At 37.4% G+C, this 115,343-nt stretch carries 116 protein-coding genes, 3 tRNA genes, 1 rRNA gene, 2 riboswitches and 1 other annotated feature (1 of these 123 running past the window's edge); of the genes, 45 read left to right on the top strand and 75 right to left on the bottom strand.

What is annotated here, in order from left to right:
- The 4 genes in view from F5ESL0263_RS01035 to rsmG are tightly spaced (at most 16 nt apart) and all read right to left on the bottom strand, a layout consistent with a single transcriptional unit that may run on beyond the window.
- Positions 1-66: the start of a ParB/RepB/Spo0J family partition protein gene (locus F5ESL0263_RS01035; protein ID WP_122034191.1), read on the bottom strand. Its footprint begins 822 nt before the window's first position; only the first 66 of its 888 coding nucleotides appear in the window; the start codon lies at positions 64-66; its stop codon lies beyond the left edge, outside the window.
- Positions 44-823, bottom strand: coding sequence for a ParA family protein (locus tag F5ESL0263_RS01030; protein WP_122034307.1), 780 nt, complete (start codon positions 821-823; stop codon positions 44-46). Before F5ESL0263_RS01030 ends, F5ESL0263_RS01035 begins: the two co-directional genes overlap by 23 nt.
- Positions 824-839: 16 nt before the next feature.
- Complete coding sequence (noc, locus tag F5ESL0263_RS01025; RefSeq protein ID WP_122034189.1) at positions 840-1,676, bottom strand: nucleoid occlusion protein; 837 nt, start codon at positions 1,674-1,676, stop codon at positions 840-842.
- 15 nt (positions 1,677-1,691) lie between these two features.
- Positions 1,692-2,414, bottom strand: coding sequence for a 16S rRNA (guanine(527)-N(7))-methyltransferase RsmG (gene rsmG / locus F5ESL0263_RS01020; protein WP_122034187.1), 723 nt, complete (start codon positions 2,412-2,414; stop codon positions 1,692-1,694).
- A gap of 157 nt (positions 2,415-2,571) precedes the next feature.
- Here rsmG and F5ESL0263_RS01015 point away from each other — a divergent pair, with 157 nt between their 5' ends.
- Together F5ESL0263_RS01015 and F5ESL0263_RS08755 are read left to right on the top strand one after the other, a co-directional pair.
- Positions 2,572-3,108 carry a CvpA family protein gene (locus F5ESL0263_RS01015; RefSeq protein WP_122034185.1) on the top strand — a complete coding sequence of 179 codons (537 nt, stop codon included), beginning with the start codon at positions 2,572-2,574 and terminating at the stop codon, positions 3,106-3,108.
- Between the two features lie 163 nt (positions 3,109-3,271).
- Positions 3,272-4,360 carry a C39 family peptidase gene (locus F5ESL0263_RS08755; protein ID WP_370448827.1) on the top strand — a complete coding sequence of 363 codons (1,089 nt, stop codon included), beginning with the start codon at positions 3,272-3,274 and terminating at the stop codon, positions 4,358-4,360.
- A gap of 103 nt (positions 4,361-4,463) precedes the next feature.
- Here the strand turns inward: F5ESL0263_RS08755 and F5ESL0263_RS01005 are convergent, their stop codons facing one another.
- The 11 genes from F5ESL0263_RS01005 to yaaA all read right to left on the bottom strand — a co-directional run bounded on the left by F5ESL0263_RS01005 (position 4,464) and on the right by yaaA (position 12,783).
- Positions 4,464-5,393 (bottom strand): FAD:protein FMN transferase, encoded by a 930-nt coding sequence (locus F5ESL0263_RS01005; protein ID WP_122034183.1) that lies wholly within the window; start codon positions 5,391-5,393, stop codon positions 4,464-4,466.
- 8 nt (positions 5,394-5,401) lie between these two features.
- On the bottom strand, positions 5,402-6,193 hold the full coding sequence (locus tag F5ESL0263_RS01000; RefSeq protein ID WP_122034181.1) for a tyrosine-protein phosphatase: 792 nt from the start codon (positions 6,191-6,193) through the stop codon (positions 5,402-5,404).
- 84 nt (positions 6,194-6,277) lie between these two features.
- Positions 6,278-6,826 (bottom strand): NADPH-dependent FMN reductase, encoded by a 549-nt coding sequence (locus tag F5ESL0263_RS00995; protein WP_122034179.1) that lies wholly within the window; start codon positions 6,824-6,826, stop codon positions 6,278-6,280.
- An 11-nt stretch (positions 6,827-6,837) separates the two neighbouring features.
- A complete protein-coding gene (locus F5ESL0263_RS00990) occupies positions 6,838-7,377 on the bottom strand; it encodes an NADPH-dependent FMN reductase (RefSeq protein WP_122034177.1) in 540 nt (179 codons plus the stop codon).
- A 145-nt stretch (positions 7,378-7,522) separates the two neighbouring features.
- Complete coding sequence (locus F5ESL0263_RS00985) at positions 7,523-8,161, bottom strand: TetR/AcrR family transcriptional regulator (RefSeq protein WP_122034175.1); 639 nt, start codon at positions 8,159-8,161, stop codon at positions 7,523-7,525.
- Between the two features lie 102 nt (positions 8,162-8,263).
- Entirely contained in the window at positions 8,264-8,482 is a 219-nt protein-coding gene (locus tag F5ESL0263_RS00980; RefSeq protein ID WP_122034173.1) for a hypothetical protein, read from the bottom strand.
- 483 nt (positions 8,483-8,965) lie between these two features.
- On the bottom strand, positions 8,966-9,640 hold the full coding sequence (locus F5ESL0263_RS00975) for an ABC transporter ATP-binding protein (RefSeq protein WP_122034171.1): 675 nt from the start codon (positions 9,638-9,640) through the stop codon (positions 8,966-8,968).
- A 1-nt stretch (position 9,641) separates the two neighbouring features.
- Entirely contained in the window at positions 9,642-10,703 is a 1,062-nt protein-coding gene (locus F5ESL0263_RS00970; RefSeq protein WP_122034169.1) for an ABC transporter permease, read from the bottom strand.
- Positions 10,703-11,224, bottom strand: coding sequence for a TetR/AcrR family transcriptional regulator (locus F5ESL0263_RS00965; protein ID WP_122034166.1), 522 nt, complete (start codon positions 11,222-11,224; stop codon positions 10,703-10,705). The genes F5ESL0263_RS00970 and F5ESL0263_RS00965 overlap by 1 nt, the downstream gene beginning before the upstream one ends.
- Positions 11,225-11,380: 156 nt before the next feature.
- Positions 11,381-11,986, bottom strand: coding sequence for a histidine phosphatase family protein (locus F5ESL0263_RS00960; protein WP_122034164.1), 606 nt, complete (start codon positions 11,984-11,986; stop codon positions 11,381-11,383).
- 29 nt (positions 11,987-12,015) lie between these two features.
- The gene (gene yaaA / locus F5ESL0263_RS00955; protein ID WP_122034163.1) at positions 12,016-12,783 is read right to left on the bottom strand and encodes a peroxide stress protein YaaA; all 768 of its coding nucleotides are present in this window, start codon (positions 12,781-12,783) and stop codon (positions 12,016-12,018) included.
- A gap of 62 nt (positions 12,784-12,845) precedes the next feature.
- Between yaaA and F5ESL0263_RS00950 the strand changes: the two genes are divergently transcribed.
- A complete protein-coding gene (locus F5ESL0263_RS00950) occupies positions 12,846-13,502 on the top strand; it encodes a hypothetical protein (protein ID WP_122034161.1) in 657 nt (218 codons plus the stop codon).
- A 48-nt stretch (positions 13,503-13,550) separates the two neighbouring features.
- Here the strand turns inward: F5ESL0263_RS00950 and F5ESL0263_RS00945 are convergent, their stop codons facing one another.
- A complete protein-coding gene (locus tag F5ESL0263_RS00945; RefSeq protein WP_122034159.1) occupies positions 13,551-13,898 on the bottom strand; it encodes a hypothetical protein in 348 nt (115 codons plus the stop codon).
- Positions 13,899-14,076: 178 nt separating this feature from the next.
- Between F5ESL0263_RS00945 and F5ESL0263_RS00940 the strand changes: the two genes are divergently transcribed.
- A complete protein-coding gene (locus F5ESL0263_RS00940) occupies positions 14,077-14,523 on the top strand; it encodes a hypothetical protein (protein WP_122034157.1) in 447 nt (148 codons plus the stop codon).
- A 63-nt stretch (positions 14,524-14,586) separates the two neighbouring features.
- Here the strand turns inward: F5ESL0263_RS00940 and F5ESL0263_RS00935 are convergent, their stop codons facing one another.
- The 8 genes from F5ESL0263_RS00935 to helD form a co-directional block, all read right to left on the bottom strand.
- Entirely contained in the window at positions 14,587-15,351 is a 765-nt protein-coding gene (locus tag F5ESL0263_RS00935; RefSeq protein ID WP_122034155.1) for a ChbG/HpnK family deacetylase, read from the bottom strand.
- Positions 15,352-15,360: 9 nt separating this feature from the next.
- Entirely contained in the window at positions 15,361-16,773 is a 1,413-nt protein-coding gene (locus F5ESL0263_RS00930; RefSeq protein ID WP_122034154.1) for a PTS transporter subunit EIIC, read from the bottom strand.
- On the bottom strand, positions 16,766-17,617 hold the full coding sequence (locus F5ESL0263_RS00925; RefSeq protein ID WP_122034152.1) for a PRD domain-containing protein: 852 nt from the start codon (positions 17,615-17,617) through the stop codon (positions 16,766-16,768). The genes F5ESL0263_RS00930 and F5ESL0263_RS00925 overlap by 8 nt, the downstream gene beginning before the upstream one ends.
- A gap of 13 nt (positions 17,618-17,630) precedes the next feature.
- Complete coding sequence (locus F5ESL0263_RS00920; protein WP_122034150.1) at positions 17,631-18,128, bottom strand: PTS glucose transporter subunit IIA; 498 nt, start codon at positions 18,126-18,128, stop codon at positions 17,631-17,633.
- A 239-nt stretch (positions 18,129-18,367) separates the two neighbouring features.
- The gene (gene efp / locus F5ESL0263_RS00915) at positions 18,368-18,940 is read right to left on the bottom strand and encodes an elongation factor P (RefSeq protein WP_122034148.1); all 573 of its coding nucleotides are present in this window, start codon (positions 18,938-18,940) and stop codon (positions 18,368-18,370) included.
- A gap of 146 nt (positions 18,941-19,086) precedes the next feature.
- Positions 19,087-20,001, bottom strand: coding sequence for a type I pantothenate kinase (gene coaA, locus F5ESL0263_RS00910; protein ID WP_122034146.1), 915 nt, complete (start codon positions 19,999-20,001; stop codon positions 19,087-19,089).
- Positions 20,002-20,106: 105 nt separating this feature from the next.
- The gene (locus F5ESL0263_RS00905; protein WP_122034144.1) at positions 20,107-20,556 is read right to left on the bottom strand and encodes a GNAT family N-acetyltransferase; all 450 of its coding nucleotides are present in this window, start codon (positions 20,554-20,556) and stop codon (positions 20,107-20,109) included.
- 11 nt (positions 20,557-20,567) lie between these two features.
- Positions 20,568-22,862 carry an RNA polymerase recycling motor HelD gene (helD, locus tag F5ESL0263_RS00900; RefSeq protein WP_122034143.1) on the bottom strand — a complete coding sequence of 765 codons (2,295 nt, stop codon included), beginning with the start codon at positions 22,860-22,862 and terminating at the stop codon, positions 20,568-20,570.
- A 207-nt stretch (positions 22,863-23,069) separates the two neighbouring features.
- Here helD and F5ESL0263_RS00895 point away from each other — a divergent pair, with 207 nt between their 5' ends.
- The 3 genes from F5ESL0263_RS00895 (at position 23,070) to F5ESL0263_RS00885 (ending at position 25,205) form a co-directional block, all read left to right on the top strand.
- Positions 23,070-23,699, top strand: a complete 630-nt coding sequence (locus F5ESL0263_RS00895; RefSeq protein WP_122034141.1) for a matrixin family metalloprotease — start codon at positions 23,070-23,072, stop codon at positions 23,697-23,699.
- A 28-nt stretch (positions 23,700-23,727) separates the two neighbouring features.
- Complete coding sequence (locus F5ESL0263_RS00890; RefSeq protein WP_122034139.1) at positions 23,728-24,375, top strand: histidine phosphatase family protein; 648 nt, start codon at positions 23,728-23,730, stop codon at positions 24,373-24,375.
- 212 nt (positions 24,376-24,587) lie between these two features.
- Positions 24,588-25,205, top strand: a complete 618-nt coding sequence (locus F5ESL0263_RS00885) for a matrixin family metalloprotease (RefSeq protein ID WP_122034137.1) — start codon at positions 24,588-24,590, stop codon at positions 25,203-25,205.
- 70 nt (positions 25,206-25,275) lie between these two features.
- On the opposite strand, the gene F5ESL0263_RS00880 is transcribed toward F5ESL0263_RS00885, so the two are convergent.
- The 10 genes from F5ESL0263_RS00880 to F5ESL0263_RS00835 all read right to left on the bottom strand — a co-directional run bounded on the left by F5ESL0263_RS00880 (position 25,276) and on the right by F5ESL0263_RS00835 (position 36,368).
- The gene (locus F5ESL0263_RS00880) at positions 25,276-25,986 is read right to left on the bottom strand and encodes an ABC transporter ATP-binding protein (RefSeq protein ID WP_122034135.1); all 711 of its coding nucleotides are present in this window, start codon (positions 25,984-25,986) and stop codon (positions 25,276-25,278) included.
- On the bottom strand, positions 25,987-26,769 hold the full coding sequence (locus F5ESL0263_RS00875; protein ID WP_122034134.1) for an ABC transporter ATP-binding protein: 783 nt from the start codon (positions 26,767-26,769) through the stop codon (positions 25,987-25,989).
- A 3-nt stretch (positions 26,770-26,772) separates the two neighbouring features.
- Positions 26,773-27,729, bottom strand: coding sequence for a branched-chain amino acid ABC transporter permease (locus F5ESL0263_RS00870; protein WP_122034132.1), 957 nt, complete (start codon positions 27,727-27,729; stop codon positions 26,773-26,775).
- 8 nt (positions 27,730-27,737) lie between these two features.
- Positions 27,738-28,616, bottom strand: coding sequence for a branched-chain amino acid ABC transporter permease (locus F5ESL0263_RS00865; protein ID WP_046305923.1), 879 nt, complete (start codon positions 28,614-28,616; stop codon positions 27,738-27,740).
- A gap of 48 nt (positions 28,617-28,664) precedes the next feature.
- A complete protein-coding gene (locus tag F5ESL0263_RS00860; RefSeq protein ID WP_122034130.1) occupies positions 28,665-29,861 on the bottom strand; it encodes an ABC transporter substrate-binding protein in 1,197 nt (398 codons plus the stop codon).
- A 399-nt stretch (positions 29,862-30,260) separates the two neighbouring features.
- On the bottom strand, positions 30,261-32,072 hold the full coding sequence (locus tag F5ESL0263_RS00855) for an FtsX-like permease family protein (RefSeq protein WP_122034128.1): 1,812 nt from the start codon (positions 32,070-32,072) through the stop codon (positions 30,261-30,263).
- A gap of 28 nt (positions 32,073-32,100) precedes the next feature.
- A complete protein-coding gene (locus tag F5ESL0263_RS00850; protein WP_122034126.1) occupies positions 32,101-33,927 on the bottom strand; it encodes an FtsX-like permease family protein in 1,827 nt (608 codons plus the stop codon).
- Between the two features lie 11 nt (positions 33,928-33,938).
- Positions 33,939-34,688, bottom strand: coding sequence for an ABC transporter ATP-binding protein (locus F5ESL0263_RS00845; protein ID WP_074426054.1), 750 nt, complete (start codon positions 34,686-34,688; stop codon positions 33,939-33,941).
- A 149-nt stretch (positions 34,689-34,837) separates the two neighbouring features.
- Entirely contained in the window at positions 34,838-35,452 is a 615-nt protein-coding gene (locus F5ESL0263_RS00840) for an ECF transporter S component (RefSeq protein WP_122034125.1), read from the bottom strand.
- Positions 35,453-35,579: 127 nt separating this feature from the next.
- On the bottom strand, positions 35,580-36,368 hold the full coding sequence (locus F5ESL0263_RS00835) for a DUF4931 domain-containing protein (protein ID WP_122034123.1): 789 nt from the start codon (positions 36,366-36,368) through the stop codon (positions 35,580-35,582).
- 111 nt (positions 36,369-36,479) lie between these two features.
- Here F5ESL0263_RS00835 and F5ESL0263_RS00830 point away from each other — a divergent pair, with 111 nt between their 5' ends.
- Positions 36,480-37,691, top strand: coding sequence for a L,D-transpeptidase family protein (locus F5ESL0263_RS00830; RefSeq protein WP_122034122.1), 1,212 nt, complete (start codon positions 36,480-36,482; stop codon positions 37,689-37,691).
- Between the two features lie 118 nt (positions 37,692-37,809).
- Positions 37,810-38,226: a hypothetical protein gene (locus F5ESL0263_RS00825; protein ID WP_147441548.1), complete on the top strand. Its 417-nt coding sequence runs from the start codon at positions 37,810-37,812 to the stop codon at positions 38,224-38,226.
- A gap of 135 nt (positions 38,227-38,361) precedes the next feature.
- Here the strand turns inward: F5ESL0263_RS00825 and F5ESL0263_RS00820 are convergent, their stop codons facing one another.
- A complete protein-coding gene (locus tag F5ESL0263_RS00820; protein WP_122034118.1) occupies positions 38,362-40,899 on the bottom strand; it encodes a M1 family metallopeptidase in 2,538 nt (845 codons plus the stop codon).
- Between the two features lie 158 nt (positions 40,900-41,057).
- On the opposite strand from F5ESL0263_RS00820, the gene F5ESL0263_RS00815 reads away from it, so the two are divergent.
- Positions 41,058-41,423 carry an aggregation promoting factor surface protein gene (locus tag F5ESL0263_RS00815; protein ID WP_046305909.1) on the top strand — a complete coding sequence of 122 codons (366 nt, stop codon included), beginning with the start codon at positions 41,058-41,060 and terminating at the stop codon, positions 41,421-41,423.
- A 58-nt stretch (positions 41,424-41,481) separates the two neighbouring features.
- On the opposite strand, the gene F5ESL0263_RS00810 is transcribed toward F5ESL0263_RS00815, so the two are convergent.
- From F5ESL0263_RS00810 to F5ESL0263_RS00775, 8 genes are all read right to left on the bottom strand, one after another.
- Positions 41,482-42,006, bottom strand: coding sequence for a hypothetical protein (locus F5ESL0263_RS00810; RefSeq protein ID WP_122034116.1), 525 nt, complete (start codon positions 42,004-42,006; stop codon positions 41,482-41,484).
- Between the two features lie 70 nt (positions 42,007-42,076).
- Positions 42,077-42,343 carry a hypothetical protein gene (locus F5ESL0263_RS00805; protein WP_147441547.1) on the bottom strand — a complete coding sequence of 89 codons (267 nt, stop codon included), beginning with the start codon at positions 42,341-42,343 and terminating at the stop codon, positions 42,077-42,079.
- 172 nt (positions 42,344-42,515) lie between these two features.
- Complete coding sequence (locus F5ESL0263_RS00800; RefSeq protein ID WP_122034113.1) at positions 42,516-43,331, bottom strand: alpha/beta hydrolase; 816 nt, start codon at positions 43,329-43,331, stop codon at positions 42,516-42,518.
- Positions 43,328-44,098, bottom strand: coding sequence for a YibE/F family protein (locus F5ESL0263_RS00795; protein WP_122034303.1), 771 nt, complete (start codon positions 44,096-44,098; stop codon positions 43,328-43,330). Before F5ESL0263_RS00795 ends, F5ESL0263_RS00800 begins: the two co-directional genes overlap by 4 nt.
- Positions 44,095-45,177 (bottom strand): YibE/F family protein, encoded by a 1,083-nt coding sequence (locus F5ESL0263_RS00790; RefSeq protein WP_370448830.1) that lies wholly within the window; start codon positions 45,175-45,177, stop codon positions 44,095-44,097. Before F5ESL0263_RS00790 ends, F5ESL0263_RS00795 begins: the two co-directional genes overlap by 4 nt.
- 163 nt (positions 45,178-45,340) lie before the next feature.
- The gene (locus F5ESL0263_RS00785) at positions 45,341-46,120 is read right to left on the bottom strand and encodes a transcriptional regulator (protein WP_122034109.1); all 780 of its coding nucleotides are present in this window, start codon (positions 46,118-46,120) and stop codon (positions 45,341-45,343) included.
- A gap of 27 nt (positions 46,121-46,147) precedes the next feature.
- On the bottom strand, positions 46,148-47,233 hold the full coding sequence (locus F5ESL0263_RS00780) for a D-alanine--D-alanine ligase family protein (protein ID WP_122034107.1): 1,086 nt from the start codon (positions 47,231-47,233) through the stop codon (positions 46,148-46,150).
- 229 nt (positions 47,234-47,462) lie between these two features.
- A complete protein-coding gene (locus tag F5ESL0263_RS00775; protein ID WP_122034105.1) occupies positions 47,463-48,509 on the bottom strand; it encodes a helveticin J family class III bacteriocin in 1,047 nt (348 codons plus the stop codon).
- 125 nt (positions 48,510-48,634) lie between these two features.
- Between F5ESL0263_RS00775 and F5ESL0263_RS00770 the strand changes: the two genes are divergently transcribed.
- Complete coding sequence (locus F5ESL0263_RS00770; protein WP_122034103.1) at positions 48,635-49,621, top strand: CAP domain-containing protein; 987 nt, start codon at positions 48,635-48,637, stop codon at positions 49,619-49,621.
- 42 nt (positions 49,622-49,663) lie between these two features.
- Here F5ESL0263_RS00770 and F5ESL0263_RS00765 read toward each other — a convergent pair whose 3' ends face one another.
- From F5ESL0263_RS00765 to F5ESL0263_RS00740, 6 genes are all read right to left on the bottom strand, one after another.
- Positions 49,664-50,137, bottom strand: a complete 474-nt coding sequence (locus F5ESL0263_RS00765; RefSeq protein ID WP_122034101.1) for a nucleoside 2-deoxyribosyltransferase — start codon at positions 50,135-50,137, stop codon at positions 49,664-49,666.
- Positions 50,138-50,185: 48 nt separating this feature from the next.
- The gene (locus F5ESL0263_RS00760; RefSeq protein ID WP_122034099.1) at positions 50,186-51,013 is read right to left on the bottom strand and encodes a hypothetical protein; all 828 of its coding nucleotides are present in this window, start codon (positions 51,011-51,013) and stop codon (positions 50,186-50,188) included.
- Between the two features lie 11 nt (positions 51,014-51,024).
- A complete protein-coding gene (locus tag F5ESL0263_RS00755; protein WP_122034098.1) occupies positions 51,025-51,708 on the bottom strand; it encodes a TetR/AcrR family transcriptional regulator in 684 nt (227 codons plus the stop codon).
- 140 nt (positions 51,709-51,848) lie between these two features.
- A complete protein-coding gene (locus tag F5ESL0263_RS00750; RefSeq protein WP_122034096.1) occupies positions 51,849-52,829 on the bottom strand; it encodes a ribose-phosphate pyrophosphokinase in 981 nt (326 codons plus the stop codon).
- Positions 52,830-52,958: 129 nt separating this feature from the next.
- Positions 52,959-53,615, bottom strand: a complete 657-nt coding sequence (locus F5ESL0263_RS00745; RefSeq protein WP_046305893.1) for an alpha/beta fold hydrolase — start codon at positions 53,613-53,615, stop codon at positions 52,959-52,961.
- The gene (locus F5ESL0263_RS00740) at positions 53,612-54,457 is read right to left on the bottom strand and encodes a glycosyltransferase family 2 protein (RefSeq protein ID WP_122034094.1); all 846 of its coding nucleotides are present in this window, start codon (positions 54,455-54,457) and stop codon (positions 53,612-53,614) included. The genes F5ESL0263_RS00745 and F5ESL0263_RS00740 overlap by 4 nt, the downstream gene beginning before the upstream one ends.
- A gap of 141 nt (positions 54,458-54,598) precedes the next feature.
- On the opposite strand from F5ESL0263_RS00740, the gene F5ESL0263_RS00735 reads away from it, so the two are divergent.
- Positions 54,599-55,564: a DUF1002 domain-containing protein gene (locus tag F5ESL0263_RS00735; protein ID WP_122034092.1), complete on the top strand. Its 966-nt coding sequence runs from the start codon at positions 54,599-54,601 to the stop codon at positions 55,562-55,564.
- Here the strand turns inward: F5ESL0263_RS00735 and F5ESL0263_RS00730 are convergent, their stop codons facing one another.
- Positions 55,565-56,365: a ribonuclease H family protein gene (locus F5ESL0263_RS00730; protein ID WP_122034091.1), complete on the bottom strand. Its 801-nt coding sequence runs from the start codon at positions 56,363-56,365 to the stop codon at positions 55,565-55,567.
- A 72-nt stretch (positions 56,366-56,437) separates the two neighbouring features.
- Here F5ESL0263_RS00730 and F5ESL0263_RS00725 point away from each other — a divergent pair, with 72 nt between their 5' ends.
- Positions 56,438-57,370, top strand: a complete 933-nt coding sequence (locus tag F5ESL0263_RS00725) for an alpha/beta hydrolase (RefSeq protein ID WP_122034089.1) — start codon at positions 56,438-56,440, stop codon at positions 57,368-57,370.
- Between the two features lie 17 nt (positions 57,371-57,387).
- Positions 57,388-58,845, top strand: coding sequence for a cardiolipin synthase (gene cls, locus F5ESL0263_RS00720; RefSeq protein WP_122034087.1), 1,458 nt, complete (start codon positions 57,388-57,390; stop codon positions 58,843-58,845).
- A 60-nt stretch (positions 58,846-58,905) separates the two neighbouring features.
- On the opposite strand, the gene F5ESL0263_RS00715 is transcribed toward cls, so the two are convergent.
- Entirely contained in the window at positions 58,906-59,382 is a 477-nt protein-coding gene (locus tag F5ESL0263_RS00715) for a hypothetical protein (protein WP_046305882.1), read from the bottom strand.
- A gap of 131 nt (positions 59,383-59,513) precedes the next feature.
- Positions 59,514-59,755: a binding site (T-box leader), on the top strand.
- A 59-nt stretch (positions 59,756-59,814) separates the two neighbouring features.
- Here F5ESL0263_RS00715 and asnA point away from each other — a divergent pair.
- Positions 59,815-60,828: an aspartate--ammonia ligase gene (asnA, locus tag F5ESL0263_RS00710; RefSeq protein WP_122034085.1), complete on the top strand. Its 1,014-nt coding sequence runs from the start codon at positions 59,815-59,817 to the stop codon at positions 60,826-60,828.
- 128 nt (positions 60,829-60,956) lie between these two features.
- Here asnA and F5ESL0263_RS00705 read toward each other — a convergent pair whose 3' ends face one another.
- Positions 60,957-61,598 (bottom strand): hypothetical protein, encoded by a 642-nt coding sequence (locus F5ESL0263_RS00705; protein ID WP_122034084.1) that lies wholly within the window; start codon positions 61,596-61,598, stop codon positions 60,957-60,959.
- Positions 61,599-61,828: 230 nt separating this feature from the next.
- Between F5ESL0263_RS00705 and F5ESL0263_RS00700 the strand changes: the two genes are divergently transcribed.
- Together F5ESL0263_RS00700 and F5ESL0263_RS00695 are read left to right on the top strand one after the other, a co-directional pair.
- Positions 61,829-62,533: an NAD-dependent protein deacylase gene (locus F5ESL0263_RS00700; RefSeq protein WP_122034082.1), complete on the top strand. Its 705-nt coding sequence runs from the start codon at positions 61,829-61,831 to the stop codon at positions 62,531-62,533.
- Positions 62,534-62,654: 121 nt separating this feature from the next.
- Positions 62,655-63,428, top strand: coding sequence for a TerC family protein (locus F5ESL0263_RS00695; RefSeq protein WP_109715027.1), 774 nt, complete (start codon positions 62,655-62,657; stop codon positions 63,426-63,428).
- Here F5ESL0263_RS00695 and F5ESL0263_RS00690 read toward each other — a convergent pair whose 3' ends face one another.
- Positions 63,429-63,788 (bottom strand): DUF488 domain-containing protein, encoded by a 360-nt coding sequence (locus tag F5ESL0263_RS00690; RefSeq protein WP_122034080.1) that lies wholly within the window; start codon positions 63,786-63,788, stop codon positions 63,429-63,431.
- Positions 63,789-63,833: 45 nt separating this feature from the next.
- Between F5ESL0263_RS00690 and F5ESL0263_RS00685 the strand changes: the two genes are divergently transcribed.
- The 5 genes from F5ESL0263_RS00685 (at position 63,834) to F5ESL0263_RS00665 (ending at position 68,370) form a co-directional block, all read left to right on the top strand.
- Positions 63,834-64,466, top strand: coding sequence for a DNA-3-methyladenine glycosylase (locus F5ESL0263_RS00685; RefSeq protein ID WP_122034078.1), 633 nt, complete (start codon positions 63,834-63,836; stop codon positions 64,464-64,466).
- 104 nt (positions 64,467-64,570) lie between these two features.
- A riboswitch (Lysine riboswitch) is annotated at positions 64,571-64,746 on the top strand.
- A gap of 111 nt (positions 64,747-64,857) precedes the next feature.
- Positions 64,858-66,477 (top strand): ABC transporter substrate-binding protein/permease, encoded by a 1,620-nt coding sequence (locus F5ESL0263_RS00680; protein ID WP_122034076.1) that lies wholly within the window; start codon positions 64,858-64,860, stop codon positions 66,475-66,477.
- Positions 66,477-67,226, top strand: a complete 750-nt coding sequence (locus tag F5ESL0263_RS00675; protein ID WP_122034074.1) for an amino acid ABC transporter ATP-binding protein — start codon at positions 66,477-66,479, stop codon at positions 67,224-67,226. The genes F5ESL0263_RS00680 and F5ESL0263_RS00675 overlap by 1 nt, the downstream gene beginning before the upstream one ends.
- An 88-nt stretch (positions 67,227-67,314) precedes the next feature.
- A complete protein-coding gene (locus F5ESL0263_RS00670; RefSeq protein WP_122034072.1) occupies positions 67,315-67,779 on the top strand; it encodes an NUDIX hydrolase in 465 nt (154 codons plus the stop codon).
- A 189-nt stretch (positions 67,780-67,968) separates the two neighbouring features.
- Positions 67,969-68,370, top strand: a complete 402-nt coding sequence (locus tag F5ESL0263_RS00665; RefSeq protein ID WP_122034070.1) for a hypothetical protein — start codon at positions 67,969-67,971, stop codon at positions 68,368-68,370.
- 86 nt (positions 68,371-68,456) lie between these two features.
- Here the strand turns inward: F5ESL0263_RS00665 and F5ESL0263_RS00660 are convergent, their stop codons facing one another.
- A complete protein-coding gene (locus F5ESL0263_RS00660) occupies positions 68,457-69,779 on the bottom strand; it encodes a replication-associated recombination protein A (protein WP_122034068.1) in 1,323 nt (440 codons plus the stop codon).
- A gap of 165 nt (positions 69,780-69,944) precedes the next feature.
- Here F5ESL0263_RS00660 and F5ESL0263_RS00655 point away from each other — a divergent pair, with 165 nt between their 5' ends.
- Positions 69,945-71,462: an SLAP domain-containing protein gene (locus F5ESL0263_RS00655; RefSeq protein ID WP_370448829.1), complete on the top strand. Its 1,518-nt coding sequence runs from the start codon at positions 69,945-69,947 to the stop codon at positions 71,460-71,462.
- 197 nt (positions 71,463-71,659) lie between these two features.
- Entirely contained in the window at positions 71,660-73,183 is a 1,524-nt protein-coding gene (locus F5ESL0263_RS00650) for an SLAP domain-containing protein (RefSeq protein ID WP_122034064.1), read from the top strand.
- A 64-nt stretch (positions 73,184-73,247) separates the two neighbouring features.
- Here F5ESL0263_RS00650 and F5ESL0263_RS00645 read toward each other — a convergent pair whose 3' ends face one another.
- Complete coding sequence (locus F5ESL0263_RS00645) at positions 73,248-75,083, bottom strand: BspA family leucine-rich repeat surface protein (RefSeq protein ID WP_122034062.1); 1,836 nt, start codon at positions 75,081-75,083, stop codon at positions 73,248-73,250.
- Positions 75,084-75,263: 180 nt separating this feature from the next.
- Between F5ESL0263_RS00645 and F5ESL0263_RS00640 the strand changes: the two genes are divergently transcribed.
- Positions 75,264-76,787, top strand: coding sequence for an SLAP domain-containing protein (locus F5ESL0263_RS00640; protein WP_122034060.1), 1,524 nt, complete (start codon positions 75,264-75,266; stop codon positions 76,785-76,787).
- 69 nt (positions 76,788-76,856) lie between these two features.
- Here the strand turns inward: F5ESL0263_RS00640 and F5ESL0263_RS00635 are convergent, their stop codons facing one another.
- From F5ESL0263_RS00635 to F5ESL0263_RS00620, 4 genes are all read right to left on the bottom strand, one after another.
- A complete protein-coding gene (locus F5ESL0263_RS00635; protein WP_122034058.1) occupies positions 76,857-78,797 on the bottom strand; it encodes a BspA family leucine-rich repeat surface protein in 1,941 nt (646 codons plus the stop codon).
- A gap of 41 nt (positions 78,798-78,838) precedes the next feature.
- Positions 78,839-79,765, bottom strand: a complete 927-nt coding sequence (locus F5ESL0263_RS00630; RefSeq protein WP_122034056.1) for an HNH endonuclease — start codon at positions 79,763-79,765, stop codon at positions 78,839-78,841.
- Between the two features lie 110 nt (positions 79,766-79,875).
- Positions 79,876-80,016 (bottom strand): hypothetical protein, encoded by a 141-nt coding sequence (locus F5ESL0263_RS00625; RefSeq protein ID WP_090094091.1) that lies wholly within the window; start codon positions 80,014-80,016, stop codon positions 79,876-79,878.
- Between the two features lie 190 nt (positions 80,017-80,206).
- Complete coding sequence (locus tag F5ESL0263_RS00620; RefSeq protein ID WP_046305846.1) at positions 80,207-80,569, bottom strand: iron-sulfur cluster biosynthesis family protein; 363 nt, start codon at positions 80,567-80,569, stop codon at positions 80,207-80,209.
- Positions 80,570-80,760: 191 nt separating this feature from the next.
- Between F5ESL0263_RS00620 and F5ESL0263_RS00615 the strand changes: the two genes are divergently transcribed.
- The 3 genes from F5ESL0263_RS00615 (at position 80,761) to htpX (ending at position 83,448) form a co-directional block, all read left to right on the top strand.
- The gene (locus F5ESL0263_RS00615) at positions 80,761-81,861 is read left to right on the top strand and encodes an SLC13 family permease (RefSeq protein ID WP_122034054.1); all 1,101 of its coding nucleotides are present in this window, start codon (positions 80,761-80,763) and stop codon (positions 81,859-81,861) included.
- Between the two features lie 112 nt (positions 81,862-81,973).
- On the top strand, positions 81,974-82,543 hold the full coding sequence (locus F5ESL0263_RS00610) for a LemA family protein (RefSeq protein ID WP_046305843.1): 570 nt from the start codon (positions 81,974-81,976) through the stop codon (positions 82,541-82,543).
- Positions 82,544-82,554: 11 nt separating this feature from the next.
- On the top strand, positions 82,555-83,448 hold the full coding sequence (htpX, locus tag F5ESL0263_RS00605) for a zinc metalloprotease HtpX (RefSeq protein ID WP_122034052.1): 894 nt from the start codon (positions 82,555-82,557) through the stop codon (positions 83,446-83,448).
- A 52-nt stretch (positions 83,449-83,500) separates the two neighbouring features.
- Here the strand turns inward: htpX and F5ESL0263_RS00600 are convergent, their stop codons facing one another.
- Positions 83,501-84,439: an AraC family transcriptional regulator gene (locus tag F5ESL0263_RS00600; protein ID WP_233558436.1), complete on the bottom strand. Its 939-nt coding sequence runs from the start codon at positions 84,437-84,439 to the stop codon at positions 83,501-83,503.
- A gap of 165 nt (positions 84,440-84,604) precedes the next feature.
- Positions 84,605-84,696: riboswitch (TPP riboswitch) on the top strand.
- A 47-nt stretch (positions 84,697-84,743) separates the two neighbouring features.
- Here F5ESL0263_RS00600 and F5ESL0263_RS00595 point away from each other — a divergent pair.
- Together F5ESL0263_RS00595 and F5ESL0263_RS00590 are read left to right on the top strand one after the other, a co-directional pair.
- On the top strand, positions 84,744-86,099 hold the full coding sequence (locus F5ESL0263_RS00595) for an ATP-binding cassette domain-containing protein (RefSeq protein WP_122034051.1): 1,356 nt from the start codon (positions 84,744-84,746) through the stop codon (positions 86,097-86,099).
- A gap of 8 nt (positions 86,100-86,107) precedes the next feature.
- Positions 86,108-86,761 carry an energy-coupling factor transporter transmembrane protein EcfT gene (locus F5ESL0263_RS00590; RefSeq protein WP_122034049.1) on the top strand — a complete coding sequence of 218 codons (654 nt, stop codon included), beginning with the start codon at positions 86,108-86,110 and terminating at the stop codon, positions 86,759-86,761.
- A 545-nt stretch (positions 86,762-87,306) separates the two neighbouring features.
- Here F5ESL0263_RS00590 and F5ESL0263_RS00585 read toward each other — a convergent pair.
- From F5ESL0263_RS00585 to yycF, 8 genes are all read right to left on the bottom strand, one after another.
- Positions 87,307-88,722, bottom strand: a complete 1,416-nt coding sequence (locus tag F5ESL0263_RS00585; protein WP_370448824.1) for a glycoside hydrolase family 32 protein — start codon at positions 88,720-88,722, stop codon at positions 87,307-87,309.
- Between the two features lie 127 nt (positions 88,723-88,849).
- Positions 88,850-89,329 carry a 23S rRNA (pseudouridine(1915)-N(3))-methyltransferase RlmH gene (gene rlmH, locus F5ESL0263_RS00580; RefSeq protein WP_074426100.1) on the bottom strand — a complete coding sequence of 160 codons (480 nt, stop codon included), beginning with the start codon at positions 89,327-89,329 and terminating at the stop codon, positions 88,850-88,852.
- A gap of 490 nt (positions 89,330-89,819) precedes the next feature.
- Positions 89,820-91,034 carry a S1C family serine protease gene (locus F5ESL0263_RS00575; RefSeq protein ID WP_109715008.1) on the bottom strand — a complete coding sequence of 405 codons (1,215 nt, stop codon included), beginning with the start codon at positions 91,032-91,034 and terminating at the stop codon, positions 89,820-89,822.
- 57 nt (positions 91,035-91,091) lie between these two features.
- On the bottom strand, positions 91,092-91,889 hold the full coding sequence (locus tag F5ESL0263_RS00570; RefSeq protein ID WP_122034045.1) for an MBL fold metallo-hydrolase: 798 nt from the start codon (positions 91,887-91,889) through the stop codon (positions 91,092-91,094).
- Positions 91,890-91,903: 14 nt separating this feature from the next.
- Positions 91,904-92,725, bottom strand: a complete 822-nt coding sequence (locus F5ESL0263_RS00565; RefSeq protein WP_046305830.1) for a two-component system regulatory protein YycI — start codon at positions 92,723-92,725, stop codon at positions 91,904-91,906.
- Position 92,726: 1 nt separating this feature from the next.
- Positions 92,727-94,046, bottom strand: a complete 1,320-nt coding sequence (locus F5ESL0263_RS00560; RefSeq protein WP_122034043.1) for a hypothetical protein — start codon at positions 94,044-94,046, stop codon at positions 92,727-92,729.
- Positions 94,036-95,892, bottom strand: a complete 1,857-nt coding sequence (walK, locus tag F5ESL0263_RS00555) for a cell wall metabolism sensor histidine kinase WalK (protein ID WP_074426126.1) — start codon at positions 95,890-95,892, stop codon at positions 94,036-94,038. The genes F5ESL0263_RS00560 and walK overlap by 11 nt, the downstream gene beginning before the upstream one ends.
- Before the next feature lie 63 nt (positions 95,893-95,955).
- Positions 95,956-96,672, bottom strand: coding sequence for a response regulator YycF (gene yycF / locus F5ESL0263_RS00550; protein ID WP_046305826.1), 717 nt, complete (start codon positions 96,670-96,672; stop codon positions 95,956-95,958).
- Positions 96,673-96,809: 137 nt separating this feature from the next.
- Here yycF and F5ESL0263_RS00545 point away from each other — a divergent pair.
- The 7 genes from F5ESL0263_RS00545 (at position 96,810) to F5ESL0263_RS00515 (ending at position 101,128) form a co-directional block, all read left to right on the top strand.
- Positions 96,810-96,882, top strand: a tRNA-Lys gene (locus F5ESL0263_RS00545).
- A gap of 390 nt (positions 96,883-97,272) precedes the next feature.
- Positions 97,273-97,348: transfer RNA gene (locus tag F5ESL0263_RS00540), tRNA-Lys, on the top strand.
- A gap of 195 nt (positions 97,349-97,543) precedes the next feature.
- Positions 97,544-97,867: a PadR family transcriptional regulator gene (locus F5ESL0263_RS00535; RefSeq protein ID WP_109715006.1), complete on the top strand. Its 324-nt coding sequence runs from the start codon at positions 97,544-97,546 to the stop codon at positions 97,865-97,867.
- Entirely contained in the window at positions 97,851-98,474 is a 624-nt protein-coding gene (locus F5ESL0263_RS00530; RefSeq protein WP_109715005.1) for a DUF1700 domain-containing protein, read from the top strand. The genes F5ESL0263_RS00535 and F5ESL0263_RS00530 overlap by 17 nt, the downstream gene beginning before the upstream one ends.
- 2 nt (positions 98,475-98,476) lie before the next feature.
- Positions 98,477-99,334, top strand: coding sequence for a DUF4097 family beta strand repeat-containing protein (locus tag F5ESL0263_RS00525; RefSeq protein WP_122034041.1), 858 nt, complete (start codon positions 98,477-98,479; stop codon positions 99,332-99,334).
- Positions 99,335-99,356: 22 nt separating this feature from the next.
- A complete protein-coding gene (locus F5ESL0263_RS00520) occupies positions 99,357-100,265 on the top strand; it encodes a DUF4097 family beta strand repeat-containing protein (RefSeq protein WP_122034039.1) in 909 nt (302 codons plus the stop codon).
- A 140-nt stretch (positions 100,266-100,405) separates the two neighbouring features.
- Positions 100,406-101,128 carry a DUF4097 family beta strand repeat-containing protein gene (locus F5ESL0263_RS00515; protein ID WP_122034037.1) on the top strand — a complete coding sequence of 241 codons (723 nt, stop codon included), beginning with the start codon at positions 100,406-100,408 and terminating at the stop codon, positions 101,126-101,128.
- A gap of 57 nt (positions 101,129-101,185) precedes the next feature.
- Here the strand turns inward: F5ESL0263_RS00515 and F5ESL0263_RS00510 are convergent, their stop codons facing one another.
- Both F5ESL0263_RS00510 and deoC read right to left on the bottom strand, forming a co-directional pair.
- A complete protein-coding gene (locus F5ESL0263_RS00510; protein ID WP_122034299.1) occupies positions 101,186-101,905 on the bottom strand; it encodes a GntR family transcriptional regulator in 720 nt (239 codons plus the stop codon).
- A 105-nt stretch (positions 101,906-102,010) separates the two neighbouring features.
- Positions 102,011-102,718, bottom strand: coding sequence for a deoxyribose-phosphate aldolase (gene deoC, locus F5ESL0263_RS00505; RefSeq protein WP_122034035.1), 708 nt, complete (start codon positions 102,716-102,718; stop codon positions 102,011-102,013).
- A gap of 342 nt (positions 102,719-103,060) precedes the next feature.
- On the opposite strand from deoC, the gene F5ESL0263_RS00500 reads away from it, so the two are divergent.
- The 6 genes from F5ESL0263_RS00500 to F5ESL0263_RS00475 all read left to right on the top strand — a co-directional run bounded on the left by F5ESL0263_RS00500 (position 103,061) and on the right by F5ESL0263_RS00475 (position 108,280).
- Positions 103,061-103,822 carry a 1-acyl-sn-glycerol-3-phosphate acyltransferase gene (locus tag F5ESL0263_RS00500; protein ID WP_122034033.1) on the top strand — a complete coding sequence of 254 codons (762 nt, stop codon included), beginning with the start codon at positions 103,061-103,063 and terminating at the stop codon, positions 103,820-103,822.
- Positions 103,823-103,837: 15 nt separating this feature from the next.
- Positions 103,838-104,683 carry a glycosyltransferase gene (locus F5ESL0263_RS00495; RefSeq protein ID WP_122034031.1) on the top strand — a complete coding sequence of 282 codons (846 nt, stop codon included), beginning with the start codon at positions 103,838-103,840 and terminating at the stop codon, positions 104,681-104,683.
- A 24-nt stretch (positions 104,684-104,707) separates the two neighbouring features.
- Positions 104,708-105,655: a glycosyltransferase family 8 protein gene (locus tag F5ESL0263_RS00490; RefSeq protein WP_122034029.1), complete on the top strand. Its 948-nt coding sequence runs from the start codon at positions 104,708-104,710 to the stop codon at positions 105,653-105,655.
- Positions 105,652-106,539: a lysophospholipid acyltransferase family protein gene (locus F5ESL0263_RS00485; protein WP_122034028.1), complete on the top strand. Its 888-nt coding sequence runs from the start codon at positions 105,652-105,654 to the stop codon at positions 106,537-106,539. The genes F5ESL0263_RS00490 and F5ESL0263_RS00485 overlap by 4 nt, the downstream gene beginning before the upstream one ends.
- A gap of 73 nt (positions 106,540-106,612) precedes the next feature.
- Complete coding sequence (locus F5ESL0263_RS00480; RefSeq protein WP_122034026.1) at positions 106,613-106,843, top strand: cytochrome b5 domain-containing protein; 231 nt, start codon at positions 106,613-106,615, stop codon at positions 106,841-106,843.
- 249 nt (positions 106,844-107,092) lie between these two features.
- Complete coding sequence (locus F5ESL0263_RS00475; RefSeq protein ID WP_122034024.1) at positions 107,093-108,280, top strand: amidohydrolase family protein; 1,188 nt, start codon at positions 107,093-107,095, stop codon at positions 108,278-108,280.
- Positions 108,281-108,376: 96 nt separating this feature from the next.
- Here the strand turns inward: F5ESL0263_RS00475 and F5ESL0263_RS00470 are convergent, their stop codons facing one another.
- Both F5ESL0263_RS00470 and F5ESL0263_RS00465 read right to left on the bottom strand, forming a co-directional pair.
- Entirely contained in the window at positions 108,377-109,723 is a 1,347-nt protein-coding gene (locus F5ESL0263_RS00470) for a uracil-xanthine permease family protein (RefSeq protein WP_122034022.1), read from the bottom strand.
- Entirely contained in the window at positions 109,707-111,101 is a 1,395-nt protein-coding gene (locus tag F5ESL0263_RS00465) for an amidohydrolase family protein (protein WP_122034021.1), read from the bottom strand. Before F5ESL0263_RS00465 ends, F5ESL0263_RS00470 begins: the two co-directional genes overlap by 17 nt.
- Before the next feature lie 159 nt (positions 111,102-111,260).
- Here F5ESL0263_RS00465 and citG point away from each other — a divergent pair, with 159 nt between their 5' ends.
- Positions 111,261-112,085 carry a triphosphoribosyl-dephospho-CoA synthase CitG gene (gene citG / locus F5ESL0263_RS00460; RefSeq protein ID WP_122034019.1) on the top strand — a complete coding sequence of 275 codons (825 nt, stop codon included), beginning with the start codon at positions 111,261-111,263 and terminating at the stop codon, positions 112,083-112,085.
- A gap of 70 nt (positions 112,086-112,155) precedes the next feature.
- Here the strand turns inward: citG and F5ESL0263_RS00455 are convergent, their stop codons facing one another.
- Positions 112,156-114,036, bottom strand: a complete 1,881-nt coding sequence (locus F5ESL0263_RS00455) for a flavocytochrome c (protein WP_122034017.1) — start codon at positions 114,034-114,036, stop codon at positions 112,156-112,158.
- A gap of 118 nt (positions 114,037-114,154) precedes the next feature.
- Between F5ESL0263_RS00455 and F5ESL0263_RS00450 the strand changes: the two genes are divergently transcribed.
- On the top strand, positions 114,155-115,081 hold the full coding sequence (locus F5ESL0263_RS00450) for a LysR family transcriptional regulator (protein ID WP_122034015.1): 927 nt from the start codon (positions 114,155-114,157) through the stop codon (positions 115,079-115,081).
- Between the two features lie 54 nt (positions 115,082-115,135).
- Here the strand turns inward: F5ESL0263_RS00450 and F5ESL0263_RS00445 are convergent.
- Together F5ESL0263_RS00445 and rrf are read right to left on the bottom strand one after the other, a co-directional pair.
- Positions 115,136-115,208: transfer RNA gene (locus F5ESL0263_RS00445), tRNA-Asn, on the bottom strand.
- 11 nt (positions 115,209-115,219) lie between these two features.
- Positions 115,220-115,336, bottom strand: a 5S ribosomal RNA gene (rrf, locus tag F5ESL0263_RS00440).
- Positions 115,337-115,343 lie beyond the last annotated feature (7 nt).

Below are 115,343 nucleotides of genomic sequence, written 5' to 3'. Positions count from 1 at the left end.
AGCTTCAATCCCACGGCCAAGACCGCCTTTTCGCTTCAATTCTTTATTTTTTGAGTCTCTTTCCATGATTCTTCAACACCTCCTTAGCTAAATCATCGTATACCTTGGCACCTCTTGAATTAGGTGCGTATTCTGTAATTGCTTCGCCGTAACTTGGAGCTTCTGCCAGTTTAGTTATCCGAGGAATAATAGTTTTATAAACCTTATCTGTGAAGTAAGACTTTACCTCTTTAACAACTTCTGCGCCTAAATTAGTTCGCGCATCCAGCATAGTCATCAATACGCCTTCAACACCTAGGTCCTTGTTAAAGTGCTTTTGAACTAGACGAATGGTATTAAGCAATTGACTTAGCCCTTCCATTGCATAGTACTCACTTTGAACTGGAATTAAAATTGAATTTGAAGCTGTAAAGGCATTAATTGATAATTGTCCTAAAGAAGGCGGACAATCAATGAAAATGAAATCATAATCGCCACTAACTGTATCAAGCGCTGACTTCAGTCTTGTTTCGCGTGCCATCATGCTGATTAGTTCAGTTTCTGCTCCTGAAAGATTAATGGTGGCTGGCACCAAATCCAGCTTATCAGTTGAAGTATGGAAAATTGTGTCTTTGAGTGGAACATCGTTAATCAACACACTGTAAATATCTTGATCAATTTCCGATTTTTCAATTCCTAAACCAGAAGTTGCATTCCCCTGAGGATCAATATCGACAATTAAAACGCGGTACCCACGTTCTGCAATCGAAGCTGCCAAATTAATAGTGGTGGTGGTTTTACCAACACCACCCTTTTGGTTAGCAACCGAAATTACACTTACCATATTTTCCATGTGCAACCTACTTTCTCTTTAATTCAATCGTAATCATATAGTCGTCAGGCGTGTTGTTCTCTTTGACCTTAACCTTGATACCCGATTCCTTGGCCAACTTAACTGCACGCTTGATTGTGTTAATTTGAACCTGCATGTCCTTAGGTACCCGATTAACAGCACGTTTTGTCTTTTCTGCCTTATCCTGGTCTTTTTTGTTTTCAAAGTAGCCATCAACATCTTTGACAATTTTTTCTGTGTCGCTAACGTTGAGGTTATTAGCCAAAATTTCGTCTAACACACGTCCTTGGTCCTTCTGACTTAAACCTACCAGACAACGGCCATGACGTGGCGAAATTTCTCCACTAGCTAGGTAACTTTGAACTTTAGGCGATAACTTCAACAATCTCATCTTGTTGGCAACATATGATTGAGATTTACCAATATTTTGCGCAAGAGCTGTTTGCGTCAAATTATTTAGTTTCATTAAATTGTTATATGCTTGCGCCTCATCGATTGGATTTAAGTCTTCTCTTTGTAAGTTTTCAATTAACGCTAATGATGCAGCTTGAGCTTCATCCATATTGTTAACAATTGCAGGAATGGTTTCCCAGCCTAAATGTTTAGCAGCACGAAAACGGCGCTCACCTGCAATGATTTCATATTGCTCGCCCTGTTCGCGAACCACAATTGGTTGCAGCAATCCTTCCTTATCAAGTGTCGTTGCTAATTCACGAATTGACTCATCGGAAAACTCACGTCTTGGTTGATAAGAATTTGGAACGATTTTAGTTAATTCAATATCTTGAATTTGTTTATCTTTAGGAATTTCATCGTGATGTCTTAAAGAAGAAAATAGTGACATATGATTGTCCCCCTATTAATGAATTGGTTTACGATGCGGTGTCCCCGCTTGTCGTGGATATTTCTTGGGTGTCATTTTGACTTTTTGAACAAGAATCAGCGTTCTTTCCTCGCTACTATAAGGTAATTGCAGTTCTTCAACCTTGCTAACCTTGCCACCAAGAGTTGTGATTGCCTTTTGACTATCTTTTAACTCATCATCAGCTTTAGGTCCCTTAAGTGCAATGAAATTACCATCTTTTTTGACTAGAGGTAAGCAATATTCACTCAATACCGCCATATTGGCAACTGCACGAGCAGTTACAAGATCAAACTGTTCACGGTATTGCTTGTTTTGACCGACATCTTCGGCGCGACCATGAACAAGTGTTACATCCTTTAGATCTAACTTATCAACAAGTTCTTGCAAAAAAGTTAATCGCTTACCTAGAGAATCGACAATAGTGATTTTGATTTCTGGTTTTATAATTTTGAGCGGAATTGACGGGAAACCCGCACCAGCACCAACATCGCATAATTCACTGCCTGATTTAAAAAGTTCATCAAACATGAATAGTGGCGTAACACTGTCAAAAAAGTGCTTAAGATAAACATCATTTTCTTCAGTAATTCGCGTGAGGTTAACATGCTGATTAGCTTCAATCAAACTAGTAAAGTATTGGTTAAATTGGTTGATTTGCTTTTCATTTAATTTAAAATTACGCTTTGATAATTCTTGGACAAATTGTTCAGGATTCATTTTTCACCCGTGAAACCTTGTTTCACACCCTATAAATTTAACGCTAAAAGCGGCTTATTGTAAAGCCATTATATCTTATTAATTATGAAATATTTTTTGACTGCCGTCAAAGTCTAAATCAGCAAAATACGCTATAATATCGTCAAAGGAGATCAATATGATTGTTACTTTAATTGTTTTAGTCTATTTGGCCCTAAAAACATATAAGGGATACCAAACCGGTTTTACCAAATTAATTATTAATTTGATTTTCGCAGCAGTTGTTTTTATCGCTGCAATCTTATTTCAAAATCCTGTTGGCAACTGGCTTTATAGCCAAATTACTGGTCAAAACATTCAAACCAGTTTGACTCCCAGTACCAATTTAATGATTTTTCGGTTCTTAGCCTTTTTCATCATTTTATTTGTTGGCAAATGGCTAATCAAAATTGTTAAAGGCTGGTTTCCAAGCAAAAAGCCTCACTCAACCAGTTTTGGTACGCTTTTAGATGGTGTTTTAGGCGCAACCGCTCAATTTTTTGCTAGCTACTTTTTCGTCTATATAATTTTGTCGATGCTAAATGCTTTGCAAAATCCATGGTTTATTCAGCAAACACTTAATTCACCATTTTTACGTTTTATAATTTATAGTACACCAGGCCTATCTAATGGTATGTTCAACTATATTTTTAGTATTAGTCGAACAGCTGCATAAAAAAGTTAAACAAATGAAAAGGCAACTACGATTGCCTTTTTTATTACTCTTTTTTTAGATTAACTTTTTCCATTTAAAAATATGCCAAATTAATTGGTGATTGTAGTAAACTAGTTTTGGTAAGATAATTTAACAATAATATATGAAATTTTGGAGGAAAAAAGTGGATAAAAAATCAGTGCTTAAAAAAATAAAGACACTTTCTGCTGCAATCTTGCTTGCTGCTCCGATTGCAAGCTCAAGTATCGTTTCAGTTGTTAGCGCTGCTGATGAGGCTCAATCACCTCAAAGCAGTCAAACAACTCAAACACAGCAACCTAGTCAAACTGAACAATCAGGTAAAACTGACCAAACAGATCAATCTGGGAAAGCTGATCAAACAAAGACGCCGTCTTCATCCGATCAGACAAAAGCGCCTTCGACCACTAATAAGGGGCAAACAACAACAGCTTCAAATAAAAAGGTTAAGACTTTTAAAGTAGCAATTGTTAAGAAGAACTACGGCATTTATCAAGGCAATTTTGAAAACAAAAAATCTAGCTCAAAATACTTCCACAAGACTTTTAATGTCAGCAAAACTTTTACCCACAACGGTAAAAAATACTACTGGATTAACCAAAAAGGCAAACCAACAATTGGCTATATTAACAAAAACGCTGTAGCAACACCTAACCAAGCTAAAATTGTTAAGGCGCCATATGTCAGCCAATATGTTCCAGTTAAAACACCTTGGGGCTGTGCAGGTGCTTCAATGTCGATGTTACTTGGCTCACAAGGTCAAAAGATTACTGCAAGCTTCTTAAAGAAAGTACAAGACAACTTACCAATGCAACCAACTAAGGGTGGTCAAAAAGGTAATGTTTATACTGGTGTCGGTTTTGGCTATGTAATCAGCCCAGGTGCTTTAGCTAAATATGCTCGTACCTTTAAGACAGGTAAAAATGTTATTAACATTTCTAGCAAGAAATTAACCTTAGACGACATTAGAATGTACGTTCAAGGTGGAAAGCCAGTTCTTTACTACGGCTTCTCTTCATACCAAAAACCCGGTGACAATGTACGTAACCACTGCAAAGTTATTGTTGGCTATGAAAAAGGTAAGTTCCTAGTTTATGACCCTCTATACTACTCAAAGCATGATGGTGCCGGTACTGGTGGTAAGAACATGAACTACGACCATGGTGCAATTTCTTGGCTTCCAAAAGCAACGATTCAACACGAATTCTGCCATAAAGCTATCACTATTAAATAAATTCAATTATTTTAAAAAACGAAGCTGGATAAATTTTAGCTTCGTTTTTTGTTACTTAATGAAAAAACTGCTTTTACCATACTGTAAAAGCAGTTTTAAATCTCTATTGATCAAAATTATCATATTCAACGTGTTCATCATTATATACAAAAACGGCGCCAATTCGATCAGGATCGTCATGCCAGCCCTCAATTGGATGTCCCGCAAAGAAAAGACGTTTGCATTCAATTTCAGCTTCAACTGAGTCCTTGGTAAAAGTAGTTATACCCGCCAAATCAGTTTCTACCGGATAGCCAGTTCTTGGATCAATCAAATGATGATACTTATGACCATCTACAACTAGATAGCGTTCATACGTGCCACTGGTTACAGCTGAGCACTCTGGGACCGTTACTGTTGAAATGTTTTTACCACGTGGCTCTTTAGGATCTTGAATACCAACCGTCCACTGACCATTCGCACGCTTAGGCGAATCATTAACAAGCAAAATGTTACCACCAAGATTGATGATACCAGCTCTGACACCGTAAGCATGCCAAAAGTCACGAATTCGATCAGCAATCCAGCCCTTAGCAATGCCACCTAAGTCAAGTTCCATTCCCGGTTTCTTCAAGTAGACTGTTTGATTTTCATCATCTAATTCAACACTAAATGGATCAATTAATTTCATTTTTTCTTGTATTTGCTCATCAGTTGGAACATGTGCGTCCTTAAAGCCAATTGCCCACAGCTTAACTAATGGACCAATCAATGCATTAAAGCCGAAGTTTTCTCGGCTTTGTTCAACTGCTAACTTAACCAAACCATAGACAGCACTTGAAACCTGAACTGGTTCCTTACCTGCAGCGTGATTAATATCCATTACTTCTGAATTTTCACGATTTACCGTCAATAAATCTTCGTAGTGATCAATCAGATCAAACGTTTCATTAATCAAAGTATCATCAGTTGTACCAAAAATTTGTAAAGTAATTGAGGTACCTAAGGCATGATGCTGACCTGTTGCCTGCTCTAAAGTTAAATTTTTAATCATTATGTTTTCTATTTCTCCAAGTATTTTTCTCTAATTAGTTCTTGCATTTGGTTATCAATCTCAAGTTCATTAGTAATGTATGAATCAAGGCCACCAAAATTTTCATTAATAGTGATTAAGCTGGTGTCAAAATAAGAATTAGCAACCGAGCCTAAAACGCGCATATTGGCACGGAAATTGTCATTTTCTCCTGCTTGCTTAAAGTGCTGGTCACGAACTGCACGATAATCATTCAACATGTAGTTTGAATAAAGATAGTCCTGTCGAATTACCTCCATATCTACGCCTAAAATGTATAAAATAATAATCGTTACCAGACCCGTACGGTCCTTACCTTCAGAACAATGGTAAAGAATTGCCCCGTCATCATTTTCTGCTATCAATTCAATAATATGATGAAAGCTTTGCTTGGCTGACTTATTAAGGATATGTCGATGATAGCGGCGACACATCAACTTAAAACCTGCATATTGGTCTTTACGATATTCAGCAAATTCCTTACCCATATCAAATCCGTGTCCACCGGTATTATCTTCAGCTGAAAGTGGACAAGCATAGTGCTCCACATTGTCCAACTCTTTATCCGGATTTTGTTTACATTCAGCTGGTGAACGTAAATCAATAATTGTATGTAAGCCGTAATCTAGCAAAAACTGCTCATCAGCTGGCGTTATTTCACTCATATTACCAGTCCTCAGTAAACGGTGGGTTCGAATTTTACGACCATCAGATCCAATATATCCTCCGATGTCGCGAGGATTACGAACAGATTTTATTGGCAACACAATTGGTGCAGTCATAGACAATTTCCTTCCTGACAAAAATAACCGGATAGTTAATTCTATCCGGTTATTTTACTCTCTGCTAAACAATCTAGCAAAAGATTATTTGTTTGCTTGTTCAATAAACTTGAAGAAGTTATCCATCATACCGTCTAATTGCTTGATTGTTGCTTCGTCAGTTAATTCACCAGTTTCTTTGTCAAACTTACTTGGAGCTTGACCAATTAAAACTTCGTTACCTGGCAAAACATTAGCGCTCATATCTGGTGAAAGCAAAATTTCACGCATATCTTCTTGCGCACGAGCAGTACCTTGAGTACCGTATGAAGCACCGACAACTGCAACTGGCTTCATCTTCATTACGTTAGGACCAGCGTGTGAGCCTAACCATTCAAGACTGCTCTTTAATGCAGCAGTTATAGTATGTGCATATTCTGGCGTAGTAATGATAATAGCATCAGCATTCTTAACATCTTCGATCCAAGGCTTAATAGTGTCATCAGCCATTTCCGTTCTACAGAATGGAGTCAACTTATCAATTTCTTTTACTTCAATATCTGCCTTATCACCATAACGCTTAGCAATGAATTTTGCTAAAAAACGGTTATATGAGAGATCAGCGTTTGTACCAACAATAGCTAAAATTTTCATTCTTGGTCCTCCTACTTAGTAACTTGTGCGTACCAACTATCAACTTCATCAAAGAAGTGACCTAAGAATTCAACGGTAGACTTATTTTTCAAGTTACCATTTTCATCAAATTGTTGAGGTGCAACACCCATCATAAACTCATCGCCATTAAAGACATTAGCATCAAAACCAGGTGCTGTCATCAAGGTCTTCAAACGACTTTGTGAACGTGAAGCACCCTGAGGCATTGGAGAAGTTGAAACAATAGCAACAGGCTTATCCTTAAATGGATGTGTTGCACTTGATAACCATTCAAGTGCACTACTTAAAGCACTAGTTACAGAGTGCTGTTGCTCCGGTGAACCGATCAAAACCAAATCAGCGTCTTCAATTTCTTTAGTTAAAGTTTGAATTGATTCTGGAGCGTCTTCACCTTCTTTAAACATTGGCAATCCCTTAACAGTTGCTAATTTAAAGTCATATTTGTCAGCAAATTCCTTAGAGATAAACTTAAGTAATGCTTCATTAAAAGAATTATTGGCATTTGAACCAGATAATGCAAGGATTTTCATAAAAAACCACCTTTCAAGTAAAATAATTTCTTAAATAATTATAACATCATCTACATTTTTTGAACAAAAAACATAATCATAAACCTATAGAAGTTTAATCTTTTTATTCTATAACCCTTGTTATATATGGCTTTTTATTAAGAAATTATTTTTTATGATTTTTTTTCTTTTTTGCTCTAGCTTCTTTAACATCTTCAGTATCGAACAGAGAAACGGTGCTAGTCTCACTTAGCCAATCGTTAATAACCGCGTCATTAAGCTGCGCAGACAGCACGTTTACGATTTGCGTTTGCGAAAAGCTTGCAATGCCATTAACGATTAAAGACGCAATTCCGATAGTGGTAATCCAATTGGCAATTACAATATTTTTGATTTTTTCATTTGTATGACTGTCATCCGGATACTGCTCTTTAAACTTAAGAATTCCGAGCTCAATCAAAGTATCTGAAATAACTTTGCTGCCAAACTTTCCATCAACAAACATTGCACGAAAAAGATTTTCATGTTGCTCAGCAAATTCAATGTATGACAAATCCATATCTACCATAGGTTCACTGGTGTATTGCTTTTGCAAAATATTACTTCTTAGATTGTCCGCAATTTGATGCAAAACTTCGTTGCGCAACTCATCCATGCTCTCAAATTCAAGATACAATGGCTGTGTTGAAAAGTGGCCTGCTTTAGCAATGTTTCGGGCAGTTAAGCTTTCAATGCCATCTTTAACAACCATTTTATAAGCAATAGCTAAAATTTTCTTTTTCCCAATTTCTTTTTTTCTTGCCATAAGGTTTTTCCTTGATTAATTTAGTACCTATAAATTTCCCTGCTCGCTATAGGTAATTACGACAATCAGACTATTAAAATGCCTATACCTGCAGAAAGCTCTTTAATTTTCGTTATCCGAAAATTCATCGTAATATGACGAAACCATATCACTAATTTCGTCTTTACTTAGACCTTGAGATGCGCAAAATGAAAAGAATGCAGCAGATAAAATATATCCTCTCTCGCGATCATCCGTTAAATTGTCAGAAAATCTCAAGTTAATACTTTGATTCTCATAATCTGTTGTTATTTCTATTGCTTTATCTTCTGGAAGTTCCATTTTCTACCTCAATTTTTCATTACTTAACTCTTTGCTTGTCACTCAATTTTCTATAGCTATTTGCTATGGCGTAAAATCGCGACTTCACAATACAAAAACATCTTCTTTAACATAATTTTTTGCTATTTTCTCTTAAAAAAACATTTCGGCTCAAAAGACTAATAATTGTCTTAAAGAAACCTCATTTTTAATCTGTTTATTGAATTGACAACAGTACCATCTCATAAAATAACAATTAATTATCCAATGTTAAGAATAGTAAATTTAAAACTATTTTGTCAAGAACAATGTGCTATTTTATACCTAAAAATATTAGTTCCTCTAGTAGCCTCAACGAATAACGTTACCTAATAATAAACCCGAAAAGTGGAAATTTACTATTAAAAAGCAATAAAAAATAGCCAGTTTAATTATTGTTAAAAATGTTCGTACACAATAACAAATAATTAAGCTAGCTATGAAAGGTATATACTAATTAAAGAACTACTGTTTTTTTATCATTTCCCCATCCATCATTTCGTAAATATGATCAGCATATTTTTCCAATCTCGGGTCATGAGTCACTAAAATGACTGCTTTTTGATAATTTTTGGCAAGATTTTTGAACAATTGGCCTACTTCGTCTACATTTTTACTATCAAGTGATGCTGTTGGCTCATCTGCCAGTAAAATTTTGGGATTAGCATAAAGTGCCCGAGCAATTGCAGCACGTTGCTGCTGACCACCAGACAGCTCACTCGGATACTTATTTACTAGTCCAGTAATTCCCAACTGTTCTAATAACTTGTCCATTGTTGCTTGGTTAAGGTTGCCTTGCTTTTTTACATGATCAACAAGTTCAAACTGCTCTTTAACCGTTAAAAAAGGAACCAAGTTGTATGCCTGCAAAACAAAACCAATCTGATTCAGACGCAATGCATTACTTTGCTTAGCAGAAATATTAGCAATATCCTCACCGTTAATGTAAACCTGTCCAGATGTCGGCTTTTGTAAAGAACCTGCAATCGTTAAAAAAGTGCTTTTACCCGCTCCAGACGGTCCCATGATTAACACTACTTCGCCTTCATTGGCCTTGAAATCTATTTGCTTAAGCGCTTGAACTTCTGCTGCACCTGTTCCATATACTTTCTGAACATTTTTCAATTCAATAACTGCCATTTTATTCACCTATCGCCTTAGCTGGATCTACCTTTAAAATTGATCTAATCGGAATTAAGCTACCGATAATTCCTGTTAATAGCATGCCACATGTTCCACTTAAAATAATTTGCGGTGTAAAGCTCATTGGAACTGCAGCAGGCAGAACTTTTGCGGTTAACCACATTGCAGCCAAACCAATAATTACTCCAACTACAACCAAAATAACCGATTGGCTGACTGTTGCTGCTACTAAAGTTCTACTTGGAATTCCTTGAGCCCTCATTACAGCAAAATTATGCATCTTTTGCATTGTCAGAATGTACAAAAAGACCGCAATAATAATTAACGAAATAACGAACAAAAAGCCAATCATTAATTGGAAAGTCATATTTTGAGCTGTGTAACCCGGCAGCTTTTTAATGAACTGAGCAATCGGGTAAGTCTTACTGTTAGCGTGATTATAACTGTAATTTGCGTTCCGAGAAATTATTGCTGATGCCTTTATATTAGGCATCCCTTGACGTAATTTGCGCCAACTTGCTAACGAACCATAAATAATTGGTGCAATATTTATCTTGGCGTTTTTAACAAAACCAACAATACGATACTTGTTTGCGGAGCCGTTTAATTCAAGCTTGTCACCTAGCTTATAGCCTTTTGTCTGAAAGGCTTGATCGACCACAACTTCACGATCCTTTTTGGCTTTTCTACCAGCAATTAATTCCTGATCATCGTAAATAAACTGATCTTTCTTTACCCCAATAAACTGGGCCGAAACCTGTGGGCGGTTACTGTTTTTAGCAACTACCGGTGTTTGACCAAGTAAGGCTTCATTTTTGGTTATCTTGGTTTTGCTCAAATCATCTTTAGTTAAAAGTGATTGACTCATGCTCACATTAGCATTTTTATTTAATACCACTTGCTTGGCATCCCAAGACTCAATTGCCTGCGTATTTTCACTCGCTAAACCAACTGCTAGTGACGATAAGATAAAGATTAAGTAGCTGATTAGGAAAATCATTAAAATGATCAATCCATAACGCAGCTTTTCCCGTTTAATTTCTTTAATCGCTAAAAACATTAATCTGACTCCTTTTTAAGTAGCGTCAAGCCCACCTTGAGCTTAGACAAAACAAGCTCCTTTTGCGTTGGTTCAGCCAGTATTTCCCTAATAGCAGCATGACTGAGAACCATAGCGCTCCAACTTTGCGGACTTAATTTAACTAACACGTCCTGAGGAAATGGTTTACTAACTGTGCTCTCGTTATACAACATATGCATTTTAACTAATTTGGCATATTTACTACCTTGCGTTTGATTAATGAAATCAACCACATTCTGATAAAAAATTTCAGGCTGATAGTCTGCTGGCATCTTAACAAAAGAATGAATTTGTTTCATTGCGAGCTGATACAGATATCCATATGCATCAGACAAATCTTCAAAGTACTTGTAAAAAGCTCCACGGGCAATTTCAGCCTCTTTAACAATCCGGGCCACCTGTGCCTCAGCCAACGGATGATTGCTAAATTCGTTGAGTAAGGCCTGGGTAATTTTCTCTTTTTTGTCCTGTGGTAAATTTACGAAAGTTGGTTTTACCATTTCCTCATCTCCTTTTTTCAAAAAGTGACACTGTGTCACTTTGCTAAAATATTAACTCTTATAATTTTTTCCGTCAATTAAAAAGCTCTTGCACTTTTTAACCAACTTAAAAATTTAGCAATAAAAAAGAGCTCTTTTTCGAACTCTTTTCTCTATTTATTTAAGCACTAATAATCGATTGTAATAGTTTATCCGGGCCACATGATCACGGTATGAAATTTTAGCTAACGCGCAGTTATCAATTGTTTCAAATGCATTGATATCTCCTGCTGTAAAATAATGGGCAAACATCATTCTAATTAACGTGCCATGACAAACAACCAAAATCTTTTTATCGAGATATTTTTCCTGCAATTCATCGAGAAAGCTGCCGCAACGTTGATCAAGTTCCGCAAAAGTCTCGCCATGTGGCGCGTATTTAACGTAATTAGCTGCCGCTTTTCCCCATGGATCAATCGCATCCGGATACTTTTTGCCTAATTCTGTTAAATATTTTCCATCCCACTCACCGAAATTGAACTCTACTAAGCGCTCATCAGTAATTATTTCTTTTTGACCTTTGGTAAAAATTTGCGCTGTTGTCAACGCTCTTTTCATCGGACTACAAAATACAAGGTCAAATTGATTAGGATCAAAATTTGCTGCAGCTTCTTCTGCATATGTACGCCCCTCTTGGTCAAGGTCATGATCAAAGCGTGACCCTTGAATTTTCCTAGTCTTATTTAAATCTGTCTGACCGTGCCGTACAAAAACAATTTCCATGCTAATCTCCATTTACTAACTTATCGGTATTAATGTCGCTTGAAGTCAAAGTCTGTTCGAAAAACATACCTACTAGATGTGCTTTCTTCAGCAACAAACTGAAAGCCAAAATCATCAAATTGCTGCAATTCTTCTGGCTGCTTAAGTTGATTTTCTGAAATAAAACGAACCATTTCACCTCGTGCCATTTTAGCATGAACGCCAACTGTCTTCCATTGACCATTTTTTTGTTCCTGAAAATCAATCGTAATCATTTGTCGTTTGCCAGATAAGTACGGCGCAATATTCTTTGAATATTCCTTTGAAGCCAAATTAATTACGACATCATTTTTATCAAAGAGATTATTGGCCAAAGTTTCGCCCCAATATTTATAAAGGTTGGGTTCTCTAAAACCCAAAACTTTGTTCTTCATCTCTAGGCGGTATGGCCACACGCCATCAAACGGACGCAAAACACCATAAAGACCAGATAAAATACGCACATCTTCCTGCAAGTAGGCCAAGGCTTTAGCTGTAAACAAGTCTGGTGCCATATACTGATATTGAATACCTGAATAAGAAATGATTGCTGGCGTTAAGCCATCTACTTCAGTTATGTCCAGTGTAGCGAGTTGCTTTTGTCCTTCTTCAGTAGTACGATCGCTTCCACCCCAAATTGACTTTAATTGCGTGAAACTACACTTTTTCAAAAAGTCGGATAGTTCTTTTGCCTGAGTTAAAAACTGCGGTTGTGATTTCGCCGCAAAGGCATTAGTGTCTACTTTCATTTTCATTGCTGGTGAGATAATAATTTTCATCTTTCGTATTTACCGCCTTTTAGGTTAAACTTAATAGTATGAGTATTAAGGAGAGAGATTTAATGAATCCTGATTTTGCTATTATCTTAAATTTTAAACTAAAAAGCACCAAAGATATAGATGCTGATTTTTTAGTAAAAACTGCACGCAATATTGGTGCTAGAGCTGTTGCAACCGATCAATTACAAGCTGACTTCGAAAAGGCTTGTGCTAAATATACAATTGCCCTAGTTGATGCGCAAACTGGAGTTGATTTAACTCCTGACAATGTAATTGATGAAATTATTAATCATCGTAAAGATGGAAACAGCATATTTATCAATGTTGAAGTGGATTCTGCTAATTCACTTAGTGAAAGCACGACAGAAATGTTCACTACAATCAACAATTGGATGCACATTTTTGGCCACGCTTTAAACGAAAGCGAGCCATGCGCATGCACTAGCGACAACGGTTTCGTCTTGCAAAACCGTCACATGCAGTATCAAAAATATGTTTTTGTTAAAAAACCACTAGCACAAGAAGTAGTGGTAGACGGTATTGCAGTTGAACCTAACCGAATTGAAATGATCGAAAAGCGAGCTGAACCAAAATTTAGCTATGAAGATGGCAAACTAACTATTGATTTAGCAGATATTCCTGAAAGTGATTTTGACTGGCAAATTATTCGTGTACAGGAGCACAGGCCAGAAGACGATATTAAAGAAACTAAATTTTAGTTTTTAAATCCAACTATAAATAGCACTTAGTATAAACTAAGTGCTATTTTATTTTTGATTTAGATACTCTAATATTGGTTTGAGATCCTCTTCTTTTTTCTGTTTTGGAGTATCAGGTTTTTTCAGGATTTCAAATGCAGGTTGAACTACCGCATATATCTCCCTGTTCTCTAAACTATCAATCGTCAAATAACTAATTTTAAAGTAGGCCTCCAAACCAGTTGTATCATTTTCATCTAAAGCCTTTTGTATGAGGAATATAAACACCTTTTTCAAGTTACGAGTTCTTTTCTTTTTTTCACGTTTCTTATCATAGACAGGTAAAAATAGCGCTACGCAAACAGCAGCAATCTCTGCTATAGCTGTTACCCACTCAGATAATGGTCCTATTTCCATGATATCACCTCTGTTCAATTATACTATCTCATCAAAAAGTTCAACTATTTTTATCACTACCAATGGCTAAGCATTATTATTCATACTGTATTTTTTATAGTGAATTTACACTACAAAATTAACTATATGCAACATGAATAATTTACAATAAACTAAAACACATCAAGGAGAGTTATAAATGAAATCTAACAAACCGTTTTATCAAAAGTGGTGGCTTTGGTTAGTTGCCTTCTTTGCCCTTACCTTTTTCGCTAATGATTCAACTTCAAGCGAGCATCAGAGCAATCAAACTAATGAAGCTCGCTCTGTAGAAGTTACCCACAAAAAAGATGCACCACAAGCCAAAGCAAAAGTTCAGGAACTTATAGTTAAACATAATAATCAAAAACCCACAAAGCAAGTACTGACCGTCAATAAAAATGTTGCTCAGAAAACGCAGTTTAACCAAGTAAAATATTACCGTCAAGGAAAAAGTCGCGTTGTTTATATTGCACCTAGGTCTGGTAGTAGATATCATTATGATCCTAACTGCCGTGGTCTCAGGCCTGCAAGAGGAAATATCTCTAAAATATCTAAGAAAAATGCGATTAGCCGCGGCTATACTTTATGTAAATGGGAAGATTAAAAAATAAAAAAGCAGAGTTTGTAAAAACTCTGCTTTTTCTATTTCTTTGATACAATATCATCTTTAACTTAATTCAGTATATCTAGCTAAATGTAGTCCTTTATCCTCAATTTCCTGTACTACTTTTGGATCACATAAAAAGTCCACTTCTTGTGTACGTGGAATAGTTAGGCTGGATTGCTGAATAATGCTTTGATCTAAATATCCTGGGTGGCATACCATCATTGGCACATTATCTTCAGGACTAGCAAGAGCAAATTTGACGGTGTCAGCGAAAGTACGATATGGATCATAATTTGGCTTCATGCTGTCCATAAAAGTTGTAATTGTTGTATTGTTTTTAAACTTAACTGGGTTTAGGTCTAAATCGAACGGCAATAATGGTAAATTATGCCTTTCAGCAACTATTTCAAGGCCTTTTAATAGGTTTGCACTATAAACAGCATGTGCTTCGAAATAATCTGGCTTTTTACCAACAATTTTTAAGAAATGCTGATATTGCGCCTCAATTTCAATAATAACTTCGTCTAAATTAACTATATCATGCTCGGCAGTTCGATAAACCTTAGAAGGTTTGAATAAACCATCAGATGTTACCAAACTTGGTATTTTCTCTGGATCTGTCAATGGCTTACCTGCACAAATCACTGTATGCATCCCAATATCAAGATCAAATGGTTTCAACAAATCTAATCCATGAAGCGTATCTTTCATGTTAACCATTACGCCAACATTATTGATTAATCCATTTTTGACGCTTTCATAGGTTCCATAATTGACGCCCTTAGAATAGCCTAAATCGTCTGCACGAATAATTATGTTTTTCATATTTTCTCCCTATTTAGTTTTTGGCTCAACACCAATGACATAAGTAGCAATTGCTGCAACTATTAAGGCAATTGCTGCACTTATAATCCCATTAATTAAGTTAGCAGTAGACCCACCTACGTATGCTGTTAGTGACATAAAATTGGCCACTGGTACAATTACGTAGCCAGAAACGTGCATTATAGCAGCATATATACCGCCTACGAATCCACCAATCATCATTCCAATAAATGGTCTACGGTATTTAATTGCTATTCCGTATAGACCAGGCTCAGTAACACCACCAATAAAATTTGCAATAAAGTAACTAAAAGCTAAAGATTTTTCTTTTTTATCTTTTAAGCGTAATGCTGCACCCAAACTCATACCAGCTACTGCAAAGCTAGCAGCCAAAGAACCTAGGATAATAAAATTATCGTGACCAGTCTGTGCTACAATCGTAATCATTGCACTTATCATAACTAAGTGCATTCCTGTTATAACTAGAAGTTCCCAAAGAGCTCCTATTAGCCCGACACCAATAATAGCAGCAACACCGCCTAGTTGACCGAAGGAAATGATTCCCTTAGAAACGTATTCGCCTACAAATCCTCCAAGTGGTCCAAGTACACATAGAGCAAGAGGCAGCATAATAGCAATTGTTAAAGTAGGTGCAAGAATAGTTCTCAATGCAGCAGTGATGTGCTTATTGAAAAAGCGCTCGATATATGACATTATCCATACCGACAACAAGATTGGCAAAACAGAACTAGCATAATTAGTTAAGTGCATTGGTATGCCATATACTGTGAATGGTTTTCCTGCAGCAACTATTTTTAACAAACCTGGATCAAGCATAATTGCTCCAAGAAAGATTCCTAAAATTGGGGATGTGTTAAATTGCTTAGCAGAAGTATAGCCGATTGCAATTGGGAAGAAGTAAAAACCAGCGTCACCAACAAAACTAAACAGTTGATATAAGTCACTATGTACAGAAATGACGTTAAGCATAGTTGGTCCAAGCACTGCTACTAGCATTTTGAACATTGATGCCGCAATCAGCATTGGAATGAGTGGTGTTAAACTTCCAGCAATTTTGTTTAAAATCGTATTACCTACAGACTTCCATGTTAGTTTTTTGGGTTCGCTTTTTACGTTATCAATATTTTCATTTATTGGCGCAGCTTCAGTTAAGTTGCCCACTGCAGTAACTGCATCATAAACTTCATTAACCGTTTGACCAATGATAATTTGATATTGTCCACCAGATCTTGCAGTTCCCAACACACCAGCAATATTTTTTATTTCGTCGTCTTTTGGTATGCTCATGTCCTTAAGATTGAATCGTAATCTTGTCATACAATGAGTTACACTAACAACATTCTCACTGCCACCAACAGCATCAACAATTTGCTGAGCCATTTCCTGATATTTCTTATTCATTTTCACTTTCCTCACTATTTAATTGTGTAATCATTCTTTGAACGTAAATCATTAAATAAAATTCTTCATCATCCGTAGTATTTGTACGTAATTTTTCATCAATCTGATTAATAATATCTACTGTACACTGGTACACTTTAGGATAGCTTTCTTTAAAACTTGTCCTGAGTAGTTTGCTCGAGCCATCATCAATTTGCTCATTACTCTCTAACCGCTTCAAATAGTATCTTAGATGTGTAATAAACCTGTTATAGATAAAGGAATTACGATTAATTTTTAGCTTAAATTGTTGCTCAATCTCTTTTACTATTAAGTCGGCAATTGAATTAAAACTATCTTCACTTATTTGCAATTTTGTAACTACTTGAGAATTAATAAAATGCATAGCTATCGCAATTACTTCTTCTGAAGGTAATTTCACATTCAGCTTCTGTTCAATTAGTTTCAGAGCTATTTCGCCAACCTGACATTCTTTAGGATAAAACGAACGAATATCATACGAAAATGGATAATCAATTCGTATCCCTTTTTTTGAACGTTCCATCGCAAAATTAATATGGTCTGCTAAACTAAACAGAATATTTTGATTTAAATCTTGACTCAAAATAGTTTGTGCCTGCTGAATGATATCAGCACTCACTTCTAAAACATTTTCCGGAATTTCTTTAATCAGTTTAAAATTACGACTGTCAATTCGATAAAAAGTCAGTTTGATTTTACTTAAGTCAGTTAGTTCATATGGCGTTTTAGGGTAGCCAATTCCTTTACCAAAAGCCACCAATTCGTCATGATTTTGATCTAAACAAACTGCTACGTTATTATTTATTCGCTTAATGACTTGCATCCAGATACTCCCATTAAACTTGCTTTTCGACTATTGTGTCCAAATTAGTCACCTTATCGCCATAACTCTCAATCAATTTCCAGTCTTGATGTTCCGGTATCAGCTTGGTAAAAATGACCATCGTAGTCAAATCGACTTCTCTATTCTTAAGAAAGTCACGATCAAGTTTAACTATTTCTTGTCCCTGTTCTATTTCTTCATTTTGTTCAACGACAGCTGTAAAACCTTGTCCATTTAAATTAACTGTATCTATACCAATGTGAACGAGAATTTCATCTCCATCTTTGGTAACTATCCCAACTGCATGATGACTTTCAGGTAATGAAACAACTTTTCCAGCTACTGGTGCAAAAACTGAATTTGACGTTGCAGATAAACTTATTGCAAAACCGTCTCCCATCATTTTTTGTGAAAATACTGGATCTTTTACATCACTTAAATTTGCCAGTGTTCCCGAAATAGGTGCAGTAACAGTAAATTTAATACTTTTCTTTTTAAAAAAATTAAACATAATTATCCCCCCTTAGCACACAAAAAAACTCTTTGTGGCACAAGATTAGCAAGTGTTCAAAAACACTTTGACTAATGGTAATGCCTCAAAGAGTAACAATCCATTTCTTATTTATATGTATCATTATACACAATTATATTTTCTATGCAAGCGCTTTTCAGATTGAAATATAAGCTACCTAGCAGCATTTTAGCAAAAACAAAAAACGCAGTCATTTTCGACTGCGTTTTTAAGTGTATCTATTTATTACCTTCGGCTCTTGATTTATATTCGCCTTCGGATGTGTTAATAATTAGTTCTTCGCCCTCTTTAATAAAATCAGGAACTTGAACTACTAAGCCAGTTTCCATTGTTGCAGGCTTACCTGTACCGGTAACTGTAGCACCTTTAATACCAGGTTCAGTATGAGTAACTTTCATTGTAACAGTTGCTGGTAATTCAACGCCAAGGAGCTTACTGTCATTAGCAAATTCCAATTGAACTTCAATATTTGGCATCAAATAAAACTTATCATCACCAAGTTGTTCACCAGAAACTTCGTATTGTTCATAAGTTTCGGAATCCATGAAAGTATAAACGTCACCTTCGTTATAAAGGAATTGTGCTTTCTTTTTAGTAATGTCGATTAATTCAACCTTTTCAGTTGGACGCATCGTCTTATGAACAACCGCACCACTTTCAATGTTACGTAAGTCCATTTGCATAACAGTATTGCCCTTACCAGGTTTATGATGGTTTGCCTTAAGCACCCGAATCATTTTACCGTCTTGACTAAATACCATACCCTTTTTTAAGTTAATTGCCTGTACCATTGTTTTTTCTCCTTTTTATTTTAATCGTGTTTAAATTCCAGAAAAAACTTTACGCTGGAGGCAATGCAAATTTTTTAATTAATAATAAATAAATCGTATTCATACCGTTTAGTATAGCAAAATTGACCAAAACTAGGTACTAAAAGTTAAAACTGTCTTAGATAGATTTCATCAATTTTATGACCGGTTGTTTTATGCAAAATTAAACTGGCCCGTTGTTTAGTTGGCGCAATATATTCACGCAGGTTAACCAAATTCACCATTTGCCAAGTATCTTGTGCTAATTGAATTGCATCTTCTCGAGGGCCGTTAGCCATCTCATAATAAAAATTAGTTGGATCATTTTTATTCATTTCAAGCACGCGTTCAAAACGCTGCATGAACCATTCTTCAATTAGTTCCTCATCAGCATCGATATAAATTGAGAAATCAAAAAAGTCACTGGTAACAATTTGCCCATTAGTTGGTAACTGTAAGGTATTAATTCCTTCAATGATTAAGATATCTGGCTGCTTCACATGTCCATACTTACCTGGAACAATATCACTTAATTCTTGTGAATAAAGCGGATAGGCAATATTTTCTTTGCCGCTAAGAACATCCTTTAGAAAGTCACTCAATAAGTTCATATTGTAACTTTCAGGAAAACCCTTCCGATCAAAAAGGCCACGCCGTTTCAATTCCTCATTCGGATAAATAAAGCCATCCGTTGTCATTAAATGAACATTTAAGCTAGGAAATGTTCGGCTAAGTAAAACTTGTAGAAGACGAGCAGTTGTTGATTTACCAACTGCAACCGAACCGGAAATACCAATGATAAAAGGTGCAGCTAGCACATGCTGCTTTAAAAATTCACTCTGCTTTTGCTGTAAAGTACGTTTTTCTTGGTACACCAAATAAAGATAGTTAATTAGGCTGCCATAAATTTCTTGAACATCCGTTAAATTGATGACATCCCCTAATGATTTAATTTTTGCAAGTTCGTCCTTCGTTATTCTAACAGCATCATTAGAAGAAAAAGATGCCCATTCGTCTCGATTAAAACGCAAATAATTTTTCATCTTTAGTCTTTCCCTTACCTTATGTTCAAATCATTACCGATATCAAGTTAAATTATCTCATTGCAAAAGAAAAACTCACGTTAAAAACGCAAGTTTTACCTCTTTTTATAAGTTATAGTACATCATAATGTGTTCAATACCAGCTTCAGTAAAAACTTCACCCTTAGTCTGATAACCTAATTGATCATAAAAAGGTTTAGCTTGCATTTGAGCATGGCAAATTAATTGCTTAACACCAAGGTCGCGTAGATATTGGTGCACCTGCTGCATCATTTTTGTACCAAGATGTTGTCCACGTGTTTGTGCCGCAACTGCTACACGGCCAAGAACCCACTGATCATTTTCTTTAAAAATACGGCAAACAGCAAGTGCTCTATTTTGCTCTTCGTTCAGCAAAAAGACCTGAATTGCAGTAAGATCTTGATCATCAAGTTCAGGATCAGTGATTTTCTGTTCTGTAACAAAAGTATCAATACGCAATCTTGCAACACAATATACCTCTTGACCTGACATGTCAGCAACTTTTTTAAACTTAAAGGTTTCCTGTTTTTCCATCTTAGCCTCACCTATTTTTCTTCGTAAGTTTCTTGATCAACATCAAGAAGTGAACTTTTGATGCCTGTATAAATCATATCAAGCTTATACATTGCACGCGAAGTGATTGTGTAAACCAGTTGTGTTTCATCAAGGCGATAATAGTTTTTCTTTGAGGCATCCCACATAATGACTGCATCAAATTCCAATCCCTTAGCTAAATATGATGGAATAATCAACGTCCCATCAACCAGTCGCTGATTAGCGGTTGCAATCAACGTGGCTTTTATACCATTTTTCTTCAATTCTTCTGCAACAAACCTAGCACTTTCAAGATCTTTAGTAATCACCGCTGTCGTCAACTTGTTTTGCTCATTTTCCAGTAATACTTGTTGTAAAACTTTTAACGCCTCAGCATCGTCATCTCGTCCCCAAACGACAGGCTTTGGTCCCTGTCTGTTAAAGGACTCAATTTTTTCACCCTGACGTAAAATTTGCTTGGTAAAATCTGTTAATTGCTTGGTTGAACGGTAAGACTTAGTTAACTGAACAACATCCGTTTTCTTAGGATCGAACAAGCCACTAATTTGTTTAAGTAAGCTTCGACTCTCATCCTTGGTAAAAATAGCCTGGTTTAAGTCTCCCAGCATTGTAAATTTGGCGCGTGGGAAATTATACTTAAGATAGCAAAGTTGAAATGGCGTGTAATCTTGAATTTCATCAATAAAGGCATAACGCATTTCATAATCAACGTGCCGTCCAGTAATCATGTCATACAAGTAAAGATAGGCAGAAACATCATTCATATGAATGTAGTGGTTCTTAAAACTAGCTTTGACTTCTTCAACATGGTCATTCCACTGATCCTCGGTAATATTCCATTTAGAAAGATCAGTCATTTTGGGAACGCGACGCAAGAAACTAAGATATTGCGCACGCATATTAATAAAGTTATTACGCTTAATTTGTTGGAAAACTTTATCTAGCGCCTTAACCACAATCTTGCGGCTTAAGAACTTTTCTTCTTTTTCCTCAGATTCAAACTCTTGATCAGGTCTGTCATACAGCTCATTAAGCTGTTCTTGACTCAGGCTTTGAATCTCATCAGCTACCCAAGACTTTTTAGCTTCAGAATTAATCTTGCGGTTAAGCAGTTTAATTAACTCTTCACGTGTTGCATCAATTCGGTTGCTTAAATTGTAGTTCGAATTGTAGGAATAATAAATTTCATTAATTTTTGCTTTTTCAAAAAATGGACGCTTTTTGTCACGGAAATAAATGTTCTTAAAGATTACACCACGTTGATTAAGGTGTTTTGCATAGCGAGTCAGCAAATCAAAGAAACTAGTCGAATCTTTAAATTGACTGATTGCCGAATCGGCAGCATCGTCTTCAAACTGGTCAAACAAGTTTTCGACATTCATTCCAGGCAAGCGACGTGCAACAAATTGCCAGTATGTCATTTGCACCATGTTCTGTTCACCCATCTCAGGCAAAACATTTTTAATGTAGTCATTAAATAGCTGATTAGGGCTGAACATAATAACATCACTACTTGTTAAATTGCCACGATAGCGATAAAGCAAGTATGCTATTCTTTGTAAAATTGCAGAAGTCTTTCCCGAACCAGCAGCACCTTGAACAAACAACAAATCAGCACTTGTATTACGAATAATCTTATTTTGCTCGCGCTGAATTGTCGTCACAATCGACTTCATTTGCGTACTGGACTTTTCACCCAAGACCTCAAGCAACATTTGATCACCAATCGATTCATTGGTATCAAACATATTGACAATCTTACCGTCTTCAATCATGAATTGTCGCTTCTTGGTCATCTCAACGGTAATTTCTCCTTCAGGGGAAACGTAAGAGACGTCGCCAAGCTTGCCATCATAATAAATTGAAGAAATTGGGGCACGCCAGTCATAAATTAAAAAGTGATCATTTTTGTCAGCAAAGGAGCCTAAACCAATATAAATAGTCTCTGCGGGCTGACCGTTCTCTTTAAAATCAACTCGTGCAAAATATGGCTTTTGCTCTAATTTTTGAATTGTCGTTAATTGCCTAGCTGCATGTTGCCATGCATTCTCACGTTCATCAAGAAGTTGTTGCTGTTGATGAATTGACAAGGCCGTTTCCATTGAGGTGGAATAGCCGTCATAATCTAGTTTTACATCATCAAAAAAGTGGGAGTTAAGATCCTTAGCTTCTCCTTCTGCCGACTTAATTGAAGAAGATAACTCAGCCTTTTTGGCTCTTATCATTTTTAAGATATGATCAAGATGATCTTGCTCAAACTTTTTTTCATCCTTTGCGTTTAACATAACGTCACCTGCATTTTTTAAAACTTGTTTATTATTTTAACATTAAACATGATTTATATATATACAACATATCATTTAATTACTTTTGAAATTTTTCGAGTACAATCCGTGAAAATTAAAGGACTTACGTCTATAATAAAGTAAACGGGTCGTTTGAAAGTTTTGTAATTATCCTCGAATAACATAAAGTAACGGAGCTGATAAATCATGAGGAACTTTCGCCATTTTTTAAATAAACTAACTTACGCTTTAATAGCAGTTATCGCACTTAGCGGCTGCTTTGAACCACTCGGCAACAATATTTTGTCCAGTATGCCAAATCAAGTCGTTTATGCAAAAAAGGCTAAAAAACGCGCCAAGAAATCAAGAAAAGAGACTGCTTCTGCCGAATGGAAATGGGCACAACCTAAAGCCAGTGTTTACATTGACTTAGATGGTGACAAAAACCTGACCGCAGCTGCCAACCATGCAATTCAAGTGTGGAATGACACTGGAGCGTTCACTTTTACTAAAACCAAAAACCAAAAGAAAGCTGATATTACAATAGAAAGTGTCTATAGCCCAAACACTACTTATGCTGGCTATACAACTTTTCACTTCTATGTAAAATCAGGACTATTATTCTCTGCTGACACTAAATTAAACACCTACTACCTTGACAATTTCTCAAGCTACAATTACAGTTATGAACGAGTTGTCAACACAGTTGAACACGAGCTGGGTCACGCAATTGGGCTTAAGCACAATAACGGCCAATCAGTTATGTATCCAACTGGCTCTATCTATTCTATTCAAGAAACAGATATTGAAGCTGTCAAAAAACTTTACAATAATTAAGTATATTAAAAAAATCTAAGTAGGTAAAATGAAAAGAATCTATATTGTCCGTCACGGTCAAACTTATATTAATCGCTACAATAAAATGCAAGGTTGGTGTGATACACCATTAACTGATAAGGGAATTGCTGATGCTAATGAAGCTGGTGAAACCCTTAAGAACGTTTCATTTGACATTGCTCTTTCTAGCGATTTAAAACGTGCTAGTGATACTTGTGATATTATCATGTCACATAATACTAATCGTGACGTACTGCAGCATATAGCTTCCCCATTTTTCCGCGAACACTTTTATGGTTACTTTGAAGGTATGGATTCTGATGCAGCATGGCAAATGATTGCTGGACCTCATGGTTACAAAAATCATTATGATTTGTTCCAAAAGGAACCACTTGATAAGGTTAAAGACTGGATTAAAGAGGCTGATCCCTTTCATGATGCTGAAAACGCAGAAGAATATTGGAAACGACTCGATCAGGGCTTCAAGTTGATTAGTCAGCTTGATGGCGCTGAAAACATCCTACTTGTGACCCACGGTTTCACTATCCGTAGTATTGCAGCAAAATATGGTGACTTTGATATTAGTGAAGGTCCCCGTAATGCTTCAATCACAATTATGAATATGACTGACAAAGATAAAAAAGTAATTTCCTATAATAAAATGAAATTATCTTAATTACACTTTTCTATCTATGGATATCCTCAATTATTTTGATAATTGAGGATTTTTATTACCCCAAAATACTTATTTACCGCATTGTCGAGCGCCATCGTTAGTCCAGACTCGGATTATTCAATAATAAAATAAATTGATAATTTACACGCTTTAATTGGTTTACTGTTATAATTATCATTAATATTGTAGTAGTAAGTAAAAAGGTAATTAAGATGAAAAAACGCCATCATTTTATTAAAAAATCATTCTATGCACTATTTGCTTCAATAACTCTCATCGGATCATTTACTCTAAGCAGCGGTTCCAATTTACCCGATTCTTTTAATCAAATCACCTATGCCAAAAAAACTAAAAAGGCTAAGAAAGTTAAGAAGGTACCACACCGCAGATGGAACAAAGCCAAAGCTTCGATTTACCTTGATTTAGGGAAAAATAACGATTTAATTGCCGTAACTAATGATGCAATTAAAGAATGGAACGAGACAGGTGCATTTACGTTCACAAAAACTAAAAATAGAAAAAAGGCTCAAATCACTGTTGTACCTTGGTACAATTCAGAAACTCGTTATGCAGGTTACACTCATTGGCGCTATTACGTCAAAAACCACCGTCTCGTTGCATCAACTATCCAGTTAAACACATATTACTTGTGTGATTTTGCAGATGATGCTGAGCGCTACCAACAAGTACTTCAAGCTATCGAGCATGAGCTAGGACATGCAATGGGGCTTGATCATAATACAAAGGTTCCGTCCGTCATGGACACTGAGGGAAGATACCCTATTCAGCCAGTCGATGTTAAAAACGTTAAGAAGCTCTACCACAAATAGAGCTTGCTCCATAGATTAAAAGACCACTCACATTTTTAGTGAATGGTCTTTTTACTCTTAAAGTAACTGCTTAGCCACCAAAGTACACTTTCTGCACTTCTGGATTAGCTAATAGCTCCTGTCCTGTACCAGTTAATTCAATTTTACCAGTTGCCAATACATATCCTCGATCAGCAATCGAGAGAGCTTGTTTAGCATTCTGCTCAATCAACAAGATTGTTGTACCCTTTTCATTCAGCTCTTTAATAATCTTAAAAATTTCCTGAATATACAAAGGTGACAGTCCCATCGAAGGTTCATCAAGTAAAAGTAATTTAGGCTTAGCCATCAACGCACGACCGATGGCCAGCATTTGCTGCTCACCACCTGACAGCGTTGCAGCATCCTGATTTTTACGCTTTTGTAAAATTGGAAAACGTTCAAAAATTTCTTGATAACCCTTGTTTACTTCACTACCATTTTTTTGTAAAAAGGCACCCATCTGTAGGTTTTCCATTACCGTTAGTCCGGAAAAAATATGCCGTCCCTCTGGAACTTGTGAAATCCCGTCTAATACTATTTGCGGAGCTTTTTCTTTAACAATGCTCTTACCCTGATATGTGATTTGACCATCCTTAGGTTTAAGTAGTCCAGAGATTGTTTTAACAATTGTCGACTTGCCGGCACCGTTTGCACCAATCAAAGTCACAATTTCGCCTTCATTTATTTTGAAACTTACCCCTTTAACAGCTTGGATAACACCATAGTTAACGGACAAGTTTTCAACTTCGAGCATCGCCATCTAGACTTCACCTTCTCCCAAATATGCCTCAACCACTTTATTATTTGTCCTGATTTCCTCAGGGGTACCAGTTGCAAGCAGTTCTCCTTGATCGAGAACATAAATGCGTTCAGCCAAGTTCATAACAAGAGACATGTCATGCTCAATCAATAAAACAGTTATACCAAACTCTTTTTGCACCCGCTTAATTAGGTTAGTTAAATCTGCCGTTTCCTCTGGATTCATTCCAGCAGCAGGTTCATCTAAGAACAAAATTTTAGGCTGTGTTGCCAAAGCTCTAACTATTTCTAAGCGGCGCTGCGTTCCATAAGGTAGATTTTCAGCTAATAATGCTTGGCTATCTGTTAAATCGAAAATGTCTAGCAGTTTTTCTGCCGCTGCTCTCATTTCCTTTTCAGTTCGATAGTAGCTTGGCAAACGAAAAACAGTTGTCAAAAATCCTTCTTTGTACTTATTTGTCATGGCAGTTAAAACATTATCCATAACTGATAAATTTTTGAACAAACGAATATTTTGAAAAGTTCGTGACAAGCCTAAATCAGCGATTTGAACAGCATTCTTACTGGTTAAATCATAAGTTTGCTTGTCAACTCGTAAATCTATTTTACCGCTAGTTACAGGAACCATCCCTGTTAATAAGTTAAATAGCGTTGTTTTACCAGCACCATTTGGACCAATAAGGGCAACCAATTCATGTTCATCTAAATGAAGTGAAACATCGTTAACTGCGGTTACACCACCAAATTTTCGTACCGCGTGTTCTACTTGCAGTAAATGCTCCATGCGCTAGCCCCTTTCCTTTTTACCAAAATGTTTACCAAGATTCTTTAATGAAAATTCCCAGTTACCGAGCAGTCCTGATGGCTTGAAGATCATAATTAAAATCAGTGCAATTGCATAAATAACCATTCTTAGCGCACCAAAGTTTTGTAAGACCGTATCTAACACGCCTAAAACAATTGCTGCTAAAAATGTTCCTGTCATGCTACCAACACCACCTAAAACAACAATTACAAGAATCGAAATAGACTCCATAATTCCAAAGTTTGATGGTGAAATAGTTTGGATATAGGACGCATGCAAGCTACCAGCAATCGCAGCTGTTGTCGCACCAATAACAAAAGCGGCTACTTTCCACTTTGTAGTATTAATTCCCATCGCTTCAGCAGCAATTTCATCTTCACGCACAGCTTTGATTGCTCGTCCGTTTTTAGATCTAATAAAGTTCATCAAAACTAGGGTCGTTAAACAAACCAAAATATAAACAGTTGGCCAAGAACATAGTTGAGGAATATTAAACATTCCCGCTGAGCCACCAGTAATCTTCAGGTTATTGATGATGTTACGAATAATTTCAGCTGCGCCTAAAGTCGCAATTGCTAAATAATCACCCTTTAATCGAGTAAACGTTGCTGTTCCGACAACTAAGGCAATAAGTGCTGCAAGTGCCATCCCAACCAGCAATGACACAATAAAACCTAGTTCAATACTTACGTGCTGGGTAATAATCGCGGTTGCATATGCACCAATTGCCATAAAACCAGCGTGTCCAAGTGAAAATTGGCCACTAAAACCGATAATTAAATTCAATCCCGTTGCCAAAATAATATTGATTCCGATTGTGACCAACATATTTTCAATAAAGTCATCGATCACGCCTACCATAATCAACGCATTGATTAGATAGAAGCCCGCAACCATAATTACAAGCCACGACAAGATGTATTTCAAATTTGCTTTCATTTTGCCACCTAAACCTTTTCTTTAGTATTTTTGCCAAAGATACCGGCTGGTAAAAAGAGCAAAATAACAATTAAGACAAAGTAAACGACAGCATCTTTGTATGCAGATAAACCAATTGATTGGAAAAATGTTTCCAAAATACCAATCAGGAAACCTCCTAGTGATGCACCAGGTACTGAGCCAATTCCACCCAATACAGCTGCCACGAAGGCCTTGATTCCCGGTGTCATTCCCATCAGCGGATCAATTTGGTTATAGTACATCCCAATCAGAATACCGCCAGCACCGGCTAAGGCCGAGCCTAAGGCAAAAGTAAATGAAATAGTATGGTTCACATTTACACCGACTAACTCAGCCGCATCTGGATCAACCGAAACAGCTCTCATTGCTCGTCCCATTTTGGTCTTTTTGATAATTACCTGCAGCAAAACCATTAAGATCAACGCTGTAGCCAAAATTAAAATTTGAATATTAGAAATGACAATGCCACCAATGTTGTAATTAACTTGTTCCATTACTTGGGGAAAGCTGCGTGCATTAGAGCCTACTAAATATGACATACCATTTTCTAGCAAAAACGATACACCAATAGCAGTAATCAAAACCGCGATTCTAGGTGACTTACGTAGAGGTCGATATGCAAAATATTCAATCACTACACCAGCTAGCGCACTAACAATCATTGCTGTAAGTAGAGCGGTAATAAAGTTAAAGTGCCAAAGGCTAATTACGTAGTAGGCACAAAATGCCCCTAACATGTAAATATCACCATGAGCAAAGTTAATTAACTTAATAATGCCGTAAACCATGCTATAACCCAACGCCAACAAGGCATATATCGAGCCTAATGATAAGGCATTGATAATTTGCTGTAAAACTATCTGCAAATTTGATCGCTCCTTTGAAATATCTCTATTAACTAAACATGTTTTACGTTAGTCAACCTTGTAAGAATTACTGATTTTTCCGTTAGTCATTTCCTCAGTTATGATTGGTCTTTCAGGGTTGTGCTTTTTATCAATCGTGATTTCGCCAGTAACGCCCTTGAAGTTCTTAGTCTTAGCTAAACCTGCAGTAATCTTGACTGAATCATCTGATTTTTGTGTTTCAATTGCATTTTTAACTAGGTATACCGCATCATAAGCAAGTGCTGAGAAGGCAGGAGCATCAGTGTGGTAACGTGCCTTGAACGCCTTCATAAACTTCGAAGCAAACGGATCCTTAGCTGCAACACGAGTAGAAAATGGTGTGGTGTAGAAAATATTTGTGGCATTCTTAGGACCTGCGATTTGTGGTAACTTCGGATCAGCCATTCCGTCACCACCAACGATTGGAACCTTGATACCCATTTGACGGGCTTGCTTGATGATCAAGCCTACTTCAGTGTAGTAACCAGGAACATAAATCGCATCAACGTTTTTCGACTTAAATGAAGTTAAAACAGCGTTAAAGTCCTTATCACCTGCTGAGTAGGTTTGGTTAGCGACTACCTTACCCTTATATGTATTTTGGAAGGCCTTAGCAAGTCCTGTTCCGTAATCACTTGAATTATCAGCGTAAATAGCAACACGCTTGGCCTTTAATTTATCCATTACGAATTCTGCTGCTTTAGTTCCTTGGAAATTATCTTGGAAACAAGCACGGAAAACATATTCTTGAACCTTACCGTCTTTTTGTAAAGTATATTTTGAATCCGTTGCTGATGGACTGACACTTGGCACAGCTGCCTTCGTAATATTTGGAATTTCAGCAGTACCTGCACTTGTGGTTGCAGGCCCAACAATTGCCGCAACCTTGTCCTTAGTAGTTAACTGAGCTGCAACAGAGGATGAAGTAGCAATTGCCGACTTATTGTCACGTAAAATCAATTTAATTTTCTTCTTGTGGCCATTAACGTTAATTCCACCGGCTTTATTGATTTCATCAACTGCAAGTTGGACACCTTGTCTTTCCGCATTACCATAACCGGCAGCAGCTCCAGACAACTCTAAATTGGCACCAATTTTAACAACATCATGTGCTTGGGTTGTTCCCTTGCTACCACTGTTTTTAGCAACGGAACAGCCCGCCATCATAAATGCAGCCGCTCCTAATGTGACAGCACTCATTACTCTTTTAGTAAACTTACTCATTTTTTCTCCTTTGACATTTACCTACAAAAACACCTCATTCAACTTAATGAATGAGGCGCTAGGTCATTTATGAGTTAAGCCCCATTCATCAAGAAGCAAACAAGGGCTCAACTTTACAAACTGCATTCAGCAATCTACTTAGGTTAAGTCCTACTTGACAACAAGGCAATAATTATCTTTTGCGTATTGACTATTCTAATGTTCTTTTTATTTAATTTTGTAATTTTCATTAAAATAGCCTCCCCAAAATTTAATTTAACACTTAGAATTATAGGTATCTTGTTTTTAGGTGTCAAGAAATATTTTAAAAATAATTTAATTTAGTCAAAAAACCTTGAATAAATAGTTGGCTTTCTCAGCAAAAATAAAAAGCTGTAATCTCAATGATTACAGCTTTTTTCACTCTTTTGTTAAAACAAGTTTTTCATACAATTTGACTGTTAATAAATAATAAAATGAATAAAGAATAATAAAAATAGTAAACGGAATCCAGATACTACGGTAGGGGTTTTCTAACAAATCTTTGAAAAGCTGAAGTCCAAAAAGAACATCAATCACACCTAGAAGTGCTGGTAAGAGAAAAAGAACACCGATTTCTGCTTTGATAGAACGCCGTAGCAGCTGTTTCCTTGTCCCCATTTGGTAGAGCATCCGGTACTTCGCTTTATCGCCAACAGCACCACTTAAAACTTTAAACATTAAAGTTGAAGCAAGCATAGTCAAAAAGGCAAAGCCGAGAAAGAAGCCCATGAACTCAAACGAACTACTGTAAGCGAGTGAGTTGCCGTAAAAAGTCGCTTTAGACTGGGGCACGAGGACGGAAAAAGCAGGCTTTTCTTTTACTTGCTGACTTTCTATTTTAGCGATAATAGGATAAGCCTGGCGAAAATCTTTAACTCGAAGAAGACTAACAAAGTTTTTCTGACCACTAAGTTTGCTTAACTCCTTTGACGAGACAAGCTTAACTTTTTGCTGGCCATGGTTTGGAACCATCCGCATAAAAATAGTATTATCTATTGCATTGCTATCAGATATTTTATTTACTTGCAGTGCTTTAATAGTATATTGAGTGACACCTCTGCTATTGGAATAATTAACACTGACATATTTCACTGGCTGTTTCGAAAGTTCTGCTTGATCAAAGTAAAGAACTTTTTTGGTTTCCTTGTAATGGTAGGTCTGTTTACTAATTACATCCAGTTTTGACTCGGCCTTTTTGACAGCAGAAGAATTGCTAACAATTGTTGCATCGTAATAAACAGACTGTGTTGCTAAATTATTGAGCGAATCAAAGTTCAAACCAACGGTGATTGCACCAAGTGCTAGAGCAAACAGCAAAGAAATCATTGTCAAAACTCGCGTATAGCTTTGCAGTCGGAACTTCAGCTGTCCCAGCGTAAACATACGAATGCCATGATAAGAAAAACTTTTCCTTTTTAGCAAAAGCCCAACAAGCGAACTAAACACCGCAGCAAAAATCAAGTATGAACCAATTACAATTGTTACCAAAGCGGTTGGAATAATTTTAAAAACTTGCTCCTTTGGCAGTGTCATTACGTAATAACCTATTGCCAGTAAGAAAACACCGCCTGCTGCTTCGATTACTCGTAAAAATGGGCGATAGCGAAATTTTACTGGTGCCTGATCTTCATGTAACAAAGTAATAACAGGCGTGTGCGTTAACTTGTATACGTTAGCCAAGGCCACCACCAAAAATATTACTAAGAAAAACACAATCGTAATTATAATCGCATTAGGTAAAATGGCCTGAAAATGTGGTATTTCTAAGCCTAACTTGCTAATTAGTATTTTTAGACTAATCCAGGTTAAACCAAACCCAAGTATAAGTCCTAAAAAAGTGGCTAAAAGACCAGTGATTAGGGTTTCACCAAAAATCAGTCGCCCTATCCTAGTACTTTTAGCACCCAGCATCATGTACATGCCGTAATCATGCTTACGCATGCTGAGTAAAAACGTATCAGCATACAATAAATAGACTAAAGTAATAATGACTAATAAAACAATGCCAAAAATAAAAATATATTTTAAGTAATCTGTTCTAACGTGGATGTCATTTTTAATGAAGGCTGGGTTAACTGCAATTGCTAAAAACATATAGAAAACCATGCTAGCAACAGTTAAACCAGAAAACAAAACCAGATAGTCCTTTAGCCTGCTTTTTATTCCCGTTAAAGACAACTTCCAAATCATACGCATTCCTCTTTCCTAAACTAGCAGCTCATTCTCCTTTGTTGAGAACACTATCCGATTTCAAAACGATTTTTTCATATAACTTCACTGTTATTAGGTAATAGAGGACGTACAAAATGATAAAAATTGTAAATGGGATCCATAAGTTGTGGTACGGGGCTGGAAGGAAAACTCTAAACATCTGTAAACCAAATAGAACATCGATTACGCCTAATATTCCCGGTAAAAGGAATAAGATACCAATCTCATTTTTAATTGAATTACGTAAGACAGACATTCTAGTGCCCATTTCAAACAACATCTGATAGCGGATTTTATCGCTAGCAGCACCAGTTAAAATCTTAAACATCAAAGTAGAAGCAAGCATAGTTAAGAAAGCAAATCCCAAGAAGAAGCCCATGAATTCAAAGCCACTGCTAAAGTTCATAACTAGCTGATAGGCTCCTGCCTTACTCGATTGGTAAACATTGGCATAATTTTTGTTCTCTTCTAGCTGCTGCTTTTCAATTTTTAAGAGGATTGGATAGTCTTGCTGAAAATTCTTTACGGTTAGAAGCGTGACAAACTGCTTGTCACCCTTTAAACTAGCCCACTTTTGCTGTGAAACCAAACGAATAGGTTTATGGCGATTAGCAGGAAGCATTGAGTTCAAAGCGTTATTAGCAGTTGTTCCCTGCTTAGCCAGATCAGCAATTTTCAAATTTACTGTCTTATATGCTGGTGTGTCATTTTTGACATAGAATTCATTGTTTTTGACTGGATTAGCACTGAATTCAGTCCGCTTAAAGTACAAATACTTTTTGTTTTCTTTATAATGATATGTTTGTTCATGCTTGATATGCAGCTGCTTTTTAGCTTCTTGAACTGCAGAAGAGGAACTTACAATCGTCGTGTCATAATATGTGCTTGCAGTAGCTTGATCTTTAAGTGTACTAAAGTTCAATCCCACCGTGATTGCTCCTAAAGCCAAGGCAAAGAGTAGCGAAATAATTGTTAAGATCTTGGTGTAATCGTGAATCCGAAACTTTAACTGGCCTAGTGTAAACACCCGGATTCCCCGGTAAGAAAAGTCTTTTCGCTTTAATAGAAAGCCAATTAATGCACTGAAAAAAGAATTAAATGTAAAGTATGACCCCGCTACAATCGTCACTAAAGCAACTGGAATGATAATTAAAATCATTGCTGCGGGAAGACTGAGCGTATAGTAACCTATGGCTAGCAGAACTAGGCCAGCAATTGCTTCCACTGAACGCAGCCCCGTTTTATGACTCATTTCAGCTGGCTTTTGCTCGTCTTTCAAAAGGCTGATTACTGGTGTACGTACTAATTTACGTGCATTTTTGAGCGCGCCGAAGAGAAACATTAAAGTGAAAAAGATTAGTGTCCACAAAACGGCATTAGGCAAGATGGGACTAAAATGAGTAACCGTTAAACCCAGTTTATCAATTAGTAATTTAGCAACAACTGTGGTCAAACCAAAGCCCAGAATAATGCCAGCTGAAGTGGCTAAAATCCCAGTAATCAATGTTTCTAGAAAAATTAGCAACCCAATCTTGCTACTCTTGGCTCCTAGCATCATATACATGCCATAGTCGTGCTTACGCATGCTCAGCAAAAACGAATTAGCGTAAACAAGATAAATCATTGAAATAATGACTAGTAATACAATGCCAAAGCCAAATGTAAATTGAACATATGAAGTTGAGGTTTGAATATCGTTTTTGATAAAAGCCGGATTAATTGCAATGGTCAAAAACATGTAAAAGATCATGCTTGCAACAACCAAGCCAGAGAATAAGACCGTATAATCTTTAAAACGATTTTTGATTCCTGTTAAAGATAATTTCCAAATCATATTCGTTTCCTCTATTCATCGGTATCTAAATGGTCAATCAATAAGTGATAAAACTCTTGCCGCGACAGTTCGTTTTTCAACATTTGCTTACCAATCTTACCGTCTTTAATAAAGAGAATTCGGCTGGCAAAACTAGCGGCAAACGGATCATGAGTAACCATCAATGTTGTAATGCCATCATTTTGATTCAAATCTTCCATTGTATCCAATAATTCGCGTGCACTCTTTGAATCAAGCGCACCGGTTGGCTCATCTGCAAGTAAAATTGCTGGTTCATGAACTAAAGCTCTGGCTGCTGCTACCCTTTGCTTTTGACCTCCGGAAACCTCAGCAGGATACTTGGCTAATATTTGCTCAATTCCAAGTCGTCCAGCAATTCGATCGATTAACGGATCAATTCGCTTAGTTGATATTCCACGCAAACTTAGAGGCAAAGCAATGTTTTCACGATTTGTTAAGTTTTCCAGCAAATTAAAGTCTTGAAAGATAAAGCCAATTTGCTTACTTCTAAAATCGGCTAATTGATTGGCGTTTAACGTACTATTATCCTCATGATTAATAAAAACATGACCACTTGTCGGCTTATCAAGCGTTGACAAAATATTAAGCAGGGTTGTTTTACCTGAACCTGAAGCACCCATGATAGCCACATACTCGCCCGAATTAACCGTGAAGTTAATACCCTTTAGTGCTTGATATTGCTTTTCGCCGCGCTTGCCATATGTTTTAGTTACCTGCTCTACACGTAGTATTTCAGTCATGTTTCCTTTTCCTCCTATTGGTCACTGTGTATTATATATCTAATACACTAGTCCTGTTTTGGAATTTTGTCAAACAAAAAAAGCACTTACTTATGTAAGTGCTTTTAACAGCTAAGTTTTGCTGTATTTCTAGTATATAAAATTCAGGATTAGCCAATTCTCTTCATCACTTTTTTTAGTGGTATCACAATAATCGGTGTAACTATTGCTGTAAAAATTGCTTCAATCAAGCCGTTCATCCCTAAGGCAACAATCAAAGCCTCGATTAATGGCGTTCCTTTGGCAAAATTACCCATATAACCAATTAGCCTACCTGAATCATTCATAAAAACAAGGCTGGTTAATAATATGACTAAGACTGTATTGGTTAAAGAGGTAACCGCACCTGCAATTGCATAGCTGGTTTCTCTTATTCCATTTTTCTTATTCTGAAAGAGTTTGCCTATTAGACCAGGAAAAAGTCCAGCACAAACACTTGGAATTACTGCGATGAAAACATTTTGAAAGAGCATCAAGCTGACAATATCGCCTGGCTGTGTAAACGCCAAGATCAATCGTAGAATTCCCCAAAACAAACCAAAAACTGTTCCAGCCATTGGACCCATTAATAAGGCGTAAATTGCTACTGTTAATGGCGCAGTTGTAATTGCAGGTAACCCAGGCAGGATACGAATGTAGCCAATGTTAGGAACAAAGGTCTGCAGTAAAAAAAGTGCTATGAATAAAGCTGTAATTGCCATGTTTCTTGTTTGTTCTCGTCTCATGTAAGTTTTCTCCTTAATAACATTTCGCTATTATATTGCTAAACTTTTTAAGTCGCAAACAATTATATTAGTTGCTAAGACCATGATAATACAGGTTTAAACTCTAGCTGTCCTTATATGCTTTTTCCTAATCCTGTTCTTCTTCAAAAAAGGCTCTAAATTGCTCGGCCTCTTGGAGCAATTTTTCACGATTATCGACCTGCGGTAGCTTATAACCCACAAAATAAGGTGAAGCAGCAAATCGTGCAATTAGCTTAGCACAAATTTTGCCTCTTTCACGCGGATAAAAGAATAAATTATAGGAATCACAACGCCCCTTCGACACCACATTTAACATGTACTTGGTTCCCGCTTGAATCCAGTCTGCCCATAGGTCAACACTAGACAAATCACATAAATTAAGATTTAATTCAACATAGCCGTGAATTGGCGCAGTTGAAACGTTAACCTCAACTCCAGCTTCATCAAAGAGTGTTATACCCTTAAAATTAGCTTCATCAATGTACCGATAGCCGTCTTGCTTTTCAAGTCCAACAATCTGCATGTGTGGGTGCACAAGTGAGCCGCCTGAATTTGGGCCAAAGTTCTTGTACCATAAAACGGATTGGAACCGTTTTTGCGCCCTCATCTTATTAAAACAGTTCAAGGAAAACTGGATTAATTGTCGATTGAACGCTTTAGAATAGGTCGCAATATCACCATGATGATCACTCGACTCAATTAGAACAGTTTGAACCGTATCACGTAGCGTTGGATACTTATTACGCAACCAGATCATGTCACCATTTTTTTGATAGATATTTTCTAGGCTGTCAACTTCACAAAATGGACAGCCCGAATTATTCTTTACTTTACGATATGAATTAGGTTTATTTTTTGCAATATTTACATCAAAAATTAACGGGTCACTATCCATCATATCCTCCAAAAAATTCTATCTTATCTATTGCATTTTACTAGCGCCGCAATAGATGATAAACTGAAACCGCAATTATTTTATAAAAAGTTATTTATAGTGGGTAAAATTATGCAATCTAGAAAAGACTTAAAGAAACACAACAATCGCAACAACTTTTATTTAATTATGGTTGGCATCTTCATGATTTTAGCAGTTGTCTTTGGTGTTATTTTATATAACCGGCACGTTGAATCGCAAAAGGCCGCCAAAGAATTTGCTATTACTCATTTTAACCCTAATGTAACCATTTATGGTGTAAAAGTAGGAAATCTAACTGTTGATAAAGCAACGAATAAAGTTAATGCAAAAGCTAACAATATGGTTGTGTTGGAAAAAGGTAAGGTTTCAATTGAACGCGATCCCAAGCTTAAAACCATCCAGCGCGAAGAAGTTAAAAAATATTTCGATAAACAGCACACGACAATGCCTGATAAACGAAATTTTGACTACAAATACACAGATCTTGCAGCAGCTAATGATGCGCTTAAAAATGTTAGTCAAGCAAAATTGAATTATCAAATCGCTGGCAAGTCATACAAATTGCAGGCCCGCGACTTGCTTAACGAAGTTACTTTCAAACAAGGCAAGTTTAACTTCATTAACTCCGAAAACTTAACTGCCAAACTTAACCAGATTGACCAGGAAGTCACAACCTTGCACAAGAGTTATAAATTTACTGTTCCGGTCAAGAAAAAATTGAATGGCAAGGAAATTACCGTTAAAAATGAAAGTTATGGCTGGGGTGTTAACGTTAAAAAAGCACAAGCAGCAATTGAACAAGCATTCTTAACTGGTAAAACCAAATTAGATGGTAAAGACTATCTTTACGGTCTAGGTTACAGTACCTACGGTCTCGGCTATGGTCAAAATAATCATGGCATTGGTGACGACTATATTGTTGTTTCCTTGAAAAAGCAGGCGCTTTGGATCGTCAAAAAGGGAAAATTGGTTGTTTATCTAAACGATGTGGTTACAGGAACCGAAAATGGCGGTAAGGGCAACAGAACTCCTACTGGCGTTTGGTACATTCACTATAAAGAATCCCCATCTGTTCTTCGTGGACGTAACAATGATGGTTCAAAATATGCATCACCAGTTAAATATTGGATGCCATTTACCTTAAGTGGTTGTGGCCTGCACGACGCAAGCTGGCGTGGTGATTGGACTAAAACCGCCTACCTCCGTGGTGGTTCACACGGTTGCGTTAACATTAAACCAGCTGAAGCGAAAAAAGTTTGGCGTAACGTAACTAAACATGAACCAGTGATTGTTTATGATTAGAGTTATACCAAACTGTCCTCGTGGATGACATGGCTATGCCACTTTAAGCGGTAAAGTTGATAGCTTCTTAGGAGATATAATATTTCCAAGCATCGACCTTTAAACAGGAATGATAAAAATGAATGATGAACAATTTTTAAAATTAAGAGAGATACTAGATTTTTTTGAAAAACAAGCTCCGACAGCTATTATTGAAGAGAATGTAAATAGCGTTGAAAATTATAAGGCAAAATCTGTTGATGAGTATAATAGAGCCAAAAGATATCTCGGCGAAAATAATAATTCGTTTAAATCTTTTCATGTAAGTGTGGATTCAGCAAAAGATTTCTTGCTTTTATTGAATTTGCTGGGTGCAATACATGCAAATTTTAATATATGTTCAAAGCCTTTTATAATAGAAGGGGAAGAAAGCAGTAAGTCGTTAAAAGAAGAGAACGACTATTTTAACAATTGGATGGAGTGTTTTTCAAACTATGAATTTGTAATAGTTAATTTTGACGAAACTGCTTTAGACCATGATCAATATTATGGCTAATTTCATTAATTCATTAAAAAAGGCAGTAAAAAAAGTGGCCCCCAAATTTAGGACAAATTTGGGGGCCACTTTATTTAGCATTGCTTTTCTTTTATCTAAAAATCATGACGCGATCGCCAATATTTCTGAATGAAACTATTTAGTAATAGCTTCCTTAATCTTCTGGTTAACAACTGTCTGTTCTTTAGTTACTAAGTCAGCCTTAGTAGCAATAACCTTAGTATCCATTTGAATCTCTCGGCCTAAACCAGGTTGATCAATTTTTGGTTCAAAGAAAGTAGTGAATTCCTCTAAACGAGCTGGAGTATGGAATGCTTTTGCCGTAACAGTTATGAAACTGGTAAATTCCATATCACCACCGATAGTCTTTTCAAGCCAAGCCCATTCAGCACGAATCCAATCCCAAGCTAATTGCTCACCTTGCTTGTTAGAAAGAACTGAGAAGTACCATGAGCGCAAGTCTTGTGGTTTGATAATGTCATTGTTTTCAAAGTTATCAACAATTTGCTTAAGGTCTTCCTTGTCCTGAGTTGAAGTTATGGCTGCCATAAGGTCTTGCTTAAAGTATGGATCAACTGCGGTTTGATATTCTTTAACTAGGCGTTCAATAAGCTCTGAACTGTGATAGTTTTTAGCTTCATTAATCAAAACATATGGTCGAACCGAAGCTTCAATCTTAATTAAGTCTGCCTCGTTTTGGACAAAGATTTGGTGACCTGCTTTTATCACAGCTGGGTTGCCAGCATATAAAGCAGCTGATAATTCAGTTGGACGAATTTGTAGCTCATCAGCAGTATCTGTTTCTTTAGCTTCCCAGCCAAGACGTTCTACTTGTTTACTTGAAAGTTGATCAGTAAATTGCTTTAAGTTCTTTTCTTCATCAGAATCTGGTGTGACAAACTTACGTAAACTAGCTACAGCACTGAATAAAGCACCAATTACGATGTTAGAATCAGAGTCAGCGAATTTTGGTAACAATGGTACGATTTCTGCATATGAAATCTGGTTGCCTTGAGCTAAAAGACCCAAATCTTGCAATAATTGTAATTGATCAACAGGCTTTAAATCGTCAACTTCAGCAATAATATCAGCCATCAGCGTTTCATCGTAGTTAACGATGAAGTGTGAGCTATTACCAACATTAAGGCGTAGTGCATGGCCTGCTTTTGCACGTAAGTCACTATAATCACCTAGATCGAGTTCTCTATCAGACATAATCTGAGGCGCGTCAAAGTTTGCATTTAGCGGAATTGCCCACTTGCGGCCAACTTCCTTACCTTCACCAGCAAAGAACTGCTTCTGTGCTAAGATCAAATGACCATTTGCGTCAACTTTAGCACTAACTACAGGGTAACCAGGTTGATCCAACCAAGTATGCATAATTTTGCCAATGTCCAAATCAGTTGCAGTTGATAAGGCATCCCAAAGATCGTCACCAGTTGCATTGCCAAACTTGTGTTGGTCGAAATAATATTTGAGGCCTTTACGTAAGGCATCATCGCCAAGCAATGCTCTTACCATTACAAGCATTCTTGAGCCCTTAGCGTAAACAATTGCACTGTCAAAAATCGAATCAATATCAGCTGGATGTTCTACTTCAACGTGAACCGATTGAACACCATCAGTTGCATCACGGTTTAAAGCGGCTGGCACTTCAGAAACCTGGTATGTGTTATCCCAAACGTGCCATTCAGGTTCAAGTGCATCAACTGAGACGTATTCCATCATGTTGGCAAAACTTTCATTAAGCCACAGGTCATCCCACCACTTCATTGTAACCAAGTCACCAAACCATTGGTGAGCCAGTTCGTGAGCAATTACAGTTGCAACATATGCTTTTTGGTCAGCAGTTGCATTATCTGGATCAAGTAAAATTGCTGCCTCACGGTAAGTAATTAGACCCCAGTTTTCCATCGCACCAGCTGAAAAGTCTGGCAATGCAAGTTGCCAAGAATGTGGTAATGGATACTTAGTTTGATAGAATTCTTCATAAAATTCAATTGCTCGCTTAGCAATGTCTAAAGCAAAGTCTAATTCTTTTGCTTGGTGTGCCTTTGTTGCAAAGACACCAACTTTTACACCATCTTTGGTTTCAGTCATTTTAGATTGTAATTCACCAAATGCAAAAGCAATTAGATAGCTAGACATTCTAACGGTTTTTTCAAAGTAGTGTACACCGTCTTCAACCTTAATTTCAGGCATGTTAGCAATAGTTGTTTCGCCTTCATGTTCATCATATTTCAGTGCTAAAGAAAAAGTAGCCTTAGCTTCTGGTTCATCAACACATGGAAAAGCTTGACGAGCAGAGGTTGTTTCAAATTGTGTACCAATTATCTGCTTCTTAACCCCATCTACTGTGTAATATGACGGATAAATACCCATCATGGTATCAGTTAATGGAGCAGAATACTTAATTTCAACTTCTGTCTTACCGGTCTTACCCAAATCTATTTTAATTGCTTCTTTTTCATCATCGACTGTAAAAGGAACCTCTTGGCCTTCGCTAGTCACTGAAGCAATCGTCAGGTATTTTTGATTGACCATGATTGAATCCTCAATGGCCTCACCAGTAATTGTAGTAGTACCTTTAATTGTCTTCTGTTCCCGGTTTACCTCAATATAGAGATCATAATGCTCGGGATGGAAAGTTTCATAAAAATGTTTTACTGTCATTGTCTGCCTCCTAATATAGCAATATAACAAATTTTACCAAAACTATTAGGAAATAACATTAAAACTCGTTTGTAAGGTTTGCGTGTTTGTTTTGTAACAACAATGAAATATTGCTTGTGTAGTATTATCAGTATCAATAAATCAAGTTTGAATAGGGAATGAAGAAATTGAAAAAAAGTAAAAGTATCATTTTAAAGTTAGTCGCCGCGTTAGCCTTATCGTTTGGCTTTACTACAATTGCACAAGTAACTACTGATCACTCTGGTGTTCAAACGGTTCAAGCTGCCAAAAAGCTATCAGGTGCTGAACGTGCTGCAAAAAACTGGATTGCGATGCGTGAATCTGGTGGTAACTACTATGCTAGAAATGGTGTTTGTTACGGTAAATATCAATTAAATATCAACTACTTAAAAGGTAATTTATCACCAAAGAATCAAGAACGTGTTGCTGATAACTACGTATATGGTCGTTACGGTTCATGGGTTAACGCCAAGAACTTCTGGTTAGCTCATCACTGGTATTAAAATTCGTTTCCCAAAAATAAAAAAGTCTAACAATTTGTTAGGCTTTTTTATTTACTATTTATTTGTTGAGCATTTGCTCGATCTCGGCAAAATACTTTTCCCACTGGTTTTCTTTTTGTGTGCCACATTCCTGCTTTAGCAAATACGCTAGCAATTTCTGCTTATCAGGGCGATCAAGAAACAGGTAGCTTTGCGGTATAGTGATTTCAGGCATGACACTACGTAACTGCTCCAGAGTGACCTTTTTCACTGCGCAATAATTGAGAATCGGAATAATGCAGCCATCATTTTTCGGCATAAAATAATCATATATTTCTTCATACTGGTCGTGTTGAATCAACTGGCCAATTTTAGCCAAGGTAGCCGCATCATTTTGAATTAATGAAGGACATTTAATAAACAATTCAATGCCACCATTTTTACCAGTTGTGTACACAAAGGCCTGGAAGCTGTCCTTAAAGAAACGTTTACGGTACTCAATCACCTTTTGACCGATTAAAATTTCGTTTACATATTCTTCATGCATTGATAGTAATAAGGTGGGTAAAAATGGATCGTATACGCTGTTTTCAACTGTCTGCAATATTCTTCTCCCTTAAAAAATAGAAAATAAAAAGCTGTCTCTCATCAATTGAGAACAGCTTTTTTGCTTTTTAAGCTCTGTGTCGTAATAAATGAGCCTTAGCTGGTTCTGCCTTAAGCCAGTTGGCAAAGAAGGCAAAGCCAAAAACCATCAGCGCAATAATTGCAGCCAAGATAAACAAACCATTATTACTGTTCAAAGCAATTGTTTGCTCATCTTTTAAAAAGGCGTCTGACTCATTAACTTGATTGCACAATCCAAAGAATAACATGATTAGACTGCTCAAAGTTAGTACGCCATTAATTGCTGTTAAAACTTTTATTTTCGTTAACTTCAAAAAATCATGTCCTTTCTTTTGATTCAAATATGTGCCATTATATACCCTCAGCAAATAAATGCAATACTCTTCAGCTAAAATAGTCCATTATTTAGGCACTTTTTCAAGTCTATTCTTGTTTATCAATTTAACTTTCCAAGTCAATAAAAAAAGAAGCTAATCGCTTCTTTTTTTACCATTCACTCTTTAACCATTCTTGTGCTAGTTCGAACCAGTGACCAGCATGTGGATTATCTTGCCATTCTCTTCCCTTAACTACCATATCAGTTCGAGCAAGTGAAAAGCCGTGACCACCACGATTGAATATATGAGCTTCACACGGCACATTATGTTCACGTAAAGCTTCAAGGTATTCCAAAGTATTGTTGACGAGCACAATTGGATCATCCCACGCATGAAAAATAAAGGTTGCTGGTGTTTTATCGGTTACACCTAATGCACTATTTTTAACGAAATCATCAGCAGGCACCTTGTCCAATTCATCTTCTGGAATATCAAAGCCAATTTTAGCTAGGTTAATTAGTGGGTAGCCTAGAATAGTCTTATTTGGCAATACCGCTTTACTGGTAAAATTAAATTCTTTTTGGTATTCCGGTGAATTGGCCATGCTATTAGCCAAGCTAGCAACGTGTCCACCGGCCGAAAAGCCAACTGTAACAATTCTTTCCGGATCAATCTCATATTCAGCAGCGTGATCACGGAAGTATTTAACCGTGCTTAAAACATCAAGTCCTGCATCAGGGTATATATCGCCCTCATCTTGAACCAGATTATATTCCATCACTACGCTATTAAAGCCGCAATTATTAAAAGCTAATGCAACCGGCTCACCTTCACGCAAGGATAAATGATCAAAACTACCACCAGGAATAACAATTGCGAGCGGATGTTTAGCGGTTACTAAATCTCCAATCGAATCCAAAGTGTATGTGTGCACGTTAAATGCCCTGTTGTTAAAGTTAGTTAATGTTAAATCTGTTACTTTCATTCTTTTACCTCATGCTTCACCATATTCTTTGCCAAGAAAGCCGTTGATAGGGGTACCGTTAGCAGTACGGCAATCAGCGAGTACATGACAATCAAAATTTCATTAACAAACATCTTTTCGTTGAGAATTTCACCTAAAGTGTAATTTAGCCTAATATACCATAAAAATAGGGATAAAAAGCTACCAAACATTCCAAATAAAATCGTGTTCATTGATGTTCCTAATACATCATTACCTATTTTAGACCCACTCGCCATCAAGTCTTCATGTGAAATTTCCGGATTGTGTTTTTTAATCTCCAATAAGCCAGAGCTCATTGCAACTGCTGCTTCGGCAACCGCACCCAAGGTCGAAAAAATCGCAACAGCGACAGCAATTAATGGGTAGCTTAAGCCTGGCATTTGCGATAAGCCAACCAAAATTTCACCCGCTTCTGGCCCAAGGCCCGCAGCTTGAGCAAGCCATTCACAGCCTAAAATCAGCACACTGACGACTAAGCAGACAATGCAGACAATAAACGAACAGGTAAACGAATTTTTGGCCACCTGATAGTCATGTGTCCCTAGGAAAATAATTGTTACTAATTTTAGTGGAATAAAAATCAAAATCAAAATTGGAATATTAATGCCCCATGAGATTAAAATTGCCAGCAAAATTAATAGCAGTGTGTTAATCAGTACACTGAAAAAGCTTCTAATTCCAGTTTCACCGCCAACGATGGTCATCAGAATTGCTAAAACAATAATTAGTGCCATTAACGTACTCAAATTTGCTTCCACTCCTTTCTCTTTTTCTCTTCCAAAAAGAGAAGACTACAACCTGTCGCAAAGACAACGGTCAACACAATTCCAATGGCCGAAATTACGCTTTGCGTTACGCCAAGTGATAATGTAAAGCCAAAGGTTGAGCTGAGCGTATTATTGTCACGCAAATAAATGATTGTCAGTGGTAATTCTTCTGACATGAAAATCAGCACTAGGACATTGATTAAGGGGCCCATTATTTCCTGTCCCATAGTGCGACCACTTTTGACTAATTGCTTCGCCGTCAGGTCCTTTTTAGTTTGGACCAGTTCATACAGGCTAGAAACGATGTCGGTTGCCTCATCCATAACCGCACCGAGAATTCCCAGCAGTGTTTGCGCCAGGAAAATCCCCCGTGGATCTTGTGTAGCATAATCGCCAGTTTCATATTTGATTTCCGATTCTCCGGTCAAACGCATAATCAAATAGCATAATGCAAAAGAAACAACCGTGCCGAGGATTGTAGCTAACCAGGTCGCCAGCATTTTTTTATTCAAGCCTTGAACAAGAACCAAACTGAAAAAGGAAAAGACAATGTCTGCTAAGCCAAACAGTAGCACGATATACGAACCGTTTAATTTAATATCGGTCATAATCAGCAAGTAAAATAACACCCAACTTAACGCCATTGAACACAGCAAGCCCAGTGCTTTTTTGCCAGAAACGGCCACCATCAATGTCATCATAATCGTTAGTGCAAGTGCAAGTATCCAATCCCTTTTAGGCCCTTGAATAGCAGGATCGTGGTGCTTGATATTAACAAAAATCCGTTGACCCGCCCGATATTTTTGCGTAATCAACTGCGAAGGGTAGTAATAGTTTACCGTGCGGAAAGTTTGCCCCTTGTATTTACCTGATAAAATTTTTAAATGTAAAACTTGCTTTCTTGTTTCATCCTTGTTGTCATACACATCTGTACTTTTTTCGACCAGCGTATCTTTAATTTGCTTATCGCTGATAACGGCAACATCATGCTTAGTATAGATGTCTGTGGCAAAGTATGTACAAGCCGTTAAAATCAAACCAATGATTGCAACAACCATGGCAACAAGATAGCGTCGCTTAATTCTTTTCAATTTGACCATCCTTAAATCTATAATGGTTCTACTCTACCGCAAAAATGGCAATTTGGAATCTTAATTTAGCTTAATAAGTTAAAACTTAATATTAATAAAAAAACGGCTTTAAAAAGTCGTTTTTAATTATTTAGATATCCAAAAATTTTTGCCACCAGTGTGCCTTTTTGGATTCGACCTGCATATCAGTCAAAGTCCGCAAGCCACTATTATTGGCACTTTTTTCGGCATTTTCCTTGGCTTTAGCTAATATTTCTTCATGAACTTCTTCACTTGATTTTTGGCCATCATCGACAACTTGGGCACGCTTCTCCGCAGCCGTTAACGGTTTATCGATATCAGGATCGGCTTGATCAAGTAAGTCCGTTTCATCATCCGTAATAATACCTGAAATATCAGGTAGCCCAGCAAATGCACTTTCACTAGACTCTTTTTGACCTAATTCTTTTTGCTTAGCTAGTAAGTCTTTGTTTTGCTTTTCAATTCGATTCAACTGCTTCTGCAATTTATCAAGTGCCGAATTTTGTTGCACAATTGTCTGCTGTAAAGCCGTTAACAATTTTGCCATTTGCGAAGGCGACATCACTTCTTGTTTTTCCTGCTCAGCTTTTGTTTGAGCAGCCTTCTTAGTTTTATCTTTTTTATCACTAACAGCAAAAATCTGTTGGGCTGCCTCTTGCAGTGTCAGTCCATTATCTTGAGCTAATTTATGAAAGTCCTTGAGGTCTTGTAAATCCTTTTTACTATATAAACGGGCTTTTTGCTTTGTCCGTGCATAATAGTCCGGCTTACCTGTCACTTTTTCAACAATCAATGAATACTTCCGCAAAGTCGGGACACTTATTTTTAATTCCTTAGCAGTAGCAGCAGGTGCAGTTAACTCTTCAAAATCATGCTTATCTTTTGTCATTGATTAATACTCCCAGCACAATCTAATTTAATCATGTTTATGTAGTAGTGTCTTTTTGTGCTCGTAGCGTTCTTGAGCGTACTCAATTAGACGTGTGATTAATTCAGAGTATGGGATACCTGCTTCTTCAAATAACTTAGGGTACATACTAATGTTAGTGAAACCAGGTAGCGCATTGATTTCAGTTAAAATTAGTTGATGATCACTTTCACGCAATGTTGAGTCAACACGTGACAAACCACTACATTCTGTAGCTTGATATACCTTCAAGGCATTTGAACGAACTTTTTCGGTAATATCTGCTGGTAAATCTGCCGGAATCTGCAACATAGTTGTTGAGTCATCATCGTACTTATTTTCATAACTATAAAAAGTACCTTCAGCGTTGATAATTTGACCAACACCAGAAACGATTGGCTTATCATTACCTAGCACAGCAGTTTCAACTTCAGTTCCATGAATTGTTTCTTCAATTAAGACTTTGTCATCATATCTAAAGGCATCTTCCAGTGCGTCATTGAATTCTTGTTCATTAGTTACATGATGAACCCCAACAGAAGAGCCTTGATTAGATGGCTTCACAAACAAGTCGCTACCTAATTTTTCGCTAACTTTTGCATAATTACGCTTATCATTATTCACATCTTCGTATTCAAACCGCTTAATTGAAATCCAGTCAGCAACTGGTACGCCAACGCGTTGAGCCAAGATTTTCGTAAACTCTTTATCCATTGTAACTGCAGATGCCAAAACATCGTCACCAACAAATGGCTTGTCTAGAATACGGAAAAGTCCCTGCAAACAACCATCTTCACCTAAATTGCCGTGAACAATTGGAAAGAAAACATCGATTTCAGGTAAATCAGCCAGCTCAATCAGATTGGAAATGTTCGCGACTTTATGTGGATTTTCTACAGTATACTTGGGATCCTCAAGAACTTTAAATGAGTCTTCCTTACTTGCCAAATAACCGTCATTGGTAATCCAAATTGGACAAACATCAAATTTGTCCTTATCAATTGCATTATAAATATTGTGGCCCGACATAATTGATACTTCATATTCGGAGGAATTGCCACCAAAGATCAGACCAACCTGTGTTTTTCTAGTCATTTATTCTACCTCTTAACTAATGTTTCTAACTTTTTAATTATACGGCAATAAACTTGTAAAAAAGTGTAAATTAAACGATTTTTTGAAAAAATTTCCTTATTTGTTCTCTTTAATGTAAAAAAGCCCCCATTTACTGCGGCTTAAGGAACTTTTATTATGAAACAAGAAAGGTGAATTTACTTATTTTGCTAGTTACTAACTCGCTTTTTAAGTCCAGCCGTAATCTTACTTAATTATTGCTTTTCCACGTAACACGATAAAGTTTGTTGATTTTAGTGGGATTTTTCGCCAAAAATTGCTGATGGTATGCAACTGTTAAATAAACTTCATTATTGCTAATTAACTGTAATCCCTCAAGTTCGGTGTAATAGCCGGGAATTTCTAATGCAGGCTGCTCAGTTAAGTCAACCAGTTCCCAATTAAGCGGATTAGGCTCACGCCACGGAATTTTCACAATTTTTCGATCATGTCCTACCTTGTCGCTAGCTGGCTGGCTAGATATATACAAGTCATTTTGTTCTTTGCCACTTTGATCAAAATAGTGGTTGAGCGCAAAGCCCTGCAACGAGCCAACTTGACCCCTGCTCCCAGACAAATTAGGAATCATAAATGCATCCAGACAGTTAAGCTGAGTAATATCAACGGCTTTATTAGGTGCTTTTGCCTGATCAAGAGCAGCATTAAGCTCATTTAACTGATAGAGCGCAAAATAGCCATTATGATCATTGTCACCGTACGCAATTAGTGCATCTTGTTGATCAGTCGAAACAGCCAGTTCCACCCTTGCAAACTGATTACTGGCACAGCTAATTCCAAACTTATTGCCGGCATGATTTAAGTTGGTTAGGCATGGCACTCTCCTAAGATTAGTTAACGGTCTAAATCGTGGTAACTTTAGACGAGCAATTTGGGAAGACCAACTAGACCAGCCTTGCTGCTGATTCATGTCATTGGGCTTGACCCCAACAAACCATTGTTTCTTTCGCCCAGCATTTTCAAAAGTCTGCGTATGACCTGCTACTTTTTGGGCTATTCGCAAAATTGGCCAGCTTTTTTTAAAAGAAACATTGCGCTCTTTGCGACCGCGGTAAACAAAAGATGCGCCACCGACTTGCTGCAAGGCATACGCATGGTTTTGCCCTACATAAGTCTTTTGGACCACTACTTGACGCAAGTCACGATCGACTGGACCAGTTACCCCGTCCCAATCATCTAAATCACTAATTAATTCAATCTGAATATTATGGGCTTTAGGAATTCTCTGATTAAGCGGCATTATCTTTCTCCTACACTTAAAACATATTGAAATTAGCACCTTTATTTTAGTATTTTGCAAATTTTAGCACTGGTTTGCAAATTTTTGACTTATAATAAATTGAGGATTAGGAGGAATAAAGTAAAGTGTCACGTAAAATCATTTTAATATTAACTAGCTTACTTTGTGTTCTTCCTTTTAACACTAGTGTGGTTAGTGCTGCTGAGTTGACACCAGCTGAAACAGCCAAAATTCAGCAGCTTCGGCAAGACTATAATGCGCTAGACCAGACCACCTTTAATACTACTAATCTTTATGCAGTTAAACCGCAATTTAATCGCAAATTTAAAGAAGGCATACTAGCCCCTGCTTATCTTGAGCAGCAACTGGCTTATATTAACTATTATCGTCAGCTTTTCAGCTTAGAACCAGTTAGTGACAATCATCAAGACAACATTAGTGCTCAAAAAACAGCAGCAGTGTTAGCACTACTTAATGCCAACCCTTTAATTAATCAGCATAATTTACCTTACGAAAAAAAACCGAAAATCGTCAATCGCGGAACTTGGCAAATTGCACGTTCGACCTCTAACGCAGCAAACCTGAACTTTAATACATGCAACCAGTCTGCTGGAGACGTCGTAACGGATTTACTCACTGATTCATACAACCTCTCAGGAACAGATACGGGACATCGCGCCTGGCTACTGTCAACCAGGCTAACTACCATTGGACTTGGTGCAGCTTATGGCAAAAATGGTTATCGTTATTCAGTTCAAAAAGTCATCAATTCGACTGATGCTTTTCGTCTGGCCAGCCAGGCGCAAGTCGCTTATCCAGAAGCAGGTGTTTTTCCCATCGAACTTTTGAAAGGGAAAAACATTGCTTGGTCACTTTATTTTTCTGATCAAGTAATTGAAGGAACTCCGCAAATTACAATAACTGATGAAGACACTGGCATCAGTTATCAAGCTGAAAAAGTTGAAAACTTTAGTGATGCCGGCTATGGTAACTTTCAATCAGTTATTAGCTATTTACCGGGTGATACACCTTTAATTTCCGGACACGAATACCGCGTCGATGTTAGCGGTATCGTCAGCTACCGTTTTAAATTATTTCAGTTAAAACAATAAAAGCACGCTTCCCCTTAATAATGATGGAATCGTGCTTTTTTATTAGAGATATTTTTTAACTGCTTCAAGTAAATCAGCTTCGTTGTTAACAATTGTACCATTAAGTTTAATTAACCCTGTTGTATACAAGTTAACATAATGGAACTGATTCTCGGCAATTTGACCCAATGCCTGTAGCTTTTTCTGGTTACTACTACCCTGTTGACGTGTGTCCGTATAAAGACCGATAATTGGAATTTCTTTTGCATAAGCAACACCAATTTCGCTGGCTACGCCATTATCAATGCTTAACCCGTCAAGAACTGCCACCATCAAATCGCTGGCAAGCAATTTTTCTGTGTCGGCTTGGGCAATCATCTTGGAATCAGCGTAAGCCTGCTTGTCATTGATTGAGTCGTTTTCTTGAGGTAAGTATAAATCAATCGTTTGATCTAATTGTCTAATTTTAGCTGCGAGTTGTGCATTGTAATTAAGTTCTGCCTGAGAAAACAGTGCGTTTGCAAAATAGATTTTCATGTTTGACTCCTTTGGTCATTTTTCAATCACGTATAAATAGCTGAAGCCTTAATTATTAGGAGAAGTAATCTTCCAAGGAATTGCACTGAAAACGTACAAAAGCACGCCAACAATCACAAAATCAAGGAAAATACTGCTGCCAATTTCAAGTAAATAGCCTAAAACTGCAACACCTTCAACATTAATTATAACTGGAATAAGGGCAAATATTCCTGCAACCAGTATTAGCCAAAAGCCTGCCCACATAATTGATGCAGTCGTAACATGTATCAGCATCTTTTTAGTAAAAACTGCTCTTATTTCATTGAATAATGAGCGCAGACTAATTACGGCCATTATCATTAAAACAATATTTAACAATAAAAGACCAAATGCAACATTTCCACCAACAGTGACGGTGTTCAAACTGAATGCATCCATTACTTCATATGGGGCATTACTACCTTGCTTTTTCAATTTTTCTTGTACTAGTTGCGCATCGCTTGATGCGCCCTGGTCAATATTTAAATTGATATCATGCAAAATATCATTAGCCAAAGTTAGCTTGTTTACTTTAAACCAAGGCTTTAAAGTGTAATCAATAATGTGGTCGGCAATTGGTTGTGTCTGCTTAGTTGTTAATAAATTAGCGTCATCAGTTTGCCGCGCCCCAATTTCCTTTGCAAGTGTATTAAAGTGCTTATTGACTTGTCTGACAACCACAACTTGATTGCTATCAGACCTTATTTGTCCTTTCATAAAAAAAGGATTGAGAAAAGTCACTGAGACCATTACCAAGGTTACAATTAATAAAATAATAAATGATAAAGCCTTTTGATATTGGTGCTTTTCTTCCTGAGTGACTCTACGCAAATCTGTTTGCGCACTGCTTGTCATATATGTCCTTTCTAACAGACGATCTCCTTATCTTCATCAAACATTGTATCAATTGCATTGTGAATTGCCTTAATGTCAATTGACTTAATTATCTTATGACCTGCTTCAAGTGCTTTATCTACTTGCTCTTGATTACAATGTAAAAAGCTATACATCAATGAACTAGTAGCATAATCAGCCAACTGTTCTGCAGAAAGATTAAATCGACTGCTATCATGATAGAGGCGTCCAACGCCAGTTACAACAAAAGCAATACCATATTCTACTTCATTAAGATTGAAATGATCTTCGTCAAAAATCTGGTTTTCTTTTACCCAGCTATTGAGCATACTACTCCAGTTATCAAGCGTTTCATTGCTACTGAAAACTTCCGAAATTATTCGCTTTAGTCCCTTGTCATAAATACCGAGCATCGCAACTGTGTAAATAAACGCTTTGGTACGAGCACAAATGTTACCTTCCTTAGTAGGATTGAACTTTTTAACCTGCTCATCCAACGTATTAAGGATATTGCGAACCACATCATCAGTTAATTTTGCTTTATGCGGATAGTAGGACTGAAGAAGCGACTTGGAAATCCCAGATTTTTCTGCAATCATCTGGAAGGATACATTATCCATTCCATTTTCCCTAATCAAATTGAAGGTATTACTTAAAATAATTCGTCTTCTCTTGAAGTTTTTACGTCGTGCCATTTTATGGTTTCTCCGTTCTTACACATTTTGTTCTTATTATATCAGTGTTATGAAATAAATAAACAAAAAGACATCAAAATAGCACAATTATTGCTACGCAAAGGTTTATGCGTACAGTAAAAAGTGTATAAAATGTTAAATTACTTCAAGTCGCTCTCGCTTAATAAGTGCATAGAACGATCATTATAAACATAGTTAATTCCTCGCGCTAGCAGCAAGTCAACTGAAATACGAACCATCCGGTCAGGATAGTGATTATGCTTAATTGTGTCAGTGACAACAATCTGCTCAATTGGTAACTCATTAAGTGTTTCTAGTGCGTCTTGTGAAAGAAGTGCATGAGTTGCAGCAACATAGACCTTATTAGCACCAGCTGCCAAAACAGACTTAGTTGATGAAGAAATTCTTGAACCAGTATCAATCAAGTCGTCAACAATAATACACTTTTTACCCTTAACATCACCAATCATGTCATGAACATCAGCGTCATAGCGTGCACGACGTTGATCAACGATTGCAATTGGGGCATCAAAGAATTGACCAAAATTACGTGCCAATTTTGCGCCTGAGTGATCTGGTGAAACAACAACGATGTCATCCTCTTCTTTAGTTGCAATACCATTGTCAAGGAAGTATTGCGCTAAAAGTGGCATAGCGTGTAAGTGATCAACTGGCACATTGTAGAAGCCTTGAATTTGCGAAGCGTGAAGATCCAAGACAATCAAGTGATCCATACCTGTTATTTGCAGTAAATTAGCAATTAACTTAGCTGTAATTGGTTCACGTGAACGTGTTTTGGTATCTGAACGTGAATATGCTAGGTAAGGGATAACCACGTTAATTCGGTGTGCAGAAGCGCGATGAAGAGCATCTAACACAATCTCAAGTTCCATGAAGTTTTCATTTACTGGATCTTGAATTGACTGGATAACAAAAACGTCACAACCTCTGACACTTTCGCCGATATTAACTTGAATTTCGCCATCGCTAAAATGCTGAACAGCAGTTTCGATTAACGGCTTCTTTAAAATTGTGGCAATCTTTTCATTTAAAGCCGGATTTCCACTTAACCCAATTAACTTCATTGGGTGCATCAACTGAAGAATTTCTTCTTTATTCATAGCTACCTCTTTATTAAAAATACTAACTTTGCAAGACCTATTATAACTAAAAAAAACTACTAATGCCCAGAAAAGGACAAAAATCAAACAAAAAGCCGAAAAAAATCTTCGGCCCTTATATATTGATAACTATTTAAAAAAATCTTCCATTAAATTAAGCAGTTTAAAACTTCTAACTGCATAACTTTCATGCTTTTGGCGTGGCATAATCATTAATTGTCCCTGGGGGATAATTTGACTATACCAGCGAACATGCTCAACTTTAACCCAGTCTTTTTCGCCCACAACGCAATATGTTGGAATTGAAATTGCTTTTAAGCTATCTACTGACATAAAACTTTCGGTCAATTCAACTTCACTATCACGATTGCGTTTTAAAAAGCGCATCACGCCTTCTGTTAAATAATGATACGGTTTAATCCCGTTACCATTGACGAAAACACCAGCTACCATTAACTTCTTAAAAATAGTTTGATCCTGGCTTGCGAGCATCATTGCGACCAAACCACCAGCGTCAAAGCCAAAACAATAGCAGCCCCTAATGTCAACTTGCTTGATAAAAGCAGCGACATCATCAACTTCAGTTTGATAATGCTTGGCAATTTCACCCTCACTTAAACCGTGCCCGCGCATGTCGAGGACATAGACGGTATAGTAAAGGCCAAGTGGCGCAATAATTTGATCAAACATCCCGCCATCAAGGTGATGACCGTGCAAAAGAAGAAGTGGCTCGCCTTTACCAAGCTTGCTGTAATAAAGTTCATTACCATTGACTAGTTCTTTCATCGCTGATCCCTTTCACTTGCCTCAATTAGCTCATGCTTAGTGCCTTTTCCTTTTTTATGCTCTTGCCACAAGCTACGAATCATTGTTCTAATGATGAAGTAATTTGCCTTAAAGTTATCAGGAATCATTTTCAAGTTAAATTTGTGAACCATGCTATCCTTGCGTTGCCAATAATGGTATAGCGGCGTGCTATCGCAATAAAAACCGTCGGTTAGCGCAAGATATTGAACAGTAAAAATCTGGTCCTCCATAAAGGCCAAATCGCTCATAAAATGCAAATGATTATGTTTAACTACAGATAATTTATAACCCTTATTCCACGTATAGCCCTTAACTGGTGTAGCTAAACAATGATTGTCCATCAGTGAACCTAAGGGATTGCCTACTAACTGGTATGTACGCAATTTATTCTTCATACCATGAACATTTTTCTTAGTGGCCGGAATTGACCCTTCTTTATTTTCGTAATCTAACCAAAAACCACAAGATACCATTGCTGCATCAGGATGATCATGAAAAGCGCGAACGAAAAAGGCTGTGTAGCCCGAATCGACCCAATCATCGCCATCATGAAAAGTGAAATATGGTGTATCGACATTTTCAATCCCAACATTACGCGCATCCGAAAGACCGCCATTAGGTTTATTAATTATGTTGAAATAGCGGAATTGATCACGATATTGTTCCGCAATTTTTCTTGTGCTATCAGTTGAGCCATCATTAACAATTAACAATTTGAAGTTTGGATCGTCTTGCTTAGCTAAATGATCAAGCGCACGAGCCAAATATTTTTCAACATTGTAAACTGGCATGATGACAGTTAATTCAGGTTGCTGAATCATCGCACCCCTCCTTTATCGAGTTATATTATACCATCTTAAATATTAAAAATATCGTAAACTACCCGCCTTTAAACTCGATTTTAAACTTTTATAAGCAGCATTTAGTATAATTAATAGCGATAAAAGGAGTTGATTATTTTTATGAAAAAAACAATCTCACTTGTCGCTACAATTACGACACTGTTATTTAGTACTATTGGGTTAGTCAGACCGCAACAAACAGTTAAGGCTGATGACCTACCTGTTGTTTGTCTTGGTTCATCCCTTACAAATAGCCAGCGCAACGGTACTTTAAGTACTCTTAGCGATCCACTAAACGGGGCAAGCTACCAAACTATCAACATTACTGGGGCAGACTTAGTTAAATACCTCAATCCTTCGGGTTCCAACTTTACAACCAATTCTGGTGTTTGGTCCAGTGCGATGATTCAAAAAACAGCGCAAGGTAGTGGTATTAATGTAAGGATTCTTGACTATCAAGGAAGAAATAACATCACCACGATTACAGCCAATCAATACAAGAATGCAGCTGTTACCGCCGGAATTGCAGATGCTAACATCTATGTTACTAGTGCTGTGCCAATTGATGGTTCAGGGGCACTTGCTGGCGTTTACGCTGCCTACAGCAAAACAGGTGAAAATCTTAATCAAAGTCAGGTTAATGCCGCTCAAGATGAGATGGGCACATTAAGCAAAATTACTAAAGAAAACAAAGATAAAGACGGCTATTCTGATGCCCAATTGAACAATGCAGTTGCAGGAGCAAAGCAAGAAATGGGTAAAGTTGGTAACAACATTAGCGATAGCCAAATTCGTGATATCGTCAACAATCAAATCAACATTAACCATTTGGGTGACACAATTAACAACAACCAGAAACAACAAATTATTAATGTTCTAATTGAAATCCGTAATTCTGGTGCGTTAAAAGACAACAAATTCAAAGAACAAGCAGGTGCAGTATCCGCGAATATTAAGAAAAACGCCAAAAATATTTTTGACAAAATTAACACACAAGAAAATCGCAATTGGCTTGAGAGAATGTGGGATAATGTGACCAACTTCTTCAGCCATCTCTTTAGTGGAGCAATTGTTATTAACTTTTAGTTACATTTGATCCATGAACTGATTAAGAGTGTGGTCTACAAATTCATTACCGCGATTATTTGCATGGCCTTTTGTCCATTCAAATTGAGCGTCGGTAAACTGATCTAGTAGTTGATCTAGTTCTTGCCAGCATCCCAAGTTAGCAATTTCGCCTGGCGTGCTCTTCTTCCAGCCACGTTTTTTCCAGCCCTTAAGCCAGCCTTTTGTGATTGGATTTAAGACATACTGTGAATCAAGGACAAATAATAGTGGTTTCTGATTAAAGCCTAATTCAATTAGTTTTTTCAAAGCTTCAATTAGTGCAGTTAATTCCATTTTATTATTGGTTGCGCCAAACTCTCCATTTGAATCATAAGTTGAGCATTTTTTGCCCGCTTCATCCCACTCAATTAAGTAAGCCCAAGCCGCTTTGTCCGTTTTCTTAACGTGACCACCCTTAAAGTTGCCAGTATTGCGGGTCCCGCCGTCCGTGTAAATTGTCGCAAAAAATGCTTCCGTATCTTGCTGTGTATTTACCGAACTCTTAAATTGTTTAGGCTTACGTTCAGCGACCGGTTGTTTTTGCTTAACATCATGGCTAGCCTGCTGAATTTTGGCAATTGCTTGTTTAAGCGAGTCTTCATCTTTTTGAAAGACCTGATCAATAGTTGGTTGATCCCAATCCAAATACTCGGTAGCGTCAGTTACCTTGGTAAAAGATTTATATTCGGCATTAGGATAGCCATCAACTTGTTCTTTGGCCGCTTCCCAGGTGCGATAAACACCTGGTTGGCGGCCTTTTTTTACTGCATAAAATTTCATATGTACCTCAGTCACTAAAATGCGATTAGCAATGTTAGAATATAGATAGTTTAATTTTTTAAGGTGGCATGTATGTTCTTCAATACTAAAAAATATAAGGAAGAAGCAGAGAAAAACCGCAAACTCAATCTAGCAGAAGAGCCAAGTAAATTCAATATGATCTCTTTGGCTATTTTGGCAACAATTGCTCCTTTGCGGATTTTTTTGCGTCTACATAAAAGAAAGATTGAAGATAACGTCACGGTTGAGAATAAACGTGGATCATTTGAACAAGTTCCGATTATCTACTTTCATGGCTTCCGCGGTGGCGATTACACCACTCAAATGATGGTTAAACAAGCCTTAGCAGATAAAGGAGACCCTCATTTTCTCAAGGTAACAGCGGATTTATGGGGTAACTTCAAACTTGAAGGAACTTGGACGGGCGACAAAAACCCAATTGTTCAAGTTGTCTTTCGGCAGCGAATCGTTGGTGTATATGCGATTGACTATTACTTACGGTTTATTTTACCCTTTTTAGCTAAAAGATATCATTTTACGCACTACTCAGCAGTTGCGCATTCATTAGCCTGCCCCTGTATTGTCAGAACGGAAATGCGTAAATACCGGAAAAAGAATTTCCCGCACTTAGCCAAATGCGCTTTTATTGCCGGGCCTTTTGATGGTGTTACTTACATGGGTGATATACCTAACGTAAATGAGCTTAACAGCAACGGACGACCCACTGTCATGAATTTACATTACCTCTACCTCATGCTTCGGCGAAAACATTTCAATTCTAATATTTCCGTCTTGAATATTTATGGTAATGTACTTGATAATACTAACAGCGATAAGTTTATTTCTGTGATTTCCGCCAAGAGCATCCGTTATATTCTGGCTCCTAACGTTAAATCTTACCATGAAGTTGAAATTCGTGGGAAAAAGTACGCCGAACATAGCTGGATGCATGATAATCCACTTGTAATCAACATCATAGATAAATTTATTGGACTAAAAGATTAATTTTTTGGAGGATTCACGTGACCCTGCTCCGCGACATTTTTTACATTATTATTATTACTAATACAATATTAGCTTTTTACATTGTCTTTCATCGACGACGCTCAGTTTCTACCACATGGGCTTGGCTGATTATTTTACTAGTATTTCCTGTGATTGGAATTACACTTTACGGCTTCTTTGGCCGCGGAATTTCACAGGAAAATATTTTTGCTATCAACAAACAACACCATATTGGTTTGCGTAATGTGCAGAAATCTATTACCAAAGCACCGAAAAAAATCAGTGCTTCTGACACCTCTAACAAAGCCAAGATGGTTGTGCACTTTTTCGACCGCAACAGTGAATCACCATTAAGTAAAAACAATCACGTCAAGCTATACACTGACGGCGAGCAAATGTTTCATGACATGATAAATGATATTGAAAATGCTCAACAAACGATCAACGTTGAGTTCTACACTTTTTACAATGATGAGATCGGCAATAAAATGCTTGATTTATTGATTAAAAAAGCCAAAGAAGGCGTTAAAGTAAAGTTACTTTACGATGCATGGGGCTCTCTCGGTGCCACTAAGGCTTGGTTCGATCAATTAAATAAAGCCGGTGGTGAGGTTCTTCCATTTATCACTTCTAGAAACATGATTACACGGTATCGAATTAACTATCATTTGCACCGTAAAATTGTGATTGTCGACGGAAAGACTTCATGGACCGGTGGCTTTAATGTTGGTGACCAATACCTTGGCCGCAAAAAGAAATTTGGCTACTGGCGTGATAGCCAAGTTCGTATTGTTGGTTCCGCATCATTACTTTTGCAAGAGCGTTTTGTTATGGATTGGAATGCCTCAATTCAAGATGAAGCCCAATTGATCACCTTTAACACACTGCTCTTCCCTGATTTAGATGAAAATGAGATTCATCCTGGTGATGTAGCGACCCAAATTATTTCTGACGGTCCCGATCGTGATAACGCCAATATGCGTAACGGGATCATTAAACTAATGTTCCAGGCGAAAAAACGCCTGTGGCTCCAAACACCTTACTTAATTCCAGATGACGCGATGTTTGCTACTTTGCAAACAATTGCCATGTCAGGAGTTGACTTGCGCATCATGATTCCATGCAAGCCAGATCATCCCTTCATTTATCGAGCAACGCAGTGGTATGCAAACGAGCTTTCACGCTATGGCGTTAAAATTTATATTTATGACAAGGGCTTTATTCATGCCAAAACGATTGTTGTAGATGATGATTTTTCAACAGTTGGCTCAATGAATCAGGACTATCGTTCCTACGACCTGAACTTTGAAGACGTAGCTGTTTTTTATGATAAGAATTTCACTGAAGAAGTAGCAAAATCATTCGAGCAGGATATGCAAGACTCTACTTTGCTTACTCCAGAAATGATTGAACAGCAAGGACGCTGGTTGCGGACTTTGCAAAGTTTTTCAAGAATGCTATCACCTATTTTATAAACAAAGAAAAACCCAATTCCTTTACATTAGGAATTGGGTTTTAACTTGCGTTTAACACATTTATAGAATATCTTGAATTTCAATTCTAATACTGTTATGTGCGTAGCTTTTAATTGTTTCAACAATCTGTGCTACACCAGTAGAAAACTGTAAATAATATTGCCGATTTTTCTGGGTTGTAATTATGCAAATAACAGCATTCTTCTTTGGGTTGGGCACTTTGATTAAAGTTACCAAAGCTATTTCTGAATATGGCACCGTGCGACGAAAGTAACCGGAAACTACTACTCTTTTAGAAGCAAAACCAGTGAAACCATCAATGATGCTCATCAATAAAATGATGGCTAAAAAGATGGCTATTCCCGGATCGCCTTTTTCAAGCAGCTGCCAAGCAAAACCAATCCAAATGAAAATTATCGCCCAGATGATTGAAGAGGAACGGTAATGTCCTCTCAAGTTAATGTTGGCCTGCCAATACCAGCTATAACAAGTATAACCAAGCAGTATGGCATCCATAATAAGATAAAAACTTGCCATAAAAATTCCTCTCAGTAAATATACTTACCCATTATAACAGAACACGGCTTTTTGGTTTGCTAAAACAATTTTTGAAATAAAATTAATTTTTACTTGCATTTTAATTAAAATAATTGTTAAATAATATTAAATTAAATGCGATGAAAAAGACGAGTAAATAATTTATCTCTTTAAGTGAACTAGTGATAGTGCGAAACTAGCAGACCCTGAATTATCGAAAAACACTTTGAGCTGCACACTGAAATGATTACAAAGTAGGTGGCGCCGTCTCCAGTACGTTACCACGCTGGTGAAGCATGATTGTGCTTCATGAGTTGGTCCGAATTTCGGACAATCTAGGTGGTACCGCGGAAAAAAGCCTTTCGTCCTTGTTCTATTAGAATAAGGCGAAGGGCTTTTTCTTTGCTTTAATATTTTTTGGAGGTAAACACCATGTCCTTAATTTTGCCAGAAAAATACCAACCAACTCTAACTATTCGTGATACAGAAGCCGCAATTGTCTTCATCCGCGAACGATTCCAAGAAGTCTTAGGGCAAAAATTACATTTACAAAGAATGTCGGCACCGCTTTTTGTTGAGAAAGATACCGGATTGAACGATAACTTAAACGGGGTTGAACGACCCGTTGCCTTTGATGCAAAAGATCTACCTAAAGATGATACAGTTGAAATTGTCCATTCACTTGCCAAATGGAAGCGCATGGCGTTAAAGAAATACGGTTTTGGTATTCATGAAGGTCTTTTTACCAACATGAACGCTATCCGTCGCGATGAAGATTTGGACAACTTCCACTCAATTTACGTTGACCAGTGGGATTGGGAAAAGATCATCGCCAAAGAAGAACGGACCGAAGACACATTAAAAGAAACGGTTAGAAAAATCTTTTCAGCAATTAAGCAAGTAGAAACTGAATGTGCCGAACGCTATCCTGCTTCTACCTACCGACTCCCAGAAGATGTTCACTTTGTTACTACGCAAGAACTTGAAGATGCTTGGCCAGACTTAAGTCCTGAGGAACGCGAAGACAAGATTGCGAAAAAAGAAAAAGCTGTTTTCATTATGAAAATCGGTGATAAGTTAAAGCGCAGTGGTCAACCACACGATGGCCGTGCTCCTGACTACGATGACTGGGCATTAAACGGTGATTTGATTTTCTGGTATGAGCCTCTAGGTCAAAAACTTGAAGTTTCTTCAATGGGCATCAGAGTCAGTCCTGAAAGTCTCCACGAACAACTGGAAAAAGCTGACTGCCTTGACCGCGAAAAATTGCCTTTCCATCGTCAACTACTTAAAGGTGAATTACCTTACACCATTGGTGGCGGAATTGGTCAATCTCGTTTATGTATGCTCTTACTTGGTAAAGCCCATATTGGTGAGGTTCAGGCAAGTGTTTGGCCAAGCGAAATGCTCAAAGAGTGTGAAGAACATCATATTCAACTTCTATAATTAAATAGTAAAAAAGAAAAGCCCCTAGCTTGGAAAATTCCACCTAGGGGCTTTTACTATGTCTTAAATTAATAACCGAACTGAAGTTACGTGCTTTAAAAATTGCACTAATAGATTCAGCTTCTAGCCTATTTATCAATTGTTAGTGCGGGAAGATAAGTGTACGGATAATCGCCATCGTAATTAAGCCAGGCTTTTAACTCCTTAATTGATTTCAGAGCAATTTTTCTGTTATGACCATGAAGTTTCTTGGCCTCCGCTTCAGCCTGTTTCAATGAAACCTTTTTTACGTCAGATTTTTGATACATAGCCTTTGTTTCAGCCTTAATCAATTTCTTTAAAGCTTTTTTCTTAGCATCTACGTGATAGAAGTTTCCATTAACTAAGCTAATCCAGCCTTGCTGCTTCCCACTTTGGTCAACAAGGTGGCCCATAATTTCTACCTTTCCCAAACCAAATTCTGTAATCTTGAACTTAGTCTTCTTTTCTGCCATTTTTTCAACCCAATCCTTATTGTATGGTTGAACATCATACTTAGAAGAATTAGGGCATTCAGGATATACAATGGCCTTTGGTGAAAGTACAAACACATAACCATCTTTTGCCAAACGTCCTGCAGGCACATAAGTTATATCTGGTTCTTTGACCTGATTAGTTTCGGCTGACTGCTCCACACTAGCTGCTTTTACTTCAATTGAATGACCCAATATTGTAAAAGAAGAGAAAACGGCTACTGAACATAGAAGGCTTTTCAAAAATTTATGTTTCATTTTTTGTTCCCCAAATTAAAATTAAATAATAAATTACATAATTTTATTTTACATTTATTACAAAAACATTTCAATATTAACCACTTATTAATTACAAATAAATTACAAAATATTAATTAACCGATAAGTGTATAGTCAATTTCCCCTAAGTTTTTGTTCACTAAAAAGTTAATCTTCGCAGCTAAAAGCAGTATAGTAGATGGGAACACATTTTTAGAAAGGACATAACCATGATTGATTCAACCCAAATAACAGAACTTAAAGATGATCTTAATCAGGCACAACACATTACTTTTTTAACAGGTGCTGGTGTTTCTACCCACTCAGGTATTCCCGACTACCGCTCAAAAAACGGGATTTATGATGGAGTTAATGAAAGCCCTGAGACCATTTTAAGTGAGGAAACACTCTATCAGCGACCTGAATTTTTCTATCAGTTTGTCATGAATAATATGTATTTTCCTGATGCCCAACCTAATAAAATTCATCAAAAAATTGCGGAACTTTGTAATGAAAAAGGCGACCTAATCACACAAAATGTTGATCACCTTGACCATAAGGCAAATAATCACCATGTAACAGAATTTCATGGTAGTTTATATGATATTTACTGTACAAAATGTCGTCAGCCTGTTTCATATCAAGAATATGCTAACTCTTTCCGCCATAAAAATTGTGGCGGCATCATTCGTCCCGGTATTGTCTTATACGGTGAGCAAATCGACCAATCAAACCTTTCTAAGTCAATTAATGCTATGAGCATGTCAGATCTAATAATAATTTGCGGCACCAGCTTTGTAGTCTATCCTTTCGCTCAGCTTCTTTCTTACCGTCAGCCGGACGCAAAGGTTTGGGCAATCAATAAAACGGCTATTCCTGCTGCAGGCATTTCCACCATCATCGGTGATGCACTGGATGTTTTCCAGCAAATCTAAGTCTATAATTTATTTCACTTATTAGGAGCACATCTCTTGCCTTGTGGTAAAATACTAGCAATTGTTTAATGCGCGAACTGATTATTTATTCAGTTTGAGCACTTAGAAAAGAGTTTTTTAAATGTCAATTATTAAAATGTATGCTCCATTTTTTAGTGCTAGCAATTGGCTGCATGTTTTAACCAGTGGCAAGGACTGGCTAATCATTCTGACACTTATTTTAATGGAATGTCTGCTTTCAGTTGATAATGCAGTTGTTTTAGCCGCACAGACTAAGGTATTACCCACCAAGAAAGAGCAAGAAAAATCGCTATTCTATGGTATGTGGGGAGCCTATATTTTTCGCTTTATTGTAATCGGAATTGGCACTTACCTAATTAACTTTTGGGAAATTAAGTTAGCGGGTAGTTTATACCTGTTTTACCTAGCCTTTAAGTTTTTCTACGATCAGCGTCATCCGCAAAAAGCGCAAGCTGAAGAAAAAGCCGAAGGCGAAAAAATTGCACAACATTCACCCAAAAAGGGCAAACACTTTTTATCACTCTTCTGGCGAACAGTTATTTCAATTGAAGCAATGGATATCGTCTTTTCAATTGATTCTGTTTTGGCCGCACTAGCTGTCTCGAGTAATCCAGTTGTTGTTTTAATTGGTGGCATGATTGGAATTTTATGTATGCGAGGCGTCGCCGAAATAATTATCAAATTAATGGATATTATTCCTGAACTGCAGCCAATGGCCTACGTCCTGATTGCAATTATAGCATTAAAATTGCTTGTTTCATTACCACCACTTCACTATGAATTACCAAACACTGTTTTTGCGATCATTGTTTTTGGTGTCTTAATTATCACAATTGCGTTTCACTTTTTACGGCTTAAAAAGCATGGTCGTTAACTATAATTGAGAAATAATTTTTTCTTTGAGCACAACCGCCTGGTTATGCTCTTTATTTTTAGCACCGTATAAAAACAACACGTCTTGTTTCTGCAACTGCTGTTTCACTAGAGACACAAACTCGACCATGGCTGAATTTGCTTCAAGTTCTGCTAGATACCTTTGCTTAAATTGCATAAATTTATTATCATCATGATTAAACCACTTGCGAAGCTCTTTACTGGGTGCAAGTTCCTTAGCCCAAACATCAAGTCTGGCATCTGTCTTGCTTATACCTCGTGGCCATAATCGATCCACTAAAATGCGGTACCCCGCAGGTTGCTCTTTTTCATAAATTCGAACTAATTTTATCTGATTCACTTTATTCACCTCTTTGTTAAATCTAGTGTACTACTCAAGGGAAAAATGGATTATTCAACTTACTTTACTAACCACTCAACTGAAGAAATTGGTGCCGATCTACTTGGTCGACCATTAACTTACAACGATGGCAAGCGCACTCTCGGCGGTTACATTGTCGAAGCAGAAGCATACTTAGGAAAAAAGGATCGTGCGGCACATTCTTATGGTGGTCATCGTAGTCCTGCAAACGAAGGTCTTTATGGCCGCGGCGGAACAATCTATATTTATGCTCAACGACAATACTTCTTTTTCGATGTTGCAACTCAAGCAAAAGATGAACCACAAGGTGTCTTAATCAGAGCAATTGAACCTGCCTGGGGAATTGAACAAATGATTAGTAATCGCTCAGGCAAAGACGGAGTTTTATTAACAAACGGCCCCGCTAAAATGATGCAGGCTTTTGGCATTCATGATAAAAATTGGGATCTACATTTTTTAAGTGATTCACCCTTTGCAATCGACTTAAATGATCAACATCAAAAAAGACCGCAAGAAATTGCTAAGAGTGCCCGCATCGGTGTCAACCAATCTGAATTGGAATGGGCAAATAAACCATTACGTTTTTTTGTTGCCGGCAATCCATATGTTTCGCGAATGAAGAAAAATGATTATCGTTCTAATAATGGCTGGCAATAAGTGCTAATTTTAAATATAAAAACTGGTAAGAGTACACATTTGATTTATAGCTGTTGACAAGTTAACCTTTTTAGCCTATCCTGTTGATTAAGTTAAATAATTTCCAATGCAATAGAGGTTGCGGTAATTACGAAACTAATCTGAGTGAACGAACACAATGAAGATTAGTGTAAGAGTTATCGCCGAAACAAAAGTGCTATTCGTTTTAATGCTTTTGTTGGGCTGCAGGAGAAGATCTTGCAGACTGTCCTAGTTAATACTGGGGAGCGCTATATGATTTGTCTAAAATATGATCAATTATAACCTCGTTGTTTTGTAAACAGCGAGGTTTTTATTTACGCTTTTTATTGTATTGGCTTTATTTGAAACAGATTTCTCGGAGGTTTTCAAAATGAAGTCAAGAAATAAGTGGATTACCGCTCTAATCACGGTGATTCTTAGTTTCATCATTACAAGCAATTTTGGTATTACACAAGTTAATGCCAAAAAAGATGATGGTGAACTAAAGGTAGCAATGGAGGCCAACTACCAACCATATAATTGGACTCAAACTACAGACAAAAATGGTGCGGTGCCAATTGAAGGCTCACGCACATATGCCAACGGCTATGATGTTAAAATTGCAAAAATAATTGGTAAACAATTGCATCGTAAGGTTGTTGTAGTTAAGACTGAGTGGGATGGTTTACTTCCAGCTTTAACCAGTGGCAAAGCTGACCTGATTATTGCCGGAATGAGTCCAACTGCTGAGCGTGCAAAAGCGATTAATTTTACTAAACCATATCGAAACAGTACTTTTGTTGTTATTACAAAAGTCAACAGTAAATACGCCAACGCTAAAACGTTAAACGATTTTAAAGGTGCTAAGTTAACCGCTCAGCAAGGTACTTCGCACTATGCACTAATTAAGCAACTTAAAGGTGCCAAGAGACAACCCGCAATGCGTGACTTTGCTGCAATGCGTCAAAGCTTAATTTCTGGTACCATTGATGGCTATATTGCCGAAGATACCGAATCAACCTCATTTAAAATGGTTGACCCTGACATCAAGGCAATTCCAATTAGTAAAATGGCCGGCTTCCGCATTTCTAAAGAGGATTCAACTACTGCAATCGGAATCGCCAAGCCAAACAAAGATTTACTCAAGCAAGTTAACCAAGTCTTAGCCACTATTCCAAATTCTGAAAGAACCAAGCTAATGACTACCGCCATTTCACAACAACCAAAAACTGATGAAACTAGCAAGAAAGGCAAACAAGATCCTTGGCTCGTCAGTGTTTGGAAACAATTTGGGGGCATGATTTTAAGTGGTATTGGTATGACCCTTCTTCTTGCTTCAGTTGGTACGATTGCCGGTTTCTTCATCGGTCTTTTCGTTGGTATTATTAGGACTATCCCTACCCCAACTAGCAGAGGTAAAAGATGGTTTTCGAAGTTTATTAACTGGCTCCTATCCGTTTATATTGAAGTTTTCCGCGGTACCCCAATGATGGTACAAGCAGCCGTAATTTATTATGGAATTGCTCAATTCTGGCACATCAATATCGATCGTACACTTGCTGCACTAGTAATTGTTTCTATTAACACAGGCGCATACTTAGCAGAAATTATTCGTGGTGGAATTATTTCCACTCCAGAAGGACAATTTGAAGCTGCCAGCGCACTAGGAATGACCCATAACCAAAGAATGTGGCATATTATTTTGCCTCAAGCTATTAAGAACTGTTTACCTTCAATTACTAACGAGTTCATCGTTAATATCAAGGACACTTCTGTTTTGAGTATCATTTCAGTCTCTGAACTTTTCTTTGTCGGTACAACAATTGCCAGTCAGACCTTTAAGTTCTTCCCAACTTACCTGACAATTTCAGCTATCTACCTGATTTTAACCTTTACAATTACCAGAATCTTTAATCTGATTGAAAAGCACTTGCAAGGAAACAAAAACTACAACTTAATGGCTAATCAAGTTCAAGTAGGCACAACTCAGGATATGGAGGCCAAAAAATAATGACTGAATCAAATGAAACTATTTTAAGCTTACAGCATTTGCAAAAAACTTTTGGACAACACCAGGTGTTACGCGATATTTCACTTGATATTAAAAAAGGCGAAATCGCAACTATTATTGGCCCGTCAGGTGGTGGTAAATCAACCACTTTACGCTGCATTAATTTACTGGAAGAGCCCACAGCTGGTGAAATTCACTTCCACGGTGAAAACGTCCTTGAGCAAAACTATAATCGTAATATTTACCGTGCTAAAGTTGGGATGGTTTTCCAACAATTCGATCTTTTCGAAAACAAAAATGTTTTAGCTAATTGCATGGTTGGCCAAGAGCTCGTCTTAAAACGTTCCAAGGACGAAGCACGTAAAGTCGCCCTTGCCAACTTAGAAAAAGTTGGAATGGAACAATACATCAACGCCCGCCCAAGTCAACTTTCTGGTGGACAACAGCAACGTGTTGCCATTGCTCGTGCTATTTCGATGGATCCGGAAATTTTATTATTCGATGAGCCCACAAGTGCTCTTGATCCTGAAATGGTCGGTGAAGTTTTAAGCGTTATGAAAAACTTGGCAACAACCGGTTTAACGATGATTATCGTAACGCACGAAATGGCATTTGCTAAAGAAATTTCTGATCAAATGTTTTTCATCAGTGACGGGGTAATTGCCGAGCAAGGTAAACCAGACCAACTATTCAATCATCCACAAAATGAGAAAACAGCGAAGTTCTTGAGTAATTTTCAAAACAACTAACTTTAAATAAAAAGATGTTCCAAAAAAATGGAGCATTTTTTTAGTTATACTTTGGTAAACATCATCATAGCATGTTTTGGAGGTCAAAATGACTAAAGACTATATCAAAGAACTAAGACAAAAAGTAGGACATGACCCTGTCATCTTAGCTTTTGCAGGTGGCGTGTTAGTCAATTCTAACAATGAAATATTATTGCAAAAACGTAGTGATTTTAATTGCTGGGGTTTACCAGGTGGAGCTTTAGAGTTTGGCGAATCGGCTGAAGATGCCTGCAAACGTGAATTTCGCGAAGAAACCGGACTAGAAGTTACAGTCAAAACTCTTCTTGGTATTTCTACCAATCAAATTCAACACTACCCTAACGGTGACATTGCTCAAGCTGTTGTCATTAGTTTTGTCGTAGAAAAAGCACGCGAAGTTACACAAGAACTGAGCTCTGAAACCTTGGACTTAAAGTACTTTAAATCCACTGAGCTGCCACCAATTTTCAACCAACAACATCAAACAATAATTGAGCAGTTTTATGCTGGTACGTTCCCATTCTACAATTAAAACTTTCAACTTTATATAAGCTATACAAACTGCCTTATTTATAAATAATTACATTATCACGGCTCTATATCTTGCTTAATTACGTTTGACAAAAATCTATTTCTATTATTATATATAGATAATAGAACCCATCTTTTATATTAGCTGGTTAAACCAGTTTCTTTTACCTTATCAACAGGAGAAAAATTCATGAAGAAAAACGGCTACAAAATCAGCACCTGCGTTCTCGCACTTTTACTTATCGTAACATTAGGCTTTTTGCTCTATACCACTAGAAAACCGCCTACCATTTATGGTGGTTTTACTAATACTGCAACGCCAGGAAATGCTTTAAATCCTCATGTAGAAATTTCGTGTGGCACGAAACCCAAATATGCCATATACATAGACGGGCATAAATTTGAAAGAGGTACTTATAAACGTGTAAGTAACAGCACTTTCACCTTAAAAGATACAGATGGCAAAGAGTCCGGCGTCGTCTTTTTATCAAATAATGGCTCTTACTTGTATCATTCCAAGCTAAAGAAAAAGCTGATAAATATTAAGAAACTTCCGGGTAAACCTACTGAAGAACCTATAAATATCCACTAATTAAAAGTATAAATGTTATTAGTTGTAACAAAAAAGGTATTAGATTCCTGATCTAATACCTTTTTATATACCCTCTTAGCTTCGCCCTAATCATCGTTTTCTCTGTGCCATTCTTTAATCTGCTCCAGCCTCTTTTTAAAGCGGTCTTCATGACCTTGCGAAGTTGGCAAATAATATTCATGACCTTCTAAACTCGGCGGCATAGTTTTCATTGTCGTTAACTTGTCTTTAGCATAATGAGCCAGTTGGTAATCTTTGCCATAACCTAGGTCCTTCATTAACTTGGTTGGTGCATTGCGAATCTGTAATGGCACTGGTTCATCAATCGTCTTTTTGACATCATCTTCAGCAGCTAATCTAGCTTTATAAACCGCATTTGACTTTGGAGCAAGTGCCAGATAAATCACTGCTTCAGTCAAATGCACATCACATTCAGGCATCCCTAAAAACTGACAAGCCTGAAAAACATTGATAGCTACATTTAATGCATTAGTATCCGCCAAGCCAATATCTTCACTGGCAAAGCGCACCAATCTGCGAGCAATATATAGTGGATCTTCTCCACCTTCAAGCATCCGCGACAGCCAATAAATTGCCGCATCTACATCGCTGTTACGCATCGACTTGTGAAGCGCTGAAATGATGTTGTAGTGCTCCTCACCGTCTTTATCATACAAGACTGACTTTTGCGTGATTAACTGCGACAAGCTATCCATGGTTACACTGACCGTATTGCCAGTTTTATGACCGTTTAAAACCGCCATTTCCAGCGTGTTCAATGCTGTTCTCGCGTCACCGTTAGCAAACTTGGCAATTGCTTTAACTTCTTGGTCGCTAATTTTAACTGACAGCTTGCCAAAACCATTAGGATTGGCCAGCGCATTTTTCAATAGCTTAATAATGTCAGCAACTTCTAGAGGCTTTAAAACAAACACTTTACAGCGTGATAGCAAAGCCGAGTTGACTTCAAACGAAGGATTTTCAGTAGTAGCTCCAATTAAAGTGATACTGCCACGCTCAACGTAGGGTAAAAATGCATCTTGTTGTGCTTTATTAAAGCGATGAATCTCATCAACAAAGACTAGTGTCTTTTGTCCCATTTCGTGTTCTTGCTCAGCTTGCTTCATAATTTTACGAATCTTGGTAATACTGTTATCAACCGCACTAAAATTGAAAAAGCTGGCCTGACTTTGCCTAGCAATAATTTCTGCTAAAGTTGTTTTCCCAACTCCCGGTGGACCCCAAAAAATCATTGAAGAAACTTGATTATTATCAATAATTTCCCGCAATATTTTTCCTGGTCCCAAAAGTTGTTCCTGTCCTACAAATTGATCTAGATTTTGGGGACGTACACGGTTAGCTAATGGCTCATTTTCACCATTATTTGCAAACAATGATTCTTGCTTCATTATTACATCTTCTTTATTTACATCTAAACACTTACTTACCCTAATTATACAAGTATTTGTCCGCTAGCAAAAATAAAAGAACATTCGTTTGCTCTAACTTTATTAACTAGTCCACGTTATAATTATATTGGGTACAACATCACATATAATGAGGTGAAAATATGAATTTTTAAGAAAATTGGTCTTGGTATAGCCGCAGCAGTATTAACAATTAGTCCACTTCTGCCAAGTCTAAATCATGTTCAAATAGTCCAAGCTGCGCCAAAAACAAAAAAACTAGCTAAAAACAGAATTACTTTAGTTAATGACGCACCCGTATATAATCAATATGGTCAAAGACTTAAAGCAAGAAAAAACGGGAATTATTCTGTAATTGAAGTAGATGTTAATGGTTTCTGCTATGTTTCCTCTTTTGATGTCGACTCCTTAGATTATTACGGCACAATAATGATTAATGGGCAAAAATACTATAAAATTGGTCAAGGAGAATATATTAATGACGGTGATGTCAATAACGTTAACGGCAAAAGCTCTAAGACCGGTAAGCTGGTTTTGAATCACAGATCTGCAATCTATACTAAAACCGGTAAACTAAAAGGCGAAACTCTACCAGTCAAATCTGTCGTTAACTATCAGGGGCAGGTTAAGCAAACTCAATCCAAGCAAAAATATTACTTTGAAAAATTTAACGTTTCTGAGCAAAAGGCAACCTTTTATTATTTGCCGACAGAAACAGTTAATGGTAAAGACTGTTATGCAATAGGGAAAAATCGTTATATTAGCGCAAATAACGTTGATAGCATAGATGGGTATCCTCTTATGTATAATGGCGTTACTTATGCTACTGTTCTCAAAAAGACGTCAACTCAAACATTAGCCAATGATTCTACTAAGCACGTTCTAAAAAAGGGTCAAAAAATCAAAGTTGATTTAGCGGTTGCGCCTTGGGCAGAAGATTTTGAAGGCTATATCTATCGCCTGCACGATTATCCTAACGAATATATTGGTCAAAGTTACATTAAATTGAGAAACTATTTGCCAACATCAAGTTACGATGAACTTACATTCACCTATGTAAGGCCTAATACTACGACAAATACTAAATTCTATAATTTTGACGGTACTCCAACAGGTATCAGTTACAGGAACCGTGAGCAAAACCTCTTGACCGTTGATGGTCTTTATTACTTATGGGTACCTAGCGAAAACAAAGCAGAACTGTTTTATCACTTTTTAACCTACAGAATAGACAGAAGCTATTTTGTTAATAACGACGGCACTGACCTTAAAAAACCAGAGTTTGATAAAAACAATAAACTAATTGAATCGACAGAAGATAAGATGCGTTATACTAACAGCTTCGTCAAAGCTAGTGAAGTTACTTTTGCAAGCGGAATTAAACTTACTCCTCTCAATACTGCTAAAGATGCTGAGAACGATCAGAAAGTAGCAACAAATAAGGATAAGCAAGAATTGCAAAGAAAATTTGAGGAAAATAAGAATAACAAGAATGTTAAGTGTGAGCAACAAAGTGCAGTAAGCAATTATAATAATGCTTTGATGATTGCTTCTTCTATTTTACAATCTCCAAAAGCAACGATTGCACAAGTAAAACAGACAATTTGGCTACTTGACACAACCAAAATTCAATTAAGTACTTTAAACTTCGCTGAATGGAGTTAAATTAAAAAAATGGAGTTAGTCCACCAAATAAGAGTGGTTTAACTCTATTTTTATTGCTTAATTTGAAAACTAACTAAATCACGCGAAAATATTGAAAGCCACGCAAAAGTTTAGGTAATTTATATAATAAAACCATTTTAAATATCAGTTTAGGGTACAATGATATTAACTTAAGAGATTTTTTGTGAGGTCATAAAATGAAATTTTTCAAGAAAGTTGGCATTGGCTTAACAGCCCTGGCCCTATCCACCACTCTATTTTTGCCATATACCGCTAACCCCCAAACAGTAGAAGCAGCTCAGAAAATCAAAGGAAAAGTCACGCTGCTTGAGAGCGATTATGTTTACAACCCGTCAGGCCATAAAATAAAATTGAAGCAAAATCGGGGTACACATAGCTATAACATTCCTAACGGCTTTAGCGCTGATCCCAAAGGCTATTTAACTACAGAAATGATAGTTTATGATGATGACAGTAGAACCAGTTATCCCTACTACGGCACTAAAAAAATTAACGGACAAAAATTTTACTACTTAGGGCATAACTATTACATTAATAGTGCTAATGTTTTAAAAGTCAATGGGCGCAATATCACACAAGGTAAATTGACTATCAAACACGATGCACTGATTTACACCAAGACTGGCAAAACAACGGGAAAGAAACTAAGAGCTAATACAGTTGTTAAGTACCAAGGAAAAGCTAAGACTGCTACTAAAACACCCAAATATTTTTACTACCTTAAGGATGTCGCAAGGTACTTCCAGCCTAAATACGTATCTACCCACAAAATAAAAGGAAAATATTTTTACTCTTTAGGACATAATAGTTACATTAAAGCAGCTAACGTCGGCTACATTAATGGTCACATTGCTCGCTACAACGGTGTTTCGTCAGCGACTGTTCTTAAGAACACCGCCAGCATAACGGTAAATTATTCTGCCGTTAAACGTAAACTGAAAAAAGGACAGAAAATTAAACTTGATTTAACTGTTATTCCTTACCAAAATGATGGCTTTGAGGGTTATCTTTACAGACTGCACGACTATCCGGATGAATATGTTGATGAGAACGATGTTAAATTGAAAAAGAATTTGCCTATCATTGACTATCGCGACTTAGTTTATACTTACGTTACGCCAGTGACAGACAACAGCGCTGAACTTTATGACACAGCTGGCAAGACAATTGGTAAACGCATTATAAAGCCACAATACAGTAATCTGAAAGTTGATGGCTTAATGTATCTCTGGGTACCCGAGGAAAATAAGGCGGAACTGTTTTATCATTGTTTAAATTACAGTGACGCTAGTGTGATTGATGCCAACCAACCAAACCCGGTGCCAAATTCAGAGCCAACTTACCCTGCAAAAAAGCAAGCACTAATCTATGGCAATAACTTTATTAAGGTGAACGATGTGAGATACATCAGCGGGTTAAAGCTTAAAGCCCTGAATACAATTGCGCAGGCTGAAAATGGGCAAAAGATTGCGACAGGAGCTGACAAACAGGAACTGCTCACACTTTTTAATGAAGGAAAAGATCTAGCACAAAATAGCGCTTATCATGATCTTATGTCTAATTATGATTGTGCCTTAAGAAACGCTTCTGCTATGTTAAGGTCTGATAAGGCAACTGTCACACAGGTAGATGAGGCTGTCTGGTATGTTAAAACCGCTAAAAAGCAGCTGACAACTATGTCTACTCCGCCGGGTGATTAATTTTTTAACATAAACAAAAAGACTAATTCGTAATTAAAAAACGAACTAGCCTTTTTTGTCTTATCTATTTAAGCTTGAACCCTTCAGGCAGCTGGGGCTTTTTGCCATTATACATGACATAAGTTTCTTTAGGGCTCTTTTTAGCCGAATGGTTATACAGTTTAAGTAGCTGCTTTACAGTATACTTTTTGCCCTTAGGCTTAGTAATTGTACCTTTGCCAACAGCTTGAATATGTTTAAATCCTTGACCTACTCCTGAACTCTTACGTATGCGATAATGCCCGAGCTTGACAACAAAGCCTTTTGAATTACCAGCATTTTTCAAAATCTGACTATTATGGATATTAAAATGGCTTAAATCAACTCCAGCGAGCTTTTGATCATTAGCAAACATTTCCGTTGAATCATACATTTTTGGTAACCGCCAGCCACGTAGATCAACAAAAACAAGATTATCACAGTCCATAAACATTTGGCTAGCTCTGGTAACTTGGCGTGTATCCCAAGTATGCAGGTCAAGCTGCTCAAGACTTTTTGCGCCCTTAAACATTCTAAGCATATCAGTAACGTTGGTAGTATTAAAGTGTCTCAAGTCAATGTCTTTTAGACTGCTGGCGCCATTGAACATTGAATTCATCCAGCGTACATTCTTGGTGTTCCAGCCCGTTAAATTGAGTTCGGCCAAAGAGCTGTCTCCAGAAAACAGCGAGATCATATTAGTAACGCTACTGGTATCAAAACTACTTAAATCCAAACTAGCAACCGTCGGATTGTGGGCGAACATTTTTTCCATATCTTTAACTTTACTAGTATCAAAGTGGCTGAAATTTAGCTGATCTAAATGAGCGAATTTTGCAAACATTCCCGACATATCTGTAACATTACCAGTATTAAAGCCACTTAAGTCAAGTTTAGTTAAGTCAGAACACCCTTGAAACATACTTTTCATGCTAGTGACGTTTTTGGTGTTCCAATTAGCTAAATCCAGATGATTGATGGCACTACCCGAAAACATTCTCTCCATATCAGTCACTTGACTGATATCAAAACTACTCAGATCAAGACTTGACAGATTTTCGGTACTGAAAAACATTCTAGACATATTTTTAACTTTACTAGTGTTAAAGTGCTTAAGATTTAGTTCAGGAACTTTTACTTCAGCAAACATACCAGCCATGTTAGTGACATTACTAGTATCAAAATTAGCTAGATCAAGTTCTATCACCTCGCTATCCGCAAACATCTCTCCCATATCGGTCACTTGGCTGGTATCAAAACTTTTCAGATTAAGATGTTTCATCAGGCTGTTTCTAAACATACCACTCATATTTGTGACTTTACTTGTATTAAAACTGCTCAAATCTACTTCTGTTAATGCTGTGTTGTCAAACATTCGTTCCATGCTAGTCACTTGACTGGTATCAAAGTGACTAACATCAGCTTTAGTTAGGGCTTTGTCATTGACAAAAAGCAAAGACATATTTGTCACCTGACTAGTATCAACTTTATCGAGGCCCGTAATATCCTCCAAATGCTCAAGACCGGCAAACTTTTCTGCCGAATTCGGAGCCATTTTAACCGGCGTTTCAAATACAATATGCTCAATATTGCCAGACCAGTTAAACTGCTCTAAAAACGGTGTGCTTGATAATTGACTGCTCTTTTGCGGACCACTAATCCGCAGGGTTCTGCTAATAATGTCATATTTCCATGTGCAGCCACCATCAGTGCCAGTCCAAAGACCGGCATCAGATAGCAAGTCAGTCGCACTAATTGGGACAACAGTAGGGGTCTCTGCTGCAGCAGCTACAGTTAAATTGGTTTGCACCGTTACGACTAAACCTAATGCCATTGCTGCAATGCCTATCCCTGTCTTTTTGACTAAATTGGGTAATTTCATCTTGACGCCTCTTTTCTCTTACTCTAATTATAAGGGTATTTTATTTAAAACTAATTAATAATTTAAAACTTAAGTTAAACTTTGCCAGACTGTTATTCTTTTACTGTAAGACAGGTACTATTCTACCTCTATATTAAGTTATAATAAATTTAATAGAAAGGATTAGTAAGGAGATAAATCATGAAACTAACAAAAAAGATTGAATTGGCTATGACTGCTTTGATTTTAGTTACCACTCCATTTCTAACTAATTTTAGCCAAACGCAAATAGTTGCCGCTGCTAAAAGCAGTAAAGTGGCCGCAAAGGGGAAAATCACGTTAATCTACGATGCCCATCTCTATAATAAATATGGTCATAAAATTAAAAATAAGAACAAATATCTGCCTTATGCTGACGATGATGTCAATGGCTACAAGTACATTCCAGAATTTAATGCAGATGTTATGCAATACTACGGCACCAAAATAATTAATGGTCAAAAATTCTATAATATTGGTAGTGATTGCTACATTAGTATGGCTGATATCAAAGAAGTCAACGGTAAAAACAGCAAAAAAGGCAAATTGGTTTTAAATCAAAAATCAGCCGTATACACTAAAGCCGGTAATAAGAGCAGTTATACTTTACCTAAACGAGCCATTGTTAAGTATCAAGGCGCAGTTAAAGAGGCCAAATCCAAGCCAAAATACTATTATAGTAAGTATTATAAATCAGATGGTAATGAGCATTATTTCTATCTTCCACTCACTAAAATTAAGGGCAAAAATTATTATGCAATCGGACAAAACCATTATATCAAAGCCAATAATGTGACAAGTCTTGATGGTTACCCCCTAATTTATAATGGTGTCACAACAGCCACCGTCTTAGAAACGACAGCAACCCAAACTATCAAAAATCAGAAAACAAAACGTATTTTAAAAAAGGGACAGAAAATAAAAGTTGATTTAGCTGTTAAGCCTTGGGCCGAAGATTTTGAAGGCTATATTTTCCGCCTGCATGATCATCCTAACGAATACATATATGAAAATTATATCAGTTTGAGAAACTACTTACCTACTTCCGATTACCTTGCTCAAGTCTGTAGTTTCGTTAAATCAAAGGCTTCTACAAATGTTAAGCTGTATGATGTCACAGGTAATCCTATTGGGGTTAGTTTTAATACTGCAGAGCTGTCTGTTTTCAATGTTGATGGCTTATTCTATATTTGGAATAAGGCTGAAAACAAAGCTGAATTGTATTACCATCTTCTAAGCAGCAGCTTTAACAGAAAAGACCTCAACAATAATGACGGAACGCAATTAAGCAGTCCTACAGATGATGAAAAGACCAATGAGAGTACTTTATCTACGACTGAAAAAATAATTTCCGTTAACAGTTTCGTCAAAGCTAGCGATGTGAACTTTTATGACGGTATAAAACTTTCGCCTTTAAATACTCCATTAGAAGCTGAACAGAAACAAAAAATAGCAACTGACAACGATAAAGCACAGCTACAGAAAGCCTTTGATTCTGAGCAGCAAAATGATACTGGCAGTAGCCGCCATGCTGGGCTTGCACTTGGTTATGACTATGCTTTAGTCAACGCAGCTGTTGTTTTAAGGTCAACTAAAGCAACATTGGCACAGGTAGACGAAGCACTTTGGCTATTAGAAACCACTAAAACACAGATAAAAACTTTATACTTCGAAGATTTTAGTTAAAGTTTGCTAGAAAGACAAACTAAAAAGGATTAGTTCAAAGCTGAGCTAATCCTTTTATTTTGCTAAAAATTAAAAATGAAATGATTTTGGCAGTTGCGGTTTTTTGCCATTATACATGACATAGGTTTCTTTAGGACTCTTCTTGGCAGAATGACTATAAAGTTTTTGTAGCTGCTTTGCAGTATACTTTTTGCCCTTAGGGTTTCTAATTGTTCCTTTGCCAACAGCTTGAATATGCTTAAAGCCTTTACCCACTCCCGAACTCTTGCGCAACTTGTAGTGTCCTAACTTGACTGCAAAACCTTCAGGATTGCCAGCTTGTAGTAGTATTTGACTGTTATGAATATTAAAATGACTAAGATCAACGCCAGTCAGCTTTTTATCATGATAGAACATTTGCGTTGAATCATCTAGCTTGGACATTTTCCATCCACGTAAGTTAACGTATGTTAGATTAGGACAATCCATAAACATTCTAGCAGTTTCAACAACTTTACTCGTTTTCCAGCCGCGTAAGTCTACAGTTTCCAATTTGGTATCATTTCTGAATAGGTCAATCGTGCTGTAAAGATTTTTAGTGTTCAGCTTGCCCAAATCGACATTAACTAAATTTTTATCGTTTCTAAACATGTTTCCCATATCCGTCAAACTCTTGGGGTTCCATCCCTTCAAGTTTATTTCCGATAAAGCTGTACAATTTCTGAACATATTGAAAGTACGCGTAACTTTGCGAACATCAAAGTGACTAACATCAATTTTCTTAACGTTTGCAACTTTTTCAAACATACCAACCATATAAATGACATTGCGGGTGTCCAATTTACTTAAGTCCAGTTGATCAAGATGGTTAAAGCCGGAAAACATGCCTGTCATATCCTCAACCTTACTGGTATTCAAATTGCCCAAGTCGAAATCTGTTAGGCTATTCATATTTTTAAACATATACTGAGTGTCTGTTAAGTTACGTGTATCCCAGCCAGTGGTATTTACCTTTACTAAATCAGATGCGTCTGCAAACATATACGCCATTGTTGTTACATTTTGGGTATCGAAATGGCTTAAATCAAGACTAGTTACTTTTTTAAGCTTCTCAAACATGCCGTTCATTTTAGTAACATTGTGAGTATCAAAATTACTCAAGTCTAAATCAGTTAGGCTGTCATTTGCAAACATCCCACTCATATCTGTCACTTTCTGCGTGTTAAAGTTTTTAAGATTAAGTTGTGTAACCTTGGCATCCGCAAACATTTTGGCCATGTTAGTTACGTTACTGGTATCAAAGTGGTCTAAGTCCAATTGATTAACAACAGTATTGTTAAACATATTTCCCATATCGGTTACTTTGGATGTATTGAAATTCTTCAAATCCAACTGGTTGGCCTTTGCGGATTCAAACATGCTGTTCATGTTCACTACATTTTTGGTATCAAAGTGACTGACATCTAGTTCGGGCGCTCCTAAACCAAAAAACATTTGGCTCATATCAGTTACCTGGCTAGTGTCAAAGTGGCTGACATCAAGATCCGTTAAGTTCGAATCGCTTAAAAAGAGCTTTGACATATTAGTTACTTTACTAGTATCAACTTTGTCTAAGCCTTTGATATCTTGTAGTGAACTTAATTGAGCAAATTTTTCTTTTGAATCAGGTGCCAGCTGTACAGGATTTTCAAAAGAGATATGTTTAATATTTCCAGCCAAACTGAGCTCTTTAGTAAAAGGTGTGCTGGAAAGTTGTGCACCTTTAGCACCACTAATAGTCAATGTATTAGTCAGAACATCATATTTCCACGTGCAATCTCCATCTGTACCTGTCCAAAAGCCCAGCTGAGTATTAGCAGTATTTGTGTTAGCCAGTTGTGTGCTATCGGTTTTATCATTTGCAGCAGGTGCAGTAGCGGCCGCAAAAACATGCGAGGTAAGGCCGCTTCCACTCGTCATTCCTAAGAGTGCCAAAGCTACACCAATGCCTATTTTTGGTAGATTAGTTCGTTTTACTTTTTGAAATTTCATATTTTATTCCTCCTCTTACAACTTATTTTAGTCCTTTAAAATCAAATGATATCGTCTTTTTCCTTTTCTTGGGCTAATTTCCAGCCCGTCATAAAGTGCTGTTCACGTAAAGAACGCAACTCGTTATAGTCACTATCCAGGCTATCAATTGCATCCTGTAACTTTTTATTTTGCTTACGCATCTGATTTAGTTCTGGATCATTGACCACACCCTTAAGATGCATTTTTGCCGCTAATTCACGTCTTTTTTGTTCAAACTCTCCTTTAAGTGTTGCCAATGCATTTTCATACTTTACCAGCTTCTGGTTGACTTGGGGAATCTGGCTGTTCAGCTTAACAAACAATTCATAAGGCATATTAGACTTAATTCGATTACATTCCTGACAAGAAAGAATCAAATTATCGAGGTCATTATTGTGTGAAAGGGAAACGGGATCCTTATGATCAACACTGCGTCCCCTTCGGCCACAGTATTGGCAGCGATAATGGTACTTGGCCCGAATACGCTCACGATCAATATAGTCGACTTCATTAAGTTTAAAATCAACACTCAAGCCCATTTTTTCAAGGTTTTCGGCAAAGGTTAATTCAAGGCTGGGAAGAAAGTCGCTTTTTCCTGTTTCACTGTCAATTATTGCTTGATTAAACTCGGTTCGTTTAAGCTGCTGTTGGGCCAACTCATTTCCATCGTAATCTTGGATAAAGGCCTCATAACGTTTTCGCTGATCTTTTTTGGTCACCAAAAAAGCGGCCTCTTCATCATCTTCTGTTGTTTCATTTTTGCCAATAAAAGTATAGAGCAGTCCTTGGGCAAAGATTGCAACCGCCATATTGGCAAAGTCCGCTGGTTCTTTTCCACTTTGAATACAGATATCACAAATGCTGGTCAATTGTGGATTCATTAACCCCGCTTGTTTAAAGTGTCTTGAATTGATGCGCAATCCGCATGCACTGCATTGAAATTTCACTTTACCACTGCTCCTTTTGGCTAAATGCTTCTTAAGTCAATTTTACCCCAAATTATGGTAAGAAAAAAAGCGGATCACAATTGATCCGCCTTTATCGTTTTTATTTCAGACTATTTGTTTTCGTCTGCTTTGGCCTTGTTCAAGAAAGCAACAACTGCTGCTACGTGAGCAACACGCTTCTTACCGTTTTTCTTGTTCTTAGGTCTTTGGTTTGGTTCACAACCAGTGTTGTAATTTTCACCTTTACGCATAGTACTATACTTCCTTTCAGATTTTCGAAAATCTCATTTAGTTTACCACGTAAGGCTCAAGCAGGCAAGGATGCTTCTTTAAAAGTAACTTATTACCATTTATTTTTTCACAAAAACAAAAAGACAATCTAAATTAGACTGTCTTTTCGCATTTAATTAAAAAGTTTTAGCGTATTAGTTGCCATTATTTTTACTTATTATATTCATTAACTGTGACAGCACCGTCAATCACGCCGCCATCGTCTGCAAGACTCATTGCTGCATTCTTTTCATCAACAACTAAGTCGTTACCTAAGTATTGCATTTCAGCAGGACTAGTATATAAGTCAAGGCCTGCATTGTTCTCAACTTCAATTGTAAAGTCAGGGTCTTTTTGATCCAAAATCACAAATTGAAAACTTGAACCAACGGTGCATGTACCACCAACGTCAGAATACTTATTAGAACCATCATTCAATGATAACAAAACTACTTGGCCATCTTTAACTTGGCCCTTAATCTTATCTGCAGCTTCAGGTTTGATATTTACTTTAACAGTTTCTGAATTACTCATAATAAAATTACCCCCTAATCTTTGTCTGTTTCCCTAAGTATAGGGTATAGTAAGTTGTGAAGTCAAAAATTATGTTTATTAATCTTGCAGCCTTTTTGCTAGCCAAAAATATATATTGCGCACACAGAAAAAAAAGCTCAAAATAGACTTATTGACTTTGGATGATTGTAATGTGTGAAAGGGGACATTTTATGACCGTCTTAAAAAAAGTTTTTAGTGACCGCATTTTGCAAATTACTGCAGTGGTGACACTGATAAGCCTTTTTTTCGCTAGACCACGTCTCGAAGACATTAATTTACATACGATTTTTTCTGTAGCTGCAATGCTAACTATCATTCAAATCTATGCTTACTTGCATGTTCTTGATGTTTTAGCCTATAAATTGACTAGTATTGCTGATAACATGCAGAAACTGAATATCTTGTTCACCTTATTAGCAATCATCTCTGGAATGTTCTTAGGTAATGACATAACTGCTCTTACATTGATTCCACTATATTTAAATATTGCCAAAAGATGCGATTTACCACAAATTTTGCCGGTTACGTTAATTGGCATGGGCGCAAATATCGGTGCCGCGTTTACGCCATGGGGTAATCCACACAACATTTTTCTTGTCAGCAAGTACTCTGTTAATGCCCTTGAGTTTTTCTCGTGGTCATTGCCATTACTACTTTCTGCCTTGGTGATTGCATTCATTATCTTTCACTTTATTCCGCGCACCAAGATTCCAGTTCAAGATATTAAACAAATTGATATTAGTGTACGACCGACTGTTGTCACTACCGCAGTTTTCGCTCTGTTTTTTTTGGGTGTCTTTAAAGTTATCAATGTAGTAATTCCAATGGTTGTTGCGATTATCTTAGCTCTACTAATTAATCCCAAAATTTTACTAAAAGTGGATTACGCGTTATTACTAACTTTTACCTGCTTTTTTATTTTCATTAGTGATATCCAACAGATTCCAATCGTCGTTAGTTTGATTCACGCAACGGTGAATTCTGAAACTTCTACCTACTTTACTTCCATCCTCTCAAGCCAAGTCATCAGTAACGTACCTGCAACTATCTTAGTCGGCAAGTTCACCACTCACGCCAAGGCACTGTTTCTAGGCTCTAATATCGGTGGCTTTGGCTCACCAATTGGCTCAATGGCCAACATGCTAGTACTCAAGACCTTTACACAAAATGCCTCAGTTTCACGCAGTGAATTTTTCAAAAAATGGATTGTGATGCAGTTCGCCGGTTTGCTTATTTTGACTTTAATTGGCTGGATACTGCTCCTAGTTTAAAAGTTAATTATTTATTAGGTTTTACCAGTAAACGCTGTGTAAAGCCTTTTTTTATATTCAAGTGCACAGTTATCAGTTATAATTAACTAATATTATTCTAGGAGGAAAAACAATGTCTAATCTTACCTTAACAATTTGGATAGCAGTAATTATTGTCGTATTAATATTGGCAATTTATATCGCTATCTACAATGGCTTGCAAAAAGCCAAAGTATATACTGACGAAGCTTGGAGTCAAATTGATGTTCAGCTAAAGCGTCGTAACGACTTAATTCCTAACTTAGTTGAAACCACCAAAGGTTATGCTAAGCATGAAAGTGAGACACTAGAAAAGGTAGTTCAACTGCGTAATCAATTAACTAACATTCCTAGTGATGATCACGCTGAAACTTTAAAGGTATCGAATCAGCTTTCAGATAGCTTAAAAACTATTTTTGCTTTATCAGAAAACTATCCTGACTTAAAAGCAAACCAAAACTTTGCTAAATTGCAAGAAGAATTAACTAACACTGAAAACAAAATTGCTTATTCAAGACAGCTTTACAACTCATCTGCTGCTCTATATGACCAAAAGCTATTAACCTTCCCTTCAAATATTGTTGCTGGAATCCACGGCTTCAAAAAGGTTGATTACTTGCAGACAGCCGAAGCTGAAAAAGAAGTTCCTAAGGTTAAATTTTAGATACTAATCTCATGTTATTTCAACAAATTGCTCGTAATAAACGAAAAACAGCTGGCATCATGGTGGTGTTTACGCTCATTTTAGCTCTTGCTGGCGTTGGATTCGGCTATCTTTTTGCGGACAATCCAATCTTGGGGCTGATTATTGCCCTTGTTGCTTGTGCAATCTATTTACTAATAGTTTTGCCCAATCCAGCTAACTTAGTAATGAGCTTGAATCATGCCCAAGAAGTTCATGAAGCCGACAATCCCGAGTTATGGCATGTTGTTCAAGACATGGCTCTTGTTGGTAAAGTTCCGATGCCGCGTGTTTTCATCATTAATGATGCTAGTCCAAATGCCTTTGCAACAGGGCGGGACCCTGAGCATTCAGCGGTGGCAGTTACACAAGGACTCCTCGACATGATGAATCGTGAAGAACTCGAAGGCGTTTTAGGACACGAAATCTCTCACATTAGAAACTATGATATTTTAGTTTCAACCATTGCCGCTGTTTTAGTAGGTGTTATTTCATATTTATCTGGTATTGCCAGCCGCTATATCTGGTGGATTGATGATGATCGTGATAGTGACAATGATAGTAACAACGCTATTGTAATGGTTTTTAAAATTGTTGCGATTGTCTTTGTTCTTATTTTGGGACCACTTTGTGCTAGTCTTGCGCAAATGGCATTATCGCGTAATCGCGAATACTTAGCAGATGCTTCCTCAGTCGAATTAACACGTAATCCGCAAGGATTAATATCTGCTTTGGAAAAAATTGATGGTTCCGATCCAATGAAACAAGCAGATCCAAGTAGCGCGGGAATGTACATCGAAAACCCACTTCATAAAAGGGGTACTACACATTTATTTGATAGTCATCCACCTACAAAGGACCGAATTGAGCGGTTAGAAAAAATGTAATTTTAGTTATTAAAAAATGCATCCCTTAATAGGGGTGCATTTTTTGCTCATTTTATTTCAGATTAATATTGGCCTGTCTAAACAGTTCAGCCCGCATTTGAACAGGCGTTTCATGATAGTACTCACCAAACTTTTTATAAAAGAATGATTTTCCATTGTAGCCTACCCTAGTAATAATTTCCTTGACTGAAATGTCGGGACGGGCAAGTAAATTGCGCGCTTCTTGCATTCGTCTCTCGTCAACGTGTTCGACAAAACTTTTACCAGTCTTCTGCTTAACCAAGGTCGAAAAATAATTCGGATTCAAGCCAAAATGCTTGGCCGCTTCATTCAAAGTAACATCGGCAAAGTTCTCATCAATGTATTGTTCCAAGGCTGTTTGTGCAAATTTAGGTGCAGCAGTCGGCGCCTTTTCAAAGTCCTTGTTTCTAAGTGCTGCTACAAATAAGATACTAAGCTCGGCAAGCACCATGTTTTCAACAAAAAGATCCTGATTAAGATATTCATCGATAATTTTTTTCATTATTTGTGCAGAGCGCGACATTGCTGAATAGTTTAGATTTAATAGTCTGTTTGTTGTCATTAGCTTACTGATGTGATCAATTACAGCTTTTTCTTGCTCACTAAAATGCTGTTTCTTTTTTAGAGTAAATTGTTCGGACAGCCTTTGACTAAGTTCTATTTTAACTAGCAAATCTTTTTTGCCCTGCCTTTCCACCTCATATTCACTCTTTTTTTGCAAAAGAATAATATTACCAGCAGAAATCGTGAACGCCTGACCGTTAATTTTGGTTTTTGTAGTCCCAACAGCTTCATAAAGAATCGTTAGTCCTGTTGTTTGATAACGATGAACACCGCCGTTATGATTTTCAAGGTTAATTGTAAACAAGTCAAAGTCATTACTGCCTGGACTCAATCTTATTTCATTGGAATCAGAAGTAGTTGCATCAATTACACTTGTTAAATACTGTTCCTGTTTTACCGTTGCCATAGTTATCACCCGCCTATTAGTATCTTTTTTTCATAATTTTATTATATCGTAATTTTTAGCCCTAAGTCGGACTTGAAATATCATTTTTAACAAAAACCCGTATGCCTTTTTTACTTCTTGATGCAATCTAGACAAGTACTAGGTTCTTTTTGTATAATAATCATGAATATACTAAAGGGGTGCCGTTAGGCTGAGAACATACCCATTGAACCTGCTTTGGACAATGCCAGCGAAGGGAAACTAATTATTTTGCGCCGTTGAACATCATTGTTCAATGGCTTTTTATTTATCTTGGTAAGAAAAATTGATCAGAACAAACCAGCTCTCATTTTCATATGACGAGCAACAGAAAATACTTAATAACATTACACTCGAAATTCCAACCGGCAAATTTTCACTACTTATTGGGCCTACTGGCTGTGGTAAGTCCACTTTATTAAAAATTTTAGCCGGACTTTATCCTAAATATGCTGGTAAAGTTAGCGGAACAGTTGAACTAGATGGATTACGTTCCGCGATGATGTTTCAAAATGCCGGTGAGCAGTTCACTATGGCAACACCACGAGAAGAAATAATTTTCGCTCTCGAAAATTTACAACTAAGTCGTGATCAATATCTAGAGCGGCTCAACGATGCAACAAAATTTACGCAAATTGAACAGTTACTGGATCAGAAAATCACGACACTATCGGGTGGTGAGCAACAACGAGTTGCACTAGCTGTCTTAGTCGCAATGGATGTTGATTTGTTTTTACTTGATGAGCCGTTTGCTAGCTGCGATCCTGAAGCACGTCAATTTTTAATTACTAAATTGGCGCATTTAAGGGATAAAGGAAAAACGATTATTTTAACTGACCATGTTTTGACCGGCTATGAAAACATTTGTGACTACTTGTTTCAATTTAAACGTGATAATGTCACGCTGCTAGATGAAGCAAGTAAAAATGAGTTATTACATGATAGTCAACAGAAACACACTTATACTTTTGCCCTTCCTGAAAATGAAACACCATGTTTTGTTTTAACTAATGCTCAAGTTGAACAAAATCGTATTCTGTTAAAGCAAGACCATCTAAACATCATTGCTGGCAAAACAACACTAATTACCGGTGCCAACGGTGTTGGCAAGACTTCATTATTTAATGTTCTGACTAAAATGCTTCCATACAGAGGAAGTGTTACCTACGACAAGCGTGAGATCCGTAACCAGACGACAAGAAAATACTTACTAGAGGTTGGGCAAATTTTTCAAACCGCAACCGACCAATTTATTGCCGTTTCGGTTGAAGACGAAATCAAGCTCAGTCTGAAGCAAGCAAAAGATAGCTACTTTACAGAAGAAAAAATAGCCGAAATGTTGGATTATCTAGACTTAAGTCAAACCAAAGATCAAGTTGTCTATTCTCTTTCAGGCGGTCAACAAAAGAAGTTGCAGATTTTATTAATGTTAATTTCCGGCCAAAAAGTGTTACTGATTGATGAGCCATTGAGTGGCTTAGATCATGAATCGGCACAAAAAGTCATGAACTTATTGCATGAGAGTCAGAAACAGCGTCACCAAACGTTGCTTATTATCAGTCATGAATTAACTAATCTTGCCGACTGGTGTGACTACCATTTAGTTTTTAGTAATCATTATTTAACATACAGTAATAAGTGAGGTAAAAGATGAATCCTAGTTTCAAATTTCTTTTAGCACTGATCATTTCAATTGAGTTATCGCTTAAAACTAGTTTAACAACTAACTTATTGGTAATTGTTTTTGCCGTTGTCTATTTACTTACGCAAAAAATCAAATTTAAAAGTCTATTATTTACCCTGCTTACGCCATTAATTGCGGCATTCACCATTTTTGCGACTCTTTACTGGTTTGCCCCGCAGCCTAACCTCGAAAATGCACTCAGTCTATCTAGCCGTATTTATGTCTACACACTAACAATCTGTTGCGTATCGATCAAAACAACTGCTGAAGAATTAGCCCGCTCACTCGAACAGAATTTTCATTTACCAAGTAAGTTTGCTTATGGCGTCTTAGCCGCATTAAATATCATTCCCCAAATGAAGCGAGCAGTTAAGCAAATTCGCATTGCTGGAATGATGCGCGGAGTTTACCTCAGTTTTTGGTCACCTGTTTTATACTTCAAAGCCATCTTGGTAGCGCTGAATTCAGCTGAAAATCTGGCGCAAGGAATGGAATCTCATGGCTACGTCGAAGGGGCGAAACGCTCGGTGATTGTTGCAGTGCCACTTAAAGCCAGTGATTGGCTATGGAGTGGTGTCATCTTAATATTAGTCAACCTTGCACTGTTTACCTTAAAGTAACAAAAATAGTTCCATTCATTGTGGGGGTATGCTCTGATTCCCCTCATAGTGTAGGTTTCGCTCTATTTCCCCTCATAATGTGGATTTTGCTCTACTTCCCCTCATGGTGTGGGTTTTGCTCTACTTCCCCTCATGGTGTGGGTTTCGCTCTATTTCCCCTCATGGTATGGGTTTTGCTCTATTTCCCCTCATAATGTGGGTTTTGCTCTACTTCCCCTCATGGTATGGGTTTTGCTCTATTTCCCTTCATGGTGTGGGTTTTGCTCTACTTCCCCTCATGGTGTGGGTTTTGCTCTATTTCCCTTCATGGTGTGGGTTTTGCTCTACTTCCCCTCATGGTATGGGTTTCGCTCTACTTCCCCTCATGGTGTGGGTTTTGCTCTACTTCCCTTCATAGTGTGGGTTTTGCTCTACTTCCCCTCATGGTATGGGTTTTGCTCTACTTCCCCTCATGGTGTGGGTATTACTTTTATCCTCTCATAGTATAGTTACGGCCTTGATTCCCTAATTAAAAGATTACAATTTTTAGACCAATAAGCTTAATACTATTTGCTTAAATTATACGCAGTTATTTGAGTCATAACTGGCTTATCTGCAGTTAAAACTATCCTTGGCTCATTCTTAGTATAGTAGCGTTCTGAAAAGACTAATTCCCCATCATTTATAAAGAACTCAACCGAGCTTGTATCGATAAAAATGCGGAGTTTAAGTTCATCACTTGTATTCACCTGGCCAAAGCGCTTAGCGTCATTTGGCTTTTTATCGCTGCGCTTTATAACGACTTCATTTGTAGCACTATTAAAAGTTAGCATTAAGATGTTGCCCGCGCTTTCTTTCAAAGTAAATACTATCTGCTTACCTTCCCAATTCTCTAATGAAAAGTTTAACAGTAGTTCTACATGTTGGTCGTCAGAAACATTAATCTGTTCATTTTCCACAGCAAGTTTCTGGTCCACTTCTTTTTTCTGCCGCAATGCTATTAGTTCTTCCACCGGTGTCATCAGCAAGCGATTATCTTTTAGCTTCAGTTCACGCGGCAAAGTTAATGCTCCTGACCACCCGTCTGCCTGCTCGGGAAAGTTTGAATGCCACATGTCCATCCAGCCAAATAGAATTTGCCTGTTATCTGGCGTGCGCATTGTTTGTGCAGCATAAAAATCATGTCCATGATCTAGTTCGGTAAAGCAGCCATGTTCAAAGCGATTATTTTGATAATCCATCTGGCCAACAAAATAACCTGTTTGGTGGCAATTTAAGTACTTTTTACCTGCTGAATCGATGCCTTGTGGTGAGCAAAGCAAAATATCCTTATCATTTAAAGAAAAGAGGTCAGGGCACTCCCACATATAACCTTCTTCAGCAACATTTGTGGCTTCAGCGATTGGCCCTAAATATTGCCAGTGGTATAAGTCATTTGACTGGTAGGTCAAGACTCGTCCCAGTCCTTCTTTACTTTGACTTCCTATTACCAAATAAAATTTGTCGTTATGGCGCCACACTTTAGGGTCACGAAAGTGTTCCGAGTTATCAACAGGAGCAGACTCAATAACCGGGTTATGGTCATACTTTTTAAAATGCACACCGTCTTCACTAAAGGCCACATTTTGCGTTTGACAGAATTGCTCGTGCTTATTGTCACAGTAGCGATTTCCGGTATAAATAAGAAAGAGACGACCATCTTTTTCGATTGCACTTCCTGAATAGCAGCCGTCACAGTCTGGTTCGCTGTCAGGAGCAAGCGCAATTGGTAATTCTTCCCAATGCACTAAGTCCTTACTGCGATAGTGTCCCCAATGCATTGGTCCCCATTCAGCTGAGTAAGGATGATATTGATAAAAAATATGATAGTAGCCCTTAAAATAAGAAAAGCCATTTGGATCATTCAACCAACCTGCAGGCGTTGAAATGTGATAATTTAAGCGATAACGCTCGTTTGTTACTTGGACTGCTTTTTTCATCATTTACTCCTTTCAACCGAATAAATTCATTCACCGTCATTAAAGCAGAACTTTATTAATTAAACAAATAAAAAGGGAACAAAATAATTTGTTCCCTTTTAACGTAGCAATATCCCTAACTCAGCTAATACTACTTATGATAAGGACTGCCATTATTAATCATAAACCCACGGTAAATTTGCTCAATCAGCACGACGCGCATTAGCTGGTGTGGCAGAGTTAATTTGCCAAAGCTAATCAAATCATCCGCACGCTTATTCACAGCCTGACTTGTTCCGAGACTACCACCAATTACAAAAGTTACGTCCGAATGACCATAAAGAGCCAAGTCACTCAGTTCTTTTGCAAAGTCCTCACTAGTACGTTCCTTACCCTTAATTGCAGTTACATAAACGTACTCACGCTCCTTTATTTTGCTTAAAATTCTGTCACCTTCAAGCTCCTTGACTTGCTCCTGCTGTGCCTCACTGAGCTTCTCAGGTGCCTTCTCGTCTGGAACTTGCACAATTTCTATTTTTGCAAAGCGACTCAGTCTTTTTTGATATTCCGCAATTGCGTCCTTGAAATACTTTTCCTTTAATTTGCCTACGCATACAATCTTAATATTCATGATTCCTATTTTATCCCCTAATTCGCATTGTTTCCACCTAGTTTTTCCACACCTGTGAATAAACTTTTTCTATATTTTGTGCCTCTTTTGCAAAAGGGACCGATACCTAGTGCTACTTAAAAAAAATTGGCTCGGTTTGTCAAATTTACCCACATTTTGTCTTTTGATAATTATTATTCACAAACTTTAGGCTCTAATCGTTGTTGCACCGGTTTGAACAGTTGTTTGTTTTAACTACTTAGTGTTATTGTTTACACACAAGTCACAGGTTATGCACAGTGGTCTTACAACTATTACCCCATATTTATGCACAATCCACAAAGTTTTCCACAGTTATCAACAAGTTTTGGCAAAATAGTTTTTTCTTGACAGCTTAAAAAGTCGAACTATTTAGTGTTTCGCAATTATTTTGTTAGCAAAAAGGCTATACCAGCAATTAAAATCGCTTAATATAGCCTTTTTTATCTCTAATTAATGAATATTCTCAAAACTAGTTGGATTCAAGTTTTGCACGTAAATTAATTTCTTTTCCACCACGGTTAACGGTTAAAGTGACCGTATCACCAATTTTGTGATTATACAAAATGGTGTGTAACGATGCCACATCTGAGACTGTTTTGTTGTCAACCTTAATTATTACATCGCCAACTTTAATTCCTGCATGTGCGGCAGAGCTATTCTTATTCACAGTTGCGACATATATTCCGTCCTTTAAATTGGACTTAATATTGAGATGTTTGCGATAGCTTGAAGGTATTCCTTGAAGAGCAATGACCTTAACGCCAAGTTGTGGTCTAACGATCTTACCCTTTTTAACAAGTTGGTTAACAATGTTGACTACTTCGTTTGAAGGAATTGCAAATCCCATTCCTTCAACTGAAGTACCATCACTTGATTGCGAAAGTTTCATTGAGTTAATCCCAATCACTTGCCCAGCAGAGTTAACTAGCGCACCACCTGAATTACCTGGGTTGATTGCGGCATCCGTTTGAATAACTGTTTGTTGGTTAGCAGAAGAGGTTGTAATGCTACGTGCAGGCGCTGAAATGATCCCTTGCGTAACCGTTGAGGCGTATTCACTGCCAAGCGGTGATCCAACTGCAATAACCGTTTGTCCAGCCTGCAGGGTCTTAGAATCGCCAAATTCAGCTGTCTGGGTGACGTAGCCTGCATCGATTGCTAAAACTGCCAAGTCAGTTGTGGCGTCAGTTCCAACAATTCGCGCGTCTACTGTTTTACCATTAGACAACATTACCTTTACCTTGTCACTACCTGAAACAACGTGGTTGTTAGTGACGATATAGCCTTTATTCCCCGTTTTCATGTAAATAACGCCGGAACCTTCACTATAGGTTTGGAGCTTACCACGCTCTTTTTTACCGTCATCTTGGTCATCGCCAAAAATATCAAAAATTGAGTTACTGCTACTACTTGATTGGCGCTTTAAGTTAATGACAGAAACAACAGCTCCTTTAACATCATTATATGCAGGAGTCATTGTGCCACTTGTTTTAGCACTATTTTTTGAAGTCTTTGAACTACTAGAAGTAATACTTGTTTGTGCATCATTGCTATTTAAATTAGCATTATTCATCTGATCAATGGCAAAGTAAGAAGCTCCACCACCAATTAGTCCCGCAACAACGCCAACGATAGCCGTCTTAACTAAACCATTTTGTCTATGTCTAGGGTTTCGATTGTCCATTTTTTAATCTCCTTTAAGTATTTAATCTAGTATACTGAAAATTGTTATTCAATAACCTTAAATTTGTTCTAAATTCGTCGGTTTATCCGCGTCAGTCATGATGAGCTGCACATCGGACGGCAAAGGAGCATCGCCATTTATTAAAACCTGCTTAGCAGCATCATATGCTAGCTTGGCTGTGTTGTTATGTTGACTACGGTGTGCCATGTAAATACGCTTTGTCTTATTTGAAACAACATCTAAGAGCGCCATGGCAGCATCCTCATTCGACAAGTGACCAACATCAGACAAAATACGCTGTTTTAGATTCCAAGAATATGGTCCATTACGTAGCATCATATCATCGTAGTTGAATTCCATCATATATGCATCAGCGTCGGAAATGACATCCTTCACCTTACTAGAAACATAACCCGTATCTGTCAAAAAAGCCATTCTTTTGCCACCACTAGTGAAAACATAATACTGTGGTTCAGCAGCATCATGACTAGTTGCAAATGCAGTTACATCAAGGTCACCAAACGTCTTTGTTTGCCCCGGCTCAATAACATTTATTTGTTCGACCGGAATTTGACCAATTTTCTGTGACTCAGTCAAATATGACCAAGTTCCACTATTAGAAAAAGCAGCAATTTGGGGATAGCGTCTCATTAAGACACCTAAGCCCTTGCTATGATCTGAATGATCGTGACTCAAAAAAACCATATCGATCTCTTTGATATCAACTCCAACATCTGCCAGCAGAGATGCAATCTTTTTTCCTGACAAGCCTGCATCCATTAAAACTTTATGCTGTGGTGTTTCAATCAGGCTGGTATTGCCTGTTGAACCGCTAGCTAAAACAGAAACGCGCACACGTTTTTTCCTTTCTAATTTTTCTGCACATTATACGATCCACTCTGTAAAATCTGTGCCGTAAACGCATTGACGCGTTTAACCGTAACATTTTTAGTCGTTTTGTTTTCTACTAGAATTAACCAAGTTGGCAACAAAATGGTACTACCTCGAACCTCAGTTAACTTGGAATAACCCAGTTTAACTTGAATTACACGTGAATTATTGGCAATTTCACGGTCCGTATACATCGCTTTAACTGCGTGCCATGCACTAATAATCAGCTGCGGTTCGCGCACAGAACTAACTGGTCCCATATAAGAAATTGTATAGTTAGTGATTTGACCATTGTGGACGTTAATAGTTAATTGGGCATCACTGTCATAAATTTGCCCATAGCTGGTTTTTTGAATGTAACAATATGCGCCTTCACCCGACATGCTGGCGTCATAAGTAAAGTCCTTACCATAAGGAACATTAGCGGGATCGTCTTTAAACTGTTCTAACTGCTCCAAAATCTTTTTATGGCTACCGTTTAAAAGCACCGCTGTCTTCGGCGTACCCGTTAACGAATTATCGCTCTTAGAGTAGTGGGTCGATACTTGTGTCAAACTATTTGCTGTATGTGAAAGATGATCACGGTTTTTCGCAGCTAAATAGTAACCTGATTGTTGCTTATGCGAGAGATGAACTGGGATATCTATCCCATCTGCGCGCATTTCCGCACGAATACTAGTAGAAGCATTACCGGCTGTAGTACTCAAGCTAATTGGTGAACGCCAAATCTCAATTCCGAGATACAAATCGATTAATAAGAAAACAATGAAGAAGAGCCATTCAATTCTTTTTCTGTCCATCTTACTTCTTTGCCTCCTGTCTTGCTAAGCTAGCGATATCTGTCTGCTTCCATTCCTCGACACTCTTCCACTGATCATAAGCTTTGACGAAGTAGACAGGGATCAAGTTAACCAAGTTGTCGTGGCTGCTGTCTTTTTCTACCCTAAAAGCGACAATAACGCGCTGAATTTCCGCTTTCTTTAAGCCGTTATTTACGAGTTGCTGAACAACTTCATCCGTTGGCTCCAGTGTCCGCGTTTGGCCATCAAAAGGAATCGGTATTTGCAAATCTAGATTGTTAAAAGCAACTTCTACAGTGTCCTGGGTCAGCTTTGTACTAATTTGCGGATCATGCTGGCCCATAAAAACCGGCATCCCTTCAATATAGTTACTGTAGCAAGTAATTTCATTTGAAGAGTCAAAATATCTTAAATCCTGTTCACTCAAGCCCAGTTTATGTACCAGCTCAATACTATTTAGTAAGCGATCGTTGACCGTCATTTCCTTTTGCTTTTCATAACGGGTATAAAGTAAATCATTACGTTCACTTGCTGCACTTGGCACACGTAACTTCGTGTAGTAGTTAAGTGAATAAGTTGTCCAGCCCTTTTTGCTAGCCCTTGAAGTGACATTTGTTGTGCCCAGCAAACGCGAAACAAAATAAGAGTCGGTCTGCTTAGTCGTTAAGTAGCTGTATACACGCCAATTTTCTTGTTTTGTGTAAAAAGTTTCGTAGCTATCTTTCGTGCGCACGAATTTAATTGGCTTTTTACCTTTGATATTATCGGCATAATCACGAAGACGACTAAAATCAGCGTTAATTAAGTTAATACGATAGATCGTTGTTGTTTTATCATTACCAAGATAAAGGGAATCATTACTTGCTGAAACAAAAGCACGTCGAAACTTTTTATCCTTATTTGTTAGCTCTCTTTTAGTAAACAAATTAACGCTAATTTCGTTAGGAAAAGTTAATTGCAAATAGCCCGGATTATTGAGCATCTTTTCATAAGATTTTTGATCTGAACTAATTGTCTTAATTCCTTCGAACTTAACATTTTTAAGTTCTTTGGCAAATTCCAAAGGCAAGTTCTTTTTGGCATCATATAAACGATATGGCTGCCCATTTTCAAAGCCATATGAGCTTGTTGGTACATACAGATTGTCAAATATTCGGCCACGTTGGCTATGTGTATGTTGAGTAACATTGCTGGTCTGATCGATGCGACTAAAATACTGGTCGTTTGTCATAATGAAGGTCCACAAGACAATCGAGAGCACAAAGACAATGACCGTTCCTAGTGACAACAGTAGATCACCGATTTTGAATTTAGACTTCATCCCAATCGTCCCCCTCACTCATTGGTTCATATGGCAAGGAAATGTAGAAAGTTGAGCCCTTACCTTCACTACTGTTAGCCCAGATTTTACCATGATGCTCATTGACAATTTCTTTAGCAATGGCAAGGCCAAGACCTGTTCCGCCTTGCTCACGTGATCTTGCCTTATCAACCCGATAAAAGCGATCAAAAATCTTACCAAGATCCTCACGCGGAATTCCCAGTCCTTGGTCACTGATACTGAGAACGATTTTTTGTTGCTCCTGTCTTAATTTAACAGTAATTACACCACCATCAGGCGAATACTTGATTGCGTTGTTCATAATATTATCGATGACCTGTGCAAATTTATCGGTATCAATTTCAACCCATAGAGCCTGTGATCCGAGCTTCCGTTTAATGGTATATTTTTTCTTACCTTCTTTTGCATCTGTTTTAACGATCATATCAAAACGATCTAAAATATGAGCCACAAAATCATTAAAGTTAACCCATTCCACGTCAATCTTTGAAACACCACGGTCCATTCGTGACAGACTTAGCAGCTCATTAATCATCCGAATCATACGCTCAGTTTCTTCTTGGGTAACCTGTAAAAATTGCGGTGCAATGTCAGGATCTTTCCATGCGCCCTCATTTAACGTTTCAATGTAAGCATGTAAACTAGTTAGCGGCGTGCGCAACTCATGCGAAACATTGGAAACAAATTGCTTTTGTGAATTTTCATTTTTTTGCTGTTCCGTAATATCGTGTAAAACACAAACGCTACCTGAAACAAAGCCCGTTACTCGCTTAATAAGGGAGAAACTCGCATGCAGAATTACCTCGTCACGCGTTCCTTTATTAATAGTAATAACCTCACCTTTTTGACTGGCAATTAAATCTTGCGAAGTTTCATCTAATCCTAGAACGGAAGCGATAGGTTTATTAATAATTTCTGCTTCAGTTGTGTTCAAAAAGCTAAGTGCCATTTGGTTAACGACATTAACGTTGCCGTGACGATCAGTTGCTAGCACGCCATCACTCATGTGGGACAAAACGCTATCTAATCGTCGCTGCTCACTTTCGGATTCTTCTTGCGATCGTTCAATTCGAACCGATAACGTATTAAAAGCCTGCCCCAATTGGCCCAACTCATCATTTGAATAAATCTTAACCTGGCTCGAATAATCACCATCAGCGATATTAAGGGCTTGACTCTGCATTTCTTCAATTGGCTTCGTAATCGCATGCGAAACAACCAGCGATAAAACGGCACCCATTACCGCGGCAATCAACGATGTTACTAGGAACATCAAAGAAATATTCCGGAGATCATTAAAGACACCCTGCATTGAGGCACGGACATAAATTGCGCCAACAGTGTTAGCGGAGCCGTTACCCGCATTAAGCGGCGTCACTTGAATCATGTAGTCACCATGATCACTAACTACCTTAGTTGCTTGCCTGCCAGTTGAAGTTACTTGCTTGACCAAAGTGTTATTTACACGCTGCCCTATCCGGTTTTTATCATTAATATTAGAAACTGCACGAATAATGTCTTTATTGTCGACTACAATAATTTCACTAATGGTACCAATTCCGTTACTATAGTCACTAACAATCCGGTTAAGGTTACTGTCAGTGTGCTTATCATCTTTTAACAGCTGCGTAGACAACTGATTACTGACAATTGGCAGCACCTGAATTGAAGATTGAAAATTTTCAATACTATTTTGTTCCAATTGTCTTGTAAAATAGGCACCAATTACTTCAATCGTAGCAATTATCATTGCCATAAAGACAGCAGCTAAAGTAGTATTAATCGAAATCGTTAGATGTTTAAACTTGTTTTTTAATTTTTTCATATTCATAGAAAGCTAAATATAAAAAGAAAGCCGCGCATAAAGTAGTTCTGCGGGCTTTCTTCATTATTCCTCAGTAGGCTGTTTTACATAATAGCCAACACCACGACGAGTCACTAAAATCTGCGGTTGGATTGGGTTATCTTCTATTTTTTCACGTAGACGGTGAACAGTTACATCAACAGTGCGGACATCACCAAAATAGTCGTAGCCCCAAACTGTTTGTAACAAGTGCTCACGTGTCATTACTTGGTCCATGTGCTGAGCTAAATAGTAGAGTAACTCGAATTCACGGTGGGTGAGTTCAATTTTCTTACCCTCTTTTTCTACTATATAAGCATCTGGCATAATCACCAAGTTACCAATTGTAATATTTTTAGTAGAAGTATCTTCATTAGTACTTTCTACTTTTTCAGCGATATTGCGGCGCCGCAAATTAGCCTTAACTCGAGCAACAAGTTCGCGGTTAGAAAATGGCTTGGTAACATAGTCATCCGCACCCATTTCTAAGCCCAGCACCTTATCGATCTCCGTGTCTTTGGCCGTAACCATGATAATTGGCAAATCATGAGTTTGCCGAACTTCACGTGCAACATCTAAGCCATCCTTTTTAGGCAGCATTAAATCCAAAATCATTAGATCCGGATCATATTCATCTACTTTTTTAATGGCTTCTTCTCCATCATAGGCAGTGTCGACGTCGAAGCCCTCCTTGGTCAGATTAAACTTAATAATATCTGATATTGGTTTTTCGTCATCGACAACGAGAATTTTCTTTGGCATCGAAAGCCTCCTTTGCTTACCATTATACTGTTTTTTCCCTTATTAGCCAAAAAAGTCACAAAAACTTAATAAAAAGTCTTGCATTTTAACCAATTTAATAGCATAATAGTTCCCGTCGGCTGTACAAGACAGCATTTGGGTGGCTAGCTCAGTTGGTAGAGCAACGGACTCTTAATCCGTGGGTCCAGGGTTCGAGCCCCTGGCCACCCATCATAAAGGAAAAAGCAACAATTGCACAGAATTGTTGCTTTTTTGTTTTCTAATAAACGGACTATGCCGCACTTTTTAACACGGTCAAATATCCAGCCAAATAGTAATTGGGCTATAGTTAAACTTAGTTTTTAATTACATACTTACCTTTATTTGTGTGCAGTTTGCGGCAATAGTCCTGACTTATTGCTGCTTTTGGCAGCTGCATTATCTTATTACCTTTGCCAAGTGCTAGTCAATTTTTTAGCTTACGCATTTCAGCAAATTAAGACACTCAGTTATTGCATACGGAAAAATAGGTCAATTAGCGCAAAATTCATAATTATTTTTGCTAAACCCCTTGTCAAAGTATGAAATAGTTGCTATTATATTTAACTGTCGGTAAGACATGGGTGGCTAGCTCAGTTGGTAGAGCAACGGACTCTTAATCCGTGGGTCCAGGGTTCGAGCCCCTGGCCACCCACCATAATGGAAATGGCACTGCAAGTAGTCGGTGCTTTTTTTATTTTCTTTTTTAATTAAACAAGTATCAGACGGCTAATTAACTTAGTCGTCTTTTTGTTTTCAGTCTTTTTATAGCATAGTAGTAATTTATGCTTGCCTACGAATCAATACTAAATTAGAATATTATATAGCATATAATATAAGGAGGGAGCAAAGCATGGCAATCCAAATACCAACACGTTTATTGGATGGTGCTGTTTTAGCTTTTTTAAAGCAAGATGACTTGTATGGCTACGCTTTGACACAAAACGTTCAAAAAGTTTTCGATATCTCCGAATCAACCATTTATCCGGTATTACGGCGCTTAAAGAAAAATAATTATTTAACAACTTACGATGAACCATACCAAGGGCGTAACAGGCGCTACTATCACATCACTGATGATGGCATTGAATTACTCCAAACAATCCAAGATGAGTGGCAGGGTTTTAGTACAAATGTTGATCAAGTGTTAGGAGGACAAAATGACCAAAGTAATTGATGATTATATTTTTGAGCTGGAACAAGACCTAAGCGGCTTACCAGAAAAAGAGCGTCAAGACGTGCTCGAATTTTATCGTGAATTTTTACTTGATGGCGATTTTGTCAGGCGCTCAACCATTGAACAAGAGCTAGGTACACCAAAACAGTTATCAATTAAAATACTAGCCGACTATTCAACCAATAGCGATTCTGCTTCAGTTAAAGCAACGGCGCCTCGGTCAAATTTAAAAGCTATTTGGTATATCCTGCTAGGAATTTGTGCCGCCCCTATCGGTATCCCGCTAATTTTACTGATTTTTGCCTTCCTTGCCGTTTGTTTAGCTTTTTTAGTAACTTTAGCAGTTATCGTCTTCACATTCTTCCTTAAACAAGGCTTTCTCCTAGTTAAGGCCATTGCTCTTCTGTTCACGGGTAATTGGGCCGCTGGTAGCCTTTATTTAGGACAAGCACTAATCGCAATCGGGATTGTTCTTTTACTTTTACCGTGGCTTGTCAAGCTTGTCGATTTTCTTATCGCCAAATGTACAACAGCAATGCGTAATTTAGGGAAAAATGTTTTAAAGAAAAACTATTTTCAGACCAATAAAAATCATAAAGAGAATTAAAAATGAAGAAGCTTTATAAAATTGGTGGGTTACTTATCATCATTGGGCTATTTTTATTTGGCATAAGTAAAGTAGTAACCAGTCATTCACCTCAGCCTGCACCAGCTCGGCAACAACAACGGCAAAGTAGGAGTCAGAGTCACACTTTTAACGTGAATGAGTTTGATCGAATTCAGCTAAAATGTTATCGCCCTGATATCAGAATTGCAACGGGGAAAAATTTTCAAATTACAATTAGTGGCAGTCATGGTGCAGACATTAAGAAAATAAAAGCTAAAGTTAAAGATCAGCAATTAACTATTTATGACCAACCCGAACATCATTATAATGACGGTTTTTACCAAGTTAGCATTTCCGTTCCTAAGAGATCCTCCCTGAAAAAAGTTGCCGGTTTCTGTGACGCTGGAGACATGCAACTAACAAACTTAGACTTGTCTACCATGGAACTAAAAATAAACGACGGCGATTTAGTTATCAATGATGCCAAAACAAACAACTTACAAGCTCAGGTAAACGACGGTGATTTTAAAATAGCCGATTCAACTATCCTAGCTAGCAAGCTAAAAGTAGCTGACGGCGACTTAGCAATTGCCAACAGCAAACTTCAAACTGCCACTAAGCTAGCTGATGGTGACATTAAAATCAGAAGTTCAGAATTCACCAATGATAGCTCATTCAAGTTATACGATGGTGAGTTCTTAATGACTGACTCACCTAAAATTAGCTACGTACTTTCGACTAGCTCTGACGAGAATATCCGCTTTTTTAATAAATACTATTCAGGACGCTTTTCTCAAAAAGTTAAAAATAAACCCGCTCTTCACGTTAATAGCACAGATGGAAGTATTTTAATCCATTAAATTTTATAAGGAGCCCTTTATAATGAAAAAAATCTACGTAATTGGTATTACTGTTCTTACATTAGGTCTTGCCTTACTTATTATTGGCAAGGTAAATCATGGTGAACAAGAGGCCGACCTTGCCAATTCAGGAAAAAGGTCTTCAATGATTGAGCGTGCTAGCAACTTCTTCACTCATGGCGAGCAAAGTACCCATAAAGTAAAGACTGTTACTAAAATCACGCAAGTTAAGCCTTTTTCTAGCATTAAACTCAACGTCGATCAACCAGATGTGCAAATTGCTCACGGTGAAAAATTCCAAGTCACGGTTGTTGGCCACAACCCTAAAAAAGTTGGAATAGAAGTCACAGACCATCAATTAATTATTACTGACAATGGTTCATATGATGATGGCTATCGCATAGCAATCACTGTGCCAAAAAATAAGGACCTAGAAAATATTGATGGCTCTTGTTCTGAAGGCGATTTTAGTCTACGTGATCTGACTATTGGCAAAGTTGATTTACAGCTTCAAGACGGCGACGTCACTGTTAATAATGTTAAAACCAAAAATGCTAACTTCTATCTCGATGACGGTGACATGATGCTTACCGATTCATCTCTTTTTCAAAGCATCCTCAACTTAAATTCTGGCGACCTAACTGTCACAAATTGTCACCTTAAGACAACTGCTTCACTTGATGATGGCGATGTTAGCATCAACAACTCAAAAATTATTGATGACTGTTTATTTAACTTAAATGATGGTGATTTTCAGGCAAGCCAAATTTCTAAAACCAGCTGCCGTCTTTCAATTGCCTCATACGACGACGATGATGATGAAAATATCAACTATCATGGCCATAGTTACAGAAAGTACTTTAGCGAAATCATCAAGGGTACTCCACTTCTTAAAGTAGTCTGCTCAGATGGCGGAATTAAAATTAACTAAGGGTGTTTTTCACCAAGTCAAAGTCTTGCACTAGTTTTTTATACTTGTACAAGGCTTTTTTATATTGCTCAGCCACTGCTTTCAATGCTATGATTAATTAAAATAATAATTAAATTAAGATTAAACAGAGGCATTCACCTATGAGCAACTGGTTTGAACACGGAAACAATTCTCAAAATAGCAATTTTAAATCTTACCATATTGATTTACCCTCATTCATCAATATTAAGGCTAATCTTTATCTTTTTAGTGTTAATATCCATGCAGGTACAGACTATCAGGCAACAGTATATGATAAAGATCAAAGTCGAATCAGTTTTAGTGTTGAAGACCAAACACTATTTATTAAAGAAAAAGATGAAAATAGAAAGCAGAAAAATATCCATCTGTCAGACATCCCTAAGTTAATTATTACTATTCCTAATGGGACTTCACTTGATTCTGTCAAAATCGGAAATAATGTAAGTGATATTAACTTAGCCGGTTTTAGTATGCGGCAACTTGACTTGTACTTATCTGCTGGCTCATTACAGTTAACAGAAATTACCGTAAAAGACCGTGCTAAAGTCATTCTTGAAGCTGGCAGTTTAAGCATTTCACACTGTAAGACAAACTTGAATGCAACACTTTCTGCTGGATCGGTTAAAATAGAGCAATTACGCGGAAACAATCACTTTGAACTAGCCGCTGGTTCATTAAAAGCAACTACTGATGATGATCAAGAAACAGAGTATAATCTCACAACTGTGGTGGGTTCGATTAATTATCATGGCCACAGAAAACTGCACCATTTTTATCGAGAAGGTGCGGGCAAAGATTACTTAACGGTCCAAAGCGCAGTAGGATCAATCAAGATTATATAAAAAGAAGTCTTACTTTAACAAAAACAAGTTAAAGTAAGACTTTTTTATGTCTAAAAATTAGCGTTGAACATCAATGACAAATGAATTAATGTCTCCACGGTACTCAGCGATTGAGTACTCGATTGGCTTTTCGTCTGCAGTCAAACCTTGAGTATGAAAATAAAAAATCGGCTTATTAACTTCAATATTTAACAAATTAGCAGTTGTTTCATTGGCTTCCATTACTTCCAATTTTCTTATTACACGCGTTACCTTTAGCTGATATTTTTCCAACGTATCATATAAAGAAGCCTGTGCAAAATCATAGTCAATTAATTCTGGCACACGCGCTTCAGGAACATAAGTAGTAACTAAAACTGTCGGTTGATCATTGGCGTACCGTAACCGGACCATTTTAAAAACCGTTGCATCTTCAGCCAGCTGTAAGTTTTGGCTAACTTCTTCAGTAGCTTTTTCCACATTGAAATATAGTAAATTGGTTTTCGGATATATTCCCTTAGCACTCATTTCTTCACTATAGCTTTCAATTAAGTGCGTAAACTCCTGCTCAATTTTCACTCTTTTAACTAAGGTGCCCCGCTTACGTCGCCGTTCTAAATAGCCACGACGGACCAAAAGCGAAATAGCCTGCCTCATTGTTGGGCGACTCACTTGGTAGCTGTCTGCCAATTCAGTTTCAGGTGGAATAAGTGTATTTTGCGGGTAAAAACCAGTTTGAATCTTGTCTAAAAGATCATTAGCAATTATCTGATATTTAGGAAGCTCTTTTTCTGCCAATTGTCCCAACCACTTTCTACTAGTAATTATGTGTGCATAAGATTACTATACCATGCAAAAAAACAGTGTAAAGAGTAGCACTACGCTCAGTTACACTGTTTTTTTCTAAATCTCAATTGAACTGATATTATCTTCATCAAACCGCTTTTTTAGTGAATCGATAATCTTTACACCCGAACTAGTCCCAATCCTTTCAGCACCCGCAGCAACCATAGCTAGAAAATCATCTGTGTTACGGATTCCACCAGCAGCCTTAACCTTCACATCAGGACCAACAGTTTCTTTCATCAACTTGACATTCTCGACAGTAGCACCAGCCGTGCCAAAGCCAGTTGAAGTCTTAATAAAATCTGGCTTAACATCCTTGGCTATTAGAGCAAGCTGTTTAATTTCCTCTTCTGTCAAATAGCACGTTTCAAAAATCACCTTGCATGGCACATCCTTTTGGTGACAAAGTTCAACCATTTGTTGCATTTCATTTTTAAGATACGACCAATTATGTGCCTTCACTTGCGTCAAATTAACGACATAATCAATTTCATTAGCTCCATTTTGTAAAGCATCTTTAGTTTCAAACAATTTGCATTCAATCGTCGTTTGACCTAAAGGAAAGCTTATCGCTGCCCCCGTGTCAATATCGGTTCCCTGTAATTGCTCTGCACAGAATTTAGATTGTACTTCATTGACTGCTACCATTTTAAAATGATACTTTTTGGCTTCGTCGCAAAGCTTTTTCATGTCATCTTTAGTTGCATCAGCATGTAAATTAGTATGATCGATCAAGCGGGCAAAGTCATCAATTGTATATTTCATTGTTTTCCTCCTTTATGTAATTACATATAATGATTTTAATGCGTTTTAGCTCTGCTTGTCAATTACATGTTAGCAACAATAAAATCAGTAAAAGTCACCAATTTAATCTCATAAATTATGTATTTACAAATTTTAATATGTAAGATTGAACACTTATACTTAGCCCATAACGTCTTTTAGCTTTAACTAGATCTACTTTTAAATAGTGGAAACTTATAGCTAGTTCTATTTTAATTAAACTCATCGATAACTTTTTATAAAATGGAAAAAATATTAACATCTTTTTATTCTTACAAGATTCATGATAAAATTGTTTAATATTGTTATTGAAAGAAGGGTTTCATGGGTAAGCATACATACTACTACCAACACGAAACTGATGATTTAGTCGATAGCCATAATCAGAGTTATCAATTGCCTGATGACTATTCAATTTTTCCTACTTCTCGCATGGGTAAAATTTGGTCAGTCATTGTGCGTCCACTCGCACATCTAGTTAGCTTTGTTTACATTCGCGTAATCCTCAATGCCCGTATTGAAGGCAAGGAGAAGCTAGCAAAAGCTCGCAACCAAGGCTTTTTTCTTTATGGCAACCATACTCAAGCATTTGGTGATGCAGTTTTGCCCCTAAGCATTATTGATGCTAAACGCTATTACGCAATAGGGGCTCAGGCAAATTGGGGCATCCCAATATTAGGAAAACTCGTTTTGCCTTATTTTGGCCTGCCAATCGGCGAAAACCTTGAACAATCAGGTAAATTAATTCGTGCTGTTTCCACTGTTATTAAAACCGCTAAGGTCGTAGTCATTTATCCCGAAGCTCATGTTTGGCCCTACTACACCAAAATTAGGCCATTCTCTTCTACTAGTATGCACTTTCCGATTGCTGCAAATGCTCCTAGCTTTTGCATGACGACGACCTATTCAAAGCCTAAACACGGCTCTAGACCTAAAATCACTGTTTTTATTGACGGTCCTTTTTACCCAGATACTAATCTTGATAAAAAAGAGCAGCAACAAAAACTGCATGACCAGATCTTTTCTGCGATGCAAAAACGTGCAGAAAAAAGTAACTACGAATACTGCACGTATCACAAAATTTAGTTTAAGGAGTTCAACATGAATATTCTTTTTTGCGGCGATCACAACGCCGAAAATGGCATTCTTATTGCTATTCTTTCTTTATTAAAAAATAGCGGCTCAGAAGAACTCCATATTTATATTCTGACAATGTACACTCAAAGCTTTAAAAAGAAGTTTAGTCCGTTCAGTAAGCATGCGGCAGACTATTTAAAATCGCTCTTAGTTAAGCAGAATCCAAATAGTACTTTAAAATTAATGGACTGTACGGGCCTGTTTGTCAGAGAACCATTGGTAGCAAATATGAGTACGCGTTTCACTCCCTATGCAATGCTGCGCCTCTATGCAGATGAAATACCACAGCTACCAGACAAAATTCTTTATCTTGACGCTGATGTAATCGTCAGACAAAGCCTTGCCGAGTTTTACCATCAAGACCTAACAGATACTGAATTTGTTGGCGTACTCGATTACTGGGGACGTTTCTTTTTCCATAATCTGCACCAGCACCGCGCCTTCGATTATGTCAATTCAGGGGTTCTTTTGCTTAACTTGCCAGAAATTAGAAAAACTAACTTGTTTGCTAAAATCAGGCACCTCTTGCAAACCAGAACTGTTTTAATGCCAGATCAGACCGCACTCAACCGCTTTGCGAGTGAAAAAAAACTTGCACCACGGCGCTATAACGAGCAATACAAACTGCAACCTGATACAGTAATTCAACACTTTACAACTAGTTTCCGCTTTTGGCCCGTTTTTCACACTCAAACAGTCAAGCCGTGGCAAGTTGATCAGGTTCACGACGTGCTGAAATTGCATGAATACGATGACATTTTGACGGAGTACCTTGACACCAAAGATAACTTGGTTGAAGATAAAGACTAAATTTTTAAAATGGAGAAAATATAAATGACAATTCCAGTTTTTTACGCAATTAGCGATGACTTCACTAAATATGCCGCTGTTTCACTAAATTCATTAGTAAAACATGCAAATTCTCAAAAGGACTATACGGTTTACTTCCTGAGCCAAGACCTCTCTGCTGAACACAAGCAAGACCTGACTGATCTGGGTTCTGACAACGTCCACATCGAATTTTTCAAAATTAATGATGAAATTGTTGCCCCTATTCAAAACAGAAGCGAGAACTACTTACGCGCTGATTTCTTCACTATGTCCATTTTTTACCGTCTCTTTATTCCTGACCTATTCCCACAATATGACAAGGCCATTTATATCGATAGCGATACCATTGTCAACGATGATATTGGCAAGTTATATGACACAGAATTAGGCAATCACCTTTTTGGTGCATGCACAGATACATCCATTCAATTTGTTCCTAAAATGATTGCTTACATTAAAGACGTTTTGGCACTTGATCCTAAGAAGTACATCAACTCTGGAATGTTAGTTCTTAACTGTAAGGCATTTCGCGATGAAAAATTCATTGAACATTTCATGGATCTGCTTGAAACATACCACTTCGATTGTATTGCACCAGATCAAGACTACCTCAACGAAATGGGTGACGAGCGTATTCTGCACCTTGATTCCAAATGGGATGCGATGCCAAATGAAAATACAGCTCCGTTTGCTAATCCAAGTTTAATTCACTACAACCTGTTCTTTAAACCATGGCGTTTTACCAATGTTCAATACGAAAAATACTTCTGGGAAAGTGCAAAAGAAACCAAGTTTTATTCTGAATTGAAAGCAGAACTTGATAATTACACTGAGGAGCAGCGTGAGCAAGACCGTGGCAAGCTTGACCACATGCTGGCTAAGGAAGACAAAACAGTTAAGGACCCGAACAACTGGGCACAGGTTAAAAAGCGAGGATCAGTTAGCTTATGATTATCGGCGACGATCGAGTAAGAGTAATTAAAAACATTGAAAAAGCTGTTGCTAAAGGTGATTGGAGTGCCAAAGTAGAAGTTGGCGATCCGGTTTTATCACTAGATGAGCGTAAAAATCTAGTTAATAACTTTTGGGCTGAACAAAGCACTTTTAAAGGTAAAACTAACGACAAACTGGGACACCTTTTGTTCAATACTTTAACTAAGGTTTTAACTTCCGACACCACTTTCACCGGTCTGGAAAATCTCAATGATCTACCTGATGGTGGAGCAATTATCACAGCTAACCATTTCAATCAGATTGACTCTCTTCCGATTAAGCACTTAGCTAATAAAACTCACCATCACCTGGCCATTGCAATCGAGGACACCAATCTCAAGCTTCCTGGCATCTTAAGTTACCTGATGAATTACGTTGGTACTATTCCACTGATCAAAAGCCCAAGCTACATTGGTACTGAATTTCCCAAGCATCTTCATGATGAGCTAGCAAAAAATAATTGGGTTTTAATCTTCCCTGAGCAAGAAATGTGGTGGAACTACCGCAAGCCACGTAAACTTCAACGTGGTGCGTATTATTTTGCCGCTCAACAAAACGTCCCAATTGTTTCAACTTTTGTTGAAATTCAAGAAAAAGATAAATTGGAAAAAGATCATCCTAACTTTTATCAAACTAAGTATATTGTTCATGTTTTACCAACAATTTACCCAGATGTTAAATTAAGTGCTAATGAAAATTCCAAAAAGATGCTTGCTCAGGACTATCAGCAAAAAGTTAAAGCCTTCGAGGAAGTCTATCACCGCAAATTGGACACAACTTTTACCCCATGGGACATTGCCGGTTGGCGCTATGACTATCAAAATAGCAAAAAAAAGAAATAGACTTAATTGTTTTTAAGGATTATCATATAGTAATAAACTAAATTATTTTAGTTCTAGAAAAGGGGTTTTTCTGATGGAGAAATTTACAAAAGAATCATTGGCAAAATTTGATGGTAAAAATGGTAATCCAGCATACGTTGCAATCGACGGCGTCGTTTATGATGTAACTGGTAACCCACACTGGGCTGAAGGTGAACACCACGGCAATTTAGCTGGTCAAGATTTGACTGTTGCAATTGGCCAATCACCTCACGGTAAACATGTTTTAGGCAACTTAAAAGAAGTTGGTACCTACGAAGGTTAATCTTCTATTAGGTTCAAATTTTAAAAAGTAAAAAGAACACAATTTTCGCAAAGAAAGTTGTGTTTTTTGTTACGGCAAATTGTAAAGTTTAATCAAACTGCTTATTCATATAAGTTTGACTGCTGCAAGCTGATAATACCATATATACACATATTTTTAAAAATATAATTAAAATAAAATTGACATATTATTAAATAGTTATTACAATGTGCAATTATAGCGCAGTTACTAATGATAAGGAGATAGATTATGACAAAAACACTTTTTGCTAATTTTTCATTATTTGATGGCACAAAAAATGAAATTCAGGATAACGCTTGGTTATTAGTTGATAACGACACCGGTAAAATCACAGAAGTTGGAACAGCTAATTCACCTGCAGCAGACGAGAAAGTCGATTTAGCTGGTAAATATGTTATGCCAGGTTTAATCAATTGCCACACACATGTGACTATGAACCCCAATCCCAGTGATGGCGACACCATGGCTAATGTAGTTGCTTCAACTGTACGTGGTGTTAAAAATTTACATACGCTTTTAAAATCAGGCGTTACTTATATTCGTGAGTGCGGTAGCATTTTTGATATTGATATTACCTTAAGTAAGCTAATCGACGCTGGTTTAATTGACAAAACTCCTGAGATTCTACCTTCGGGTCGTCCTTACTCAATGACTGGCGGTCACGGTGACTTCCCAAACTTTGGCCATTTGGTTGATTCCCCAGACGAAATGCGCAAAGCCGTTCGTCAAGGGCAAAAAATTGGTGCCAAGGCAATTAAGGTTATGGCTACTGGTGGCGTCATGACCGAAAATGACTTCATGGATGATCCACAGTTAAGTACAGAAGAAATCAAAGCTGCTGTCGAAGAAGCCCATCATAAAGGTAATATTGTTGCTGCCCATGCCGAAGGTAATCCAGGTATCATGAATGCAATTAAAGCAAATGTTGATTCTATCGAGCATGGTTTTTACGTTAATGACGAAGAAATTGATTTAATGCTTGCACAAAAAACCTACCTAACGCCAACAATTGTCGCTGATTGGGCCATTCCAAAATTCGGTGAGGGCCTTTTACCCGACTGGGAAATTAAAAAAGCCGCTGATGCACTAGACGATTTATGCAAAAATATCGCTCACGCTCATGATCGCGGTGTTGCAATCACTTTAGGGACAGATGCTGGGACACCGTTTAACGACTTTTCAATGACTCCAGTAGAACTGCAATTAATGGTCAAAATCGGCTTTAGTGATTATGATGCACTAATGACTTCATGCCAAAATTCTGCCAAGCTACTAAAAATTGATAATGAATATGGTACTCTTGAGCCAGATAAGTATGCTGACTTCTTAGTTTTAGATGATAATCCATTGGAAAGTGTTAAAGCCGTACAGCAGGAAGACAAGGCCGTTTATAAAAAAGGCCAACGTGCTTACTAATTAATAATAATTAAAAACCTTCTAGTTTGAACAAATATGTTCAACTCTAGAAGGTTTTTTTATCGTAAAAATTAATCAACTGTTAAATAATTTATACTATTTTTGGACACTGGCTTTTTCTTCAGCCCTGCCAAAATGCGTATTAAATGCTAAATTCAAAACAATTGCTGCCAAAGCGCCAATCGTAATCGGTGACTTTAAGAAGTATTGCAAGAATAATGGTGCTTGAGCAATTACTTTAGCTGGAATAAGAACTAAAGCAAAAGTTAATACCATTGGAACTCCTACCACGTAAATTTGGTTACCGTTAGCTTCAGGAATAGACTTTAAGCCATTCAGCATAATAATCACACAGATAATCGCAAAAATTCCACCAATTACAGGACTCGGAATAGCTGCTAAAAAGGCTGAAAGCTTACCAACAAAACCTAAAACCACAAACCAAATTCCGACTGATAAAAATACTTTACGACTAGCCACCCCAGTAATTGATACAACCCCTGCATTTGTGGAATAGCCTGTCATCGGCGTGCTTCCCAGTAAAGCGGCAACTAAACAACTTAACCCTTCACCAACTAGGCCACGATCCCATTGTTTTTTCGTGATTTCGATTCCTGTCACATTGCTCATCGCAAACCAAGTACCCATTGTTTCAGTTGTTAGAACAATATAAATAATCACAAAGGTAAGAATTGCACTAAGAGAAAACTTAACGCCATAATGCAAAATCGTAAATTGTGGCCATGAGAACCAGGCAGCTTTTTGCACACTCTCCCAGCTGAACATGTGCATGCTTGCCGCTGCAACGGTCCCAACGAACATCGCAATAACAATCGAACCTGCTTTTAACATGTTCTTTAGACGACCAGCATAATTGCTAAGGATAAGCACAATTAGTAATGACCCCATTGTAATTCCAGCTAAAGCAATATTTCGATTTAAGTTACCGCTAGCTTGAAGGATATTGTCATTGAGTGCTGAAGGCATGAGTGAGAGGCCCACACAAGCAATAATTGTACCGCCAACTACTGGTGGTACCAACTTATTAACAACCTTCTGATAAACGCCACTTAAACCCAGCAGTATTACAAGCAAGGCACCAACAATTGTTGCCCCTAGAACCGTTGCCATTCCGCCATTAGGACCACCATTAGCCAAATAAACGCCAACTACTGCACCAACTGGTACATAAGAAGGTCCCTGAGACATTGGCATTTTCATCAAAAGTCCTGTTTGGATTAACGTGCCGATTCCGCAAGCTAAAAATGCAACTTGTAAAAACCCTGTTTTTTGCGCAGCTCCCATTGATAATAAGCCTGCGATGATTAATGGTGGCACATAGACGTCCATTGCCAAAACATGCTGCAGACCCAGTAGGCCAGCTTCTAGAGTAGGAACATTATCATCTGGACCGTAGATTAAACCATTATCTTTCGTCTGCATTATTTTTCTCCTTGCTTGCAACTACTTGGCCTTGTACCATGACCTGATCAATATTTTCTTTAGTGGTTTGATAAAGCAACTTTTCAAAGCGCATTTGTGGACTTTCATCTTGAAAGGCAGTCCAATTTTGATGAACAACTTGTAAGTCGGCATAACAGCCAGCTTTGATTTCTCCTGTAGGCAGTTGTAAGCTCAAAGCTCCTCCAACGGTAGCCAGATAAAAAGCATTTTTCATCGACAATATATCGTCTTTGGTACCGCGCACCTGCGGATCTAATTCAGCATCAACCCCTTCGTAGCGTTGATGTGAAGAGACCACTGCTTGGCGGATGTTTTGATAAATGCTTGGACTGTAGCCACCAGAAATATCAGTTCCTAAACCAATCTTATTACCATTTTGTAAGATTTGTTTTGCAGGCAAAACAGCATTGCCAAAGTAGACGTTTGAAATTGGACAATGCGCCAGCCCAACCTCTTTTTCTCTAAATAAAGCTATATCAGCATCGTTTAATAAAGTGCCATGTGCCATTACGGCCTTATCTGTCAATAACCCAAACTGATCTAAAACTTCAGCATCTCGCTTATTGTAATGTTCTAACGCATAGCCATTTTCCCAATCGCTCTCACTACAATGAGATTGCACTGGAAGATCATACTTCTGCGCCAATTGCCCTAGTCCAAGCAATGCTTCGTCTGTACAGCTTGGCAAAAAGCGTGGCGTAATAACAGGTGTAGCTGGAATAGTCTCACTTTCATTTAGCTCAAAAACAGCCTTGATAAAAGATTCAGTTTCAGTTAGCGCTTGTGCAGCAGTTTGGTCACGATAGTTTTCAGGCGTTTGTTCAGGATTATCCATCACAACTTTGCCGACAAACCCACGCTGGTGGTACTTTAGACAAGCCTTGACCAATTCCAAGTTACCAGAATTGTGAACTGAACCGAAATAAAGAGCGGTGGTGGTTCCCTGAGCCAGTAGCTCCTGAACTAAATCCTCATAGACTTTTTGCGCAAAATCCGAACTTTTGTATTTTTCCTCTAATGGAAAAGTATAAACGTTGAGCCAGTCTTCCAGTGGCAAATCCAATGCTACTCCCGCATTAGGCCATTGTGGTGCATGAATATGTAAGTCAATAAAACCTGGTAAAATTACTTGATCATCGTCTAGTTTTAGCAAGTAATCTCCCTTACTTGCTGAAGCTTTAACTTCTTGATAGTTAGCATCCCCCGACTGAATAATTTCAGCAATATAGCCCTGACTATCAATACAAATTAGAGCTTGCTCTTGATACTCAATCTCATCTGGACTGATTGCAGTATAATAATTTCCTTGAATAACAGTTGAAAAATTAATGGTTCTCTCCTCCTTAATATCGAACATTTTTGTTATACAATAGTTTTAATATTCGCATATTAATTGTAACAAACTAACTTAGCAGAGGACAACTTTATTTTCAAAAGTTATTCATTACTATAAACCAAGTGGCGTATACTGATTGTGACAAAACATTAAACTTTAAAAAATACAGTAAAATCGACTATGACTAATTCAATTACTCAAAATGCCCTTCGGGCGCTTTTATACGAAGTTGTTACACAACCTAAACCAGGCCTCGTCGATCCCTTAAGCCAGGGACCGCATCCCGATATGAATATTTATACTTTTATTGATAGTAGCTTGAGCTTAGAGCACTATTTTTCTGAAGCAGTTGAGATCGGTCAAACCTTTCAGTCAACTGATTTAACGCAAATGTTTCAGCAATTAAGACAACGAGGTATTTTGGCTGAAAAAGAGATGTACACCGCTACTAAAGGAATAAATACTCATAAAGGTGCTATTTTTTCTTTAGGCATTTTTGTTTGTGCTGAAAGTTACAGTAAGAAAAATCAAACTGAAATATTTACAACAATTAAACGGATGTGTCATGGCTTAGTAGAGCACGATCTAATTAGCAATAATAAACTGCAAACTGCAGGTGAAAAAGAATACCAACAATATGGTACAGGCGGTGCGCGCCAACAGGCTGAACAAGGCTATCCTATTATTAGTGATATCGCCTTACCTTTTTTAAAAAATAGTTCTGGGAGTTTACAAGTGCGTCTTCTAGACACATTGATGAAAATTGCCACAATTACTGTTGATAGCAATTTAATCAAGCGAGCGGGCAATTATGATGCTGTTAAATGGCTTCAAAAACGCGCTCTTAGGTATTTAGAACTGGGAGGCTATGATTCCCCATTAGGTAAAAAAGAACTCTTAAAATTAAACCAGGAGTGTTTGGAAAAGAACTATAGCTTAGGAGGCTGTGCCGACCTATTAATTGTGACTATCTTTTTGGGTTTAGAAAAAGGCTACATTGTCTAGAACAAAAAAATACTAGCTAATCTATTTAGATTAACTAGTATTTTTCATTTAAGTAAAAATCACAATATGATTAATGGTGTGACGCACCACTTACTGCATCAGTATCTTCAATTTCACTGCATGCTGTATCAGCAGCAATACGACCAAAGGTAAAGATATCAGCCAAGGAGTTACCGCCAAGACGGTTACCAGCGTGCAATCCACCGGCAACTTCACCGGCCGCATATAAGCCAGGAATCACTTGATCTTTTCCATCAAGTACTTGTGCCTTCGGATTAATCTTTAAACCACCCATTGTGTGATGAATTGCTGGTTTACGTGGTGTTGCATAAAATGGTGCAACTTCACACTTAAGGTTGAATGCACTTTTACCAAATTCTGGATCATTTCCGGCATCAACATATGAATTATAATTCTTAATAGTATTAACTAATGTATCTGGATCCATGCCAGCTTTTTCAGCTAATTCTTCTAATGTATCAGCTTTTAGAAGAGTTCCTGCCTTAACTTGAGCTTCGAGTGATTCTTCTGTGGTATTGTATGCTGTCTTTTTAATTTTATCGTCTGCAATTAAGTAAAATAGAGTTCCATTAGCAATTGCGGCTTTGGCAAGGGTATCACGTTCTGCAAATTCGTTCACAAAACGCTCACCTTTTTGATTAACCATAATAAAGTTTTCTGGTGGTGTTTGAATTCCAGTAAACAATTCACCTGTCTTAGGATCTGAAACAGGCATCAACTGAATAAAGCCCATGCCAACTAAATCTGCGCCTGCTTCTTTACCTAAGGCAATACCGTCACCTGTAATTGCTGGCGAGTTAGTTGTCGCAATATCATCATCAATGTGTTCCCAGTATGTATTGTACTTTTGTACCATTTTGGTATTTGCACCGAAACCACCAGAAGTCAAAATAACCTTCTGCGCATGAATAGTGATCTTATTGCCATTACTGCCTTGGGCAACGACACCAGTAACTTTGCCATTTTCAATGATTAAATGTGTTGCCCTTGTTTCAGTTAAAACTGTAGCACCATGGTCTTCAATCCAATCACCTAAAACATGAATAAAGGCATAACCCATTGGCTCAACAGGCTTGTGGCCACGACGCCATAGTGCCCCAACTGGCATTGTTACGTCCGAACGATCAAATTTAACACCTAAATCTGTTAGCCACTTAACTGAATCAAGTACATTGTTAACAAGTTCAGTAACTAAAGCGTAGTTACCGTGAATTTCATTGCCATTTAAGTCTGTTCTTTTACCACCTAAATAAGTTTGAATTTCATGTAGTAAAACTGAATCAAACAAGTAGTCAGCGCCAGATTCAACATATTCATTAATTTGTTGTTGTAGTTTCTTAAAATCTTCCTGATACTCAGGGTCAATTTCTTCAATTGGTGTTTGAGCAAGCTTTTCAAGACTTTCTTTTTCACCAGAAAGAGCTTTAAATTGATTTTGCCATTCTGGCTCAGCTGCATTAAGTGGACCACCTGCTCTTGTAGTATTACCACCAATTTGAGGATACTTTTCAAGCACAACAACTTTTTTGTTATTTTGAATTGTTCGTGCTGCTGCAGTTAAGCCTGCACCACCAGCACCAATTACAACAACATCGGTATTATATTCCTCATCTTGTCCTGCATCTGCACTAGGCTTAGGACGATTAGCCCATTCTTCTGGATCGCCGCCGGCCTGTTTGATTGCTTGACTGACGCCATCAACAACGCCATGACTTGAAATTGTGGCACCACTGACAGCATCTACGTTTAAAGTTTGATTATTGATAATTTGTTCTGGCAAACGTTTAAAAACTTCGTCTGCTACACCTTTGGTTTCACCACTTGAATCGACTGTTATTTCTTCAATCCGATCTTGTGAAAGTGTAACTTTCATTGGCATAAAACTTGAGCCATGTCCCTTAGCTTCTACAGCATATGTACCTGGTTTCATTTCGAGTTATTCCTCCTTATTTACATCTTTAATAACTAAATTTTACTAGCTTTCAATATTTAGTTGAAATACTTTTATAGCAAGTAGGCTATAATAAAAATGTTATCGGAGGAAGAATATGAAAGATCCAGAAATTTTAATCCATTATCTTGATGTTTTATTAAAGGAAAGTAATTTTACGCGCGCAGCACGTGAACTCTATATTTCTCAACCTTATTTAACGCAACTAATTAAACGGATTGAGCGCAAGCTAGGTACTAAAATACTAAATAGAGATGTTGCACCCTATACTTTAACCAAAGCTGGCGTAATCTATTATAAATATCTTGAAACAGCTATTACTAATAACCAAAAGCTAGAAGATAAACTTACGCCTTATACTGATCCCAACAAAGAAATCGTTCGAATAGGGATACTGGAGAGCCTAGGTACCTTTTTACTGCCTGAACTCTTACCTGAATTTCTTGCTCAAAATCCTAACATCAAGGTTCAACTAACAGAGACTTACCCTAGAAAAAGTGAAGCTCAAGTTCTAGCTGAACAAGTAGATTGCTATATTGGCCAAACACCTGAATCACTAAGCAGTGGGCTGGATTTTTATGTTAATGGTGGTGAAAACTACTACATTATTATTTCGCCAAAATCAAAGTACTTTAAAAAAGGGCGCTTTATCCTTGAACCAGATGAATATGATATCAAAACAATTATCAAGGAACCTTTTGTTGTCAGTTCTTCAAATTCAGCTATTCGTCACCAAGTTAATGGTGTATTTCAAAAATTTCATGTTAAACCAAATATCGTATTAGAAACTAATAGTATTCTAACCGCAACCAACTTAGCCATTAAAGGAGTTGGCTTGACTATTTCAGCCGCAAGCATAATCAAGCGTATGAACCAAACACCAATTAATCTTTTACCCTTAAATAAAAACATCATTACCGTTAAGTACTTTATTGCAGTAAAGAAAGGGATTAAACAAAAAGAGGGGGTCAAAAAACTGATTGCGAAGTTCATGGAAAAGAACATTCAGCCAAATATCCGATAAATATGAATACAACAAAAAAGAGGATCAATTAAGATCCTCTTTTCTTGTACTTTGCTCCGGCTGTCAGACTCGAACTGACGACATCTTGATTAACAGTCAAGCGCTCTACCAACTGAGCTAAGCCGGAATATTAAAAAAGCACGGCAGCGTCCTACCCTCGCAGGCAGTCTCCCACCAACTACTCTCGGCGTGAAGAAGCTTAACTGCTGTGTTCGGCATGGTTACAGGTGTTTCCTTCTTGCTATTGCCACCGTACTTTTTT

Origin of the sequence: Lactobacillus sp. ESL0263, assembly GCF_003692845.1 — a bacterium.
In the GTDB taxonomy this organism is placed as follows: Bacteria; Bacillota; Bacilli; order Lactobacillales; family Lactobacillaceae; genus Lactobacillus; species Lactobacillus apis.
Note: the sequence above shows the minus strand (reverse complement) of the source record. Positions and strands in the feature narration are given on the sequence as shown.

What these genes read in the sequence shown, in the direction of transcription:
- helD (WP_122034143.1), bottom strand. Translation starts at nt 22,862, where the DNA reads ATGTTAAACGCAAAGGATGAAAAAAAGTTTGAGCAAGATCATCTTGAT.
- F5ESL0263_RS00970 (WP_122034169.1), bottom strand. Translation starts at nt 10,703, where the DNA reads ATGTTTTTAGCGATTAAAGAAATTAAACGGGAAAAGCTGCGTTATGGA.
- F5ESL0263_RS00985 (WP_122034175.1), bottom strand. Translation starts at nt 8,161, where the DNA reads ATGGCAAGAAAAAAAGAAATTGGGAAAAAGAAAATTTTAGCTATTGCT.
- F5ESL0263_RS00875 (WP_122034134.1), bottom strand. Translation starts at nt 26,769, where the DNA reads ATGGAGCATTTACTGCAAGTAGAACACGCGGTACGAAAATTTGGTGGT.
- F5ESL0263_RS00835 (WP_122034123.1), bottom strand. Translation starts at nt 36,368, where the DNA reads ATGGATAGTGACCCGTTAATTTTTGATGTAAATATTGCAAAAAATAAA.
- F5ESL0263_RS00685 (WP_122034078.1), top strand. Translation starts at nt 63,834, where the DNA reads ATGGATTATTCAACTTACTTTACTAACCACTCAACTGAAGAAATTGGT.
- F5ESL0263_RS00700 (WP_122034082.1), top strand. Translation starts at nt 61,829, where the DNA reads ATGATTGATTCAACCCAAATAACAGAACTTAAAGATGATCTTAATCAG.
- F5ESL0263_RS00780 (WP_122034107.1), bottom strand. Translation starts at nt 47,233, where the DNA reads ATGACTAGAAAAACACAGGTTGGTCTGATCTTTGGTGGCAATTCCTCC.
- F5ESL0263_RS00800 (WP_122034113.1), bottom strand. Translation starts at nt 43,331, where the DNA reads ATGAAAGTAACAGATTTAACATTAACTAACTTTAACAACAGGGCATTT.
- F5ESL0263_RS00880 (WP_122034135.1), bottom strand. Translation starts at nt 25,986, where the DNA reads ATGGCGATGCTCGAAGTTGAAAACTTGTCCGTTAACTATGGTGTTATC.
- F5ESL0263_RS00870 (WP_122034132.1), bottom strand. Translation starts at nt 27,729, where the DNA reads ATGAAAGCAAATTTGAAATACATCTTGTCGTGGCTTGTAATTATGGTT.
- F5ESL0263_RS00785 (WP_122034109.1), bottom strand. Translation starts at nt 46,120, where the DNA reads ATGACAAAAGATAAGCATGATTTTGAAGAGTTAACTGCACCTGCTGCT.
- F5ESL0263_RS00725 (WP_122034089.1), top strand. Translation starts at nt 56,438, where the DNA reads ATGTTCTTCAATACTAAAAAATATAAGGAAGAAGCAGAGAAAAACCGC.
- F5ESL0263_RS00990 (WP_122034177.1), bottom strand. Translation starts at nt 7,377, where the DNA reads ATGAAAATCCTTGCATTATCTGGTTCAAATGCCAATAATTCTTTTAAT.
- F5ESL0263_RS00470 (WP_122034022.1), bottom strand. Translation starts at nt 109,723, where the DNA reads ATGCAGACGAAAGATAATGGTTTAATCTACGGTCCAGATGATAATGTT.
- F5ESL0263_RS00790 (WP_370448830.1), bottom strand. Translation starts at nt 45,177, where the DNA reads ATGGTTGTTGCAATCATTGGTTTGATTTTAACGGCTTGTACATACTTT.
- F5ESL0263_RS00590 (WP_122034049.1), top strand. Translation starts at nt 86,108, where the DNA reads ATGAATCCTAGTTTCAAATTTCTTTTAGCACTGATCATTTCAATTGAG.
- citG (WP_122034019.1), top strand. Translation starts at nt 111,261, where the DNA reads ATGACTAATTCAATTACTCAAAATGCCCTTCGGGCGCTTTTATACGAA.
- F5ESL0263_RS00695 (WP_109715027.1), top strand. Translation starts at nt 62,655, where the DNA reads ATGTCAATTATTAAAATGTATGCTCCATTTTTTAGTGCTAGCAATTGG.
- F5ESL0263_RS00675 (WP_122034074.1), top strand. Translation starts at nt 66,477, where the DNA reads ATGACTGAATCAAATGAAACTATTTTAAGCTTACAGCATTTGCAAAAA.
- F5ESL0263_RS00735 (WP_122034092.1), top strand. Translation starts at nt 54,599, where the DNA reads ATGAAAAAAACAATCTCACTTGTCGCTACAATTACGACACTGTTATTT.
- F5ESL0263_RS01015 (WP_122034185.1), top strand. Translation starts at nt 2,572, where the DNA reads ATGATTGTTACTTTAATTGTTTTAGTCTATTTGGCCCTAAAAACATAT.
- F5ESL0263_RS01005 (WP_122034183.1), bottom strand. Translation starts at nt 5,393, where the DNA reads ATGATTAAAAATTTAACTTTAGAGCAGGCAACAGGTCAGCATCATGCC.
- asnA (WP_122034085.1), top strand. Translation starts at nt 59,815, where the DNA reads ATGTCCTTAATTTTGCCAGAAAAATACCAACCAACTCTAACTATTCGT.
- F5ESL0263_RS00930 (WP_122034154.1), bottom strand. Translation starts at nt 16,773, where the DNA reads ATGAATAAGAAATATCAGGAAATGGCTCAGCAAATTGTTGATGCTGTT.
- F5ESL0263_RS00980 (WP_122034173.1), bottom strand. Translation starts at nt 8,482, where the DNA reads ATGGAACTTCCAGAAGATAAAGCAATAGAAATAACAACAGATTATGAG.
- F5ESL0263_RS00475 (WP_122034024.1), top strand. Translation starts at nt 107,093, where the DNA reads ATGACAAAAACACTTTTTGCTAATTTTTCATTATTTGATGGCACAAAA.
- F5ESL0263_RS00485 (WP_122034028.1), top strand. Translation starts at nt 105,652, where the DNA reads ATGATTATCGGCGACGATCGAGTAAGAGTAATTAAAAACATTGAAAAA.
- F5ESL0263_RS00960 (WP_122034164.1), bottom strand. Translation starts at nt 11,986, where the DNA reads ATGGAAATTGTTTTTGTACGGCACGGTCAGACAGATTTAAATAAGACT.
- walK (WP_074426126.1), bottom strand. Translation starts at nt 95,892, where the DNA reads ATGAAAAAATTAAAAAACAAGTTTAAACATCTAACGATTTCGATTAAT.
- F5ESL0263_RS00975 (WP_122034171.1), bottom strand. Translation starts at nt 9,640, where the DNA reads ATGGCAGTTATTGAATTGAAAAATGTTCAGAAAGTATATGGAACAGGT.
- F5ESL0263_RS00750 (WP_122034096.1), bottom strand. Translation starts at nt 52,829, where the DNA reads ATGAATAAAGAAGAAATTCTTCAGTTGATGCACCCAATGAAGTTAATT.
- F5ESL0263_RS00600 (WP_233558436.1), bottom strand. Translation starts at nt 84,439, where the DNA reads ATGGCAACGGTAAAACAGGAACAGTATTTAACAAGTGTAATTGATGCA.
- F5ESL0263_RS00820 (WP_122034118.1), bottom strand. Translation starts at nt 40,899, where the DNA reads ATGACAGTAAAACATTTTTATGAAACTTTCCATCCCGAGCATTATGAT.
- F5ESL0263_RS00665 (WP_122034070.1), top strand. Translation starts at nt 67,969, where the DNA reads ATGAAGAAAAACGGCTACAAAATCAGCACCTGCGTTCTCGCACTTTTA.
- F5ESL0263_RS00840 (WP_122034125.1), bottom strand. Translation starts at nt 35,452, where the DNA reads ATGAGACGAGAACAAACAAGAAACATGGCAATTACAGCTTTATTCATA.
- htpX (WP_122034052.1), top strand. Translation starts at nt 82,555, where the DNA reads ATGTTATTTCAACAAATTGCTCGTAATAAACGAAAAACAGCTGGCATC.
- F5ESL0263_RS00850 (WP_122034126.1), bottom strand. Translation starts at nt 33,927, where the DNA reads ATGATTTGGAAATTATCTTTAACAGGAATCAAAAATCGTTTTAAAGAT.
- rsmG (WP_122034187.1), bottom strand. Translation starts at nt 2,414, where the DNA reads ATGAATCCTGAACAATTTGTCCAAGAATTATCAAAGCGTAATTTTAAA.
- F5ESL0263_RS00490 (WP_122034029.1), top strand. Translation starts at nt 104,708, where the DNA reads ATGACAATTCCAGTTTTTTACGCAATTAGCGATGACTTCACTAAATAT.
- F5ESL0263_RS00945 (WP_122034159.1), bottom strand. Translation starts at nt 13,898, where the DNA reads ATGGAAATAGGACCATTATCTGAGTGGGTAACAGCTATAGCAGAGATT.
- yaaA (WP_122034163.1), bottom strand. Translation starts at nt 12,783, where the DNA reads ATGAAAATTATTATCTCACCAGCAATGAAAATGAAAGTAGACACTAAT.
- F5ESL0263_RS00935 (WP_122034155.1), bottom strand. Translation starts at nt 15,351, where the DNA reads ATGAAAAACATAATTATTCGTGCAGACGATTTAGGCTATTCTAAGGGC.
- F5ESL0263_RS00500 (WP_122034033.1), top strand. Translation starts at nt 103,061, where the DNA reads ATGGGTAAGCATACATACTACTACCAACACGAAACTGATGATTTAGTC.
- F5ESL0263_RS00760 (WP_122034099.1), bottom strand. Translation starts at nt 51,013, where the DNA reads ATGACAAGCAGTGCGCAAACAGATTTGCGTAGAGTCACTCAGGAAGAA.
- F5ESL0263_RS00765 (WP_122034101.1), bottom strand. Translation starts at nt 50,137, where the DNA reads ATGAAAATCTATTTTGCAAACGCACTGTTTTCTCAGGCAGAACTTAAT.
- F5ESL0263_RS00920 (WP_122034150.1), bottom strand. Translation starts at nt 18,128, where the DNA reads ATGTTTAATTTTTTTAAAAAGAAAAGTATTAAATTTACTGTTACTGCA.
- coaA (WP_122034146.1), bottom strand. Translation starts at nt 20,001, where the DNA reads ATGAAAAATTATTTGCGTTTTAATCGAGACGAATGGGCATCTTTTTCT.
- F5ESL0263_RS00525 (WP_122034041.1), top strand. Translation starts at nt 98,477, where the DNA reads ATGAAGAAGCTTTATAAAATTGGTGGGTTACTTATCATCATTGGGCTA.
- F5ESL0263_RS00515 (WP_122034037.1), top strand. Translation starts at nt 100,406, where the DNA reads ATGAGCAACTGGTTTGAACACGGAAACAATTCTCAAAATAGCAATTTT.
- F5ESL0263_RS00860 (WP_122034130.1), bottom strand. Translation starts at nt 29,861, where the DNA reads ATGAGTAAGTTTACTAAAAGAGTAATGAGTGCTGTCACATTAGGAGCG.
- F5ESL0263_RS00755 (WP_122034098.1), bottom strand. Translation starts at nt 51,708, where the DNA reads ATGGCACGACGTAAAAACTTCAAGAGAAGACGAATTATTTTAAGTAAT.
- F5ESL0263_RS00995 (WP_122034179.1), bottom strand. Translation starts at nt 6,826, where the DNA reads ATGAAAATTTTAGCTATTGTTGGTACAAACGCTGATCTCTCATATAAC.
- F5ESL0263_RS00650 (WP_122034064.1), top strand. Translation starts at nt 71,660, where the DNA reads ATGAAATTTTTCAAGAAAGTTGGCATTGGCTTAACAGCCCTGGCCCTA.
- yycF (WP_046305826.1), bottom strand. Translation starts at nt 96,672, where the DNA reads ATGCCAAAGAAAATTCTCGTTGTCGATGACGAAAAACCAATATCAGAT.
- F5ESL0263_RS00620 (WP_046305846.1), bottom strand. Translation starts at nt 80,569, where the DNA reads ATGAGTAATTCAGAAACTGTTAAAGTAAATATCAAACCTGAAGCTGCA.
- F5ESL0263_RS00705 (WP_122034084.1), bottom strand. Translation starts at nt 61,598, where the DNA reads ATGAAACATAAATTTTTGAAAAGCCTTCTATGTTCAGTAGCCGTTTTC.
- F5ESL0263_RS00640 (WP_122034060.1), top strand. Translation starts at nt 75,264, where the DNA reads ATGAAACTAACAAAAAAGATTGAATTGGCTATGACTGCTTTGATTTTA.
- F5ESL0263_RS00890 (WP_122034139.1), top strand. Translation starts at nt 23,728, where the DNA reads ATGAAAAGAATCTATATTGTCCGTCACGGTCAAACTTATATTAATCGC.
- F5ESL0263_RS01000 (WP_122034181.1), bottom strand. Translation starts at nt 6,193, where the DNA reads ATGACTGCACCAATTGTGTTGCCAATAAAATCTGTTCGTAATCCTCGC.
- F5ESL0263_RS00950 (WP_122034161.1), top strand. Translation starts at nt 12,846, where the DNA reads ATGAATCCTGATTTTGCTATTATCTTAAATTTTAAACTAAAAAGCACC.
- F5ESL0263_RS00585 (WP_370448824.1), bottom strand. Translation starts at nt 88,722, where the DNA reads ATGATGAAAAAAGCAGTCCAAGTAACAAACGAGCGTTATCGCTTAAAT.
- F5ESL0263_RS00885 (WP_122034137.1), top strand. Translation starts at nt 24,588, where the DNA reads ATGAAAAAACGCCATCATTTTATTAAAAAATCATTCTATGCACTATTT.
- F5ESL0263_RS00575 (WP_109715008.1), bottom strand. Translation starts at nt 91,034, where the DNA reads ATGGACAATCGAAACCCTAGACATAGACAAAATGGTTTAGTTAAGACG.
- F5ESL0263_RS00535 (WP_109715006.1), top strand. Translation starts at nt 97,544, where the DNA reads ATGGCAATCCAAATACCAACACGTTTATTGGATGGTGCTGTTTTAGCT.
- F5ESL0263_RS00530 (WP_109715005.1), top strand. Translation starts at nt 97,851, where the DNA reads ATGACCAAAGTAATTGATGATTATATTTTTGAGCTGGAACAAGACCTA.
- F5ESL0263_RS00625 (WP_090094091.1), bottom strand. Translation starts at nt 80,016, where the DNA reads ATGCGTAAAGGTGAAAATTACAACACTGGTTGTGAACCAAACCAAAGA.
- F5ESL0263_RS00645 (WP_122034062.1), bottom strand. Translation starts at nt 75,083, where the DNA reads ATGAAATTACCCAATTTAGTCAAAAAGACAGGGATAGGCATTGCAGCA.
- F5ESL0263_RS00480 (WP_122034026.1), top strand. Translation starts at nt 106,613, where the DNA reads ATGGAGAAATTTACAAAAGAATCATTGGCAAAATTTGATGGTAAAAAT.
- F5ESL0263_RS00845 (WP_074426054.1), bottom strand. Translation starts at nt 34,688, where the DNA reads ATGACTGAAATACTACGTGTAGAGCAGGTAACTAAAACATATGGCAAG.
- F5ESL0263_RS00465 (WP_122034021.1), bottom strand. Translation starts at nt 111,101, where the DNA reads ATGTTCGATATTAAGGAGGAGAGAACCATTAATTTTTCAACTGTTATT.
- F5ESL0263_RS00680 (WP_122034076.1), top strand. Translation starts at nt 64,858, where the DNA reads ATGAAGTCAAGAAATAAGTGGATTACCGCTCTAATCACGGTGATTCTT.
- F5ESL0263_RS00940 (WP_122034157.1), top strand. Translation starts at nt 14,077, where the DNA reads ATGAAATCTAACAAACCGTTTTATCAAAAGTGGTGGCTTTGGTTAGTT.
- F5ESL0263_RS00455 (WP_122034017.1), bottom strand. Translation starts at nt 114,036, where the DNA reads ATGAAACCAGGTACATATGCTGTAGAAGCTAAGGGACATGGCTCAAGT.
- F5ESL0263_RS00715 (WP_046305882.1), bottom strand. Translation starts at nt 59,382, where the DNA reads ATGGCAAGTTTTTATCTTATTATGGATGCCATACTGCTTGGTTATACT.
- F5ESL0263_RS00635 (WP_122034058.1), bottom strand. Translation starts at nt 78,797, where the DNA reads ATGAAATTTCAAAAAGTAAAACGAACTAATCTACCAAAAATAGGCATT.
- deoC (WP_122034035.1), bottom strand. Translation starts at nt 102,718, where the DNA reads ATGAAATATACAATTGATGACTTTGCCCGCTTGATCGATCATACTAAT.
- F5ESL0263_RS00450 (WP_122034015.1), top strand. Translation starts at nt 114,155, where the DNA reads ATGAAAGATCCAGAAATTTTAATCCATTATCTTGATGTTTTATTAAAG.
- F5ESL0263_RS00730 (WP_122034091.1), bottom strand. Translation starts at nt 56,365, where the DNA reads ATGAAATTTTATGCAGTAAAAAAAGGCCGCCAACCAGGTGTTTATCGC.
- F5ESL0263_RS00965 (WP_122034166.1), bottom strand. Translation starts at nt 11,224, where the DNA reads ATGGTAAAACCAACTTTCGTAAATTTACCACAGGACAAAAAAGAGAAA.
- F5ESL0263_RS00660 (WP_122034068.1), bottom strand. Translation starts at nt 69,779, where the DNA reads ATGAAGCAAGAATCATTGTTTGCAAATAATGGTGAAAATGAGCCATTA.
- noc (WP_122034189.1), bottom strand. Translation starts at nt 1,676, where the DNA reads ATGTCACTATTTTCTTCTTTAAGACATCACGATGAAATTCCTAAAGAT.
- F5ESL0263_RS00560 (WP_122034043.1), bottom strand. Translation starts at nt 94,046, where the DNA reads ATGAAGTCTAAATTCAAAATCGGTGATCTACTGTTGTCACTAGGAACG.
- F5ESL0263_RS00615 (WP_122034054.1), top strand. Translation starts at nt 80,761, where the DNA reads ATGACCGTCTTAAAAAAAGTTTTTAGTGACCGCATTTTGCAAATTACT.
- F5ESL0263_RS01030 (WP_122034307.1), bottom strand. Translation starts at nt 823, where the DNA reads ATGGTAAGTGTAATTTCGGTTGCTAACCAAAAGGGTGGTGTTGGTAAA.
- F5ESL0263_RS00830 (WP_122034122.1), top strand. Translation starts at nt 36,480, where the DNA reads ATGCAATCTAGAAAAGACTTAAAGAAACACAACAATCGCAACAACTTT.
- F5ESL0263_RS00740 (WP_122034094.1), bottom strand. Translation starts at nt 54,457, where the DNA reads ATGATTCAGCAACCTGAATTAACTGTCATCATGCCAGTTTACAATGTT.
- efp (WP_122034148.1), bottom strand. Translation starts at nt 18,940, where the DNA reads ATGGTACAGGCAATTAACTTAAAAAAGGGTATGGTATTTAGTCAAGAC.
- F5ESL0263_RS00925 (WP_122034152.1), bottom strand. Translation starts at nt 17,617, where the DNA reads ATGCAAGTCATTAAGCGAATAAATAATAACGTAGCAGTTTGTTTAGAT.
- F5ESL0263_RS00495 (WP_122034031.1), top strand. Translation starts at nt 103,838, where the DNA reads ATGAATATTCTTTTTTGCGGCGATCACAACGCCGAAAATGGCATTCTT.
- rlmH (WP_074426100.1), bottom strand. Translation starts at nt 89,329, where the DNA reads ATGAATATTAAGATTGTATGCGTAGGCAAATTAAAGGAAAAGTATTTC.
- F5ESL0263_RS00745 (WP_046305893.1), bottom strand. Translation starts at nt 53,615, where the DNA reads ATGAAAGAACTAGTCAATGGTAATGAACTTTATTACAGCAAGCTTGGT.
- F5ESL0263_RS00895 (WP_122034141.1), top strand. Translation starts at nt 23,070, where the DNA reads ATGAGGAACTTTCGCCATTTTTTAAATAAACTAACTTACGCTTTAATA.
- F5ESL0263_RS00815 (WP_046305909.1), top strand. Translation starts at nt 41,058, where the DNA reads ATGAAGAAATTGAAAAAAAGTAAAAGTATCATTTTAAAGTTAGTCGCC.
- F5ESL0263_RS00565 (WP_046305830.1), bottom strand. Translation starts at nt 92,725, where the DNA reads ATGGACAGAAAAAGAATTGAATGGCTCTTCTTCATTGTTTTCTTATTA.
- F5ESL0263_RS00825 (WP_147441548.1), top strand. Translation starts at nt 37,810, where the DNA reads ATGAATGATGAACAATTTTTAAAATTAAGAGAGATACTAGATTTTTTT.
- F5ESL0263_RS00905 (WP_122034144.1), bottom strand. Translation starts at nt 20,556, where the DNA reads ATGGAAAAACAGGAAACCTTTAAGTTTAAAAAAGTTGCTGACATGTCA.
- F5ESL0263_RS00775 (WP_122034105.1), bottom strand. Translation starts at nt 48,509, where the DNA reads ATGCCGCTTAATCAGAGAATTCCTAAAGCCCATAATATTCAGATTGAA.
- F5ESL0263_RS00520 (WP_122034039.1), top strand. Translation starts at nt 99,357, where the DNA reads ATGAAAAAAATCTACGTAATTGGTATTACTGTTCTTACATTAGGTCTT.
- F5ESL0263_RS00670 (WP_122034072.1), top strand. Translation starts at nt 67,315, where the DNA reads ATGACTAAAGACTATATCAAAGAACTAAGACAAAAAGTAGGACATGAC.
- F5ESL0263_RS00610 (WP_046305843.1), top strand. Translation starts at nt 81,974, where the DNA reads ATGTCTAATCTTACCTTAACAATTTGGATAGCAGTAATTATTGTCGTA.
- F5ESL0263_RS00855 (WP_122034128.1), bottom strand. Translation starts at nt 32,072, where the DNA reads ATGATTTGGAAGTTGTCTTTAACGGGAATAAAAAGCAGGCTAAAGGAC.